The following is a 115,343-nucleotide window of genomic DNA, read 5'->3' on the forward strand; positions in this document are numbered from 1 at the left end:
ACTGCCAAGCCTGTGTATTGGCGGCATAGCTGCGGAAGGAGCAAAGAGGCCCAAATGTCTCCTCGTATTTCATACGAACCGTGTCAGCGGCAGTGATGACCTGATTGTATGCTGCAATGGCATCGCTGTCATCGGGGTGCGTATTCAGAAAAAGCCCCAAGTCTACAGCAATAAAGTCAAGCTCCATCAAGGATTTCAATAATTCCTCCTGATTCATACCTCTGCCCCCCTTCCGAAACGATAAAGATTCCAGCCGGAGCAATAGGGGATAGCCAGATCGGCAAAGACCGTGCCGCAGATAAGGCTTTGCTCAGCCTCCATCGGTGCTTCATAGGGCTGGAAGGGCACCATAGCCTGCGCCGGCCCAATTTGCTCCAGCACGCAGGCGTTGCAATTTCCTATCATGGTAGCCGGTGTCAGCGTGGCGGAAGCGGTCTCTGTGTTGTTTTGTCTGCAATGCTGATTACAGGCGAAGTTTCTGCACATTTCTCTCATGCGTGTTTCCTCCTTTTGGCATTTACAATATTTATACTATGGAAAAAGTCGATTATGGTGCGAAGGGATTTCCGAAAAAGAAAAATGGCAATGACAAAGGGCTCTTTCGAGTCCTCTGTCATTGCCGCGTAATAATCTAAATGACGGAGAGGGGAAGCAAGGAAGGGAGAGCTTCCGCCTCAGCCGATTTTCATTTTTTTGAGTTCTATTAGGAAATAGACATACCGAATACAAGACCTGCAATGATGATAGCACCGATTGCGATAGGGTCAAGGATTTTAACGATGAATTTGTATACAGGTGCAAGGGTGAATTTGAACTTGCCATAGGAGGTAGCTTCCTCTACGGAATTGTCTGTACCCCAAATCCAGCCAACGAATACAGTTGTAAAGAATGCACCCAGAGGCAGCAGCAGTCTGTCTGTCAGGTATTCCAGGAAGTCACCAAAGATAGGATAGCTGATACCGTCGCCGGAGATCCAGATACCCTTCAGGTTCATGTATGCCTGAGAAAGTGTATACATAACACCAATGATAAAGATAACGATGGATGCACCGAGCAGTGCTTTCTTTCGTTCGAATCCCTTTTCTTCTACCAGGAAAGCAATCGTACCTTCCAGAATGGAGGTGGAAGAAGTGATTGCAGCGAAGAACAGCAGGAAATAGAATACGGTACCAATCAGCTGGCCGCCGGGAATAGCCATGAATACGCCTGCCAGTGTAGCAAACCCAAAGCCGCCGCCCATACCGGGAGCAATACCTGTCGCAAATACAGCGGGGATAATCATGAAGCCTGCAAACAGAGCAACCAGAGTGTCCAATGTACAAACGATAGCCGTGTTGGAAATCAGGTTATCTTCATTGGAGAGGTAGGAAGCGTATGTCATCATAACGCCCATGCCAAGGGAGAGGGAGAAGAATGCCTGCCCCAGAGCGGTCAGGATTGCAACGCCGTTGATAGTGGAGAAATCAACATTCAGCATGTATTTCAGACCATCATCTGCACCGGGAAGGGTACAGGAACGAATCATCAGAGCGATCAGCATGATGAACAGCAGGGGCATCAGAAGCTTAGACATCTTTTCGATACCGGCTGTGCCGTGGCTGATGATATATGCCGTTAAGAACAAGAAGATGAAGGGGAAGATGACAGCGCCCTGCAAAGGGAATGTGCCGTCTGCGCCCAGCAGATTATTCAGGAAGTAAGCTGTAGGGTCAGCCCAGATGGTTTTTACATCTACTATGTAGGCAACGATATATTTCATCGCCCAGCCGCCAACCTGACAGTAGTAGCAAAGGATGATGAAGCCTGTCAGAACGCCAAGGCCGCCAACCCAGGACCATTTTGCGTTTAATTCACGCATAGCGCCAACTGCATTTTTGTGTGTTTTACGTCCAACCGTAAATTCTGCCATCATAACGGTTGTACCAACCAGAGCAACGATAATCAGATAGATAATCAAGAAGGCACCACCGCCGCAGAAATAAGCCTTACCGGGGAATTTCCAGATGTTGCCCAGACCTACAGCAGAGCCTGCTGCAGATAGGATGAAGCCTAGCTTCGAACCAAATTGACCACGATTTTCAGCTGATGTAGACATAAGTATTCCTCCTTTACAGATAAACGATAGATTTGAAGCCCTATTGTTTCGCTGGATGAGATGCAAGAATACTGAAACGACATAAAACGCATAATGGATACATATAATGGCCTTCTTTCCAGACATCCTTTTCTCAGTCCCTCTTCTAAGTTGTATGATGTCTGATAGGGAATCTTTCCTGATAAAGAAGAAAATGTATGCAGTTCCAATATCTTACAAATTTATCCTAAGGCTAGAATAGCGGAAAATCATGTAAATTTCCATAAAAAAACCGTTAAGATTTAGGCGTGTTTCTCTTAATGTCAATGGCAAAAATGAAATGTGATTGTATAGTATGAATAAAAGGACAGTATACATAATGGCGTTTCACCTATAAAAATGCTAAATTATGGGCAAAAAAAGAGGACGAAGGGGGAGCCTTCGTCCTTTTTATCATATCGTTTATGCAACAGTATGCTTTTATGTTTCTTTTTAAGAAATATTTTCTTTTTGAGAAATTTTTGAATTAGGAAATAGACATACCGAATACCAGACCTGCAACGATGATAACACCGATTGCGATAGGGTCAACGATTTTTACCATGAATTTGTAAACAGGTGCCAGGGAGAATTTGAATCTGCCGTGAGAAGTAGCTTCCTCTACGGATTTTTCAGGGCTCCAAACCCAACCAACACAAATTACGGAGAACAGTGCGCCCAGAGGCAGCAGCAGTCTGTCTGTCAGGTATTCCAGGAAGTCGCCGAAGATGGGGTATTCGATACCGTTCTTGGAAACCCAGATACCCTTGATGTTCATGTAAACCTGAGACAGTGTGTAGAATACGCCGATGATGAATACAACAACGGATGTACCAAGCAGTGCATGGTTTCTCTTAAGACCTTTTTCCTCAATCAGGAATGCAATCGTACCTTCCATGATGGAAGTAGAGGAGGTTACTGCTGCGAAGAACAGCAGGAAGTAGAACAAGAGACCGAACAGTGTACCGCCGGGGATTGCTTCAAATACGCCTGCCAGTGTTGCGAATGCGAAGCCGCCGCCCATACCGGGGTCGATGCCTGTAGCGAATACAGCGGGGATAATCATGAAGCCTGCGAACAGAGCAACCAGAGTATCCAGTACGCAAACGATACCGGTGTTGGAAATCAGGTTATCTTCATCAGACAGATAGGAAGCGTATGTAACCATGATACCCATACCAAGAGAGAGCGAGAAGAATGCCTGACCCAGAGCAACCAGAATAGCGTTGCTGTTGATAGTAGAGAAATCAACATTCAGCATGTATTTCAGACCTGCGTCAGCGCCGGGCAGTGTGCAGGAGCGAATCATCAGACCAATCAGCAGTACAAACAGTAAGGGCATCAGAACCTTGGACATCTTTTCGATACCTGCTGTACCGTGACTCAGAATGAAGGCTGTCAGGAACAGGAAAATCAGAGGGAAAATAACAGCACCCTGCAGAGGGAAGCCGTTTGCGCCCAGCATGCCAAGGAAGTAAGCCGTAGGATCAGCGTATACCATCTTTGCTTCTGCAATGTAAGCGTAGATGTATTTCATAGTCCAGCCGCCAACCTGACAATAGTAACAAAGGATGATGAAGCCTGTCAGAACGCCGAGACCGCCTGCAAAGCCCCATTTCTGGCTGATGGCGCGGAAGGAACCGAGTGCATTTTTGTGTGCGTTACGACCTACCGTAAATTCTGCCATCATAACTGTGGTACCGATCAGAGCAACCATGATGATGTAAACCAACAGGAAAGCACCGCCGCCGCAATTATACGCTTTGCCGGGGAACTTCCAGATGTTACCCAGACCTACAGCAGAACCTGCTGCGGACAGGATAAAGCCTAGCTTTGAACCAAATTGACCGCGATTTTCAGTTGTAGACATAAGTATTCCTCCTTACGTTAAGAAAATAATGAATGATAGCTGGAGTAGAAAAAACCTCCTGTTGTGAAAAATTTCCTTCCGAGAAACTTTTCTGCCGCCGTAATTCCCTCCCTCCGATTTCCTTGTCTGTAAAAAAAGACATTGGAAATAAAAATTACTGCGGTGATTTGTAGTAACCTTATTCTACCGTATAATTTGCTTAATTTCAATAAAAAAATTAAAAAAATACAATATTTTTTGTTGAAATGTTTGTATTAAAATAAATACAATGCTAAGAAACGAAAAAATCATGAAAAAGATGGAGTGTATTTACTAACGATTTTTTACATAAAATGGAAAATATTAACAAGAAGTTTATACTATAAATGGAAATAATTAGGTGGCGGAAAGAGAGGAAACTGTCACATTCTTGTCACATGTCAGAGTAAAAACACCTCATAAAAAGAAACACACCAAGAGAAATTCTCTTGGTGTGAAACAGATTTCGGTATGCTGTTAAGGGTTCTTTTCGTCAAAAAGCTTGTAATATTGCCAGTTTATCAAGCGTTGCAGCGTTTTCTGCTGTTCTTCGGAAATTTCTGTTTTGTAGATTCCGTTTGCATCAACATAGATATTTTTTGCACAAACAGGCAATTCTCTGCGTAACTGATTATTTTCATGCTGCAAAGGGGATTCATAGTCAGACAAGAATAGCTCCAGCACAGCAGAGCCGAGGAACTGCGAGCTGATGAGTCCGTCCTCCGGCAGGCCGATTTCCGCTACCGTTTTTGTATTTTCGAGTGCTTTTGCGCTTTCGTTTTGCCAGATGAGGTAGGGTGTTTCGTAAACGGCAAGCTGTTCCTCCGGCGAGCCGTTGGCATCAATGGGGTAATCCAGCAGGTCGAAAAACTCCATCCCGTTGGAAAAACCGGGCAGGTGGTCGCCGAAATAAACCAGAACAATGGGCTCATCGGAGCCTTCTGCATATTCCTTCAAACGCCCGATTTGCTCATCCGCATCCCCAATTCCTTGGAAATACTGCGTCAGCAGGTCTGTCTGCGTTTCGTTCAGCTCAATATCGCTGGAGAAGTTCTGCTCCAGTGTGCCGTATTTTTTCTCATAAGGTCCGTGGTTCTGAATTGTTACCGTAAAGGAAAACAGCGGTGTATCCGTTTCCTTGATGTGCGTATCCAGTGTTTCGATGATTTTATCCATTGTTGCCGTTTCGTTCACATAGCCGCCATAGCCCTGCGTCGCAAGGTCGAAGGAATCCTCTAAGAAATAAGAGGCTGCAAACCCCAGATCGGGATATACATTCTGGCGGTTATAAAACCATGCATAGCCGGGGTGAATGGAAAGCGTTTCGTAGCCAAGCTTTTGCAGCTGGCGGGGCATGCCGTCAAAATCGCTGTGGATAAAGCTGTAGGAGGGCAAAGAGCTGCCGAGATATCGTGTTGCACAGCCTGTCAGCACATCATATTCCGTATTGGAGGTGCCGCCGCCGAAGTTCGGCACAACGATATGCCCGCTGATGGTGCCTTCCTCCGCGCAGATTTCCTTCCAGTTTTTCATCGGGTCGCGGTAGCCCGTAAAATCCAGATGCGCATTTTCGCTCAGGTCGGAAAATGCTTCGCCCATAATCATAATGATGTGCGGACGCTTTTCTGTGCTGACAGAGGGTGTCCAATCGGTGTCCTCCAGTGTCCGTATGTCCGCCGCAGTATATCCTTCGGGTGCTTGAACCTGCATGATGTTGAACTGATGCAGGAAGGAATAAATCATGCCGCGTGTGTTGTATTGGTTCACCTGAAAATAAGGATTGTCCACAGTCGGATAGCTGTCATACAGCGTTTGATTCGCATACCAGAGGTGATTTGCCCCAAAGCCGCAGGCAAGCACAAGCACAAGTCCTAGAATCCGCGGCAGAGGTGGCAGTACAATAGCCTTCGATTTCAGAAAGCTACATACCGGAAGCGCCGCGAATACAATCAGCATGACCCCAATCAGCACTAGCTGATAAACGGGGAAGGTTTTCAGAATGGCGATGACCTCCTTTGCCAAGGTCAGATCCGTCGGCAGAAGCGGCTCCTGCCGCATGGAAACCTTCACACGGTCAACAACCGCAAAGAATATCAGCACAATCCCGACCAGACTGCATGAAAAGCCGATTTTTCTGGTCAGAAAGAAAAACAGCAGTAATGCCAGCAGCACCGGCAGAATATTCAGCAGCAGCATTGTGGGCGCATGCAGAATGTTCCAGCCGACATATAAAATCTTCGTTGTGGTGATGAGATAAACAATGCCCGTGATGAAAACGGCGGCGCAGAGAAGTGTGAGCGCAATGCCGGCGGGCGTGGAAAGAAATTTTTTTGCCTTATTAAGGTAAGAAGTCCTTTCGGGGTCCTTCATGCGGATACCTCCTTTTTGTTCCTGTATCTTTTTATCCCTATAAATACGGATTATACGAGAAAATGTCGAAAATGTAAAGGAAAGCGGCTCGTTGTGTTTTTTCGGCAGTACAAAATCCGTTGAAAAATTAAGAAAATTGTCTCTTTTCAGGGCAGAGAAATGGTGTATAATAAAAATAGTATTGTTTCAAGTATCGGAAAAAACAGGAAATTTCCTGAAAAACATCAGAGATTCGGCTTTTCTATATTGTCAGAACTTGGCAGATTTGCTATAATTATAGGGTTATGAAAAATTTCATGCGAAAAGAACTCTGAAAAAGAGGAGAATAAAAACCATGGGTGAAAAGAGAGAATACAGAAGACGGCGCAGACCTCCCGAGGAGATGGAGCTGCAGCAGCGGCAGGTACGCCGCAGGCAGACGCAGGAGCCACACAGACAGCCGCGCAGGCACAGAAGTGTGCAGGAGGAGCAGCCGTATATCGACCCGCGTCGGGTGGCGCAGGGCAGAAGAATGTCCCGCAGAAAGGCAGAGCGGAAGAAACGGCGGCGCAGAAATATTCTGGTAGTGATTTTGCTGCTGCTGCTTCTGGTAGCGGCGTATGCCGGCGCGAAAATCTGGGTTGCGGTGCAGCAATGGGAAAATAAAGCGGAAAAATCCGATTTTACAACATCGGATACGACCGACCCAGAGGAGGATGAAATCATCAATGTTGCCGTTTTTGGTACGGATGAGGATGGTGTCCGCGCGGATGTAAATATGGTCGCAAGCTTTAATACCGGCACGAAGGAGCTGCATTTTATCTCTGTTCCCAGAGATTCCAAGGTCATCATGACAAAGGAAATGACCGATTATCTGGAAAGCAAAAATGCCTATGTCCCCGAACAGAACGGCGTTTACGGGCAGTGCAAGCTGACAGAGCTGCATGCCTATGCAGGCGAAAATAACCGCTGTGCATTCTCCGTTGCCATGCTGGAGGAAATCCTCGGCATGAAGATGGATTATTATGTGAAGGTTGATTTGTCTGCCTTCCGCCAGATTGTCGATGCCGTCGGCGGCGTGGATTTTAATGTAGAAGAAAGATTGTATTATGTAGACCCTTATCAGGATTTGTATATCGACCTGTACCCCGGAATGCAGCATTTGGATGGGGATAAGGCAGAGCAGCTGGTTCGTTTCAGAGACGGCTATGTGCAGAAGGATTTGAAGCGTATCGAGGTGCAGCAGCAGTTCATTCAGGCATTGATTGAAAAGGTATGCAGCTCGGATACCCTGATGCGGAATCTGAACGATCTGGTAAAGGTTGCGCTGGATTGCACCGAAAGTAATATTTCCGTGTCCGAAGCGCTGAAGTATGTGAAATATGTGAAGGCCTTAGACCCTGCAAAGATTACCAGTGATACCGTTCCCTATCTGGGTAATCCCGGAAGATATGTCGAGCTGGATGAGGATGGTATTAAGGAATTGGTGAATGAGCGTATTTACGGCATTGCACCCCAAAGCAGCACGGAGGAGCAGGAAGAAAATCAGTTCAACGAAAGCAATCAAGAAGGCAATCAGCTGAATGAGGACGTATAAAAGACAGACGAGTGAGGGATTCCATGAGCAGAACAAGAAAACACCCGAAAAGAAGAAAGCCATTCAATCCGGTGAAAACCTTTTTCAAGGTGATGCTTTCTATCGTAATGGTATTCGTGGTTTTGGCAGGCGGTGCCTGCTTCGCCTATCATAAGGTAACGGGAGAGTGGCCCTTTGGCGGTGACACGATTGCCAAGGATGCAGATGAAACCAGTATGCTGGATGCCCTTTTGGGCAGAAATATGAAGCTGAATGTGGCAGTGTTCGGCGTAGATGCGGACGGCACCAGAACGGACGTTGCCTTTGTTGTGCATTATGACAGCTCTCAGGAAAGCCTGAGCCTGCTTTCTATTCCGAGAGATACGCGTGTGGATGTCTGCACCGATGTAGAGCAGCTTCTGGGCAAAAGATACGGTGTCATGAAGTTTAACGCAGTGCATGCCATCGGCGGCAAGGAATATGGTCCGCAGGCGGCAGTGCTTCAGTTGGAGGATATGCTGGGGATTAAGATTGATCATTATGTAAAGGTTGATTTTAACGCACTGGTAGAAATCGTCGATGCCGTTGGCGGCGTTGAGGTAGATGTGCCGCGGGATATGAAATGGGACATGAGCGATACCGGCGATATCAAGATTGACCTGAAAAAAGGTCTGCAAACGCTGGATGGCAATAAGGCATTGCAGCTGGTTCGTTTCCGTAAGGGCTATGCCAACGGTGATGTCGGGCGTATTCAGGTGCAGCAGATGTTCTTAAAGGCGTTGGCAACAAAGGTGCTGAGTACGGAAAGCATTGTGAAAAACCTTGGGGACTATATCAAGGTGATGTATAAATATGTAGATACGGATGTAAGCCTTTCCGATGCACTGAAGTATGCAAACTATATCACCAAGATTGATATGAGCAAAATGACAATGGAAACCCTGCCCGGTGTCGGTCAGTATATCAGCGGTGTGTCCTACTTTATCCATGACCCTGCCGAAACGACAGAGGTGGTGGATCGCCTGTTCTATAATGTAGCCCCTGCCGGCAATACAGATAGCGACAGCAGCAACAGCAAGGATCTGACCATTGAGGTTTCCAACGGCGGCACGGTAGCAGGTCTGGCAGCACGGTTCACGGAGCTTTTGAAGAACGAAGGCTATACTGTGACAGAGCCGACGAACTATACCGGCGAAAAGCTCAGCTATACCCGTATTCTGGTAAAGAATGAGGGCGTTGGGCAGGATTTGGTCAGCTATTTTAAGGATGCCAGAGTGGAGGTTCTGCCGAATGCAGTCGGCAGTGCAGATATCCGCATTGTCCTTGGCACCAATGAGCAGTAAGAGGCTGCGGAAAGAATAGGAGAATCAATATGGATTATAAAATGCTTTTTATCCGTGCGATAAAATCAGGCTGCCTGTGCAGTGTGCTTTATCATGGATTTATGCTGATTACGGGCATGGCAATCAGCCTCAGACAGGTTGTTACATTTACAGTGGTCTTTATCCTGTTGTATTTCCTGTGGCTGGTTCTGGTAAGTAAAAAGAATAGATAATAAGAAGAACCGAGGAAAGGAATTCTGTCCAATCCTCGGTTTTTTGTTTAAGCAAGTCAAAATCTCATTTTGGCTCAAATCGACTTAAAGTCATTTCAGCCCAAGGCTGATGAGAAGGCTGCGGTCAACTCGCCGCATCATAGCATCATCCAGACAGCAAAGCTTTTCCCGCAGGCGCTGCTTGTCAATCGTGCGAATCTGCTCCAGCAGCACAACGGAATCCTTCGGCAGTGCATATACCGCGGAGGAAAGCGCGATGTGCGTCGGCAGCTTCGCCTTGTTCATCTGAGAGGTGATGGCGGCGCAGATTACTGTCGGGCTGTATTTGTTCCCGATATCATTCTGCACGATTAAAACGGGACGGATGCCGCCCTGCTCGCTGCCCACCACAGGGCTGAGGTCTGCAAAAAATATATCTCCTCGTCTGACAATCATGTTCTCACACTCCGCTGTTTGGTCTGGTCAGCGGCGGAAGAATAATATGTAAGTGGATGCCCTTCCTGCTGACTGTTTTCAGTATGGACAAAAACAGGGGTGTTTATTCCGTAATTCGGAAGGTATCGGCATCGAATTGCGGATGGAAGGTAAATTCGTGATAGTCCATTCGGTAGCGCTCCTTGTCATCTGCATCATAAATGACAAAACGGACGGGCAGCAGGCTTTCACGGTCAATCCAGAGTTTTTCTGTGGCAAGTCCGTCATCGTTGCCGGGAATGACAGCCTCAAGCACTACGCACTTGGAGGAATCAAACGAAGCCGTTTCCACGCTGACCCCCTCCGATTGCATATAGTTTCTGATAAACTGCCCCAGAAACAGCTCACTGCGGTGCTGTGATTCGGGCACATCTCGGATGATGCGGTCATTCACTCTGGGGTTGTACTGACAGATGCGGTCGCCGTCAAAAACGGTGTAGTTGCCGGCAACGGTCTCCGGTGCGGTCAGCTCCAAGCGATATTCCCCCGTGGATTTGTAGTATTGCTTGGTCTCATAGATCTTTTCGCCGTTTTCTGTCTGGCGGATGAGCGTTGCCGTGCAGGCATAGCCCTCCATTTCGGCAAGCTGCTGTTGGATTTCCTCAAGCTCCGTCAGGTTTTTCTCCCGACTGCACGCACAGACGGCAAAAAGCAGAACGAAGGAAAGAAAAAGTGAGAAAAATCGTTTCATGGCGTTCTCCTTTGAAATTGGGTTCCCTTCAATTTATGATTTTTGTCGGCGGAATAGTCGCGGAGGGCGGAGTTTTTGCACCTTGCGGTAAAATAGGCTTTGGCGTTGCTTGGGGAGATATGGTATCATTTGCATGAGAGAAGTGAGAGAACAATCGAAACTTGGGAGGTATGTATATGGATTATCCGATAGATAGAATTGCTTTTAGTAAATTTATTCGCCACTCAAATATCTTTGAATTAACACGGGTTGCTATGGCACAATGTTTGGAAAGCTGGTACAATGATGAGAGAGAGCAATTCCTTGATGATATGTGATGTACTCTGTAAAGGGTGGTTTCTGCCACCTGAATACATAACGGCTGGCGGCTCATTTGTGGTGAATGTATGCAGCCGAAAGGCGGTGGTCAATCAATAGAATCCAGTATTTTCTTGATGGGCACACAGTACAGAGTATGAAAAAGCTGCTGAAACTCTCCTTTTCTGGATTGTTCAGCAGCTTTTTATGTAAAATCCTTTGCAAATATATCTGCCCCCACGCAGGGTTCCTTGTGCTGAGCAAATCTGTTAGAATAATCGGAATAAGTCGAACAGAATTATTCTATTCTCACATCAACCTTTTCGATATGGACATAAACCATTGGTAGAGTAACGATTATTTGGTTTCTCGGCTTTCGGGTGTTCTCAACGTAATAGCATACACTGTTTCCGCTTTTCCATCGGTTATGTTTCCACCGTATCGGAATAGTTCTGGCACTTTAATCGGGGCTGAACTCCTTATCAGTGATAACATAATTAAATTCATTTGTGCCGAAGATTTCTTTATCTAAATCTGTAATGGTAAATGTAGTTCCATCAAATTTCATATTTCCGCTGGTGCTATCAATGGTTGTATCGTTTTCCACAGTATTCAGATAAGCAATCCGGTCTCTGCCATGCAGTTCATAGGCTTGCCAACCATCCACCCCCTGAAAATAGGCTGTAACCTTGGCAAATGGTTCATCATTCTCCTTTTTGCAAACGAGATAACTGCTGCTATCCTCAGATACCCATGTAGCAGTCATTCCCCAAGGACCTTCCTTGCTGACATATTCTCCGAATTCATGATTGTTTGTCCAGGTAATTCCCAGGTAAGTCATAAATCCTACAACTACCAAGACAGCTACCAGAGCTACTGCAAGGATAACACCAATTACAGTCTTAGTTTTCTTTTTCATCTGAATCACTCTTTCTTAAATTTGTCTGTTAAAAAATTTTTGATTTAGCTTACGCTCACATTATATCAATATTCAAAAGGATAGTCAATTTAATCCGTCTAAGGGCGCACTTACTCACCACTCAAAAGTGGGCGGTGCTACTGCCTGCGGCAGTCGTGCGCTCTCCGAGGGGGGGACGGTTGCCTTCTTCGGCAGGTAGCACTATGCAGCCAAGAGGGGTTGACACCCCTCTGTTTTTACAAAGCCGTATTGCAATGCGAAATATCCCCTTGACAAATCGACTCCTGAGGGCGGATTTTGATACGGTTATGGAAAAATACCACTTTCATGACAGGATGGTATCATTCAACAAAAACTTTGAGTTTGAGCCGCCATTAGATACAATAACCTGTATCATTGCTATTAACGATGATGAAGATAGCCATTGCGCGTCTTATCGAGCCATATTTGACTACGATATGAATATCATTGATGATGTTCTGTCTCGATGATTGTGGCATCAACCGGATAAATTCCAATTTGCCAGAGAAAGGTATGGTGAGCGAATGAGAATATTATACGAACTTTCATGGTTATGGGTGACGCTGGTCATTGCGCTTGCGGCTGCTGCTGTTTGCGTGGTTTGTACCATGCTAATCTGTAAGGCAGTAAAGAAGAACCTCAGCAAAAAAACGGCGGCAGTTATCGGCGCAGCAGCGTTTGCGGGCGCTGTTTTGGCAGTCATTGTGATTGCCCGAACTCCGATGCCGCTTTGATTAAACGGGACGCTTGATTGCCTGTGCATAAGTACAACTTCTAATTTAGCGGTATCCTTTTGCGAAAGCGGACAGTCTGCTTTTACCGCAAGATGTTTTACTTGATTATTCCCCTTCGTTAGGGTATAATGGTTAGGAACTTATAGTAGATAAGAATTTTTTGACTTTTAGGGAGGTAGAAAATATGAGCAGAATTAAAACTATCGCAACACGCGATTTGAACAAATCCGTACAGAACGGTGGCTGCGGCGAATGCCAGACATCTTGCCAGTCCGCTTGCAAAACATCCTGCGGCGTAGCAAACCAGCCTTGCGAAAAACAGTAATCGCAAATCAAACATGAGACAAAATCGGAAAGGGGCTGTAGCAAACAGCCCTTTTTTGAATGTAAATAGATTTTAACAGAGTGATGAGGTAGAAAAATGGTACATCAATATAAATTGAATGGTTACAACATCGTGCTGGACACCTGCAGTGGCTCCATCCATAGCGTAGATGATCTGGCGTATGATGTCATCGGCATGATTCGCGAGTATACGCAGGGGGATATCATTGATGCCATGCTCGAAAAATATGACGATGTCACAGCGGAGGATGTGCAGGAATGTATTGACGATGTGGTGGCACTCAGACGGGCAGGCAAGCTGTTTACGCCCGATAATTATGAACATCTGGCGTATGATTTCAAGGCGAGAAATACGGTGATTAAGGCATTGTGCCTGCATGTTGCACACACCTGCAACCTAAACTGTTCCTATTGCTTTGCCAGTCAGGGTAAATATCAGGGGGAACGTGCGCTCATGACATTTGAGGTCGGCAAGCGTGCGATTGATTTTCTGATTGAAAATTCCGGCACAAGAAGAAACCTTGAGGTGGACTTTTTCGGCGGCGAGCCCTTGATGAACTGGGATGTGGTAAAGCAGGTGGTTGCGTATGCAAGAGAGCAGGAAAAGCTGCATGATAAAAACTTCCGCTTTACGCTGACCACAAACGGGATGCTGATTGATGATGAGGTTATCGAGTTTGCAAACAAGGAAATGCACAATGTTGTGCTTTCTCTGGACGGCAGAAGGGAAGTGCATGACCATCTGCGCAAGGATTATGCAGGCAACGGCAGCTATGACCGCATTGTGCCGAAATTTCAGGAATTTGTGAAAAAGCGTGGGGATAAAAACTACTATATGCGTGGTACCTTTACCCATAATAATGTAGATTTTACGAATGATCTGTTCCACATGGCGGATCTGGGTTTTACGGAGCTGAGCATGGAGCCTGTTGTCTGCGCGCCTGATGACCCGTATGCGCTGACAGAAGAGGATAAGCTCATTCTTTTCGAGCAGTATGAGCTGCTGGCGAAGGAAATGCTGAAGCGTAAAAAAGAGGGCAGACCGCTGACCTTCTATCATTATATGCTGGATTTGGAGCATGGCCCCTGTATCTATAAGAGAATTTCCGGCTGTGGCAGCGGCACGGAATATATGGCAGTGACCCCTTGGGGCGAGCTGTATCCCTGCCACCAGTTTGTCGGGGATGAAAAATACAGCATGGGCGATATCTGGAAGGGTGTTACCAATAAAGAGGTGCAGGATGAATTCAAGTGCTGCAACGCCTACGCCAGAGAGGGCTGTAAGGATTGCTGGGCGAAGCTGTATTGCTCCGGTGGCTGTGCGGCAAATGCGTACCATGCAACAGGCAGCATTACAGGCATTTATGAATATGGCTGCGATTTATTCAAAAAGAGAATCGAATGTGCCATCATGATGAAGGTAAGCGAGGCAAGCGAGTAAAGTGGCGCAGCCGCATGCTTGCATGATAGGCTGATGACACATGCCTGCGTAATGATAAAAAGGAAGATTTTATGGATACACCGATTTGTGATTTCATAAAGGAATACGAAGCGAAGGGCACCTCCCGTCTCCACATGCCGGGGCACAAGGGCGTGCCCTTTTTGGGGTGCGAAAATCGAGATATTACGGAGATTTGCGGCGCGGATGAGCTTTACGAGGCGGAGGGCATTATTGCGGCAAGCGAGAAAAATGCGAACGCGCTTTTTGGCTTTGGCAGGACGATTTATGGGACGGAGGGCTCCTCGCAGTGCATCCGTACCATGCTGTTTCTTGCGCTGCAGGAGAGGAAGAACCGCACGGAACGCCCTGTGATTCTGGCGGCGCGCAATGCCCATAAGGCATTTTTGTATAGCTGTGCCCTGCTGGATGTGGATGTGGAATGGCTGTTTCCGGAAGGAGCAAAATCCCTCTGCGCCTGCCCTATTACGGCGGAGCAGGTAGCCGAAGGGCTGAAAAAATCAAGTGCTTTCGCCGTTTATATTACCGCGCCGGATTATCTGGGAGGTTCCCCGGATATCAAGGGAATTGCGGTGGCTTGCAGGGCGGCGGGTGTGCCGCTTTTGGTAGATAATGCGCATGGAGCATATCTGAAATTTCTGCACCCATCTAAGCATCCATTGGATTTGGGGGCGGCGATGAGCTGCGATTCCGCGCACAAAACCTTGCCTGTGCTGACGGGCGGCGCGTATCTGCATTTGTCGGCGGAATGGGCGGAAAGGGTTGGCAGACAGGCGAAAAAAGCCATGGAGCTGTTTGGCTCGACAAGCCCCTCCTATCTGATTTTGCAGTCTCTGGATTTGTGCAACCGCTATCTGGCGGAGGGCTATCGGGAAAAATTGCAGTGGACGATTGGACAGATTGGACACCTGAGAGGACAGCTAAAAAAGCAGGGGTGGACAGTCATGATGGACAGCGACCCTCTGAAGCTGACAATTTTTACGGGCGAAAAGGGCTATCGCGGCAGAGAGGTCGCAGAAGTTTTGCGTGCGCATGAAGTCGAATGTGAATTTGCCGATTTGGATGCGGTGGTGCTGATGGCAACCCCCGAAAATACGGAACGGGATTTTCAGCGCATTGAAAAGGCACTGGAGCGCTTGCCGCAGAAGGAAAAAATCGAACCCTCACAGATGCCGCAAATTCTGCCGAAGCAAAAAATGCGGATTCGGGAGGCAATTTTCGGCAGATGGGAGGAGATTTCCTGTGAAGAAGCGGTGGGACGGATTTGTGCAAGCCCCTGTGTTTCCTGCCCACCGGCGATTCCGATTGCGGCAAGCGGAGAGGAAATCACAGCAGAGCTGCTGCCGCTTTTTCGGGCGTATGGCATAGAAAAAATCGAGGTTGTGAAGGAATGAAAAGAGAGTGCAGGGAACGGCACTCTTTTTTTGTGCCGAAAAGTTTTACAATTTCTTTAAAGTTTTACAATTTCTTTAAGTTTTCCGAAAAAGGAACAAAAACGCATTGCATTGTGATATGATATTTGACAGAATCAGAAAAATACGGGAACTTTTCCGAACGGTTTCCGTCTGAATAAAAAGTATGTTTATGATGCGTTGATCAAAGGAGATGAGGGAATGAACAGAAACAAGAAAACGGCAAAGCGTGCCATGGGGATGGCGCTCGCCGCAGTGCTGCTGCTTTCCCCCCTGAGCTATCTGGGGACGGAAACGGCGTATGCGGCAACGACCTATTATAACCAGAAAACGGAGAAAACCGTAACCCGCGGGGTGACATACGAAAAGAGCAGCCGTATGACGGATGCGGGTATTCAGAATATACATGTGCTGAAGGTTGACCTGACGGAAAGTACACTGCAATTCAAGGAAGTGGAAAGCAAGACGGACTATGGTTTGAAGGAAACCGTTAAGAAGCTCTTGACGGATAACGGCGCGGTTGCTGGGGTAAACTCTGACTTCTTCGGCTTGAGCGGCTCCTATTCTGCGGCATTTGGCCCGATTGTGCGAGACGGCGAGGTAATTTCCGCGGGGACAAGCATAAACAAGGGCGAGGGGCAGTATGCGGCGTTCTTCATGGATGAGAACGGCAACCCCTTCTTCGATTATTTCACCATGACGGCGAAATGCGGCAACGAGAAAAAGATGATGGAGCTTGCATCTTTGAATAAGGTAACCTCCATGGTATTCCCGATTTATCTGGACAGAAATGCCATGACAAATACCTCCGGTTTGGATAACCGTTTCCAGAACCTTGTGAAATTTGTGGTGCAGAATGACACGATTACGCAGATTTCCGAAAAGGGCGAAACCGTAGCGGTTCCGGAGGATGGCTACTTAATCGTGATGAGCGGCGATTATCGCGATAAGGCGGCATATATGTTCGAGGTGGGCGACCAGATGACATTGGATATCAATTCCTCTGTGAACCTGGACGGGATGGAAACCGCCTTTGGCGGCGGCGGCAAGCTGTTGGTTGACGGGAAAATCACAGAGGCAAACTCCATTGTTGCGAAGGGCAGACAGCCCAGAACGGCATTCGGCGTTTCCAAGGATGGCAAGACCGCAATTTTCATGGTTGTGGACGGCAGAGGGGACAGCATTGGCGCAACACACTGGGAAATGGGCGTGCTGATGCAGGAATACGGCGCGTATGAGGCAATGCACCTAGACGGCGGCGGCTCCTCTACCATGGCGGTGAAAACAACAGAGGATTCCTCTGTGAATGTGGTAAACAAGGTTTCCGAAGGCTCTGAACGTAGGGTAATCAACGCAGTCGGCATTTTCCAGACGGCAGAAAAGGGTGCAGTGCAGGAAATCCGGATGCAGCCCTCTATGACAAGAACACTGACAGGCAAGCCCATTACCTTTACGGTGTATGGTCTGGATGAGCATTACAACCGCATTGAAATTCCGGCAGAGCAGGTGACACTGGATGCTGTCGGCGTGGAAGGGACATGGAGCGGCTACAGCTTCACACCCAAGACAAGCGGCACATTTACTGTCATTGCAACCTATAACAATCTGGTGGCATATCAGCAGAATGTGGTGAGCGGCAAGGTGGCAAGACTCAGCCCCACAAATGCAAGCATCAAGCTGAACAAGGCAGGCGAAACGGCAACGATTGCCATGAACGCATACGATCAGGATGGGTTCTCCTACTGGGCATCCACAAGCACAAATTACAGCGTGGCGGATGAAAGCGTTGGTACTGTTTCCGGCAATCACTTCACGGCGAAAAAGGAAGGCTCTACCTATATCAAATGCGAAAAGGACGGCGCAATTGCATACATTACCGTAACGGTTGGCAATGCGGCGGCAGTCAAGGCACCTGCGGCAGCGGCGGCGAAGGATGTGCTGAACCAGACGGTGACAAAAGCAAATGACGGGGCGCATTATTTCAACGTAGCGGGCAAGCTTGCATACACAGGCGCAAATAAGATTGATGCGGCAGCCTATACTTCCGCAAGAGAAAAGGCGAAGGCCTATGTGGATGCAAACGCAAATGTGGCAATTTACGGCGGCAAAAACGATTTGCAGACGGCAAACAAGGTGGATTCTCTGACATGGAACGGGAGCTATCGTTTCCTGAACAGGGGCGGCGTGAGTGTGGCAATGCTTTCTGCGGCAAAGGGCGGCATTACCGCAACAAACCCCTCTCAGTGGGCAAGCTTCACAAGAGACATTGATGCGGCAAACAACAGCACCATTGTTCTGGTGATGGACAAGACCCCTTCTGCATTCAGCTCCGCGGCGGAAACCAATTATTTCCGCGCGATTCTGAGCAAGTATGTGGAGCAGGGCAAGAAGGTATTTGTGATCTCCTGCGGCAGTACGTCTTACTGGACCTCCACAAAGGACGGCGTGCGCTACATCAACCTGCCCGATCTCTGGAAGGCAGACGGGACGGTAAACCCGAATTATAAAATGCTGCGCTTCCGTGTGAAGGACGGCGCTGTGACATACGAAGCAGTTAATATCAAATAAAAATGCAGATGTTTTCGGGGGAGCTTCTCCCGAAAACATTTTTTTTGGATTCTCCGCTTTTGGTTGTAAAAAAAGGGAGAATAAGGTACTATATAAGGTGGATTACAAGGAGTATTTTTACCGATTGACACGAAAGAAAACAAATTTTCAATGGATTTTAGGAGTTTATTATGTCAGAAAAAGGCAATCAGGCGGTGAAAACCGTCAGCTTCATGATGTTAATTACCCTTTTTGGGAAAATACTGGGAATGGTGCGCGAGCAGCTTCTGGCGGCAAACTACGGAACGGATATGCAGGCGGCGGCATTTTTGCTGGCAAGCCGGATTCCCCGTACCTTTTTTGATGTGATTTTTGCATCGGCAATTTCTGCAAGCTTCATCCCTGTTTTTGTGGAATACTTGCAGAAAAAGGGGCGGCAGGAGGCGTTTTCGCTTGCGAACCGCTTTATTACGATGATTTCGACCGTTACGCTTTTGATGATGCTTCTGGGGATGGCGTTTGCAAAGCCGCTGACGCTTCTGATTGCGCCCGGCTATGATGTGGAAACGGTGACGCTTTGCGTGGGACTTCTGCGGATGCTTTTCCCGACGATGCTCTTTACGGCGGTTGCCTTTTCCTTTGTGGGGATTTTGCAGTCGTTGGAGGAATTTAATGTGCCTGCGGCACTGAGCGTGGTTTCCAACGGCGTTTTGATTCTGTATTATATTTTCTTTAACGAGAAATTCGGGATTCTGGGGCTGACGGCGGCGTTTCTGATTGGCTGGGCGATGCAGGCGGTAATCCAGATTCCGTCCCTTTGGAGGAAGGGCTATCATTATCGCCCGGATTTTCATTTTAAGGATGACGGGCTGAGAAAAATCGGGAGGCTGATGCTGCCGGTTATGGTCAGCACATGGATTCAGCCGATTAACTTTATGGTAAATACGCGCTTTGCTTCGCAGCTTTCGGAGGGCAGTGCGGTGAACGGGGAGCTGGGCGTTTCTGCATTGGAATATGCGAATAACCTGTATACGATTATCGTGGGCGTTTTCGTGCTTGCGATTGCAAATATGGTGTTTCCGAAATTTTCCCGTATGACGGAGGATAAAAAGGAATTCGGACTGGCGGTCAGAGGGACGCTGAAATCGATGATTTTCCTGCTGATTCCCATGACGGTGGGACTGATGGCTCTGGCACAGCCTGTGGTTTCGCTGATTTACCAGAGAGGGGCCTTTGACGAAACGGCAACACAGCTGACGGCGGCGGCGCTATTCTTCTTTGCATTGGGCATGGTTGGCTACGGCGTGCAGAATATTCTGAGCCGCGCCTTTTATGCGAATCAGGACGGGAAAACCCCGTTTTATTCGGGACTGGTTTCTATCGTTATCAATGCGGTTTTGTGTTGGCTTTTGCTGAAGCCGATGGGGATTGGCGGTCTGGCGCTTTCTGCGGCGGTTTCCTCCACAGCGGCGGCGGCAGTGCTTCTGATTCCGGCGGTGAAGCAGTATCCCGATATTCTGGATAAGGGCTTTGTACTCCAGATTGGGCGGATGCTTCTGGCGGCGGCAGGGATGCTCGTGCCGGTGCTTGGGTGCAAATGGCTGCTGCTGCCGAGACTGGGCGGACGCGTGCTTGGGCAGATTCTGCTGCTTTGCATCTGCGGCGGCGTTGGCGTGGCTGCCTACATGCTTTTTGCAAGGCTTCTGAAAATTGAGGAAGGTGAGTTTGTGTTTGGCATGCTGAAAAGGCTGCGGCACAGAGGAGGCGGGGAAACGGCGCAAGGCGCACCCCGTAAGAGGAAAAAACGGAGAACGTATACGATGACAGAAAAAATTTCTGCGATAATTGAAGACAGCTTTTGTTTCCGCCTGCTTGCGGCAATCTGCACGCTGCTGCGCTCTGTCTGGATGAACAGCATTGCGTACAGCATTTATGCGGCAATTTGCAGGGGATTCAAAAATGCGTTTGAAAACAGCGCGATTCTTGACTTTTTGCGTGCAAACTGGGATAGAAGGCTCAATACAAGGCAGGGGATTTTGCCGCGGTTCTGGCATAATCTGGTGCATTGGAGCGGCATGGCGGTGCGCAGAGAAAGCAACGGCCTTGCGGCGGCAATGGGCGAAAGCTTTTTCCTGCGCGTATTTAATCAGAATTTCCTGATTTTCTGTTTGGCAGGGATTGTGGCGGCGATTCCCGTTCTGCCGACGATGCTTCTGGCGGTTCTGGTTCTGGGAACCTTTGTGCTGTATTTCATTCAGCTTTTTCTGGGAAGAATCCGGATGCAGCGGACGAGCATGGTGAGCGTGCTTCTGGGCTGCTTCGGGGTTTGTATCCTTTATGCAGGGGTGACAAGCTATGCCTTCCCTTCGGCACTGCTGGCAATGAGCCTGTTCCTGATTCTGATGGCGGTATTCTTTGTGGCAAAGGATGCCATTGATACAGAAGAAAAGCTGAATTTTGTGCTTTGGGTACTGATTACCGTAGGGGCGCTGATTGCGCTTTACGCGGTATATCAATATATCATTGGGGTGGAAATGGATGCCGCATGGGTGGATGAGGAAAGCTTTGACATCACCACGCGCGCGTATGCAACCTTCAGCAACCCGAATGTTCTGGGGGAATACCTGATTCTGGTCGGTTCTCTGGCGGCAGGGATGATCTGGAAGATGAAAAACTGGTGCGGCAGATTATATTATACAGGCTGCTTCGGTGTGATTTGTCTGGGCCTTGTGGCAACGGGCTCTCGTGGGGCAATGCTTGGGCTGATGTTCTCGGCAGGACTTTTCGTGCTGCTTTCCGAAAAGCGGCTGATTCCCCTTGGGGTGGTGCTGCTTTTGCTGATGCCGTTTATTCTGCCGGCAGGTCTGTGGGCGAGAATTGCAAGCTCCGTTACGATGAGCGACTCCTCCTCGCTGTACCGTGTGTCGATTTATACGGCGGCGTTGGATATCATTCGCCATTATTGGGTGACGGGCATCGGAATCGGTGCATTTAATCAGATTTATCCGCTGTTCTCCTTTGAGGCGGCGAATGCGTACCACGCGCATAATCTGTTCTTACAGGAATTCATCGAACTGGGGATTGTCGGCTTTGCTGTACTGCTGCTGCTGCTTTTGTTCTTCTTCCAGAGGCTTTACAGCGGTATGCGGACGGCACCGAAGCGGTTCCGTTTTCTGCTGGGGGCAATCTTCGGCGGCTTTGCAGGGCTTTTATTGCAGGGGCTGACGGATCACCTCTGGTTTGATTACCGCATTGTGCTGTTCTTCTGGTGCTTCATCGGCATCGGCATGGCAACGGTGCGTGTGGCAGAAAAGAAGGGCGAAAGAGAAACGGAGGAAATGAAATGACGGAAAAAAGAATGAAAATCCTCCATGTTCTGACAGACAGAAATATTGGCGGCGCAGGGCGTTGGCTATTGTATTATCTGAAATATCATAACAGAGAAAAATTTGCGGTGCAGGTGGTTCTGCCGCATGACAGCCTTCTGGTGGCGGCGGTGCAGGCATTGGATGTGCCTGTGCTTGCGATGGAGGAGATGGAGGACAAATCTTTCGACAGGAAGGCATTCAAGGCGTTGGCGAAAATTTTCCGCGCGGAAAGGCCGGATATTGTGCATACGCATGCGAGCATGACGGCGCGCATGGCGGCAAGACGGGCGAGAGTGCCATATATCTTCAATACAAAGCACTGCATGGAGGGCGCGCCGGGCGGACTGGCAAAGAAGATTCTCCGCAGAGAAATCAATGCGGTGTTCAGTGATAAAATCATTGCGGTCAGCAAGGCGGTACGCAGAAGCATGATTGCAGGCGGCACAAAGCCGCAGGAAATTGCGGTGGTTTATAACGGCATTGAGCGGATTCCCATTCCGAGCGCAGAGGAAAAGGCGGCACTGCTTTCCTCCTTTGGCGGCAAGGCAGGGGAGAAGGCGGTCGGCATGGTCGCGCGTCTGGAGGAAGTGAAGGATCATGAAACCTTTTTGCTTGGCGCGAAAAGGCTTCTGGAAAAGCGGAAGGATGTGCGGTTTTACATTGTCGGAGACGGCAGTCTGCGCAAGCAGCTGGAACAGAAGGCGGCGGCGCTTGGCATTCGTGAACATGTGACGTTTACAGGCTTTTTGCAGGATGTGGAAAAAATAGAGGCGGCGCTTGATATTGCGGTGATTACATCGAAGGCGGAGGCATTGTGCCTTTCTATTCTGGAAAGCATGATTGCAGGGATTCCGGCGGTCGGGACGGACAGCGGCGGCGTGGCAGAGGTGATTCGCCATGGCGAAAATGGCTTTCTGATTCCTGTCGGGGACAGCGACGCACTGGCGGAGAGACTGGACGAGCTGCTTGCGGATGACGCGAAGCGAAGCGCCTTTGGCGCACAGGCAAAGAGGGATGCCGAGGCGACCTTTTTGGCAGAGCAGATGACAAGAAAAATCGAAAAACTCTATCTGGAGGCAGGAAAATGAAAAGTAAGAAGGTATTCGGTATTTTCAATATCGTGGATATTTTGCTGATTCTGATTGTAATAATTGTCGGCATTGTCGGCGGAAGGATGCTTTTGGGCGGCAGAAGCGCGGCAGAGGGCGGCGCGGATACAAAGACCTATTCCTATGTGGTGATGGGCGAGGAGGTTGTCGCGGAAACGGCGAATTTCCCCGTTGTGGGCGGCAATGCCTATGAAAGCTCCACCTCGACCTATCTGGGTACGGTGAAGGATGTGAAAACAGAGCCGTTTACGGAAACGATGTTCAACCGTACCACGGGGAAATATGAAAAGGTGCCTGTGGACGGCTACAGCAATATTTATGTGACGATTGAAGGAAGCGGAACGGAAACGGAAAAGGATATTACCGTGGAAGGAACGACCGTGAAGGTCGGGATGGAGCTGAATGTCAAGGGCAAGGGCTATGCCTTTAAGGGCATTGTTGTAGAAGTAAGGGATGGTGAGTGATATGGCAAAGAGAAAACCGAACATTGTGGATATCCTCATTATCGTAGTTGTGGTTGCGCTCTGCGCGGTGGCGGTGTTCAAATTCGGCGTGGTGAATCAGAAGGAATCCGCAGGGGTGGACGACTCCGAGGAGCAGAGAACCTATACGGCACTGATTGACGAGGTGCGGATGGCAACGGTCAATGCGCTGCATGAGGGGGATAAAATCTATGACGAGAAAACAGGCATCTGCTTAGGGACGATTACGGCAGTGAAGCACGAGCCGTTTCTGAAAAATGTACTGCTGAATGACGGCACGATTCAGCCTGTGGAATTTCCCGATTATTACAGCGTGACGCTGACGATTGACGGCCCTGTGGTGGAGAAGGACGAGGGCTATTTCGTGGACGGTGTTGTGGAAATGAAGGCAAATTCCGAAATGAATGTAGCGACAAAATATGCGAAACCCGTAATGAAAATCACAAGCATCAGCGAATGAGTGGGGGTTAAGACATGAAAAAGTATAAAATTCTGATGGCTCTGATGGGGCTGGAAATCGGCGGGGCGGAAACCCATGTGGTGGAGCTTTCCAAGGAGCTGAAAAAGCAGGGCTATGATATTATTGTTGCCTCCAACGGCGGCGTTTACGAAAAGGAGCTGGCAGAGGCAGGGATTCGCCATTACCATGTGCCGCTGAACCAGAGAAATGTGCTGAAAATGGCGCGCTCCTATTTCATTTTGAAAAAAATTATCAAAAAGGAAAAGGTAGATATTGTTCATTCGCATGCGAGAATTCCAAGCTTTGTCTGCGGACTTCTGAAGGAAAGAATGAAAAACAGCTTTACCTTTGTGACCTCCGCGCATTGGGTATTTTATACGGGGATGGGGCTGAAATACATCTCCAACTGGGGGCAGAAGGTGATTGCGGTCAGCGACGATATTCGCGAGTATCTGATGGAAAATTATAAGGTGCGGTATGAGGATATTTTTGTGACCATCAACGGGATTGATACCGAAAAATTTTCTCCTGAGACGGACGGCGCGAAGGTGCGGGCGGAATTTGGCTTGCAGGCGGAGGAGCCGACACTGGTTTATGTCAGCCGCATGGACGAAAGCCGCGCACTGGTGGCAAGACAGCTGATTGCGATTGCGCCGAAGCTGGCGCAGGCAATCCCCGGACTGCGAATGCTGATTGTCGGCGGCGGGGATGTGTTTGACGAGCTTTTGGCGGAATCCAAAAGAGTGAATGTGCAAATCGGCAGAGAATGTATCACCATGACGGGCGGCAGAACGGATATCAATGAGCTGGTAGCGGTGGCAGATGTTTTTGTTGGCGTAAGCCGCGCGGCTCTGGAGGCAATGGCGGCAGAAAAGCCTGTTATCGTTGCAGGGAATGAAGGCTACATCGGGCTGTTCGGGGAGGATAAGCTGGAGCTGGCACAGGAAAACAACTTCTGCTGTCGTGGGTGCGAGCTTTCCAACGAAAATCTGCTGTATCGGGATGTGGTGCATACATTCAATGACCTGACGGATGAACAGCGGCAGAAAATGGGCGCATACGGCAGAGAGGTCATCTTCCAATATTATTCCGTAACGAAGATGGCGGGCGACTGCGTGTGTGCATATAATGCGGCATGGAAGGAAAGCCATGAAAAGCAGTACAACGTGGTGATGAGCGGCTATTACGGCTTTAACAACACGGGCGACGAGGCAATCATGCTTTCCATGCACAAGAATATTCAGCAGATGGGCGAGAATTACCATATTACCGTGCTTTCCAACAAGCCGAAGGAAACAAAGGAGAAATACGGGATTGAGGCGGTATACCGCTTTGGATTCATGGATGTGTTCCGTGCAATTCACAGGTGTGACGTGCTGCTTTCGGGCGGCGGCTCCTTGCTGCAGGACAGCACCTCTACCCGTTCTCTGATGTATTACCTTTCGATTACGGCGGCGGCAAAGCTGATGCGCAAAAAGGTGATGCTTTACGCAAACGGCATCGGGCCTGTTTCCGGCAAGCGCAACCGCAGACTGGTGAAGCAGGTGGTGAATAAGGCGGATTTGATTACACTGCGAGAGGAAAACTCCTACGAGGAGCTGCTTTCTATGGGGGTAAACCCGAAGAAATGCTTTGTGACGGCTGACCCTGTATTTACAATGGACGGCGTGAGCGAGGAGAAAACACAGGAAATCCTCAGAGAAGAAGGGATTCCGACAGATAAGCCGATGGTTGTGGTTTCTGTCCGCAACTGGAAGGATATGGACAAATTCATCGGGCAATTTGCGGAATTATGTGATATCATTGTGGAAAAATATCAGCGGAACATCGTATTTTTGAGCATGCAGATGCCGCATGACGTGACGGTGAGCGAAAAGGTACGCAAAAAAATGAAGCAGAACGCTTATATTTTAAAGAGCAGCTACTCTCCCTATGAGGTAATGGGGATTATTTCTCAGGCGGATTTCATTCTGAGCATGCGTCTGCATACGCTGATTTTTGCGGCAAGACAGAGAGTGCCGCTGATTGGCTTTATTTATGACCCTAAGATCGAATATTATCTGGAGAAGCTGGATATGCCCAGCGGCGGCAAGCTGAAGGAATTTGACAAGGAGAAAACACTGGCTCTGGTGGAGGATGTTATCCAAAACAAGGAAAGCTATGTGGCGAAGCTTGCGCAGAAGGAAAAGGAACTGGAGAAAATGGCACACAAGAACGAAAGATATCTGGAAAAGCTGCTGGAGCGCAGAAAAAAATAAGGGGGAGCGTAGTATGAACAGGAAAACACACATATTAGGGGTGCCCTTCGATGTTGTGACGATGGACGAGGCTGTAGCACGGGCAGAAGGACTGCTCAAGGAAAAAGGGCAGCATTTCATCTGTACCCCTAATCCGGAAATTGTGATGGAGGCAAGAAAGGACGCAGAGCTGATGAGCATTCTGCGGGAGGCGGACTTGGTTGTGCCGGACGGAATCGGTGTTGTATGGGCATCCAAATACAGCGAGATTCGCTTGCAGGAGCGCGTGGCAGGCTACGACCTGACGCAGAACCTGATGGCAGACCTTGCGGCGAGCGAGGAAACCTTTTATTTCTTCGGCGGCGCGCCCGGAGTTGCGGCAACGGCGGCAAGAAAAATGATGAAGAAATACCCCGGACTGAAGATTGTGGGCGTGCATAACGGCTATTTCGACGAAAAAGAGGAAAAGAAAATCATTCAGGACATAAAAAAGAAGGCTCCGTCCATACTGCTGGTAGGACTGGGTGCGCCCAAGCAGGAAAAATGGATTTATGACAACATCCGTCTGGTTGGAGCGAAGGTAGCCATTGGCGTTGGCGGCAGCTTTGACGTGATGGCAGGCAATGTGAAGCGGGCACCGAAGATTTTCCGCAGACTGGGACTGGAATGGTTCCACCGCCTGATTACACAGCCGACGAGATGGCGGCGCATGATGCGTCTGCCGAAATTTGCGCTGACGGTTCTCAGAACAAGGGGACGTTAAGAGAAAATGCCCCACGCGGCGCGAATCATTTTGGACAAAAAAGAGGAGAATGCGGCAGGACTTTTGTCGGAATTGTGCAGGGGAAAACGGCAGTTCCGACAACGGGAAAGTATGCCGGTGAAGGACGGGAAACATTCTTTTGTGTTTTTTCAAAGAAAGAAGTGCATTTCGGAAAAAGAATTATTATGAATATCGACCGAAATGCCTTTTTTCGTTTGCCGGATATTCGGGAAGTTTTGAGAAACGCGGTCGGGGATAAGTAAAAAATGACAGCGTAAAGAGAACGAAAAAATGAGGTTTTACCGTAGTATTCTGAAAAGCAAGGGTCAGTTTTAATAAAAAACAGACCCTATTTTTATGTAAAAATCAAGCTGAAAGAGATTTTTACTGTTTTTTTATACTTTCCTCTTTCTTTTTTTGTCATTTTGTTATAAAATGAGCATAGGCGAATTTGATACCTCTTCGCAGAGAGGTTTTTAGGCAATTTATACAGAGAAGCAAAAACAGAATAGCTGCATTTCAGATGCAGAGAAAAGTATTGAGGTGAAAGCGATGATTTCAAATCAGATTTTGCAGAGTACCATCGACGGACTGAAAAGTATCACGAGAAAAGAACTGAGCGTTGTGGAAAAGGAAGGCAAGGTGATTGCCACCACAGAGGAAAATATGATCGGCCGTCAGATTGATGCGGTGGAGAATTTTATCAGTTCCCCTGCGGAAAGTCAGTTAATTCTGGGCTATCAGTATTTTAAGATTTATGACAACGGCGTGCCTGAGTATGTGATTCAGGTGAAGGGGGAGGACGAATCCGGCTATCAGATCGGCAAGATTGCCGCATTCCAGATTCAGAGCCTTCTGGTTGCGTATAAAGAAAGATATGATAAGGACAACTTTATCAAGAATCTGCTGCTGGATAACCTGCTGCTGGTGGATATTTACAGCCGCGCGAAGAAGCTGCATATTGAAAATAACGTACATCGTATCGTGTATTTGATTGAAACGAATATTGATAAGGAAATGAATGTGGTGGAAATTGTACGGAGCATTTTCCCTGCAAAAACAAAGGATTTTGTAACGGCGGTGGATGAGCACAGCATTATTCTGGTGAAGGAGCTGCGCGAGAAGGAAACCGCGGACGAAATCGACCGCATTGCAAAGACCATCGAGGAAACACTGAATGCGGAAACAAACAGCCGTGTTTATATTTCCAGCGGTACGATTGTAAGCGATTTGAAGGATGTTTCCCGTTCCTATAAGGAAGCGAAGATGGCGCTGGAGGTTGGCAAAATCTTCGAGACGGATAAATATATCGTGAACTATGAAAAGCTGGGCATCGGCCGCCTGATTTATCAGCTGCCTCTGCCGCTGTGCCGGATGTTCATCAAGGAGGTTCTGCATGGGCTGACGATGGATGATTTCGATGATGAAACACTGGCAACGGTAAATAAATTCTTTGAAAACAACTTGAACGTATCCGAAACAAGCCGTCAGCTGTATATCCACAGAAATACACTGGTATACAGACTGGATAAGCTGCAGAAGATGACCGGCTTGGATTTGCGGAATTTTGATGATGCGATTATCTTCAAGATTACGCTGATGGTAAGCAAATACATGATTTACATGGATAAAATGGCATATTAAGCAAAACTGAAAAACTGAGGGGGCATCTTTGCTCCCTCTTTTTTTGTGGAAAACGGAAAAATTAAGAGGATTTTAATAAAATCGAAAGGTTTACCAAGGCTCTGCTACTTGTTCGCTTATTTTATTTATGGTATAATCTTAAAATGTGTAAAGACGAAATATGGGAACATCCGTCGTTTTTTAGAATAAAACTTTTTCAGAAAGAGGGAGATACGTTATGATTCACATGAATAACGTAACAAAGGTATATCCCAACGGTTCTACGGGTGTGGAAAACATCAACCTGCACATCAACAAGGGTGAATTTGTATTCATCGTTGGTTCGAGCGGTTCGGGGAAATCCACGCTGATGAAGCTGCTTTTGAAGGAGCTTGACCCGACCGAAGGGGATATTATCATCAATAAAGTGAAAACAAATGAACTGAACAGAAGGCAGATCCCTTATCTGCGGCGTAATCTGGGGGTTGTGTTTCAGGACTTCCGTCTGCTTCCCAATAAAACGGTATATGAAAATGTGGCGTTTGCGATGCGTGTGATCGAGGCACCCGGACGCATTATCCGCAGAAACGTGCCTGCCGTGCTTTCTCTGGTTGGGCTGGGACAGAAGGGCAGAAGCTATCCCAATCAGCTTTCCGGTGGGGAGCAGCAGAGAACGGCACTGGCAAGAGCCATTGCGAATAATCCCCCTATCTTAATCTGCGACGAGCCGACAGGGAACCTTGACCCCGAAACAGCATACGGCATTATGAAGCTGCTGGATGACATCAACAAGCGTGGGACAACCATCGTTATGGCAACCCATGCGAGAGATATTGTAGATGCGATGCAGAAGCGCGTGGTTACGCTGCATAAGGGTCACATTATAAGAGATATTGAAAAAGGTGGTTATAGCGATGAAGCCTAGTACGATTAGATATTTTATAAGAGAGGGTCTCAGCGGACTGAAGATGAATATGCTAATGACCATGGCTTCCATTGTCGCTGTTGCAGCCTGCATCTCTATTTTATCCTTTTCCTACTGCGTAGGGAGCAATCTGCGGTATATGCTGGGGCAGATGGAGGATTCCATTGGCATTTCCGTTTTCCTGAAGGGAGACCTGAGTGGGGAACAGATTGAAAATATGAAAGATGAAATTGCAAAGATAGACCATGTGCAGAGCGTGGAATATATTTCCCCTTCGGATGCTCTGGTGGAGCTGAAAAAGGACTGGGGCGCGGACGAGGATATCTTTGTGGGTCTGGATGGGGAGAACAATCCTTTATCCCATTCCTTTTCGATTTCCCTGGACAATATTGAAAATCAGGATGCAGTGCTGACTGCATTGGAAAAAATTGACGGGATTGACAACATTCGGCATGGGCAGACAGAGACAGAGGTATTGCTGAAGGCGAGCCGTGTGTTCAATGTCGGGAGCGTACTGGTTATGTTGCTGCTGGGTGTGATTTCCATTATGATTATCATTAACACCATTCGTATTTCCGTGATGAACCGACGGGTGGAAATTAACATCATGAAATATGTTGGGGCGACAGACTGGTTTATCCGGTGGCCCTTCATTGTGGAAGGGATTATCATCGGTATCGTCGGTGCGTTGGTGCCGCTGGTGCTGGGACTTCCGATTTATACGAAGGTGACGAGTGCAATTTTCGATTATCTGCCTATGATTAAATTTATCCAGTTCCGTCTGACGGGGGATGTATTTGGATTCCTGTTCCCCTTCGGCATCATTTTTGGTGTGGCACTGGGGGTTATCGGCAGCGTATCCTCGATTCGTAAGCATCTGCGGGTATAAGCAGTCGGAAAAACAAAATAACAATGAAAAAAGAGGGGAAGTGTTTTGGAGAATACTTCCCCTTTCTTATAGGATAATTCCCTTTGGGGAAACATAGGATAAAGCAAGATTGAAAAAGAGGTGATACAATGAAAAGAAAAGACTTTTGGAAGGGCTTTGGTGTGGCACTGGCGTTGGTTGTGGTGCTGAATCTGGCATGGAAGCCCATCTGCCGCGCAATTCCATGGCATGTTCTTCCCTTTGAAATCAGCATGAGCAAGGATGCAAAGGTGGATATGATACAGAGCTATCTGGATAAATATTATGTGGAGGACATAGACCAAGGCAAGCTGGAGGATACGCTTTTTGCAGGGATGCTTGCCGGCGTGGGAGATAAGTATACATATTATATGCCGAAGGAAAACCTGCGGCAATATCTTACCAACACCAACGGGAACTTTGACGGCGTGGGGATTGAGATTTACACTACGCAGGACGGCGAGGTTGTCATCAGCAGCGTGATGCCTGGACAGCCGGCGGAAACGGCAGGCCTGCAGGCGGGCGACGTGATTATCGGCGTGGATGGCGAGGATATGAAGGGAAAGCTGCTTTCGGATGTTGCGGCAAAGATTCACGGCGAGAAGGGCACTGCGGTTACGATTCGGGTGCAGCGCGGCGATGAGGAGAAGGAATTTACCATGGAACGTGCAACGGTTGAGGTGGAAAGCGTTTCCTCCCGTATGATGGAGAACAAAATCGGGTATATTTCCATCAGCGGTTTTAAGGAAAACACTTACAGCCAATTCAAGGAGGCACTGACGGCACTGCAGAAGGACGGCATGAAGGGGCTGATTCTGGATTTGCGGGATAACCCGGGTGGTCTGGTGCGTTCTGTATATGAAATCGGGGATGAGCTGCTGCCGGAGGGCACGATGGTTTATACTCTGGACAAAAAGCAAAACAGAAATGATTTGAAATGTGATGAGAAATATCTGGATATTCCGCTGGTAGTGCTGGTGAATGAAAACAGCGCCAGTGCGTCGGAGATTTTCGCAGGCGCGGTGAAGGATACGGGGCGCGGCACACTGGTGGGCAACCAGACCTTCGGCAAGGGCCTGGTGCAGCGGCTGTTTGTTTTGCCGGACGGCTCCGGTCTGAATGTGACGGTACAGAAATACTATACGCCGAACGGCACCTCCATCCATGGGGTTGGCATTGAACCGGATGAAAAGGTGGAGCTGCCCGAAGCATACAGCGGCACACCGCTGACAGAGATCCCCGCAGAGCAGGATACGCAGCTGCAAAAGGGTCTGCAGGTGATGGAAGAACAGCTGAAATAAGGAAAAATAACGCAGATTCCGATTCATATAGAAGAAAAATGTTGTTTTTTCTATAAACGGGGCTTTTCAAGAGCGCAAGATTCCAGTATACTGAAAAGACATAGAAAAAATTTTTGACGGAAAGAACAAAGGAGCGGCGGTATGTTTAATTTTATGAGTTTTGGCGAGAATATCGGCATTGACCTGGGTACTGCCACTGTTCTGGTATATATTAAGGGGCAGGGCATCGTGATTCGGGAACCCTCTGTGGTTGCCATCGATAAAGACACCAATACGATTTTAGCTGTGGGTGAGGAAGCGAGACGTATGCTGGGGAGAACTCCCGGCAATATCGTTGCGATTCGTCCTTTGCGTGAAGGCGTTATTTCCAATTATGAGGTAACGGAAAAAATGCTGCAGTATTTTATTGAAAAGGCGATGGGAAAGCGTTCCTTCGTGAAGCCGACCATTGCGGTTTGCGTACCAAGCAGCGTAACAGAGGTGGAAAAAAGAGCCGTTGAGGATGCAACCCGACAGGCAGGCGCAAGAAGGGTGCATATTATTGAAGAACCGATTGCGGCGGCGATTGGTTCAGGGATTGATATTTCCCGTGCGTGCGGCAGTATGGTGGTAGACATCGGCGGCGGCACAACGGATATTGCGGTGATTTCCCTTGGGGGAACGGTAGTCAGCTATTCCCTGAAGATTGCGGGGGATAATTTTGACGATGCCATCATTCGCTACATCAGAAAGAAGCACAATGTGCTGATTGGCGAAAGAACGGCGGAGGATCTGAAAATTAAAATCGGTACGGCATTTGAGCGTACCATTCCGGTAAGCATGGATGTGCGCGGCAGGAACCTGATTACGGGACTGCCGAAGAATTTTACCGTAACCTCGGACGAAATGCTGGAGGCATTGCAGGAATCCGTTGCGGCAATCGCGGAGGCGGTGCATGGCGTTCTGGAGAAAACACCCCCTGAGCTGGCGGCGGATATCTACGAAAGAGGGATTGTTATGACGGGCGGCGGCAGCCTGCTGTATGGTCTGGATAAGCTGATTCAGAGCAGAACGGGCATCCACGCGATGGTTGCGGAGGATGCGGTTAGCTGCGTTGCCATCGGCACGGGCCGTTATATCGAATTTATTTCTGAAGGCGGCGATGAGGAGCAGAAGGAAAAACACGGATTTGACATCGGCGGACTGTTCAGAAAGAAAACGGAATCTTAAGGCGAAATCAGGATTTCGACACGAGCATTAACTTTACGGATACCATCAAACACCTGTTGAAAGGCAGGTGTTTTTCTTTTAGAGAAGGGCTGCTATGACTGAAATAAAGTACAATCGTGACAGATAAATAACAATTTCTTATGGGGCGGAGCATGACAAAAAGCTGGTGTTGTATGGATGAAAATGCAGTTTTTTTGTGAAATCGGTGCGAACTGCTGAAAAGAAAGGTGAAATAATGGAAATTCGTTGGAATATATGACGGAAAAATAAAAGAAACGTTTTTTTGCATAATTTTTTGGGTCAAAATTTGTGTAAAAATTATCCCAAAAATTGAAAAAAATACTACACAAGTTTAAAATATGTGTTATAATATTTTCGGAAAGAGGCAAGAGGATTTGTTATGCTACACAAAAGCAGCAGTTTTCCTCGGAGCTTTCTCTTCATTTTGCCCTAACCGCATGGGGCAGAACCGCATTTTAACCGTGCGGAAAAATACTAATTGTTATTGTATAAACAATAGGAGGTCAAAGAGTTATGAACGCTTATATTGAACGCGTAATCGAACAGGTTAAAAGACGTGACGCACATGAACCTGAATTCATCCAGACAGTAGAAGAAGTTTTCGCTTCTATCGAAAAAGAAGTAGAACTGCACCCCGAATATGAAAAAATGGGTCTGCTGGAAAGACTGGTAGAACCTGAAAGACAGGTATCCTTCAGAGTTACATGGGTAGACGATGCTGGTAAGGTAAACGTAAACAGAGGTTTCAGAGTACAGTTCAGCTCTGCAATCGGGCCTTACAAGGGCGGTCTGCGTTTCGCTCCCAACGTATACTCCGGCGTTGTTAAATTCCTGGGCTTTGAACAGATCTTCAAAAACTCCCTGACAGGTCTGCCTATCGGCGGCGGTAAGGGTGGTTCCGACTTCGACCCTAACGGCAAATCCGATATGGAAATCATGAGATTCTGCCAGGCATTCATGACAGAACTTTACAGACACATCGGTCCCGACGTTGACGTTCCCGCTGGTGACATCGGCGTAGGCGGCAGAGAAATCGGCTTCCTGTATGGCCAGTACAAGAGAATCAAAGGCTGCTGGGAAAATGGCGTACTGACAGGTAAAGGTCTGGAATACGGCGGTTCCCTGTTCAGACCCGAAGCAACAGGCTACGGCGCTACATACTATACAAACGAAGTTCTGACACACTGCGGCGACACATTCGAAGGCAAGACAGTTGCTATGTCCGGTTTCGGTAACGTAGCATGGGGTATTGCTATGAAGGTTGCTCAGCTGGGTGGTAAGGTTGTTACTCTGTCCGGTCCCGACGGCTACTGCTACGATCCCGAAGGTATCACAACAGAAGAAAAATTCAACTACATGCTGGAAATGAGAAGCTCCGGCAGAAACCGTGCTCAGGACTACGCTGACAAGTTCGGTTGCGAATTCTTCCCTAAACAGAAACCTTGGGGCCAGAAAGTAGATATCTGCATGCCCGCAGCTTACCAGAACGAACTGGACGTTCCCGAAATCGAACAGATCATCGCTAACGGCACAAAATACTACATCGAAGTAGCTAACATGCCTACAACAAACGAAGGTCTGGCTCGTGCTATGGCAGAACCCGGCATGATCGTTGCTCCTTCTAAAGCAGTTAACGCTGGTGGTGTAGCAGTTTCCGCTCTGGAAATGGCTCAGAACTCCATGAGATATAGCTGGGATGGCGCAGAAGTTGACGCTAAACTGGTTGGTATCATGAAGAACATCCACAAGATTTCTGTAGAAGCAGCAGAAGGCGCTGGTCTGGGCTACAACCTGGTAGCCGGTGCTAACATCGCAGGCTTCAAGAAAGTTGCAGCTGCAATGATGGCTCAGGGTCTGGTATAATTTAACCTAATTTGAAAAATTTGCGTTCGATTACACAAAGACGATAAGCAAAATACTCGGAAGGGACGGAGGAATCCGTCCCTTTTCCTGTTTTTGGAATAAAAAGAATCCCAGGAATCTCAGCTTGCATCATGTATTGAGGGGGCTGAGGTTCTTTTTATTTTAAAAAAATCGGGAAATGTGTGTAACGAAATCTGCTGCAAACGGATATATAGGTAAATGATGAGAAGGGAGGCGAGTGGATGTTTCAGCCCGAAAAGGATTTTGAAGAATATAGCACGTTTGTATTCAAATATTTGATGAGCCTTTGCGGCAATGCAGACCTTGCAGAGGAATTGACGCAGGAAACCTTTTATCGGGCAATTCGTTCTTCGGGGAAATTTGACGGAAGTTGCAAGGTTTCCACATGGCTTTGCCAAATTGCGAAGCACATCTGGTATCAGGAATTGGACAAACGGAAAAGAAGAAAAACGGAGCCTTTGCAGGAGAGCGGCGCTGAGGACGGCGTGGAGAGTAGTTATTGCAGAAGGGAGCAGACGCTGGAAGTGATGAAGGCGGTACATATTTTGGAGGAGAACGGGAAGGAGGTTTTTCTCTTGCGCATTACGGGAGGATTTTCCTTTAAGGAGATTGGGGAAATTTGCGGCAGAAATGAAAACTGGGCGAGAGTTACCTTTTACCGTGCAAAGCAGAGAATTATAAAGGAGGTCGGCAGAGATGAAATGTGAAATTATCAGAGACTTACTGCCAAGCTATGTGGACGGCTTGACGAGCGAGGAAAGCAATCGGGAGATTACGGCACACGTTGCGGAATGTGCGCCCTGCAAGGAAATTTTGGAGCAAATGCAGGAGGAGGTGCAGGAGAAGGCACCGAAGGAAAAACGGAAAATCAACCCGTTTCGGAAATTTAACCGCAGAATGATGAGTGCGGTCGCGGTTGCGGTTGCAGTTTGCATTGGCGTGGGCGGCTTTGGATACAAGGCGTTTGCGAGGGGGTTTGCCATCAACCCACAGGAGATTACGATGGAGCCGAAGCTGGAGGGAGATATGCTTTATCTGAATTTTTCGGTGGAGAAGGGCGGTTTGACGAATGTTGGCTCTTTTTATGATTCCGAGGTTGCATCAATTTCGCTGCGAAATGTTTGGCAACTGCCCGCAGAGGAGCAGGCATCGAAGGAGTATTGCTGGGGAATGAATTTGAATATGCTGAAAATCGGCAGTGGAGAGAGGATGAATGTGGAGCTGAAGAACGGCGGCTTAGCGGAGGTTGAGGTGTCGAAGGAGAACACTGTGACGATACAAAACGGAAATGAAAAAACAAGCGGCGTGATTATGTTTGAAGAAGGGGACGAGGCCGTTGCGATGATGATTGCGGACGGCAAAATGCCTGCGGCGGAGGAATATAACATCAAAATTGATTTTGGGAATGAAACGAAGATATATACCTTGCAGGAATTGATTGACATGGCAGAGAAATGAGAAAAGAGCGAGCTCCAAAGCCCGAAAGCATGGAGTTCGCTCCTTTTTATGCTTCAAAGATGGCTTTCATACGTTCAAAATCATAGGACAAAAGCCAATTTTTGCAATCCTGATAGAGAAAGCGGATGGTTTCGGTTTGTGCCGCAACGACATCTGCGCCCCTGTCATCATAGGGATGAAAGAGAAGATGCCTTTCGGTATCGAAAAAGAAAACGGCAGAGGAAAGCTCCCGAAAGCCCTTGAAATCGGCAGACAAAATGCCTTTCAGCAAGGGGGCAATGAGGGGAGGCGTTTGCCTCATATCCCAAAGAAGGAAAATGCGCGTCATGGGTTCCTCATCCGAGGTTGCGACCTCCTGCTGATAGACCTCGGCGGGAGAGGGCAGATGCGTCAGCGTGCAGAAGCGGTCGATGATGGCAGTGACATCTGTTTCTAAATCCGGCGTGCGATACAGTACCCAGAGGAGCGTATCAAACGGTGCGATTTTTTCATATAAAAAGGAAACGCGCCAGAAGGCACTCCGCAGATACTTCGGATTGAGGTGGGTTTTATCCAGAAAAATATCCAGAGAGGGATCGCCTGTTTCAAAGCGCAGGGCTATGGGGCTTTCGTAGAAAATCGGGAGCTGCAGGCGTTCGTTTCCGATTCGGTTGAGGGTTTGAGAAACCTTTTCCAATAGCATAAAGAGTCTCCTTTTTTAGCTTTTACAGGGATGATGACGGTTATTGCGCAGGAACATTGCGACTGCGGTGGAGGTGATGATGATGTAGCCAATCCAGCTGAGGACATCGGAAACCTGACCGAAGATGAAATAGCCGAGAATTGCCGAAAAGACAATTTGGCTATAGTCATATACGGAAATTTCTCTGGCGGGGGCGTAGGTATAGGCTGCGGTGATGGTGAACTGACCGCCTGCCGCCGCAAGTCCTGCAAGCAGGAGAATACCGAACTGCTGCAATGTCATGGGGTGATAGCGGAAAATGAGATAGGGCAGGGTGACAACGCAGGAAAATGCGGAGAAAAAGAACACGATGAACGATCCTTTTACCCCCTTCGTGCCCAAGGCGCGTACACAGGTATAGGCAATGCCGGCACCCAAGCCGCCGAGCAGACCAATCAATGCAGGGAAGCATGCCAGATTAGAGGGGGTAGGCTTGATGACGAACAGCGTACCGATAAAAGCGGCAACCACACAAAGCCCCTGAAAGAGATTGATTCTTTCCTTTAAGATAAGGATGCCGAAAAGGATGGCGAAAAACGGGGACATCTTATTCAGCATGGACGCATCCGCGAGAACGAGATGATCGACCGCGTAGAAATTGCACAGGATGCCGACTGTACCGCAGAAGGAGCGGAGGAAAAGATATTTCTTGGAATTTCCATCCAGCCTGATTGTGGGGCGTTCCTTCAGGAGGATAAACAGGGCGAAAAGCATTGCAACGAAATTACGGAAAAAGCTTTTCTGGATAGAGGGCAAATCTCCGGAAAGGTGGACGAATAAATTCATCAGCGCAAAGGAGAAGGAGGAAAGCAGGATACAGCAGACCCCTTTATTTTTTTGTGACATTTCAAGACTTCCTTTCTTTTGTATGAGTGGCTCAGGCTTGCGCGCGGCGTTTGCGTTCCTCTGCCTCTGCTTTGGAGAAGGGACAGCCGCAGTAATCCTGTCGATAAAGATGATATTCTGTGGATAATTCGCAGGAGCGACGATAGCCGTTTTTCTTTTTGAAATCGGAATAAAGATAGGGAACGCCGAAGGCATCGGAAATTTCCTTTCCCAATTCATTTAAGACCTGCGCGTTTTTGTGGGGACTGATGGAGAGGGTGGTGGTAAAGTAAGAAAAGCCGCCTGCCTTTGCTGCCTTTGCGGTTTCCTCCAGACGCAGACGATAGCACTTGAAGCAGCGTTCGCCGCCCTCCGGTTCCGCTTCGTGTCCCTTTGCCAAGGAAAAGAAGCGTTCCGGCTCATATTTTCCGAGGAGGAAGGACACGCCGAGATCCATTTCCCGAATTAGACGCTGCTGCTCCTCTGCGCGAAACTGAAATTCCGCCGCAGGGGAAATGTTGGGATTATAATAGAAGATGGTGATATCAAAATACTGTGCCAGATATTCCATGACATAGGAGGAGCATGGCCCGCAGCAGCTATGCAGCAGCAGAGACGGGCGTTTGTCCTCTGCTTGCAGAGCCTTGAGGGTTTTCTCCAGCACGAGTTGGTAATTCTGTTTCAAGAAATCTCCTTCTTTCTGTAGAAAATCATATCCTTCAGTTTAACAGGAAAAGGGGGAGAAGTAAAGGAAGGTTTGATTGCACTAAAAAAAGTACAAAAATAATTCACAAAAATGCAAAAATTTGAAATGGAAAAACAAAAAATATCTTATGAAATTTTATGCAAAAGCTATGTCTGTTTTGGTGAAATTGGAATTTCGACAGAAAATCAAGTGTCAAACATCACTGAAAAGAGGGAAAACGAGAGGAAAAACTGCCTGTAGAGAGGAGGGAATTTCTTCCCGAAAGGGGGATGCCCCAAGGGAGGGCGAGAAGGGGGAAAGCCCTGATTCCAAGGGGAAAGGCACAAAAAAAGGCTTGACAGGCGGCACTAAGCGTGGTAAAATAATTTCCACATTAGCAGATACGCACATCAACCCATGTTGCTATTGAGTATAGCACAGGGGGAAACAAATTTCAACAGAAAGTTTTGAAATTGGCAGCTTTTACAGGCAAAATGCCTTGTAAAATGCGGAAAAGGATGTGGTTTTTGTTCAGGTTATATAAAAGCGGCGCACTTCGGTGTGAATTTTGCAACGGTAGGAATAGAATTTTTTGAATAAAACAGGCTTTTGTCATGACTTCTGATCAAAGGAAGGGCAGGCAAAGGTCTTGCTTTGTTTGAGAAATTCTAAATTTTTGTGTAAAAGGATGCAGATGAACCGTTTTTATGGGTAAAAAAAGAAATGAAGAGACGAAACGGTCTCTTTGCTCCGCTTTACGGCGGCGATTTTGTCGGTGCAGTTTAGATTACGAGAGGTGACAAGATGGAAAAAAACAGAATTCGTGCGCTCCGTTCGGGCGACACAACCAGAATCAGTTATTCCAAAATCAACGAAGTTCTGGAAATGCCGAACCTGATTGAGGTGCAGAAGAACAGCTATCAGTGGTTTTTGGACGAAGGGCTGAAGGAAGTATTTGAGGATATCTCCCCCATTACAGACTTCAGCGGCAATCTGATACTGGAATTTATTGATTTTTCTTTGGATTCCGAACCCAAATACTCTATTGAAGAATGCAGAGAAAGAGATGCGACCTATGCCGCTTCCCTGCGTGTGAAGGCAAGACTTTACAATAGAGAGCTGGATGAATTGAAAGAACAGGAAATCTTTATGGGTGATTTTCCTCTGATGACAGAAACAGGTACCTTCATCATCAATGGTGCGGAGCGTGTTATTGTCAGCCAGTTGGTTCGTTCTCCCGGCATCTATTACGCATCTGAATTTGATAAGGTCGGCAAGAAGCTGCTTTCCTCCACAGTCATCCCCAACAGAGGTGCATGGCTGGAATATGAAACAGATTCCAACGACGTATTTTATGTAAGAGTTGACAGAACCAGAAAGGTGCCTGTATCTGTTCTGATTCGTGCGATGGGCGTTGGCTCCGATGCGGAAATCATTGAATTGTTTGGCGAAGAACCCAAGATTCTGGCAACACTGGAAAAGGACGTTGCAAAATCCTATGAAGAAGGTCTGATTGAGATTTATAAAAAGCTGCGTCCCGGCGAGCCCCCTACAGTAGAAAGCTCCGCTTCCCTGCTGAACGGCATGCTCTTTGATCCCAAGAGATATGACCTGGCGAAGGTGGGCCGTTATAAATTCAACAAAAAGCTGGCACTGAGAAACCGTATCCGTGATGCAGTTCTGGCAGAAAACGTGGTTGACCCCATGACAGGCGAGGTTATTGCAGAGGAAGGTGCAGTTCTGACATTGGAGCTGTGCGACCGGATTCAGGACAGCGGTGCAGGCTATCTGTATATCATGGCGGAAGAAAAGAAGGTAAAAATCCTGAGCAACCAGACCGTTAAGATTGATGGCTATCTGGAGGAGTTCGGGCTGACAGCAGAGGAATTCGGCATCAAGGAAAGAGTTTACTATCCTATGCTGGCAAAGCTGCTGGAGGAAAACGCAACCGCAGAGGAAATGAAGGCGGCAATCAAGGAAAACATCCACGAGCTGCTGCCCAAGCATATTACATTAGAGGATATTTTTGCATCCATTAACTATGTGATCCATCTGGATTACGGCTACGGCAATGTGGACGATATCGACCATCTGGGCAACAGACGTATCCGTTCCGTTGGCGAGCTGCTGCAGAACCAGTTCCGCATCGGTCTGTCCAGAATGGAACGTGTGGTGCGCGAAAGAATGACAACACAGGATCTGGCTGTGGTAACACCGCAGGCACTGATTAACGTGCGCCCTGTTACAGCGGCAATCAAGGAATTCTTCGGCAGCTCTCAGCTGTCTCAGTTCATGGACCAGAACAACCCTCTGTCCGAGCTGACGCACAAGAGAAGACTTTCCGCACTGGGCCCCGGCGGTCTGTCCAGAGACAGAGCCGGCTTCGAGGTGCGAGACGTTCACCATTCTCATTACGGCAGAATGTGCCCCATTGAGACACCGGAAGGCCCGAACATCGGCTTGATTAACACATTGGCAACCTTCGCACGCATCAATGAATACGGCTTCATTGAGGCACCCTACAGAAAGGTTGACCAGAGCGGCGAGGAGCCCGTTGTTACAGATGAATTCATTTATGTGACAGCGGATGAGGAAGAAATCTACAACGTAGCACAGGCGAATGAGCCTCTGGATGAAGAAGGACATTTTGTGCATAAGAAGGTTTCCGGTAGACGCAAAGAGGAAATCATTGAGGTAGACAGAAAACAGGTACAGCTGATGGACGTTTCGCCCAAGCAGATGGTATCCGTTGCGACTGCATTGATTCCCTTCCTGGAAAACGATGACGCGAACCGTGCGCTGATGGGCTCCAACATGCAGCGTCAGGCAGTACCCCTGCTGGTAACAGATTCCCCTGTTGTCGGCACAGGTATGGAATATAAGACTGCGAAGGACTCCGGTATCTGCATTATTGCAAAGAACCCCGGTGTTGTGGAAAGAGTTTCCGCAGATGAAATCGTGGTTAGAAATGATAACTCTCAGAGAGACGTATATAAGCTGATTAAATATCAGAGATCCAACCAGAGCACCTGTCTGAACCAGAAGCCTATTGTAGACCTGGGACAGAGAGTAGAGGCAGACCAGATTATCGCAGACGGTGCTTCCACCTGCAAGGGCGAGCTGGCATTGGGCAAGAACCCTCTGATCGGCTTCATGACATGGGAAGGCTACAACTACGAGGATGCCGTTCTGCTGAGCGAAAAGCTGGTACAGGAGGACGTTTATACCTCTGTTCATATCAGTGAATTTGAGGCAGACGCAAGAGATACAAAGCTTGGGCCTGAAGAAATCACAAGAGACATTCCCAACGTGGGCGAGGATGCGCTGAAGGATCTGGATGACAGAGGTATTATCCGCATCGGTGCTGAGGTACGCCCCAACGATATTCTGGTTGGTAAGGTAACGCCGAAGGGGGAAACAGAGCTGACAGCAGAGGAAAGACTGCTGCGTGCTATCTTCGGCGAAAAGGCGAGAGAGGTAAGAGATACCTCCCTGCGTGTACCTCACGGCGAAACAGGTATCATTGTAGACGTAAAGGTATTCACAAGAGAAAACGGCGATGATGTAGGCCCCGGCGTAAACCAGCTGGTTCGTGTTTATATTGCACAGAAGCGTAAAATCTCCGTTGGTGACAAGATGGCGGGCCGTCACGGTAACAAGGGTGTTGTTTCCCGTGTACTGCCTGTAGAGGATATGCCCTTCCTGCCGAACGGCCGTCCTCTGGATATCGTGCTGAACCCTCTGGGTATTCCTTCCCGTATGAATATCGGGCAGGTATTGGAAACCCACCTGTCCCTGGCGGCAAAGGCACTGGGCTGGAAAATCAGCACACCTGTATTCGATGGTGCGAACGAAATCGACATCATGGATACACTGGAAATGGCAAATGATTATGTCAACACAAGCTGGGAGGAATTCTCTGAAAAATGGAAGCCTCTGCTGAATGGTGACATTTATGATGAACTGTATGCAAACAGAGACCACAGAGAAGAATGGAAGGGCGTTGCACTTGGCAGAGACGGTAAGGTTCAGCTGAGAGACGGCCGCAGCGGCGAGCCCTTCGACAACCGTGTAACCATCGGCTTCATGCACTATCTGAAGCTGCACCATCTGGTAGACGAAAAGATTCACGCACGTTCCACAGGCCCTTACTCTCTGGTTACCCAGCAGCCTCTGGGTGGTAAGGCACAGTTCGGCGGTCAGCGTTTCGGTGAAATGGAGGTTTGGGCACTGGAGGCATACGGTGCAGCCTATACCCTGCAGGAAATTCTGACGGTAAAATCCGACGATATTGTTGGTCGTGTAAAAACATACGAAGCAATTGTAAAGGGTGAAAATATCCCTGAACCCGGCGTTCCCGAATCCTTTAAGGTTCTGCTGAAGGAGCTGCAGTCTCTGGCACTGGATATTCGCGTGCTGCGTGAGGATCAGACAGAGGTTGAAATTAAGGAATGTATCGAAGATGTGGATGATCTGAATGTAAACATCGACGGCTATGAAGAGGACGAATACCGTCAGCCTCGTAGTATGACAGCAGAGGAGGAGCTGATGAGAGAATTCCTCTTTGACGATGAAACCGGCGTGGAGGCGGACAACAGCGACCTGCTTTCCGATGATTACTCCGGCGATTCCGCTGACGATTTCGATTACGAGGATGAAGAATAAGAAAGGAGAACAAACCCATGAGCACACAGAATACAGATCAGGGAATCGTGTTTGATTCCATCAAGATTGGTTTGGCATCTCCCGAAAAAATCCATGAATGGTCCAGAGGTGAAGTCAAAAAACCTGAAACCATTAACTATAGAACACTGAAACCTGAAAAGGACGGTCTGTTCTGCGAAAGAATTTTCGGGCCCACAAAAGACTGGGAATGTCATTGTGGTAAATATAAAAGAATCCGTTACAAAGGCGTTGTCTGCGACCGCTGCGGCGTTGAGGTAACAAAAGCAAAGGTAAGACGTGAGAGAATGGGCCATATTGAGCTGGCCGCTCCCGTTTCCCATATCTGGTATTTCAAGGGGATTCCCTCCAGAATGGGTCTGATCCTTTCCATGAGCCCCAGAGCATTGGAAAAGGTTCTGTACTTTGCATCCTACATTGTACTGGATGCAGGGGATACAGAATTGCAGTACAAACAGCTTCTGACAGAAAGAGAATACAGAGAGGCTTATGATAAATACGGCAATACCTTTGAGGCGGCAATGGGCGCAGAAGCGATTAAGAAGCTTTTGCAGGACATTGATCTGGAAAAGGAATCCGTAGAGCTGAAGGCACAGCTGCAGGACACCACAGGGCAGAAGCGCGTGCGTATTATCAAGAAGCTGGAGGTAATCGAAAGCTTCCGTCTTTCCGGCAATAAGCCCGAATGGATGATTCTGGATGCGATTCCGGTAATTCCGCCTGAAATTCGTCCTATGGTACAGTTGGACGGTGGCCGTTTCGCAACAAGCGACCTGAATGACCTGTACAGAAGGGTCATCAACAGAAACAACCGTCTGAAAAGACTGCTGGATCTGGGCGCACCCGATATTATTGTAAGAAACGAAAAGAGAATGCTGCAGGAAGCAGTTGACGCACTGATTGATAATGGTCGCCGCGGCCGCCCCGTAACGGGCCCCGGCAACCGTGCGCTGAAATCTCTTTCTGATATGCTGAAGGGCAAACAGGGCCGTTTCCGTCAGAACCTGCTGGGCAAACGTGTTGACTACTCCGGCCGTTCCGTTATCGTTGTAGGTCCCGAATTGAAAATCTATCAGTGCGGTCTGCCGAAGGAAATGGCAATCGAGCTGTTTAAGCCCTTTGTGATGAAGAAGCTGGTAGAGGATGGCTTGGCTCACAACATCAAATCCGCTAAGAGAATGGTAGAAAGATTGCAGACAGAGGTTTGGGATATTCTGGAGGAGGTTATCAGAGAGCATCCCGTTATGCTGAACCGTGCGCCGACACTGCACAGACTGGGGATTCAGGCATTTGAACCCGTTCTGGTAGAAGGCCGTGCGATTAAGCTGCATCCTCTGGTATGTACCGCATTTAACGCCGACTTCGACGGTGACCAGATGGCGGTTCACGTTCCTCTGAGCGTAGAAGCACAGGCAGAATGCAGATTCCTGCTGCTTTCTCCCAATAACCTGCTGAAGCCCTCCGATGGTGCGCCTGTAACCGTACCCTCTCAGGATATGATTCTGGGTATGTATTACCTGACTCTGGAAAGAGACGATCTGAACCAGAGATACACAGAGGATATTCTGGATGCGGAAGGCAATGTAATCAAAAAAGCAGGCGATTTGATGATTCGTCCCTTCAAGGATGAAAAGGAAGCAATACTGGCATACGATAACCACGAGGTAAGCCTGCAGGAAATCATCCGAGTAAGAAGAACGCTGGAATTTGACGGCGTACCCGAAACAAGAATGGTACAGACAACCGTTGGCCGTATTATCTTTAATGAGGCAATTCCTCAGAATCTGGGCTACGTTGACAGAACAAACGAGGAAACAAAATTCGATTACGAAATCAGCTTCTTGGTAGATAAGAAGGCAATCGGTAAGGTTATCAATAAGTGCATCAACCGCTGCGGTGCAACAGAAACAGCATCCGTACTGGATAAAATCAAATCTCTGGGTTACAAATTCTCCACAAGAGCGGCAATGACCGTATCCGTTTCTGATATGGAAATTCCTAAGGAAAAGGCAGAATATCTGGAGGAAGCAGAATCCAAGGTTGATATGATTACAAAGAAATTCAGACGTGGTCTGATGACGGACGAAGAACGTCACCAGAAGGTTATCGAGGCATGGAACATTGCCGATGATAAGATTACGGCAGCACTGCTGGCAGGTCTGGGGAAATATAACAACATTTATATGATGGCGAACTCCGGTGCCCGTGGTTCCAACAGACAGATCAAACAGCTTGCAGGTATGCGTGGTCTGATGGCATCCCCTAACGGCGGTATCATCGAGCTGCCCATCAAGGCAAACTTCCGTGAAGGTCTGTCCGTACTGGAATACTTCATTTCCGCGCACGGTGCGCGTAAAGGTCTGACCGATACTGCGCTGAAAACAGCCGACTCCGGTTATCTGACACGTAGACTGGTAGACGTATCTCAGGATATTATTGTAAGAGAATGGGATTGCTGCGACGGCAGAAATATTGAAACACCCTGCATGGAAATTTCCGCATTCATGGACGGCAACGAGGTCATTGAAGGCTTGCAGGATCGTATCCGCGGCAGATGGTCTGCTTACGATATCATCCATCCCGAAACAGGCGAAATCATTGTTCCTGCGGATACTATGATTACCGTAGATCAGGCGGAGGCAGTGGAAAAAGCCGGCATTAAGAAGGTTTGGATCAGAACCGTTCTGACCTGCCGTTCCGAGGTTGGTATCTGTGCGAAGTGCTACGGCGCAAACATGGCATCCGGCAGATATGTACGCATTGGCGAATCTGTAGGTATTATTGCGGCGCAGTCCATCGGTGAACCCGGCACACAGCTGACCATGCGTACGTTCCATACAGGCGGTATCGCAGGTAACGATATCACACAGGGTCTTCCCCGTGTCGAGGAATTGTTTGAAGCAAGAAAGCCTAAGGGTCTGGCTATCATTGCGGAATTCGGCGGACGCGTGACACTGAACGATACAAAGAAAAAGCGTGAGGTTATCATCACAAACCCCGAAACAGGAGAAACAAAGGATTATCTGATTCCTTACGGCTCCAGAATCAAGGTTTATGACGGTGATTTAATCGAAGCCGGTGACGAAATCACCGAAGGTAGCGTAAACCCTCACGATATTCTGAAAATCAAGGGTCTGAGAGGCGTACAGGACTACATGATTCAGGAGGTACAGAGAGTTTACCGCCTGCAGGGTGTAGAAATCAGCGATAAGCATATCGAGGTTATTGTACGTCAGATGCTGAAGCGAGTAAAAATCGAGGAAAACGGGGATACAGAATTCCTGCCCGGCTCTCTGGTTGACTGGCTGACCTTTGAAAATACAAACGCTGCACTGGAAGCAGAGGGCAAAGAGCCTGCAAAGGGTACGAGAGTTCTGCTTGGTATCACAAAGGCTTCCCTGGCAACAGATTCCTTCCTGTCTGCCGCATCCTTCCAGGAAACAACCCGTGTGCTGACAGAAGCAGCAATCAAGGGTAAGATTGATCCGCTGATCGGTCTGAAGGAAAACGTTATCATCGGTAAGCTGATTCCTGCCGGTACGGGTATGACAAGATACAGAAATATCGAAATCGTTCCCGAAGGCGCTGAGGAAGAAACAGAAGCACCTGCGGAGGAAACCGTATATATTGATGAAGACGAAATGATTTAAGAAAAAGAGGGGTACTGCGAAGCAGTACCCTTTTTGTATGGAAAGAAATGAAATAGGAAATAACGCTTTGGGTACAGGGGGAAATATGATAAAATAAGGATAAGAAAACAGTTCTTTTATGAAAAGCGATAAGGAGGAGGAGCGTATGGATTGGTACTTGGATTTATGGATGGAACAACCGAGGAAAGCAGCCATCCTGATGGAGATTCTTCTCTTGCTTATTGTGGCAGGGATTCTGACCTGCTTTATTCTGATACGCTGGCGCAGGGCTTGCAGGAAGGGGAAGGACAGGGAACAGGCGCTGGATGAGGTGCTGACGGAGCTTGTGGATGAACCGGTGCAGAGCCTGACGGAGCTGCGGGACAACATCAGAAAGGATTTTCGAAAATAAGGCACGCTCTCTGTGAAAAGCAGAGGGCTTTCTCTTTGCCGAAATGCGTTTACAAAGGCAGAGGGTGCGGGAATGGGAAAAAGTGCGGAAAAAAGCTGAATTTCCAAAGAAAATCCTTGACTTTTGTTGTTGGCGATGATAAAATTTTCTAGTGTCCGATTTTAGGGGCTTTTCTAAGCGAGTCCGTAAAACGGAAACAAAATCAGAATTATTGCAATTTAGCAGATGTATTATTTTTATAAGGAGGTGCAGTTAATGCCTACGTTTAACCAGTTAGTAAGAAAAGGCAGAAAAACTGTTGAGAAAAAATCTACAGCACCCGCTCTGCAGAAAGGTTTGAACTCCCTGCAGAAGAAAGCTACAGACGTATCTTCTCCCCAGAAGAGAGGCGTATGTACAGCGGTAAAAACTTCCACACCTAAGAAGCCTAACTCTGCGCTGAGAAAGATTGCCAGAGTTCGTCTGTCCAACGGTATCGAAGTTACAGCATATATCCCCGGTGAAGGCCACAACCTGCAGGAACACTCCGTTGTTCTGATCAGAGGCGGTAGAGTAAAAGACCTTCCCGGTGTACGTTACCACATTGTCAGAGGTACACTGGATACAGCCGGCGTTGCAAACAGAATGCAGGCTCGTTCCAAATACGGCGCAAAGCGTCCTAAAGCTGCTAAGAAGTAATTTTTTTAGAATTTCTTAGAGGAACAATTTCAGACAAAGACAAATCTATTAGTAGAAATGCCTTATATCAATCAATACAATCTGCGATTGCTTAGACGAGATATACGTTGAAAGAGGATAAGGCATGAAAACACGAGGGAAGCATCCCCGTGAAGTACCGAGAATAGCATTTATTCATCAAGGAGGGAAGAATCGTGCCTAGAAAAGGACATGTAGCAAAAAGAGAGGTCTTGGCCGATCCTATTTACAACAGCAAGCTGGTGACAAAGCTCATCAACAGCATCATGCTGGATGGTAAAAAGGGTGTAGCGGAAAAGATCGTTTACGGTGCATTCGATAAAGTAGCAGAAAAAACAGGTAGAGAAGCTCTGGAAGTTTTCGAAGAAGCTCTGGGCAACATTATGCCTGTACTGGAGGTTAAGGCTCGCCGTGTCGGCGGTGCAACCTACCAGGTACCCATGGAAATCAGACCTGAAAGAAGACAGACACTGGGCCTGAGATGGATCACACTGTATTCCAGAAAACGCGGCGAAAAGACAATGGTTGATCGTCTGGCAGGCGAAATTCTGGACGCACTGAACAATGCAGGCGGCGCTTGCAAGAGAAAAGACGAAATGCACAAGATGGCAGAAGCAAACAAAGCTTTCTCCCACTTCAAATGGTAAGAATTACCGTTTTTGTGAGGCTTTGCCTTACAGAAGGCTGCCGCAGGGCAGTTGGTTTTTAGAGAAAAACGAATGGAATTTGGGAAATATGGAAAGGCTATTTCATAGTCTTTCCATAAACCTGATTATGATTACAAAAAGGAGGATCCCACAGTGGCAAACAGAGAATACCCTCTGGAAAGAACCAGAAACATTGGTATTATGGCGCACATTGACGCGGGTAAGACAACTCTGACAGAACGTATTCTGTTCTATACAGGCCGTAACTATAAAATCGGCGATACACACGAAGGTACAGCAACAATGGACTGGATGGAGCAGGAGCAGGAAAGAGGTATCACTATCACATCCGCTGCGACAACATGTCATTGGAACGACAACAGAATCAACATCATCGACACACCCGGACACGTTGACTTCACAGTTGAAGTAGAACGTTCTCTGCGTGTACTGGATGGCGCTGTTTGCGTACTGGACGCAAAGGGCGGTGTTGAACCTCAGACAGAAACAGTTTGGAGACAGGCTGACAACTATAATGTACCCCGTATGATTTTCGTAAACAAAATGGATATCATGGGTGCAGACTTCTTCGGTTCCATGAAATCCATCGTAGACAGACTGGGCTGCCATCCCGTAGCTGTAACTCTGCCTATCGGTGCAGAAAGTGATTTCAAGGGCATCATCGACCTGATGAAGATGAAAGCTTACTTCTATGAAAACGCAACAGGTACAGAAGTAGACGAAGAAGAAATTCCCGCAGAATATGTAGAACAGGCTGAAGAATACAGACAGATCATGATCGAAGCAATCGCTGAAACAGATGATGCGCTGATGGAAAAATTCTTTGCTGAAGAAGAAATCACAGAAGCAGAACTGAAAACAGCACTGCGTAAGGCATGTATCGCCTGCGAACTGATGCCCGTAATGTGTGGTTCCGCATACAGAAACAAAGGCGTTCAGAAGCTGCTGGACGGCGTTGTTGAATATATGCCCGCACCTACAGACATTCCCGCAATCAAGGGTATTGACCCTGCAACAGGCGAAGAAACAGAAAGACACGCATCCGACGAAGAGCCCTTCTCTGCTCTGGTATTCAAAGTAATGAATGACCCCTTCGTTGGTAAGCTGGCGTTCTTCCGTGTGTACTCCGGTACACTGGACTCCGGCACATACGTTTACAACTCCACAAAGGGTGGCAAGAAGGAACGTGTTGGCCGTATCCTGCAGATGCACGCAAACCACAGAGAAGAAATCGACAGAGTTTACTCCGGTGATATTGCGGCAGCAGTAGGCTTCAAGATTTCCACAACAGGTGACACAATCTGTAACGAAGATCACGAAGTTATTCTGGAATCCATGGTATTCCCCGAACCCGTTATCTCCGTTGCAATCGAACCCAAGACAAAAGCAGGCCGTGACAAAATGGGCATCGCTCTGGCAAAGCTGGCAGAAGAAGATCCCACATTCAAGACCTACACAGACCAGGAGACAGGCGACACAATCATCTCCGGTATGGGTGAGCTGCATCTGGAAATCATCGTTGACCGTCTGCTGAGAGAATTCAAGGTAGAAGCAAACGTAGGCGCACCTCAGGTTGCTTACAAGGAAACATTCCGTAAGGCAGTTGACGTAGAAGGTAAATTCGTACGTCAGTCCGGTGGTCGTGGTCAGTATGGTCACTGTAAAGTACGTTTCTATCCTATTCCCACAGATGCGGAAAACAACTACGAATTCGTAAATGCGACAGTCGGCGGTTCTATTCCTAAGGAATACATCCCCGCTATCGATAAAGGTATCCAGCAGGCTATGCAGAGCGGTATCTTGGGCGGCTATCCCGTACTGGGCGTTAAGGCAGAAGTTTACGATGGTTCCTACCATGACGTTGACTCCTCCGAATCCGCTTACCAGATTGCCGGTTCCATGGCTTTCAAGGAAGCTATGAGAAAGGGTGACGCAGTTCTGCTTGAACCCATCATGAAGGTAACTGTAACAGTACCTGAGGATTATATGGGCGACGTTATCGGCGATATCAACTCCAGACGTGGTCGTATCGAAGGTATGGAAGCAAGAAGCAACGCACAGGTAATTCACTCCTTCGTTCCTCTGGCTGAAATGTTCGGTTATTCCACAGACCTGCGTTCCAGAACACAGGGCCGTGGTAACTATGTAATGGAAGTTGACCATTACGAACCCTGCCCCAAATCTGTTCAGGAAAAAGTACTGGAAGGCAGAAAGTAATTTTTCGACGGAAAAACAGAAATGAAATGCCAAAAATACTGCGTTTAATTGGATTTTTGGTATTGCAAAAAGATAAGAATTCTAATATAATTAGAGTTGATGGACGCGCTGTATTTTAAAGTGTGTCAAACTCATAAATTAAGATTCCACAATTTTACAAGGAGGATATTTTAAAATGGCAAAGGTAAAATTTGAAAGAACCAAACCTCATATGAATATTGGTACTATCGGTCACGTTGACCATGGTAAAACAACTCTGACTGCAGCAATCACAAAGACACTGCACGAAAGATACCATATCGGTGAAGCTGTAGATTTCGAAAACATCGATAAGGCTCCCGAAGAAAGAGAACGTGGTATCACAATTTCCACAGCTCACGTTGAATACGAAACACCCAACAGACACTACGCTCACGTTGACTGCCCCGGCCATGCTGACTATGTTAAAAACATGATCACAGGTGCTGCTCAGATGGATGGTGCTATCCTGGTAGTAGCTGCAACAGACGGCCCTATGGCTCAGACAAGAGAACACATCCTGCTGTCCAGACAGGTAGGCGTTCCTTACATTGTTGTATTCATGAACAAATGCGACATGGTTGAAGACGAAGAACTGCTGGATCTGGTTGAAATGGAAATCAGAGAACTGCTGAACGAATATGAATTCCCCGGTGATGATATTCCCATCATCAGAGGTTCCGCATTCCAGGCTCTGCAGGATCCCAACGGTCCTTGGGGCGACAAGATTCTGGAACTGTTCGAAGCTATCGAAGATTACATTCCTACACCCGAACGTGCAACAGACAAACCTTTCCTGATGCCCGTCGAAGACGTATTCTCCATCACAGGTCGTGGTACAGTAGCTACAGGTAGAGTAGAATCCGGCGTAGTTAAAGTACAGGATGAAGTTGAAATCGTTGGTTTGACAGACGAAATCAGAAAAGTAGTTGTAACAGGCGTTGAAATGTTCCGTAAGCTGCTGGATCAGGCTGAAGCTGGTGACAACATCGGTGTTCTGCTGAGAGGCGTTCAGAGAAATGAAATCGAAAGAGGTCAGGTTCTGGCTAAACCCGGTTCCATCACACCTCATACAAAATTCAAAGCTCAGGTTTACGTTCTGTCCAAAGAAGAAGGTGGCCGTCATACTCCTTTCTTCAACAACTACAGACCTCAGTTCTACTTCAGAACAACAGACGTAACAGGCGTTATCAGCCTGCCCGAAGGTACAGAAATGTGCATGCCTGGCGACAACGTTGAAATGACAATCGAACTGATCACACCCGTAGCTATGGCTCAGGGTCTGAGATTCGCTATCCGTGAAGGTGGTAGAACAGTAGGCGCTGGTTCCGTAGTAGAAATCATTGAGTAATTTCGACGAAATCAGAATATTGATTCATCAAGAGAGTATCCGTAAGGATGCTCTCTTTTTTATATTATGTTTATGCGGAAAAATGGTTGATATGAGAGAGACAGCAGAAGCTCTGTTTACGAACTTCGCGGAAAGAGATTCTTTTTGCGAAAAATTATCTCATAGAGAATGAAAACGTGAAAAAGGAAGGTGTGAACTTCCAAAAGGAGACATAAAACAGAAAAAGATGCAGTTTTTATTGTATAATATTACGAGTAGATGTCTGACAATTAAAACGTAGAGAAAATAGTTTTCATGCGAAATATATTGACAGAGAAAAGACAATGGTGTAAAGTAGAGATAGGCAAAAAAACGGAGAAATACGCACAAACAGCGTCAGAATCCCTTTTTGAAAAGAGATGTATTGTATACAAAATTACACTGCATGCCGCAGGAGCTGGCGGCGAAGGAGATTGCTCTTTCACAAAAAGGCAAACAGACGAAAGGTGGGAAGAATTTCCTGTGGGAATAGCGATCCGGCAGGAGATTTTCGGTCTGTTTTTTTGTAGGTTTTTTTCCATTCGCCGACAGTGGAAAATATGTCGGTATTACCAACAAACGCAGCCGTTTTTTATGTAATATTTATCGACAAAGATGTTGACAAATTTTAAACAAAAATGGTATATTCATTGTGGAGGCATTATAGCTTCTTATTGAAATGCGTAAGTAGAAATGAGAAGCTGATAAACTGCGTCCATACGGCAGCGTCGTAAGGAAGTAGGTTGTTTTTTAATGAAATACCACGATGTGGCCTCATCGCGGATGTTTCAAAATTTTTAAAAAATAGGAGGAATATTAGAATGGATTTCAAATTAACAAAAACTCAGATGCTTCAGCAAGAGTTGTTCAGAAAATTTGCTGAAACAGAAATTAAACCAATCGCTAAAGACATGGACGAAGCAGAAGATTACGATAGAGAGCTGCTTCAGAAACTGCAGAAAATCGGTGCTTTTGGTATTCCTTACAGCAGAGAATACGGCGGCCAGGGTGCAGACGTTCTGACATACACACTGTGCATGGAAGAAATGTCTAAAGTAGATGCTTCCACAGGTATTACACTGTCCGTACATACATCTCTTTGCTGCCCTTGCATCAATGAGTTTGGTACAGAAGAACAGAAACAGAAATATCTGAGACCTCTGGTTGATGGTTCCAAAATCGGCTGCTTCGGTCTGACAGAGCCCGGCGCTGGTACAGATGCTGCAGGCGTTAAGACAACAGCTGACAAGACAGAAGACGGCAAGTACTATGTTCTGAACGGTACAAAGATGTTCACAACAAACTCCGGTTTCGCTGATACATTCATCGTATTCGCTCTGACAGATAAATCCAAAGGCCCTAAAGGTATGTCTGCTTTCATCGTAGAAAGAGAATTTGAAGGTCTGTCCGTTGGTCCCAACATCGAACGTATGGGTATCAGAGCAGCATCCAACTGCGAAGTTATTTATGAAAACGTTAAGGTTCCCGCTGAAAACCTGCTGGGCAAAGAAGGCCAGGGCTACAAGATCGCTATGACAGCACTGGGCGGCGGTCGTATCGGTATCGGTGCTCAGTCCGTAGGTATCGCTCAGGGCGCTATTGACGAAACACTGAAATATGTTAAGGAAAGAAAACAGGGTGGCAAACCCATCGGCAAATACCAGAACACACAGTTCAAACTGGCTGAAATGCAGACAAAGACAGATGCTGCTAGACTGATGGTATGGAGAGCAGCTACAGAAAAGGATCTGCATGGCAACTACGCTCCTTACGCTGCAATGTGCAAAATGTTTGCTTCCGAAACTGCAAACGAAGTAACAAGAATGGCTGTACAGCTGTTCGGTGGCTACGGTTACTGCCGTGAGTACCCCGTAGAAAGAGCTATGAGAGACGCTAAGATTACAGAAATCTACGAAGGTACAAACGAAGCTATGAGAATGATCGTTGCTGGCTCCATGAAGGTTTGATTTGAGAGTTAAGAGTTCATTTTGAAAAAGCTTATTACTAAAATTTGGAAGGAGAACAAACTATAATGAAAATCGTTGTATGTATTAAACAGGTACCCGATACAGTAGAAGTTAAAATCGATCCTAAGACAGGCACACTGATCCGTGATGGTGTTCCTTCTATTATCAACCACGATGACAAAACAGGTATCGAAGCAGCTCTGCAGCTGAAAGAACAGCTGGGCGGCACAGTAACAGTTGTTTCCATGGGCCCCCCTCAGGCAGACGTTGCTCTGAGAGAAGCACTGGCTATGGGTTGTGACGAAGCATATCTGGTATCTGCTAGAGAATTTGGTGGTTCCGATACATATGCTACATCCGGCATCATCGCAGCAGCTCTGAAGAAAATCGGCTATGATCTGATCATCACAGGTCGTCAGGCTATCGACGGTGACACAGCTCAGGTTGGTCCCCAGATTGCTGAAAAACTGCACCTGCCTCAGGTTTCCTACGTTGAAGAAGTTGTTGAAGCAGCAGCTGACCACGTAGTAGTTAAGAGACAGTTCGAAGATGGTTACCACATCATCAAAATCAAAACTCCTTGCCTGCTGACAGCAATCGCTGAACTGGCTACACCCAGATACATGTCCGTAAGAGGTATCGTTGAAGCTTATGAAAAAGAAATCAAAGTACTGGGCTTCGAAGATCTGAAAGATGGTCTGGAACTGGATATGATCGGTCTGAAGGGTTCCCCCACAAACGTATATCAGTCCTTCACTAAAGAAGTTAAAGGCGCTGGTACAATTCTGGAAGGTCTGTCTGCAGACGAAGCTGTTAAAGCTATCATGGACAAACTGGAAGCTAAGTTCATCATCTAATTTATTTAGACGAAGAATCGGATACTAAATTTAGAAATATAAGGAGGAAACCCTACAATGAGTAAAGGTATTTTCGTAGTAATGGAACAGAGATACGGCAAGGTTCAGAACGTAGGTCTGGAACTTGTTGGTGAAGCTACAAGACTGAAAGAAGATCTGAAGGATGACGTAGTAGCAGTACTGCTGGGTCATGATATCAAAGGCGAAGTTGACAAAATCTTCCACTATGGTGCTGACAAGGTTGTCCTGGTTGACGATCCCATGCTGAAGGACTATGTAACAGAACCTTACACAAAGGCTGTTTGCGAAGTTATCAAAGCATTTGATCCCGAAATCATGCTGTTCGGTGCTTCTTCCATCGGTCGTGACGTTGCTCCCCGTGTAGCATCTCGTGTAAAAACAGGTCTGGTTGCAGATACAACAGGTCTGAGAATGGCTAAGACACAGGAAGAACTGGACAAGGAAGCAGCAATGGGTAACGCAACACCCGAAAGAGCTCTGCTGATGACTCGTCCCGCATTCGGTGGTAACATCATGGCAACACTGATGTGCCCCAGAACAAAACCTCAGATGGCAACTGTACGTCCCGGCGTTATGAAAATGATCGCAAAGGACGAAACAAGAAAAGGCGAACTGGTTGAATTCAAGGTAGATTTCACAGCAGCAGACATGAACGTTGAAATCGTTGAAGCAGTTAAGTCCGACAAGAAATCCGTTGACCTGACAGAAGCAAAACTGATTGTTTCCGGTGGTCGTGGTGTTGGTTCCGCAGAAGGCTTCGATGTAATCAGAGATATGGCTGATGCACTGGGCGCAGAAGTTGGTTCTTCCAGAGCATGTGTAGACGCTGGCTGGATTGAAAAAGACAGACAGGTTGGTCAGACAGGTAAGACAGTACGTCCCGACCTGTACATGGCATGCGGTATTTCCGGTGCTATCCAGCACGTTGCAGGTATGGAAAACTCCGAACTGATCATCGCTATCAACAAGAACGAATCCGCTCCTATTTTTGAAGTAGCTGACCTGGGTATCGTTGGCGATCTGAAGCAGATCCTGCCTAAACTGGCTGACGCTGTAAGAAAATACAAAGCAGCAAAAGCAAACAGCTAATTAAAACTGATTGGTTTTGAAATAAGCGAATGAAGACTCTCCCTTATGGGAGAGTCTTTTTTTGTCAGAAAATAGCAAAAATAGACAAGAATAGTCGGATATGCTATACTTAACATAATGAAGAAGGAGGCGGAAAGATGGAATTAAATAAAGTGATTGACTTGGAGGCACTGACTGCATCAGGGTTTCCTGAAGGATTGATTGAACAGGCAAGCGGATTTATGGAATTGATGATGCAATACAGATGTGCATTGATGGAAGTGGAGACGAAGCTGAATGTGTTGAATGCTGAATTTACCATGAAAAATAACCGCAATCCTTTTGAATCGATTAAGAGCAGAATCAAAACACCGAAAAGTATTCTTGAAAAGCTGCGAAGAAAGGGCTTTGAAATCAGCGTGAAGGGGATTGAGGAAAACCTTGCGGATGTGGCAGGGATTCGTGTGATTTGCTCCTTTCCGGATGATATTTATGCGACAGCGAAGATGCTGACGGATCAGGATGATATTCGCGTGATTCAGGTGAAGGATTATATCATAAACCCGAAGCCGAACGGCTACAGAAGTCTGCATCTGATTTTGGAGGTTCCGATTTTCTTATCGAACGAAAAGAAGAATATGAAGGTAGAGGTGCAGTTTCGCACGATTGCGATGGATTTCTGGGCAAGTTTGGAGCATAAGCTGAAATATAAGAAAAATATCGAAAATGCAGAGGAAATTTCCAAGGAATTGCAGAGATGTGCGGAGGCGAGCAGTCAGCTGGACTTGCGGATGCAGGCATTGAGAGATCGAATTGAGGCGGAACGCGAATGAGCAAGGATGGAAAAAAGCCATTAGGCGATAGCAGTGTTTTTCAGAAAGGGCGCAAGGGCGCGATGCGTGTGATTTACGGACGAACGGCGATTATTGCGGTTTCGTTTCTGGCGCAGATTATCCTGATAGGCGGCGTAGTGAATTTCTTCCGTCCGTACATACCGATGTTTTTCGGCGGCTATATGGTGCTTGGACTTGGCATTGTGCTTTTGATTTTGAATAAGGAAACGACACCGGAAACAAAGCTGATGTGGACGGTCATCACGATGCTGCTGCCTCTGGTTGGCGCGGCGTTATATGTATATGTGGAAACGCAGCCGGGGTATCGGCTGTTGGCGAAACGTCTGAATGATATTTATAAGCAGACGGAAGCATTTGTGCAGCAGGATGAGGCGGTTCTGGATGCCTTGGAGCAGAAAGACATCGGGACGGCGCAGCTGGCGAGATATGTGCATAAAAACGGTAATTTTGCAACCTATCAGAATACAGAGGTGACATTTTTTCCGCTTGGTGAGGATAAATTTGCGGCAATGCTGACGGAGCTAGAGCGGGCGGAGCAGTTCATTTTTATGGAATATTTCATCCTGAAGGAAGGCTATATGTGGGAGAAAATTCTGGAGATTCTGGAACGGAAGGTGCAGGCAGGCGTTGAGGTGCGGGTGATGTATGACGGAACCTGTGCGATGTTTGATTTGCCGTTTCGTTACCCAGAGCTACTCAAGGCGAAGGGCATCCAATGCAAGATGTTTGCGCCGATTCGCCCGATTCTTTCCACGCATTACAACAACCGCGACCACAGAAAGATTCTTGTGATTGACGGGAAGGTCGGCTTTACGGGCGGCGTGAATATCGGGGATGAATATATCAACCGTGTGGAGAAACACGGGCATTGGAAGGACACTGCGGTGATGTTCAAGGGCGATGCGGTGCAGGGGCTGACGATGATGTTTTTGCAGATGTGGAACGTAACGGAGAAGGAGCCGGAATACGGAAAATATTTGCAGAAGGCGGAGAAAGCCTCACAGGCAAAGGGCTTTGTATTGCCTTATGGGGACAGTCCATTTGATGATGAACCGGTTGGCGAAACGGTTTATATGGATATTCTAAACCGTGCGAAAAAATATGTGCATATCATGACACCATATCTGATTATCGACCAGAGCATGATTACGGCACTGACCTTTGCGGCGAAGCGTGGCGTAGATGTGAAGCTGATTTTACCGCATATTCCGGATAAGAAATTTGTATTCGCATTGGCAAAGAGCCATTATAAGGAGCTGCTCAAGGCGGGGGTGCGGATTTATGAATATACACCCGGCTTTGTGCATGCAAAGATATTCACAAGCGATGATGAAAAGGCGGTTGTGGGGACAATCAATCTGGATTATCGCAGCCTGTATCTACATTTTGAATGTGCGGCGTTTTTATATCAGGTGGAGGAAATCGCGGAGATTGAGAAGGATTTTCAAAGGACATTGGAAAAATGTCAGGAGGTTACTTTGGAAAACCGCAAAAAAGGCACTTTTTTCCTGCGGCTGGAGGGGTGGCTGCTGAAATGGCTGGCTCCGCTGATGTAAAAACGGAAAAAAGAAAAAACAGATAGACCTTGCATTTTCTAAAAAAATGTGCTAAATTAAATACATTATTTTATGTACGAGGAAAAGTACATAGCGTACAGAAGATAACTATTTTACAAAAGAGGAAATTTTTATGAGAGCAAAATTCGTATCTGAAAATCTGAACGTCCTTCTTGGCGGCGTGCTGCTTCTGGTTTTGGCAGTGACAGCGGTCTTTTGAGTGATGCTCGGATTTCAGCGAATCGGCAGGAATGGCGATATTTGCTTTGACAGAAATTAGAACGACCCGGCAGCGCTCACTGTCGGGTCTTTTTATTTGAACAAAAGAGGAATACAGAAGAAGCACAAAGGAGAGATGGTTATGGAGATGACAGGCGCGCAGATATTGATGGAAACGCTGCTGGAGCAGGGCACAGATGTAATTTTTGGCTACCCCGGAGGGACGGTATTGGATTTATATGAGCAGATTTACCGAAACGAGGGACGGATTCGTCATGTATTGCCCTCCCATGAGCAGGGAGGGATTCATGCGGCGGATGGATATGCCAGAGCAACAGGTAAAACGGGCGTGGTGCTGGCGACCTCCGGCCCGGGCGCAACGAACCTGGTAACGGGGATTGCGACAGCTTATCTGGATTCGATTCCGCTGGTTATCATTACGGGGAATGTGCCCACAACGCTGATTGGGCAGGATAATTTTCAGGAGGTGGATGTATTCAGCCTGACGTATGGGATTGTCAAGCACAGCTACCGTGTAGCGCGCGTGGAGGAGCTGGCGGAGGATATCCGAGAGGCGTATGCCATTGCGGCATCGGGCAGACCGGGGCCTGTTCTGATTGATATTCCGAAGGATGTCCAGCAGAAAAAGACAAGGTTTACGCCTAAGCCGCCTGTGGAAATTCCCAAAATTGCAGGGGAATATACCGAAAAGGAAATTGCACAGGCGGTGAAGCTGATGGAAAAGGCAAAACGTCCCTGCATTTATTGCGGCGGCGGTGTGATTATGGCGGATGCAGGGGAAGAAATTATGGAGCTTTCCCGCAGACTGGATGCGCCGATTTGTCATAGCCTGATGGGCGTGGATGCGGTGCCGACCGACTTCCCTGCAAGCCTCGGAATGTCTGGGATGCACGGACAATATGCATCAACAAAGGCGATTGCCGAGGCGGATCTGCTGATAGCTGTTGGGGCGAGGTTCAGTGACCGCGCGGTTGGAGATAAGCAGAAATATGCGGCGAAAGCGAAAATCATTCATATTGAAATTGATCCGGCAGAGGTGGATAAAAGCATAACGGTTGACCTGCCCTTGATTGGGGACGCAAAGGAGATTCTGGGGAAAATTCTGGCTGCGGTGGAAGGCGGCAAAAAGGAAAAATGGCAGGCGGAAATTGCCGAAATGCGCGCCTTTGGGCGGATGCACGCAACCGACTACAGCGGGAAATTAACACCAGATGCGATTATTGATGCGGTCAGCAGAGTTATGCCGAAGGATACGCCGATTGTAACGGACGTAGGGCAGCACCAGATGTGGGTGGCGCAGAGATACCCCTTTGCACAGCCGCGCACCTTTCTGACCAGCGGCGGACTTGGCACGATGGGCTTTGGTATGGGGGCGGCAAACGGTGCCTGCATCGGGACAGGAAGGAAAACCGTACTCTTTACGGGGGACGGCAGCTTTGCGATGAACTTTAACGAGCTTGGGACAGCGGTGACGGAAGGGTTGCCTGTCATTGTGGTGCTGATGGATAACGGTGTACTGGGGATGGTACGGCAGCTGCAGAGGTTTTTCAGCAACGGGCATTATTCTCAGACGACAACAAACAGAAAAACGGACTTCGTTGCATTTGCAAGGGCAATGGGGGCAGAGGGATACCGTGCGACAACAACGGAAGAAATGGCGGATGCCATGCAGAAGGCGAAGGCGGCAAAAGGGCCTGTTGTGATTGCATGCGAGATTGACCGAGAGGATATGGTATACCCGATGGTGCCTTCAAACCAATCCATTGATGAAATGATTTTGCAGGGAGGTCGGTAAGTATGAAAAAATATATGATAGGGCTTTTGGTAACGAATAAATACGGCGTGCTGACAAGAATTGCATCGCTTTTTGCGCGCAGAGGATATAATATTGATACGCTGACGGTTGGGGAAACGGTGAATCCGCAGGTTTCTCGTATGACGATTATGATTACGGGGAATGACCATGACAGAGACCAGATGATCAAGCAGCTGAGAAAGCTGCACGATGTGCATTTTGTAAAGGAAATGGTGGCGGAAAAATCGGTTTGCAGAGAGCTGGTGCTGTTAAAGGTGGCAACAGACCGCAGTAACCGACAGGAAATCATTGATGCGGCGAATGTATTCCGCAATAAGATTATTGATTATTCCACCGATGCGATTACGATGGAGCTGACGGGGGAAACGAAAAAGCTGGATGCGTTTATCGAGTTAATGAAGGAATACGGGATTCTGGAGCTGGGGCGAACAGGCGTGGTTTCGCTGAAGCGAGGGGACGAATGTCTGGACGGAACAAACAGCAGGAGTCTGAAGAAGCCGAGAGTAAGAAAAAGAAAAACAGAAGAATAAGAGAAGGGCGGTCTGCAACAGACCGCTTTTTTGTGTGCGGAGGGCGAAAAAAGACGGATATTGCAGAGGAAAAAGGGGCATCACCGACAGCGTTTGACAGGATATGCAAAGAAGAAATGGTATCTTTGTAGACAGGAATGGAAAGATACGATTTTCAGTCTGGCAAAGAGAAAGTGCAAAGGAGGATGCAGGATGCAATATCAATTTGACGGTGAAAGGGAACGCAGGGCGGAATTTGCCATGCCGAAGCGGACAAAGCAGATGGGCGGCATTGAGCAGCGGCTCAGAATCTTTGTAGAGGATTATGTATATACATATCTTTATCAATATGGAAGAAGCGGCGGCGGAGCAGAAAAGCTGGCGGCTCTGGTCGGGAAATATTATGAGCTTGAGGGGCAGAGGGTGCTTTTGATTTCGGGCGCAATACAGGCGAAGGGAACGGTGCAGGAAGGCGGCACAGAGCGATTTGGCGACGAAACATGGGAATACATCGGCGGGCAGTTGCAGCAATACTTTAAGGGGATGACGGTGGTCGGCTGGGTGCATTGCCAACCGGGCTTCGGGGCATTTCTGACGGCGAAGGACGAGCAGTTCCATCGGGAATATTTCAAGGAGGACTGGCAGGTGTTTTTTGCGATGGACACAGTGGACAGGCTGGACAGCTTTTATCTCTATAATGAGGACGGGAGTGGACTGCGGCAGGCGAGAGGGTATTTTGTATACTATGACAGAAACCGGGAGATGCAGGAATATATGCTCGATAACAGCATGATTCGCCCAAGGGAGGAAGCGGCAGAAATTGAGACTGTGGCGGAGCAGCCGAAGGAGGGCGCAAGGCGGCGGAAGAAGCCCACGCAGGAGGAACGGATGGATGCGGCAAAGGAGATTCGCAGGGTGCTGCAAAAGCGCGAAACGGTGGTGAAGCAGGCAAAAAGGGAGCATGACCTGATGCTGTTGGCGGTGAGCGGCGTGCTTTGTGTGGTGTGCGTGTGCATGGGAATGGCAATGATGCAGAGCCTTGGCAGATTGCAGCTTGTGGAGAAGGAATTGATGGCAATGCAGACCTCCTATCAGACGTTGGCGGAAAATCTGGAGGATGCGAGGGTGCAGAGCGTTTTTGCGGTGCAGAAGCAGCCGCAGACCGCAGAGGAGCAGCCGGAACAAAAGCGAAGCTATACCGTGGAAAGCGGCGACAGCTTAGGATTTATCAGCAGGAAATTTTACGGGGACAGCAGCGGGATTCGGAAAATCATGGAGGCAAACGGATTGGCAAATGCAGATATGATTTTCGAGGGGCAGACACTGCTGATTCCGTAAGGGAATACGTTAAAATCGGAGAAAGCCTATGGTTTTGAGAGAAGCCATGGGCTTTTTTTATTTGCGAAAAAAGAGGGGTTGACAGAAGGACAAGGAAAATGATACATATATGCAAGAACAGATGTTCTGCGCAAGGAAGAATGTAAGTTCTTATTACGGAGAGGGGGAGAAGGATATCTGGAAGGCGTATGTGAGAAGGGGAATGAACAGCGAGAAGGGACAGATGAAGCTTCGGCTACTGGATTGGGGCTGCACGGTGGAGCGATGCAGGCGATTGCAGGAGGAGCTGCGGCGGCTGGAGGAGCCGGAGGGGACAGAGAATACTTTCTTGCAAGAGGAATTTAAAGCGGAGCGGGCGCGGCTGGAAGGAAGGCTTGCGGAAATCTGGAGAGAGAAAAAGCGGATGGATGCACTGCTTGCAGGACTGGAGGAGAACGAGCAGGAATACATCCGACTGCGGTTTGAGAAGGGATACGGAATTGATTACATCGGCAGGAGGCTGTATATCAGCAGGGCAACGGTGTTTCGGATGCAGGACAGGATTCTGGAAAAGCTGCGGCAAGCGGAGATTGAGACTCCGTGAGACTAAGGGGAGGGTATATTGAAGGAGCAGCGGAGAAAGGAGGCGATGCAAATGTGGAAAAGAGACAGGGGTTAAGCGAAAAGCAGGAGGAATTTTGCAGACTGCTGGCAGAAGGCAAGACAACAGGCGAAGCAGAGCGGCTGATTGGGTTTTCCAAGGGATATGGCTGGAGGCTGATGCGGAAGGAGCATATCCGAAGGGCAATTAAGGTGAGAAAGAACCCAAGTGCGGCAGATGCGGAGGAAACGCAGAAGGGCGTACAGCAGACGGAACAGCCGAGAAAAAGAGAAACGGCGAAGAAGGCCGAGATTCTCAGCTTTCTGACGGAGGTGATGCGAGACGAGGAGGAGGCTGACCTCAAGACAAGGATGAAGGCGGCGGAGCTTCTGGGAAAGAGAGAAAGCCTTTTTGAGAAGAAAACGCCGACGGAAAAGGAAAGCCGCGTAATCATCGTGGATGACCTGCCATGAAGGAGATACGATTAAGCGAATGGATCGGGGAGGGGTTTTATGACATCCACAGAGACATTCGGGAGGGCAAGCACACGCATTACTGGCTGAAGGGCGGCAGAGGAAGCGGCAAATCCTCATTCCTTTCACTGGAAATTTTACTGGGGCTGATTGCAGACAGGGACGCAAACGCAGTGGTGCTGCGAAAGGTGGCGGCGAATTTGCGGGACAGCGTATTCGAGCAGATGAACTGGGCCATTCATGCTTTGGGTGTGGAGGAGGAATGGGAGAAAAAAATCAGCCCGATGGAGCTGATCCGAAAGGGGACGGGGCAGAAAATCCTCTTTCGGGGGTGCGATGACCCGAAAAAGCTGAAATCCATCAAATTTCAGAGAGGGTACGCGAAATTCATCTGGTATGAAGAAGCGGACGAATTCGGCGGCATGGCGGAATTGCGAAGCCTGAACCAGAGCCTGCTGCGCGGCGGTGAGAAGCTCTGTGTTTTTTACAGCTACAACCCACCGAAGCAGGGACGCAGCTGGATAAATCTTGAGACGGCAGAGGAACGGGCAGACAGGCTGATTCATCACAGCACATATTTACAGATGAAGGAGGAATGGCTCGGAAAGCAATTTCTGGCGGAGGCGGAATATATACGGAAGCGGCACCCCGAAATCTACCGACATGAATATTTAGGAGAGGTGACGGGGAGCGGCGGCGAGGTATTCCGCAACCTGATGCTCAGAGAGATTACGGATGCGGAGATTGCCGCGTTTGACCGCCTGCGGCGCGGACTGGACTGGGGGTACGCAGTAGACCCGCTGCACTACACGGTGAACCACTACGACAGGACGAGACGGCGGCTGTATATTTTCTACGAGCTGCGGGCGCAGGGGATGAGCAACCGCAGACTGGCAGAGGAAATCAACCGAGAGAACCCGAAGCATCGGGAGGTGATTTGCGACAGCGCGGAGCCGAAATCTATTGCGGAGATGCGCGAATACGGCGTGGCGGCGATTGGGGCAAGGAAGGGCCCCGATAGCGTTTATTACGGTATCAAGTGGATGCAGGACTTAGAGGAAATCATCATTGACCCGAAAAGATGCCCTGAGACGGCGAGAGAATTCAGCAGCTATGAATACGAAAGCGACGGGAGGGGCGGCTGGCGTGCGGCTTTTCCCGACAGGGACAACCATGCGATTGACGCGGTGCGCTACAGCAGAGAGGAGGACATGCGGCATATTCGTGTGCGATAAGAAAGGAGAAGGGAAGTTTGTTTATCACAGAGATGGAGCTGCTGCAGGCAAGACTGGCGGCAGGGAAAAGGTTGAATGACAGCCATATTCTGAAGGAGATTTTGCAGGAAGACAGAAGCAGCGAGAAGAAAAGGCGGATGGCAGAGGGGGAGCGGTATTACCGCGGCGAGCATGACAGCCTACAGAAGGACTTCCGCAGAAGCCCGATTTCCGAGACAACGGAAAACGGGGAGGAGGAAATGCGGATGTTTTTTAACCCGAACAGAAGCAACCACCATTGCGTACACCCGTTTCATCACACACTGGTGGCGCAGAAAACGGCGTACCTCGTGGGGAGAGAGCCGACCATCAGCGTAAGAAACGGAGACAGGGCATTTGAGGAAATGCTGACGGAGCTGGCGGATGAGCACTTTAACGGGGTGCTGCAAAGCTGGCTGACAGGGGCGGCGAACAAGGGGGTGGAATACCTGCACGTTTATTATGACGGAGAGGGGAATTTTCGCTACTGCATTGTGCCGGCGGAGGAAATCATTGCAATTTACGATGAGGAATATCAGCAGGAACTGCGCGAGGTGATTCGTTATTATGACATCAAGGTTCTGGACGAGGGCAGAGAGAAAACAAAGCGGCGCGTGGAATGGTGGACGGCAGAGGACGTGACCTATTTTACGGAGAACGGCGACGGAGAATTTTTGCAGGAGAAAAGCTGCGGACACTGGGCGGTGACGGCGCTTCTGGACGGAGAGGAAGCAGAAACAGAACAGCATGGCTGGGGGCGCGTGCCTTTTATTCCGCTCAGGAACAATGAGAAGGAGCTGACGGATTTGCAGCTGGTGAAGGGGCTGATTGATGCGTATGACCTTGTGAGCAGCGAGGGGACGAACAATCTGCTGGATCTGGTGGATCTGTACTGGGTGATTCAGGGCTACGGCGGCGAAACGGCAAGCGCGGTGGCGAAAAAGCTGCAAATCAACAAGGCGGTGCAGATTAGCGACAGCAGCGGCAACGTGGAGGCAAGGCAGGTGCAGCTGCCGGTAGAGGGCAGACTGGACTGGATGCAGATGCTCCGCAAGGATATTTTCCACTTCGGGATGGGGGTGGATACGGACAGCGACGATTGGGGCAAGGCGGCAAGCGGCGTTGCACTGAAATTCCAATATGCGATGTTTTACCTGAAAATCAACGGGATTGTGCCGGAAATCAAGCGGGCGGTGAAGGAATTCTTCCGCTTTGCGACAGAGGATCGGAACAGGGAAAACGGGACGGATTGGGATTGGAGAAAAATTCAGATTACGCTGAACACCAACGGGATTACCGATGACATGGAGACGATGCAGATTATTGCGGCAAGCAAGGGGATGGTGAGCGAAAAGACGCTTCTGGGGAAGCATCCCTTTGTGGAGGACGTAAACAGTGAGATGGAGCAGCTGGAGAGAGAAAGAAGGGAGAAGGACAATGAAATTGACACAGATGATTGAGAAATTTGCCAAGCAGGGGATGCTGAACGGCGTGGCAAGGGCAGAACTGCTGCAGGCGGCAGAGGAAACAGAGCAGGAAATGGCGGAATTGCAGGAGGAGCTGAGCGGCAAGGACGGCGAACTGGCGGAAAACAGAAAAACGGCGGCAGTGGAAAGAGCCATTCTGGAGGGCGGTGGCAAAAACGTGAAGGCGATTTTGGCACTGCTGGATCTGGAGGAAATCAGCTATGACGCGAAGGAAGGGCTGAAAGGGCTGGATCTGGAGGAAGTGAAGGCGGAAGCACCCTATCTGTTCTATGAAAAAACAGAGAAGAAAAAGGGGACAGGCGTGCCCATGACCAGACAGAAAAGGAAAGAGGACGAAATCAGAGCGGCATTCCGCAGAGGCTTAGGCAGATAAGGAGGAAAGGAATATGAGTTTTAACAGTTTTGAATATGCAACCGTTTTTATGGAGGAGCTGGACAGCCAGCTGCTGGATCAGTCTACCACAGGCTGGATGGAGGAAAACGCAGGACAGGTGCAGTACAACGGGGGTGCTGAGGTGAAAATTCCCAAGATGCAGATGAGTGGTCTGGGGAATTATGACAGGGACGGCGGCTTCGCGAAGGGGGCTGTGACCGTGACCTACGAAACAAGAAGACTGACACAGGACAGAGGCAGAACCTTCCAGCTGGACGCGATGGACGTGGATGAAATGAACTTTGCGCCTACGGCAGGGGCGGTGATGCGGGAATTTCAGAATACAAAGGTGATTCCCGAAATTGATGCTTACCGCTACAGCAAAATTGCAGAGCTGGCGCAGGCGGCAGGCAAGGCGAGAGCATACACCGTGGAGGTGGAGACGATTTTTGAAAACCTGTTGCAGGACATGACTGCGGTGCGAGATACGGTCGGCGATGGGTGCGAAATGGTGATTGCGATGAGCGCGAAGGTGGCAGGCAAGCTTGATTTGGCGAAGGGCGGCAGCCATATTCTGGAAAGCGGCACATTCCGACAGGGGAGCGTGGAGCTGAAGGTAAAAGAGTTGGACGGTTGTCCCATTATTCGCGTACCTTCTGCGAGATTCCAGACAAAATACACATTTCTGGATGGCGTGGAAAAGGCAGAGGGCGGCTTTGCGGCGGCAGCGGATGCAAAGGGCATTAACTGGATTATCATGGTGAAGCAGGCACCTGTGGCAATTTCCAAGACAGACGTGACCAGAATTTTTGACCCCATGACCAACCAGAACGCAAACGCATGGAAAATTGACTACAGAAAATACCACGATCTCTGGATTGCGGACAACAGCATGGACGGCGTTTTTGTGAACGTGAGCGCATAAGAAAGGATGTCGGACGGATGAAGGAGAGGATTCCGGAGGAACTGCGGAGGCTAGGCAGAAAGGAGGAAGAAAATCTGCTTGCCTTTGCGGCGGAAAGAAGTGTTTCCATGATGCAGGCATATTGCAACCGAGAGGATTTGCCGAAGGAGCTTTGGAGCGTTGGCGTGGCACTGGCACAGCAGCTTCTGGACGCGGCAGATGTAAAGAGCATCAAGGAAGGGGACGTAAGCGTAACCTTTGCGGAGAGCAGAGCGGAAACGGAATTGTTAGCCGATTTTCGGACGGAGCTGGACAGATTTCGCAGAGCAGACTGGTAAGAAATGAGAAAAGGGGGATGGTTCGCATGAAACGAAGCTTTGAGAAGGCGAAAAAGGCGGTGGAGCGGCTGTTTTGGGACACCTGCTTTGTGGAGACCTTTTCGGAGGAAACGGCGGCGTGGGGCGAAAGCCTGCACGAGAAGGGGGAGGGAGAGACCTTCCCCTGCCGTCTGACGGAAAAGGCAGAGGTCTGCGGCACGGACGGGCTGCTGACACAGACAGAAAAGACGGTGATTCTGCTTTACCCTGCAGAGAAGGAGATTGCGGCAGGGAGTGCGGTGCGGATTCGGCGGGAAAACGGCGCGGAGCGGCGCTACATTGCGGCAGGAGAGAGCCGTGTTTTTCTGACGCACAGGGCGGTTGGACTGAGAAGGGATGAAACGGTATGACGGAGGAAATCAGACGAGCGGTGATACAGGCGATTGCGGCGCGGTTTCAGTTGCCCGTATATGGGCAGAGGGTGCCGCAGGGGGCGAAAAAGCCCTGCTTTACGGTGGAATTGAAGGAAACGGAGCAGAAGCGTCTGCTTGGCAGGAGAGCGGCGAGAAAAGCGGTCTTCGAGGTGACGTATTACTGCGGTGAGGAAAAAGCTGCGGCGGCGGAGCGTGCGGAAGCTTTGGACGGACTGTATGAGACTCTTTGCATCATCGGGAGAGAGGAACGCTTTGCGGCAAGCGGTATGCAGGAGGAAAGGACAGAGACGGGCATCCGATTTACGGCGGAATATGAATATCATGTAATGCTGACGGAGGAGACGACGGAGAGGATGGAACGGCTGAAATATAACGGAAAGGAAGCGGTTGGCTATGAAGAAAAAGGCAACATTCAGCAGAGAGCAGCTGAGTAAGAGCAAGACCTTCGGCTATGGGAAGGATCTGGTGCTGGCGGTACTGGAGGACAGGGACTATACGAAGGACGAGGCGGAGAAGGAGATTCAGGCATATCTGACAGGAGAAAGAGAGGGGATTTGATATGGCATTAGGCGGCGGTACATTTATGACACAGAACAAGGTTCTGCCCGGAGCATACATCAATTTTGTTTCCAGACCAAGAGCCATGGGCAGTCTGGGTGAAAGAGGCGTGGTCTGCGTCGGGATGGAGCTGGACTGGGGCAGGGAAGGCATGACGGACATTGCGGCGGCAGAGGGCAGAACGAATTGCAGAGAGCTTTTCGGCTACACCTACCTGAGCGAGGAAATGAAGGATCTGCGTGAGCTGTTTGCGCACGCGAAGGAAGTGAAGCTTTACCGACTGAATGGCGGCGAGAAGGCGAGGATGACGCAGGACGGGCTGACAGTGACAGCGAAATATCCTGGGAAAAGAGGGAACGACATCTGCATCAAGATTGCGGAAAACGTGGACGAAAGCGACTGCTGGGATGTGGAAACGTATTTGGATGCGGAGGTAGTAGATGCACAGACGGTGACAAGGATTGAGGATTTGCGGGAAAATGCGTTTGTGGAATTTGGCGGCACAGGCGGGCTGACCGCGGCGGCAGGCATTTACCTGACAGGCGGCATAACCGCGGCGGCAACGGGGAGCGCATATACGGCATTTCTGGAGGCGGCAGAGAAGGAGGACTTCAATGCACTGGCATACAACGGCGCGGACGAGAAAACAAAAAAGCTGTTTGTGAATTTTACGAAGCGAATGCGCGAGGAGGAAGGCGTAAAATTTGTGACGGTGCTGCATGATTACCCTGCGGCAGACCACGAGGGCGTGATTTCCGTCGGAACGGCGGCAGAGCTGGTTTACTGGACGGCAGGGGCAAGCGCAGGCGCAGAGGTGAACGAAAGCCTGACGAATACAGCCTATGACGGAGAATACGAGGTGGACGCAAAGCTGAAAAAGAGCGACTACATCAAGGGCATCCGGAAGGGACAGCTCCTGTTTTATGAGGAGGACGGCACACTGCGCGTACTGCGCGACATCAACAGCTTTACCTCCTTTGCGGCGGCGAAGAACAGCGATTTTTCGAGCAACAGGGTGGTGCGCGTGTTGGACAGTATTGCAAATGATGTGGCGAATATTTTCAGCAAATATTACCTTGGGAAGCAGAGCAACAATGCAAACGGCAGAAATCTGCTGAAGGCGGAGATTCTGGCGTACCATGAGGAGCTGATGAAGCTGGAGGCAATCGAAGGCTTTACGGCGGATGACATTACGGTGGAAAAGGGCACAGAGAAGCAGGATGTTGTGGTATATGAGGCAATTCAGCCTGTGGATGCGATGGAAAAGCTGTATATGAAGGTTGAGGTTGCATAAGGAGGTATGAGAATGGGCTATTTGAGAGCGAAGGACACAGTGAACGGTGCATTGGGAACCTGCTTTGCCATCATTGACGGCAAGCGGCACGAGCTAATGCAGGTGAAGAACATTCAGGCGAAGGTGAAGAAAACCAGAATGACGATTCCTATTCTGGGGATGACCGCAAAGCAGCAGAAAAGCGGCGGCTGGGAAGGCACAGGGACGATGACGGTATATTATGTGAGCAGTTTGTTTCGCAGGGTGATGGCGGATTATATGAAAAACGGCGTGGACACCTATTTTGAACTGCTGCTGACAAATGAGGACCCGACAGGGGATGCCGGCAGACAGACGGTGCTTCTGAAGGATGTGAATATTGAGGAAATGCTGATTGGCAAGATTGACGTGGAGGAAGCGGCAATGGAGGAGGAAATGAAGTTTACCTTTGGCGGCGTGGAGCTTCTGGACAAATTCAATCAGATGTAAGAAATTTTGAAGAACGGGAGGGGCTATTTTGGGACAGGAATGCTTTTACAGAGAGAACAGGCAGGACAGAGCGGAGGAGGAAATTCTTCTGACAGAGCGATTGGCTGAAGGCTGCGGTGAAACGCACTGGCGGATTCGCCCGATGACACAGAGGGAGAATGAGGAAATCTGGAAGCGGTGCGGCGAGGACGAAGGGCGGTATCAGGAAATGATTCTGGCGGAGAGCGTTGTGTTCCCTGATTTGAAGGATGCGGCATTGCAGAACAGCTACGGCGTGATTGGGGCGGAGCGGCTGTTGGCAAGACTGCTGCTGGCGGGGGAATATGACTGCCTGCGGCGAGAGGTGGAGCGCATCAACGGAGGGGAGGATGACGGATGTACCGATTATATTTAAAGCAGAACGGGGAGCAGCTTCTGCTGCCTGTGACACCTGCGGAGATTGAGACGAGGACGGGAAACCAGAATAAGACAGCGTATATTCTGGATTTCGGGGAGATGAATCTGGCGAAAAAGCCGGGACTTACGGAAATCCGCTTTACGGCACTGCTGCCGGGACGGGCATACAGCTTTGTGCAGACGGAGGGCGGCTTTCGGGAACCGGAATATTTTCTGAATCGTTTTAAGGAATACAAGGCTTCGGCAAAGCCCGTACAGATGATTTTATTTCGCAGGCTGGCAGATGGCAAGCAGAAATTCTGCGGCAATACGGAGGTGCTGCTGGAGGAATACACGGTGACGGAAAAGGGCGGCGAACAGGGGGACTTCTGGGTGGAATTTTTCTGGAAGGAATGGAGAGCGGCAAAAAGTATTCGTTACAGTATTCAGGGGAACAGCATGATGGCACAGGGACAGGCAAGGCAGGCAAAGCAGCCTGCCGCCGGCTATACGGTGCAGAGGGGCGACAGCCTTTGGAGCATTGCGAAAAAGCAGCTTGGAGATGGGACGAAATACAAGGAGATTGCACGGAAGAACGGAATTGCGAACCCGAATCGCATCTATCCGGGGCAGGTGCTGAAGCTGTAAAAAAGAAAGGGGAAAACGGGGATGAACATAAAACTATTATTGCAGCATGGGACGAGCATCTATGACGCGACACCGATTCTGGAAGGGCGCGTGGAATGGTTCGCAAGCGTGATGGGGAAGGCAGGACGGCTGAAATTTCGCGTGGTGCGTGACGGGATTGTGAATTTCGTGGAGGGAGACAGGGTTTCCTTTTATGTGGACAGCGTGCTGCGCTTCAGCGGCTTTGTGATGACGAAGGAGAGAACCTCGGAGCAGATTATTTCGGTGACGGCGTATGACCAGATGTTTTATCTGGTGCGAAACAAGGGGACGTATGTATTTCTGAATAAGAGTGCGAAGGAAATTATACAGACCATCGGGGCGGATTACGGCTTGGAGATTGGCTATATCAATGACGGCGGATGGAGGATTCCGCAGAGAATTGAGGAGGGGGAAACACTGATGGATATGATTCTTTCTGCACTGGAACTCTGCGGACAGGCAACGGGAAAGGAATATTTTTTATTCGACAGAGGCGGTCAGCTGATTGTGAAGGAGAAAAAGGAGATGGCAGTGGAGGCGGTGCTGCGGTGCGATGGGGGCATCAGCGAATACACCTATCGGACGGACATCAGCAAGGATACCTATAACGCGGTGCAGCTTTACCATGCAGGGCGGAAGGAAATCGAGCGAAAGGCATGGAAGGTGGAAAACGCAGAAAAGGTGAAGAAATGGGGCAGACTGCAGTATTACAAGCGCGTACCCTACACGATGAACAGCGCACAGCTGAAGGAGCAGGCAGAACGTATTTTGAAGGAAAAATGCAGAGTGGTGAAAAAGCTGACGGTGGAGAACATCAACGGGGATGTGATGCTTTTTGCAGGGAATACCATCTGGCTGGAGATTCCCGGACTGGCGGAAATCAGCCTGCAGGGGCAGGTTCTGATTGAGAGCTGCACACATATTTTTGAGGAAGGCGCGCATCGGATGCAGATGGACATTCGCATTGAGGAGGTTGGCTAATGGATTTGAAAGGCTTTTTGAAGGAAAACAACGGATTTCCCGAAAACAGAAGGGTGCATATTTCGCCCTGCTTTCGGGAGAACGGCGAGGAGGTGCTCTGGGAGCTGCGTGCGGTGAGCGAGGAAGAATACCGCAGGGCGGCAGAGGGCAAGCGAGATAAATGGGCGGTGCTTTGCATGCTTTCTGTAGTAGTGCCGGATTTGACGGACAGGGCACTCCGGGAAAGCTATGGCGCGGACAGCGGAGAAGCAGCATTGCAGGAGATGCTTTATCCGGGGGAGTATATGCGGTTATTGGAGGCGGTGAAGGATATCAATGGATTCCAAAGCCGCAGAAGGGTCTGGAAGGAACAGGCAAAAAAATGATTGCGGAGGGTGTAGATGAGGCGGATTATGCCTGCTATGCTCTCCGCAGATACGGCATACGCCCGAAGGACTGGGCGGAAATGACAACACCTGAGAGAATGTTTTGCTGTGCGGTGATTGAGATGGAGATTGCGGCAGAGGAAAAGAGGTGAAGGGATGCAGCAGGAGAAAAAGGGGCTGTTTGGGCGGCTGTTGGACTTTTGGAAGGAAAAGACGGAAGAAGCCGGCGGCGGCATCGGTTTTTGGAGCGGAGGAAAAACGGAAGGAAAAACAACGGCAGAAAACCGACAGGACGCACTGCCGCAGGAGAAGGCGGAAAAGAAGCCCTTCTTTTGGGAGGAAACAGTGCGGACAGCAAAGGGAAAGAAGGCAGAGGAAGCAGAGACTTTCGGGCAGGAACGGCGAAGGTCTTTTGCGGAGGAGAAAACGGAGGAAGCAAAGGGGCCTGCATTGCGGACGGCGGAGGAAAGCACGCAGGAGAGGAAAACGATTGTTCCGATTTTTACGGCAGAGATTTTTCGGGAGAAAACGGAGTGGCGCGAAGCGGAAGAAAGGCGGAAAACGACTTTTATGCAGGAAGCACCTTTTGCGGAGCAGGAGAAGCGGAAAACGATTCCGATTGTGGCAGAAACAGGGCTTGCCGAAAAAGCGGCGGCTGCCGAAGAAGCGGAAGAGCTGCCGCAGGAAGCACCGAAAAAGGAACGGGAGCAGGCAAAGGGTGCGGAGATTGATATAGAACGGCTGATGCGCGAGATGACGAAGCGGCTCTGGGAAGAAAGGGAAGCAAGCGGCAGGCGGCTGAGACGATAAGGAGGAGAAGGGATGCTTGAGATTATCAAACAATTGGCACTGGATGCGGCGGAGAAGGGTGCGGATTTCTGCGTAGGAACAGTGACAAAGGCGGCACCGCTGACAATTCGACTGGAGGAAGGACTGGAGCTGACAGAGGCGTTTCTGGTGCTGACGGAGGATGTTTTGCAGGCAGAGGAAACGGGCAGTATACAGATTGAGGGTGGCAGTTGGCGTGCATATCGACTGAAGCGAAGCAGAGCTTTGCAGGCAGGAGAGGCGGTGGCACTGCTGCGGGCAGACGGCGGACAGCAATATTTGGTGCTTGGGAGAGTACGAAAGGAAGGATAGGATGACACCGATACAGGAAACGGAAATTGACATGGAGAAGCTGGAAAAAAGGACGATGCCGAGCCTGACATGGAGAATCAACGAGGAGAAGGCAGAGGTGCGTGGCGAGACAGATGAACTGGACGCGATGCGGCAGGCGGTTTCTAAAATTTTGCAGACGGAGCGGTATCGTTATGCGGTTTATGACTGGAATTACGGCGTGGAACTGGAGGATTTATACGGGAAGAATGTATCGTATGTGATTCCGGAGCTGAAAAGGCGGATTGAGGATGCCCTGCTTGCGGATGACAGGGTGACGGCGGTGACGGATTTTTCCTTTCGGGAGGAAAAGGGCAGCGTGACGGCGGCATTTACGGTATATACGATTTTCGGGGAAGTGACGGCAGAGAGGACGGTGGATATATGATGGCGGTAAGCTATGAGGAACTGATGGAGAAAAAGCTGGACAGGATTGATGACAGAAGGGACAAGCGGCAGGGCAGTCTGATTTATGACGCGTTGGCACCCAATGCGGCGGAAACGGCGCAATTTTACGCAGATTTGGATTTGCTGGCGGACAGAACCTTTGCGGATACGGCTGTGGGCGAGGATTTGACCAGACGGGCGGCAGAGAGGGGAATGCTGCGAAAGGGCGCGGTGAAGGCAACCTTTTACGGGCGTTTTCTGGATGCGGACGGAGCGGTATATCCTGTGGAAAACGGGACAAGATTTGCACTGGAGGAATATAAATATATCGTACTGGGGAGAGAGGCAGACGGAAGATATATTCTGGAATGTGAAACAGAGGGGGCGTGCGGCAATGTGTATCTGGGGGAGCTGCTGCCCTTGGAAACGATGCCCGATTTAGCAAAGGCAACACTGGAGGAACTGCGGACGGACGGCGAGGATGCGGAAGGCGACGAGGAGCTGCGCAAACGCTTTTTTGCAAGCTTTGATGCGGATGCCTTCGGCGGAAACATTGCGGATTACAAGAGGAAGGTGAACGCGATGCAGAATGTGGGCGGACTGAAGGTTTATCCCGCGTGGAACGGGGGCGGCACGGTGAAGCTGGTGCTGATTGACCAGGGATGGCGCAGACCGACGGAAACAGAGCTGGCGGCATTGCAGAAGGAGATTGACCCCGAAAGCAAGGGGGAAGGCTACGGAATTGCGCCGATTGGACATAAGGTAACGGTGGAAGGAGTGACAGAGGTGCGCTGCAATATTGCGCTGCAGCTTTCTGTGGCGGAGGATGTGACGAAGGGAACGGTTCTGACGAAGCTGACTGAGGGATTTTCGGCATATTTTGAGGAGCTGCGGAAGAACTGGGCGGACAGCGACTTTCTGACGGTACGCATCAGCCATCTGGAATCAAGGGCATTGGAGACAGATGGTGTGGTGGATGTTTCGGACTGCGGCATCAACGGCGGCAGCGGCAACCTGATTCTGGGGGCGAATGATGTGCCTGTGCTGGGTGAAATTGAGGTGAAGCAATGACGGAGAACAGATATGAAAAGCACTGCCCGTGTACGGTGAGCGAATTGAGAGAGTTTCGGAAGCTGGGAGAAATCGAGGGGACGATTTTGGAAGAAGCGGCGGCAGCAAAAGAGACACTGGAACGAAACCAATGGATTCTGACAGCGGAAAAAAGCGGTCTTCTGCGACTGGCAGGGATGATGGGCTTTTTCGGGGCAGAGCAGATGGAAACAGAGGAGCTGCGGGAGGAAATCCTTTCGCGCTGGTGCAGCCGCAGTCCATATACCTATTTTCATTTGCAGGACTGGCTGGACGGGTGTGTAGGTGCGGGAAATTATACCGGTACTCTGGAAAGGGAAAGCTACAGACTGCGGCTGGTACTGGAATTATGCGTGAAGGAAAAACGGGAGTTTTTGCAGAAGCATCTGCGGAAAATTATTCCGGCAAATCTGGTTTTGCAGGTGAATCTGAATGTGAATACGCATGGGAAGCTGCACAGAATACGGCACGGTGAGATGAAGGAAAAAGGGCTGACCTACGGCGGGATTCCCTTTGAAATTTTGCCGGAGGAGGAAGGAAACAGTGCAGTTTCGGGCAAAAAACTGTTGCAGAGAATGAGAGGATGTGCTACAATACAAAAATAGTGGGGAGAAATGTCCCCAAGCGTGACGAGATTCCACTCGGCGGAGTGAAAATACAGGAGGTTTTGGCATGTCTACAATCGGTATGGTATTAACAGTTATTTTGATGATTCTTGCGGTGATTCTTGCGGCAATCATTCTGATGCAGTCCAAGCGTTCCGCAGGTCTGGGCGCAGTAAGCGGCAACAGCAGTGATACTTACTGGAGCAAGAACAAAGGGAATTCTGTGGAAGGCGCACTGGAAAGATATACAAAAATCGGCGGCGCACTGTTCATGATTCTTGCGCTCATCATTAACCTGGTAGGTTAACAAATGCAGAAGAAGATGCCTTTTCGGGGGCATCTTTTTTTATAGGTTTATGGGATTGATAGGACAGAGGGTTTTTGGGCAGGATAAGCACGAGAAAGCATAAGGAGAAGGACATGGACGAGACGGACATTTTAAAGGAAAGAAAAGAACGGATTCTGGCATATATGGAAAGCGAAGGATATGTTCCCATAAAGCGCAGAGATATGCGCGCGATGCTTTCTGTGCCGCAGGAGGACAGAGAAAAATTTGAGAACCTCATCAATGAGCTGATTGCGGAGGGGCGTGTATTTGAAACAAAGAAGGGCAAGCTGGCTTCGCCGAAGGATTTGCAGATGGCAACGGGGACATTTATCGGACACGCCAGAGGGTTTGGATTTGTGACACCCGATGCAGGGGGCGAGGATATTTTTATTCCGGCGAGCGAAACGATGGGCGCGATGCAGAAGGACAGAGTGCTGTATAAGATGCTGCATAAGGCGGAAAAGGGCAAAAAGGCAGATGGCGTAATTGTACGGATTCTGGAACGAGGACAGCAGCGGATTGTTGGCACATTTGAGGCAGGCAGCAAGGGCTATGGCTTTGTGGTAGCGGATGACAAGAAGATTGCGAAGGATATTTTTATTTCCAGAGAAAACACAAAGGGTGCCGTGACGGGGCATAAGGTCGTTGTGGAAATTACGGATTACGGCGAGGACAGACGCAATCCGGAGGGAAAGGTCATTGAAATTTTGGGGCATATCAATGACCCAGGAGTGGATATTCTTTCGGTGATTCGCAGATATGAACTAGCGGTGGAATTTCCGGAGGAGGTTTATGCGGAGATTGAGCACCTTGGGACAGAGGTTGCCGAGGCGGACAAAAAGGGCAGAGAGGATCTGCGCGACCTGTTGACGATTACGATTGACGGCGCGGATGCGAAGGATTTAGACGATGCGGTTTCTCTGAAAAGGCTGGGGAACGGTAATTTTGAACTGGGTGTGCATATTGCGGATGTTTCGCATTATGTGCGAGAGAATACGGCGCTGGATAAAGAGGCTTACGCCAGAGGAACAAGCGTTTATCTGGTGGACAGGGTGATTCCCATGCTGCCGCATAAGCTGAGTAACGGAATCTGTTCGCTGAATCCGCATGTGGATCGGCTTGCGTTAAGCTGTCTGATGGAAGTGAACGGCAGAGGCGAGGTGGTAAGCCACAGAATTCTGGAGAGCGTCATCAATTCGGATTACCGCATGACCTATACGGCGGTGCGTGAGATTCTGGAGGACGGAACACCTGCGTTATTGGAGCAGTATGCGGAAATTCTGCCCATGCTGGAGGATATGGAGGAGCTGCGGCAGATTCTGGGAGAAAAAAGAAGAAAACGCGGGTCTGTGAATTTTGATTTGCCCGAATCGAAAATCATTCTGGATGAAAACGGAAAGCCGATTGACATCAAGCCTTATGAAAAAAGCATTGCGACAAATATGATTGAGGAATTTATGCTGGTGTGCAACGAAACAATCGCGGAAAATTCCTTCTGGCAGGAAATGCCGTTCATGTATCGCAGCCATCAGGAGCCGGATGAGGATAAGCTGGAAAAAATGGAGCAGTTCCTGCGTGGCTTTGGTTATTATCTGCGGAAAAAGGACGGGGAGATTCACCCGAGAGAGCTGCAGAAGGTTTTGCAGAAGGCAGAGGAAACGGACGAGGAACGGATTATCACCAGAATGGTGCTGCGGAGCATGATGCAGGCAAGATATACGGCGGAAAATGGCGGACATTTTGGGTTGGCTGCAAAATATTATTGCCACTTTACCTCGCCCATCCGCAGATATCCCGATTTGGAAATTCACCGCATGATTAAAAAAATGCTTCATGGAGAGCTGGATGAAAAGGCATCTGTCTATTACCGCAGAAAAATGCCCGATTGGGCAAAGCATTGCTCCAAGCAGGAACGCGTTGCGGAGGACGCGGAACGGGATACGGATGCACTGAAAAAGGTGGAATTCATGGAGGATAAGGTTGGTCAGATTTATGAAGGCATCATTTCCGGTGTGACGAACTGGGGGATTTATGTGGAGCTGCCGAATACCATTGAGGGCATGGTGGCACTTTCCCAGATGGATGATGATTATTATGAATTTGACGAGAAGAAAATGCTTGTGTTCGGGAAACGGACGAAGAAAAGCTATCGTCTGGGGGATAAGGTCGTTGTTTCCGTGGCGAAGGTGGATCGTATGATGGGGACGATTGATTTTGCCTTTGCAGAGGAAAACGAGGATTTTCAGGAATAAAGAAAAAAGGAAGGTCAGACTGAGAGAAATCGGTCTGACCTTTTTCTGTAGGAAGTTAATGTTGTTCCAATGTGAAGGTAAGGGAATAGTAGGTTTCCTTTGCATCCTCATCCGGACCGATGGAATAACTATTGTGCTTATCCACATTGTAGCCAACCAGTGTAATTTCCTGTATGATGCGGAGGTTGCCTGTTTCGATGGTGTAACTGCAATAGGGGTGTCTATCCATATAGTTGAGGACGGAGGAAATCCGCTGTGGCTCCTGTGTATCATCGGAGGAGAGAAGCTGACCGCTGATTCGTTCTAAATCCGGATGGAGAAAATCAATCTGCGTACGCAGGAGTGCCATGGCGAGCAGGGGATTTTGCTCCAAAGGGGAAAGGATATCTCCCTCGGTATCCGTGAGGGTATAGGAAAAGGAAGATAGTTTTCCGTTTTCCTCTTGAATGACAGGCTCAGAGCGGACAGCATTCGGAAGAAAAATCAGAGCTGTGAGGTCATCTTCGCCTTCCTTCCATTTGCCGTCCTTCGTCAGCGAAGGAAGGGTATCCAGTTCAGCATATTCCAGAAGATGATTATAATTTTCTGAGAATTCCGCAACGGTCAGAGTGTTGCCGTTGGGAAGGATCGTCCATGTATGGATGAGAAATGTGAAAATGCCTGCAAACAGCACGATGACAATATAGCCGAAGGCAGAACGCAGACGGAACGGTTTAACTTCATAGCAAAGGTCATTATCCCAAGGCAGAGTTCCTTCTTCGGTATAGATTTCGTAGCATTTATAATTGCGATACAGGCTGTAAAACGGGATGGCATAGCCTTCGCCCACATGGAAAATTTTGACAAGACGCTCGAATGCCTGTGAGCGTGTCAAAAGACTGCCATCCTTCTGATGAACGGAAAGCCCAAAGAGCCATTTGCCGGGAGTTTTGCCCCATTTGGAAAGAAACAGCGGCTCTAAAAGGAAGAGAAACAGCCAGCTGAGATAGGTTTCCAGAAGCATCCATGCGAAAGAGGAATTGCTTGCCTTCATTGGAGAAAAAAAGGAAAGACAAAGGTTAAGAAGCGTGGCAAGCAGCCCAAGGTCAAGACTGCGTGCGAAAAATCTGCGCCAGGGTGCTTTCAATGGTGTCTGCGTTTCGTTTGTTTCGCTGGAAAGAATTACGTCTGTTGTCATAAAAAAGCCTCTCTTTCTATGGCAGAGATACAAGTGTCTGTTATGATTTAGTGTAACAGAAAAAAGACGGGTTGTGTGAAAAATGGGAAGATTGTAAGAAAAGTGTAAGAAACAGGAGGGATATCTTAAAAGGAAGTTTTTTGTAAATAAAATGAAATATTTGTAACCGAATCGTCATTTGATTTTTTTGATAGAATATGATATAGTTATTTCTGCAATAGAAGATTGTCGGGGAGGTGATTCTGTATGGCAAAAGGAAAAGGAACAAAGTTGATTGCGCAAAACAAAAAGGCATATCATGATTATTTCATTGAAGAAACCATACAGGCAGGCATTTCTCTGGCAGGGACAGAGGTAAAAAGTCTGCGCATGGGTAAGTGCAGCCTGAAGGAAAGCTACATCCAGATTAAGGATGGAGAGGCTTTCATCTACAACATGCACATCAGCCCATACGAGCAGGGGAATATCTTTAATAAAGACCCGCTTCGCCCCAGAAGGCTTCTGCTGCATAAAGCGCAGATTCGCAAGTGGGACCATGAGGTGCGTGCGGCAGGGTATACGGTTGTTCCCTTGAAGGTATACTTCGACCGCAGCTATGTGAAGGTGGACATTGCTCTGGCGAAGGGCAAAAAGCTCTATGACAAGAGAGACACCATTGCAAAGAATGATATGCGCCGTCAGGCGGAAAAGGATTTTAAAATCAGAAATCTTACTTTATAAGTTTGTCGTTTACAGCCATTTCACCGAAAAGGCGTGAAGTTTCACGATTTACGGGGATGCAATGGTTTCGACGGGAGTCTTGAAAGTAGGAATAGCCATTCGCGGACCAGTGAACCGCGTCATCAAGCTGGAACCTTTTTTAAAAAGAAACGACAAAAATAATTTTGCACTGGCTGCCTAATTAACGGCGCCTGTCGGCCTTCGGTTTCTCACCGCTGAAGAATCCGGCATCGACTTGGTGGGGCACTTTTCTGCCTAAGCTTTGCGGCAGGGAAAGATTCATGAAGCTACTGAGGGGTAAAGCCTGTCAATCGGCGTTGCAACGAGGGAATGGAAAAAGACTGACTGTGATGGGAGAAGTTCTTATGGATGGGTTTTCGGACAGGGGTTCAATTCCCCTCATCTCCATGCAGAAGCCTTGATTTTTCAAGGCTTTTTTTAGTTGAATTTTGAAAGGGATGCAAAGGGTACTCAAATATATAGGAAAGGAGAATTTGAATTTGTCGCGTACAAAAAAATGAAGTCCACAAATGGGCAAGAGCCTGTTTGTGGACTTTTTTGCTATTTTTCCGTTCTTTTTCTAAAATCATGGGGATATTATCTTTAAAATCAGGGAGGCGAAAAGGATGGAGCATATTTTGACATGGGAAATGATGAGGGAATACGAAAAGCACTTGCGGCTGGCAGAGAAGAGTAGCAGTACGATACAGAAATATCTGCACGACATCTGGCGGTTTTATGAACATTTGCCGAGGGGGAAAGTGTTTACAAAGGAAAGAGTGATTGCGTATAAGGAAAGCCTTGCGGAGCAGTATGCCATAAGCACGGCAAATGCGATACTGGTGGCGTTGAATGGGCTATTTTTGTTTTTAGGGTGGTGCGATTGCAGAGTAAAGCCGTTCAAACAGCAACGATGCATTTTTCGGGATAAGGAGCGGGAGCTGTCGGAAAAGGAATATCTTTCTCTATTAAAGGCGGCAAAGCAAAAGGGGAATCAGAGATTATTTTATATCATGGAAACCTTATGCAATACGGGAATTCGCATTTCCGAATTGCAGTTTATTACTGCGGAAGCGGTGCGGACGGGGACAGCGATTGTGAATTGCAAGGGAAAACAGAGAAAGGTGCTTCTGCCGCAGAAATTGCGGAAGGAATTGCAGAATTATTGTAAGAAGAACTGCATCACATCGGGGGCAGTGTTTATTACAAGGACCGGAAAGCCGATCAGCCGTACAAACGTCTGGGGAGAGATGAAGCGGCTATGCAAGGCGGCGTGTGTCGAGGCAAAGAAGGTCTTTCCGCACAACTTTCGCCATCTGTTCGCGGTGAGTTTTTACCGTCTGGAGAAGGATATAGCAAAGCTGGCGGATCTTTTGGGACACGCCAGCATCGAAACTACCCGTATTTATGTGATGGAATCGGCGGAAAGCCATATCCGCCAGATTGAGCGAATGCGGTTGTATATTTAGGACAAACTACACATTCTGTTTCGTATATGGAAAATTCAACACTGATTTTTCGGAAAAAAGCATGAATTCGCCATGTATTTTTTTCAGTATATCACCAAAAGAAACATTATTCAAGGAAGTCCTACATAATTTTACAAAATTCAGCACACGAAAAAAGCCGGTAAAAGGATTCTTTTTTGCCAGCTTCTTTTGTGTGCCTTTTTTATGCAGAAATTCCTTTTTTCTGCCATCTCGCGTCTGAGAGAATCAATAGTGGCAGTCGCATTTTGAAAAATTTTCTCTTTTTCACAATGAAAAGACGGCGGATAAAGGACAGAATGTGTAGTCCGTATTATGTGAGAGAAAATCGGGGGTGTTTTACAAAAATTAGGGGCAACAAATGCAAATGAAAACGATGGCAAAGCAGGCGAAAGCCTGTGACGCAAAGCTAAAGGGCCTTTCAAATGGCAGCCAGCTGCAACAAGTGCGCTGCCGAGAGGGGAGTGCCTTTTTGTTTTTTACAAAAACATGGGGCTTTATTTGGCAATGAAAAAGGAGGAAGATGGTTATGAAAAAGAATTATTACGCGAAGGCGCTTGCGCTGACCGTAGCGGCAAGCATGGTTTCCGTGCCGGCGTTTGCGGCGGAAGAAAATGACGCGGCAACATTGCAGGCAGATGCGGAGAAGGGCATTGCGACACTGCCGCTGTTAGATGAGGAAAAACCTGTGGTTGTGGCAGAGCCTGAGGAAGAAGAACCTACAGAAACGCCGAAAACACATGGCACAACAGGGGACGAAGCGGCAGCCGTTGCACTGCAGAGTGAAGACAGCGTAATTAGTGAAGATACAGAATGGACAGATGCAACCACACTTTCTGAGGATTTAACGATTGCAGAAGGAAAAACTTTGACACTGAAAGGTCAGGTGACCATTTCCGGTGATGTAACCATTTCCGGCGGCACAATCAAGCGTGGTGAAGCGTTTAAAGATTATATGATAGTTGTTCCTGAAGGAAGTTCTCTTACGCTGAAAGACGTTAAGATTGATGGTGGCGCTGTATGGGAAGGCTCTGAAGATACAACGCTTGGTCGAGGAACAGAAAACGGCGGCGTAGAAGCTACCAGTGCAATGATTTATAATTTTGGTACACTTACAGTTAAGAGTGGCACAATTCTGGAAAACAACGATAACACAACAACCAGTGGTGCTATTGCAATGAAAGATGAAGAAACAGGAGAATATACATTCCCATCTGTTACGGATAAAGTTCGGTTTGGCGGTGCTGTGTTAAATGGCGGTTTGATGAAAATTTCCGGTGGTACAATTCGCAATAACAATGTTGGCTGGCGTGGTGCAGGTATTGCAAGCTATGGCAAGATTGAAATGACCGGTGGTACGATAAGCGGCAACTATGCAAGAAATGGCTGGGGTGATGGCGGAGCAATTCATCTGTCCGGCGTTAAAAATGATACAGGAGAAGATTATACTGCTTCGGATGCTTCTTATTGTACAATTTCCGATGGTAATTTTACAAATAATAAGTCTGATGGTGCAGGTGGCGCTGTATGTGCAGATGGTTACTCAATACTTTATGTTAAGGGTGGTGCATTTAAAAACAATGCAGCAGCAACAACAGGTGGTGGGATCAATGTATATAGTTCCTGTTTGAGAATGTCCGGCGGAACAATATCGGAAAATACGGCAGTAAGTACAAATGATTCTACAGGTAATGGCGGCGGTTTAAATTTAACAGTAGGAAGTGTAGCTGATATAACCGGCGGTACGATAGAAAATAACCAGTCCAATAGCGGTGGCGGTATTTATGCAAATGGAAAATCTTCTTTTACTGCTTCAAATTTAAAAATTACAGGTAATACAGCAGCAACAAATGGTGGCGGTATTTGTATCCCGGGAACAAAGGATTACGAATATAATGTTTCGCTCGAAAATGTTTTGATTCAAGGAAACAAAAGTGAGTCCGGAAGTGGTGCAGGTATCTGTGCTGCACGAGCTTGGAAGGAGGAAACTTCTACCGGAGTTTTAACTTTAAAGAACTGTCAGATTAAAGAGAATTATGGCACAGTTGCTGGCGGTGGTATTTATTTGGATAAAGGTGTTACTGCTACGATGGACGGCGGTGAAATCTCTGGCAACCATGTTATCAATCCGACAAGCCAAACAAATGGCGGCGGTATTGCTGTCGGAGGGACGTTCACACTTAATTCCGGTAAGATTTCCGATAATATAAAAGATGGTTCGTGGAATGGTGGCGCAGCAGCATCTGTAAGTGGGACATTTACAATGAATGGTGGCGAAGTTTCCGGAAATATTGATACATGTACAGCAGAAAATGCAGAGAATCGTACAATCGGCGGCGGTGCATTTTATGTTTTAGGAGGCACGTTAAATATCAATGGAGGTACAATAACGAATAATACCTCCCATAGAGGCGGTGCAATAGCATTCCATTATGGTCCTTATAATCGTGGGACAGTTCATATTACAGGTGGCAAAATTGTTGGAAACTATGTAACAGGCGGAGAAGGCGGAGCAATAAATATGACAACAGCCGCAAAAGACGAAAAAGACGAAAATGTTATTCATGACCAGACGGTTGCCATAAGTGGTTCTCCTGTCATTGCCAATAATAAAAAAGGCGCTGTAGTGAATGTAAATAATGGTGTATACACTGTTGATACCTCAGCTGCTACAGCGGAAAATAATATCTATTTATCTCTTAATAATAATAGAAGTGAATTAGGAGATGAGTATGCAGAACGTCAGACAATTCATCTGGGGCAACTGAAAGACGGTGCTTCCATAGGGGTAACAACAGAAACGAAACTCCAGAAAGGACGTACCGTTCAGATAACTACAGCAGAAACGGATACAGAATATTATAAAGATTCGGTAAAATATATTGTTCCTGATGCAGAGCATGTTATTGTACAGACCGATGATACAGGAAAATATTTGAAATTGGCTTACAGCAATGAGAACTATTATAAGGTCACATTGAATCTGTCCCATGCAAAAGTAGAAGGTGCAACTGTAACGCAAATTAAGCAAGGTGAAGATTATACTGCTACAATTATAGCAGACACAGGCTATACGCTTCCTGAAACAGCGCCTGATAGGACAACTTATTCTTCTTTCAGCGAAGATAAAAAATCTGCAAGTATTGAGATTAAAAATGTAGACGAAAATAAAACAGTATCTCTTGCGGCTATACCTAATAAATATACCGTAACATTTGATGGCAATGGCAGCACAGACGGCGCTATGGAAGTGCAGACAATGACCTATGATACATCTGATGCACTTTCTGAAAATAAATATACAAGGACAGGATATAATTTTGCCGGATGGTCTACGACAAAAGGGGAAACTTCTGAATATCCTGATAAGGTTTCTGTTAAGAACTTAACTGCGGAAAATAACGGCAATGTCACATTATATGCTGTATGGACAAAGAAGGAAACAATCCCTGCATTTGATTCCGGTGAAAATGCTGTTCAGAGCAGTAAATATGACGGAACAGGAAAAGCATATACTTTAACCAGCGAGCTTGAAGGATTTACAATCAGCTATAAGAAAGGCGAAGAAACAGTAGCAGCTCCTACGGCAGTCGGCACCTATGATGTAATTATTACGCGTGCCGAAGATGATACCTATGAGGCTTTCAGCCAGACAATTACAGGTGGTCTTGTAATTACGGCGGCAGATTACCCGGTATCTGTTGTTGCCGATAAAGAAACAATGAGAGGTGCAGGCACAGTTAAACTTACTGCAGACAGTACAGTTGATGAAATTAAAGTAACAGGTATTGTATGCAGTGATGACAGTATCAAACCTACAAAGAATGAAGATGGTACATATTCTGTATCTTTGCCTAATGCAACCAAAACATATATCTTTACGGCACAGATTGATGGGGATTTAAGCAACTACGGTGAAGGCACTGCTTCCTGCACAGTAAGCGTTTCTCGCAAGAAATCATCTTCCTCCTCTTCTGATACCTCCGCACCGACCTACGGCGTTAACACAGGCAAGACAGAGAACGGCAAGATTTCCGTTACTCCTGCAAAGGCAGAAGCAGGCGAGAAGGTAACAATCAAAGCAACACCTGACAGCGGCTATCAGCTGGATAAGGTAACTGTGAAGGATAAAGACAACAGCAACGTGAAGCTGACGAAGGTAAACGATAATGAATACACCTTCACAATGCCGAAGGGTAAGGTTTCCGTTGATGCGACATTCGTACAGAAGGATGCGGCAGATGCTAACCAGAACAGCGCGGCTGAAAAGAGCAAGGTAATCAAGCTGCAAATCGGCAGTCGCATTGTCAACGTGGATAATGAAGCAGTGATTTACGATGCTGCACCCGTTATTCGCAATGACAGAACTCTGGTTCCTATCAGAATCGTTACAGAAACTCTGGGCGGCAAGGTTGATTGGAACGGCGCAACAAAAGAGGTTACACTGCACATCGACGGCAAGGAAATCAAGATGACAGTTGGCAAAACACTGGAGAAATACGGTGTTGCACCTGTGATTATTGATGGACGCACCTTCGTACCTGTTCGCTTTGTGGCAGACGAGCTTGGCGCAACCATCGCTTGGGACGATGCAACAAAGACAGTGACAATCACGAAAATTGAAAAATAAATCGGAAAGAGAATAACCGAGGGCGTTCATCGGAAACGGTGAGCGCCTTTCGTGTCATGGAATACGGGGAGGAGGATGCGCGTGAAAGAAATGGGAAAGCGGCTCAAGGGGCTAAGAGAGAGCATGGGGCTGTCACAGATGAAAATGGCGGAGATTTTGGGATTGAAACAGCCCAGTATTAACCGCTATGAGCAGGGAACAGCAACACCAACGGTTGAAAATCTGAGAAAATATGCGGACTATTTTGACGTGTCTATGGATTACATCTTTGCTCGCACGGATAACCCCGAAGGAAAATTGTATGCACATCAGCCGAAGGCTCTGGCAGGTAATAGGGAGATGCGGCAGTTTATTGAGCTGTGCTTTGACCCCAGTTCACCGTATAACGAAAGGCTGAAGGAAACGATGCTGCGGATGCTGGAGGAAATGCAGGAGTGAGCTTCGGGGGCTACAGCTTAGAATGTGCTCCTATAGGATTGTTCTTAAACCATCGGCTTTATTGGCAGATATTTATTTCAATTTATCGCAGTTTTTAAAATTTGTTGCAAAATTAGGGCTTCTACTTCTTGTATAACGACCGGTATCATGATACATTTGATGTAGATTCGAATATATGGAAGAAAGAGATATAATAGAAATAAATAGAGGGAGAGAACAATGAAAATTTCAAAAAAAGATGCATTGCTGTGGTTTTCCTTTTTTGCACAGTTGGACGAGGAGGAAGAGCTGCTACCGAAGCAGATGGAACTGGTTTATGCGACCTTTGCGCAGATTGAGGATGCCATTGATGCGAGAAACGAGAAGCTGATGGCGGAAATCAAGGGGCTGAAATCTATTGGCGGCAGAACCTATTTTGTCGGTCCGGAGGAAAAATTCGCCAAGGGCTGCCGTTCCTGCATGACGGGGACAGGCTTGACTGCCATTCGTAAGACGAACAAATGCAACATCCAGTGCAAATTTTGCTATAACTACGGCGAGCTGGAGGACTGTATGCCCATCGGAGAGGGGCTTTGGGAAATCGGCGGCACGAAGTTTTACGAACGGGATTTAGACCTGTTGCTTTCCATTCAGGAGAAGCCGACAGGGATTTCCTATGTTTACTTAGAGCCATTTATGGAGATTGAAAAATACTACGGTATCATCCGAAAATTCCACGAAGCAGGGATTCATCAGCACATGTATACCAACGGCACGCTGGCGACAGAAGAAAATCTGAAGGCATTAGGTGAGGCAGGTCTGGATGAGCTGCGGTTCAATCTGGGGGCAAGCAATGCTTCCGATAAGGTAATTGAAGCGATTGCGACAGCAAAGAAATATATCAGATATGTCGGGATTGAAACGCCTATGACACCCGAATATTTTGAAGCATTTATGCAGAAAAAGGATAAGATTCTGGCAACAGGCGTGGATTTCATGAACTGTGCGGAGCTGCATCTGAACAACAATAACATCTGGAATTACGAAGGAGAAAACATGTACGTCTATCGACAGGGGTATGTTTCTCCCATCCGGAGCAGAGAGCTGACCTTCAAGCTGATGAAGCTGGCGGACGAGGAAGGCTGGAATGTTGCGGTGCATGACTGTTCCAACCGCACGAAATTTGCCCGCGGGCTGAATCTGAAGGGCAAGGAAGGCGGTTGGTTCGGCGCAAGCAGCTACGGCTCTGAATTCAGCAGACCGCCCTTTGCAGTGTTCCTGCCGATTTTGCAGGACGAAAATTTCCAATTTTTAGAGGAAGAGGAGCTGCCCGAAGGCTACAGACCGGGCGAATTGTTCTTCTAAAAAAGCAAATAAAAAAGCACTTGAATTCGTATTTTTGGATACGGGTTTCAAGTGCTTTCTTTTTGTTTTTTTATTCTGCGGAAACGGTTTTCCAAAGCAGAAGGGCATCCTCTACATAACATTCCAGCTTTCCTTGGTCAACTAAATAGGAAAGATAGGAACGAACTGTGCTGCCAATGAGGACATATTGGCTATAATCCATCGTTAATGCAAACCGTTCGAACACTCGCTTGAGAATCAGCTCAAAGTGCAGCGGCTCCCTGCAGATTTCCAGAAGTGCATCCAGAATTTCCTGCATCTTTTTACGGTTTGCGTCTGCCAAAGGTTTGATATCCTCCGTCGGCTCCGCATGTGCAGGAATGAACAGCCTGCCCTCCAGCTTTTCTATCATATCCAGCGTTTCAAGCTGTGCCGCAATATCATAGAAAAAGGAGATATGATATTTTTCAAGGATATTTTCTCCAAACACGCAGTCTGCCATAAAATAAACATCGTCGGGTGTTTTCACGCCGATCATGTCCCAGAAATGCCCCGGCAGGCGGAAATATTCCATGCCCGCAGGCAAAGGCGCATCGGCGATATCCTGCCCCTTGGAGGGTGTTGCCATGAGGAATTTATTCCGCAGCTTTTTGAAGGGATAGCCGCCGTAAAGGAAGGATGGCTCAAGCATCGGGTGCTCCACAATCGCCAGCTCCATGGGTGTGGTATAGACGGCGCAGTTAAGCCGATTCTGCAGCAGGGTATTGCCGCCGTCATGGTCGGCGTTGGAATGGGTGTTGATGATTGCGGTCAGCTTCCAGCCCTGTGCATCCAGAATTTTCTGGATTTTTCTGCCGGCATCCTTATCGTTTCCGCTGTCGATCAGCCAGATATCGTCATCGCTTACGCGATAAACGCCGATTTTGGAAGGGGCATTGATGTAATAGGTATTTTCTGCGACCTGCACCAGTTCATACATGGGCAAAACCTCCTTTATCCTTTATTAAAAAATAAGACCTTGGGGACGCTTGTCCCCAATACCCCTACTGGGGTATGATACCCCAGACCCCCGTTTGCAGAACCATGTACATGGTTCTGCGGTATCGGGTCAAGGGGATGATCCCCTTGCGGGAGATTGAGAGCAGAGCCCTCAAGGTCTTTAAGATGTTTAGTTCATAGAATCTGTAGAGCCGATGACATTTTTGATTTTGTCCTCAACCAGCTCCTGAATCAGCGCTCTGCCTGCGCCCAGATAGCCGCGAGGGTCAAATGCCGCAGGCTCATCCCCGAAGGATTTGCGAACAGCAGCAGTCATTGCCAGTCTCAGGTCAGTATCCATGTTGATTTTGCAGACAGCCATGGAAGATGCCTTGCGCAGCATTTCCGCAGGAATCCCTTTTGCGCCCGCAATGTTTCCGCCGTATTCGTTGCACATTGCAACACATCTCTGGTCAACAGAGGATGCACCGTGCAGAACGATGGGGTAGTTATGGAAGCCTGCCGCCTCCAGCTTTTCTGTGATGGTTGCCAGTCTGTCAAAGTCCAGCTTTGCCTCGCCCTTGAATTTATAAGCACCATGGCTTGTGCCGATGGCAATCGCGAGGGAATCCACACCGGTGCGTTTTACGAAATCAACTGCCTGATCGGGATCAGTGTAGGTTGCGTGTGCCGCATCTACGTTAACCTCATCCTCAACGCCTGCCAGCTTGCCCAGCTCTGCCTCAACCACGATACCTCTTTCATGGGCGTATTCTACGATTTTCTTTGTCTGTGCCACGTTTTCCTCATACTCCAGATGGGAACCGTCAAACATGACAGATGTGAAACCGTATTCGATACAGTCTTTACATACTTCAAAATCGGAGCCATGATCCAGATGCAGTGCAATATCCAGACCGGTTTCTTCGATTGCGGCATCCACCATTGCCTTCAGATATTTGGGATGCGCATATTTCAGAGCAGATTTGGAAACCTGCAGGATGACAGCGGAATTCTGCGCCTTTGCCGCAGCTACGACACCTTGGATGATTTCCATGTTATTGATGTTGAACGCACCGATGGCATAGCCGCCCTCAAATGCCTTTTCAAACATTTTTTTTGTTGTTACCAAAGCCATATAAAGACACCTCTCTTGAATTATTTTGGGTTTGCATTTAGCATTGCCTTATATTAGAATTATAATACGGTAATAGATTTGTGACAAGGCATTTGCACGGAAAAGATTGGGGGCATGGAAAAATGAAAGCAATTCTGGCGATTCTGACAGTTCTGGGGATAGACCTTTCCTCGAAGGAGTGGGCAGAGAAAAACCTGCCGCTCAATAAAAAACGGGAAATTGTCAAAGATCACCTCTATTTCTGGCACATAAAGAACAGAGGCATAGCATATAATAGATTCAGCGGAAGAAGAAAGGGAATCCTTCTTGCCACGGGCGTGCTGCTTGCCTTTTACGGCGGTCTGCTGGTGCGGATTTTACGCGGCAAAGGGGAAAGACGGCTTGCCCTTCCGCTTGCCCTGACTCTGGGCGGCGGTGCGGCAAATTTCTGGGAGCGGCTCAGAAAAGGGCGCGTGACGGATTTTCTATTCATCCCCGTGAAGGGGAAAAATGCCCCGATTTTCAACATTGCGGATGTTTCGATTGTCGTTGGTGCGCTCTGGATGACAGTGATTCCGTTTCTCAAAAATAAGAAAAAATGATTTTACTGTTGCCTAACATGGGCGATTGTAGTATAATCAGTACAGAAATCCTGAAATGCACGACAACTTGCTATATTTGAACCTACATTACTGACTCGGGATTCCTATAAACAGCGGATATGTCAGGCCCCAAGATAATTCCCTTTGGGCGGGGGAAGGCAGATTCCGAGGTTGCGGAAACCCACCTGGCTTAGGCTAGGTGTCAAGGGGCAAGACCGGCATTTCGGGGTTATTTTTTTACGTTAAAATAGAAATAGAGTATCAGCAGAGAACTGAACCGCCGGAAGGCGGTTCTTTTTTTGCTACAGATGTATATACTTGTACCGATAAGGAGTTGGTACAATGAAAAAATACATATTATTGGGCGGTCTGCTGCTGCTTTCCCTTTCTGCATGCGGTACGGAGCGACCGGCAGAGCGCGCAAAGGTGGGGCAGATTGGTGCAGAGAGCTCCGTCAGTCGGGAAATGGCGGCGAAAACGATTGCCTTAGCGTTTTATACGAATCAGGAATTGGATGAAATGGAAACGAAGCTGAATTTTTCTGACCTTTCAGTGGAGGACTGGGCATATCCTTATATTCAAGGCTGTGTGGAGCAGGGCTTTTTCGCAGGCAGTGAGGAAGGAACCTTTCGTCCGCAGGCGGATTTGACGCTTTGGGAGGCACAGGCATTGATGGACAGGCTTGCGCCCGATTACAACAGCCGCATTGTGCTGACGGCGGAGAATAAAAACATGGCGGTTTCCTATGAGCTTTGGGTGCAGCTTTTGGAAACGGCGCTTAAGGCAAGGCGCGGAGAGGACAGCCTTTATTCCTATGGGATTCAAACGGAAAATGCGGTGGTTCTGGATGCGGATGGGCTTTGCGATATGGGCAGATTTACTGCGGCAGGCATAGATTTAACGCCCTATGCCGCAAGCCGCATTACCTTTCTGGAAAAGGATGGGGAAATCCTTGCGCTGCTGACGGTAGAAGCCGCTTCGCCTGTGGTGAAAAATATCTATTGCAGGCAGGAAAAAGGTGCGCTTTTTCTGGAAACGGGGGAGGGTGCGGCGATGCTTGCCTATGGAAAGGCACTTGATGAGGGAATTTATGATGTAAAACTGGAAAACGGTAAGGTCGCAGAGGTGACGGCAGCGGAATCTGTCGGAGGCTGCACCGTGAAGCGCGTGGACGGAGAAACGCTGTATCTGGCGGAGCGGGGCGAGCTGCCTTGGGCGGAAGCGGCAAGGGTTTATGATGCGGCAGGAGAAGAAATCGCAAAGGCGGATTTTACTGATTTGATTTGCGGCACGGATTGCGGCGAATTTTTTGAAAAGGACGGGGAAATCTGTGCGGCGGTGATTCGTACTCCTGCGGTTCTGGAGCGGATGCGTGTCCTTCTGAAGGGGGCGGAGCAGAAAACCGTAACCCTTTCCGCGGAGAATGGCTTTACGCTTTCCAATGGAACAAATGAGAAGCATTTTTTACCCGAAGGAAAGGCGGTTCTGACAGCCGATTTGCCTTGGTTTTCGCATGGCATTGTGACGGCAACGGCAGAAACACCGATTCGTGTGGCATTTGCAGACGGAACAGCGTATCAATATGAAGGCACGATTGAATTGGAACGGCGCGGCGCAGATAGCCTTGCTGTTATCAATGAACTGTCCTTGGAACGGTATCTGCTCGGCGTTGTGCCGCATGAAATGCCGACCTCCTTCGGACAGACGGCGTTGGAGGCGCAGGCAATTACGGCACGCAGCTATGCCTATAATCAGTTTTATGCGAATACCTATTGTGCGTATGGCGCGCATGTGACCGATACCACCGCCAGTCAGGTGTATCTGGGCTATGCTGAAAATGAAACGGCGGCACAGGCAGTGAAAGCGACCGAGGGGATGTGCGCCGTAACGAAAACAGGTGCGGTGGCGCAGACCTATTTTTATTCCACCTCCTGTGGCTTCGGGGCAGGCAGTCAGGAGGTCTGGTCGAAGGACGGCAGCTTTTCCGGTAGGGAAAAATCCTATTTGCAGGCGCAGACCTACGGGGATTTTGCGCCGCCGCAGACAGAGGAGGAATGGCTTGCCTTCTGGCAGGATTGGAAGAAACAGGGGTACGATATGAATTCACCGTGGTATCGCTGGAAGGTGTATTTCAGTTGTGGACAGCTGACAGAAATTTTGCAGAAAACTCTGGCGGAAAGCGCGAATTGCAGGATAGAAGGGAATCAAAATGATTTGGGCAGGCTGACAGGCATTGCGGTGACACGCAGAGGACAGGGTGGACTCGCAATGGAATTGCAGCTGACCTTTGAAAAGGGGATGGCAACGGTGAAAACGGAAAATGCTATCCGTAAGGTGCTTTCGCCAACAAAAAGAACCCTTGGTGAGCCGATTTATCTGCAACGGAAGGGCGCAGAAGCCATGACGGGAAATGCTATGCTGCCAAGCGGATTTTTCGCAGTGAAGGAAATGAAAAATGCGGAAGGAAAGCTGACGGGCGTGGCACTTTACGGCGGCGGAAACGGGCATGGCGTTGGACTGAGCCAGTATGGCGCGAAATATCTTGCGGAGCAGGGGAAAACGGCGGCGGAAATTATCGCATGCTATTTTCCGGGGACGAAGGTGGAAAAGGTGTTATAAAGAGAGTGGGACTCGACTTTCTCTCTGAAAAAATCCGTAGTGGACTGAAAACAGTCCCTTTTCTGAAGAAGAAATGTGCTATCATAGGGCAGATGGCGGAAAGGAAGTGTTTTTATGGCTATGGATGAAATGAAAAGGCAGTTATTTGAACAGGAAAGATGGATTTACCGCTTGTCTGCCCTGAGCGGTCTGGTTTATATGCTAAGCAATTCTTTGCAGGCAGTTGAAATGGACGGAAAGGATGATTATATCAATGCTGTCGGGTATATAAGCAGTTCCTTGTCAGAAACAGAATTGGCTCTGCAACAGCTATCCGAGGAAATGTTCACATCTTTCAGAGGTTGGAAAGCACAGACGTATGCGCTTTTGCAGGAATATCCTGTGTAAAAGAAAAAAGTCCCATAAGGGACTTTTTTGTTGCAAGGAAAGTATATTGTCGAAAAAAGGAATCCATGCTATGATGGATACATGGAAACCGTGACAGGTTTGGCTGACCTCCGATTTTAACTAAGGATTGGAGGTGGTGCTATGAATACTTATGAAGTGTGGATGACCGTACTTACATTTGGCTTATTTTTGATAGCACTCCTCTCTTATATAGACAAGAGAAAATAAAAAGGCTACCTGTCATAGAACTTTGGACGGTTTAGACAGGTAGTCTTACCCCTGAGGTTGACCACAACGTGGCGGTTTCCTACTTAGTTTTATTATATCATAATATTTAGAATTGTAAAGCATGCACAGCGTTTGTGTGTGCTTTTTTTATCGCTTTTATCGCAGAGAAACGTAGGTTTTAATGACCTCAACGATTTTATCCAGATCCATTCTGGAGGTGTTGAGGATAAGGTCATAATTTTCTGCCTTTCCCCATTTGCCGCCTGTGAAGTAGTTGTAATAATTCGCACGGCGCTTATCGGTCTTAATCACCATGGATTCTGCGCCCTGAGGGTCGTGGTGATAGGTATGGATGGCACGCTCCACGCGGTCGGGCAAATCCGCCTGCAGGAAAATATTGATGCAGTTGGGGTTTTCGGACAGCACATAGTTTGCGGAACGACCAACAATCACGCAGGGGCCCTCCTCTGCCACCTCTTTGATGACCTGAGACTGCACCAGAAAGATTTTTTCATTCAGCGGCAGACCAACAGAATCAATGCTGGGGGTCAGAGAGGTCAGAGAGAAAAACAGATTGCCGACAGAGGTTTTTTCTGCATCCTTGAAGCATTCCACGGAAAGTCCGGTTTTTTCCGCTGCCATGGTAATCAGTTCGTTATCATAAAAGGGAATCCCAAGGGCTTCCGCCAGTTTTTTGCCGATAATGCGACCTCCGCTGCCATATTGGCGGCTGATGGTGATGATTTTATTCTGGTTCATGGTAACAACTCCTTATCGTTCAGAAATGCAATTTCTGTAAAATTTATTTTTCATATTTTTTCATTATACCGCTTTTCCCAAAAAGTGACAAGCGGAGATTTTTTCGGTGAAAAAACAGCTTTTTCCGCTTGGAAACTTTACTTTTTCAAGAAAAGTGTTTATGATATTAAGGATGGACTACTATGACAGTAGAAAACAGAAATAGATAAAAGAGTAAGGAGATAGTGACATGGGTGAAGCTTTAACAGGTTTAAAAAGAAGCTGCATGTGCTGCGATGTAAACGAAAGCATGATTGGGCAGGAAGTGACGGTAATGGGCTGGGTACAGCGTCGCCGCGACCTGGGTCAGCTGATTTTCATTGCATTAAGAGACAAAACGGGTCTGGTGCAGATTGCAATCGATGGCAACACAGCAGAAAAGGATTTGTTCGCAAAGGCGGAAACGGTTCGCAGTGAATATGTACTGGCAGTGAAGGGTCTGGTTGCCGCAAGAGAAGATGGCAACATCAACCCCAACATGAAAACAGGGAAAATCGAGATTATCGCCAAGGAGCTGCGTATCCTTTCCGAATCCGAAACAACCCCCTTCCAGATTGAGGACAACATCACCGTAAAGGATGATTTGCGTCTGAAATATCGTTATCTGGATCTGAGAAGACCTTCTCAGCTGAAAAATCTGGTGCTGCGTCATAAGGTTGTACAGGTGATGAGAAACTTCCTGGATAAAGAGGGCTTTCTGGAGATTGAAACTCCTGTTCTGGGCAAATCCACACCCGAAGGCGCAAGAGACTATCTCGTACCTTCCCGCGTACACCCCGGCAATTTCTATGGTCTGCCTCAGTCCCCACAGCTGTATAAGCAGCTTCTGATGGTTTCCGGTATGGACAGATATTATCAGGTTGCGAAATGCTTCCGTGACGAGGATCTGCGTGCGGACAGACAGCCCGAATTCACACAGGTGGACATGGAGCTGTCCTTCGTGGAAATCGAAGATATCATGGATATCAACGAAAGAATGATGCAGAAGGTATTCAAGGATTTGATGAATGTAGATATCAAGCTGCCCCTGCCCAGAATGACCTATGCAGAGGCAATGGAGCGCTTTGGTTCCGATAAGCCCGATGTACGCTTCGGCATGGAGCTGAAAAATATTTCCGATGTTGTGGCAGGTACCGATTTTGTGGTATTCAAATCTGCTTTGGAAAACGGCGGCAGCGTGCGTGCCATCAATGCGAAGGGCTGTGGTTCCTTCCCCAGAAAGAAAATCGACTCTCTGGTTGAGTTTGTAAAAACATATAAGGCAAAGGGTCTGGCTTGGATTGTGGTAAACGCAGACGGCACAATCAAATCCCAGATTGCAAAATTCTTCACACCCGAAAAAATGCAGGAAATCGTAGATGCGATGGATGGGCAGCCCGGTGACCTGATTCTGATTTGTGCGGATAAGGATAAGGTCGTATTCGACTCCCTTGGCGCACTGCGTGTAGAGTTGAGCAAAATGCTGGAGCTGACAAAGCCCGATGATTTCGCATTCCTGTGGATTACAGAATTCCCTATGCTGGAATGGGATGAAGAGGAAAACAGATATGTAGCGGTGCATCATCCGTTTACTGCACCCATGGATGAGGACTTGGATCTGATTGACACCAATCCCGGCGCTGTGCGTGCAAAGGCATACGACATCGTTCTGAACGGCTATGAGCTGGGTGGCGGCTCCATCAGAATCCACCGCAGAGATATCCAGAAGAAGATGTTCGAGCTGCTTGGCTTCAGCGACGAGGATGCGCAGGAACGCTTCGGTTTCCTTTTGGATGCCTTCAAATACGGCGTACCCCCTCATGGCGGCTTGGCGTTCGGTCTGGACAGAATCATCATGCTGATGAGCAATGCACCCAGTATTCGTGACGTGATTGCCTTCCCTAAGGTAAAGGACGCATCCTGCCCGATGACAGATGCACCCGGCGTGGTAGACGAAAAACAGCTGGACGAGCTGGGCATTGCAATCAAGGAAACGGAAGAAGCAACAGAGGAATAAAAACCGTGAAAAGGGTGGAAAAATTTCTGCCCTTTTCTTTTTTACACGAAAAGACAAAACTTCCTCTTGACTTTTTCGCAAAAATGTAAGAAAATAGCTATGTTATACATCTGTCGGTGCGTGGCCCAGCTTGGTAGGGCGCAGCGTTCGGGTCGCTGAGGTCGTGGGTTCAAATCCCGTCGCACCGATAGGAGACTGCTTTGTTGGAATAAAATTTCAATGAAGCAGTCTTTTTAATTTTCTCTTAAATCAGTTGTTTCCGACAGGCAATTCGATTATAATGTAACGATGGAATAAAGCGTACAAACAGGAAAGGAGTTTCTGATAAAATGGTAATAGAAATTTTAAAGGCCATATTCTTTGGCATTGTGGAGGGTATTACGGAATGGCTGCCCATTTCCTCTACGGGACACATGATTCTGTTGAATGAATTTGTGAAGCTGCAGGTTTCGGATGAATTTTATAAGCTGTTTGAGGTTGTCATTCAGCTTGGCGCAATTCTGGCGGTTATCCTGCTGTTCTTCCATAAGCTGAATCCCTTCTCGCCAAGCAAGAGCGCGCCGCAGAAGCGGAATACCTGGCGGCTGTGGTTCAAGGTGGTGCTTGCGGTGATTCCTTCCGCGGTGATCGGGCTGCCGTTGGATGACTGGATGGATGCACATTTTTACAATTATGTTGTGGTTGCCATCACTTTGATTGTTTACGGGATTGCGTTTTTGTTCGTGGAGCGAGAAAACAGCCACCGCAGAGCCTATGCAAATTCGGTGTATGATATTGATTTGAAAACTGCCATGCTCATCGGCTGCTTCCAGTGCCTGAGCCTGATTCCCGGCACCTCCCGTTCCGGCTCAACCATTCTGGGTGCAATCATCCTTGGCGTAGGCAGAGCGGCAGGGGCAGAGTTCTCCTTCTTCCTTGCCATCCCCACGATGCTTGGCGCAAGCGTACTGAAGCTTGTGAAATTCCTGCTTTCCGGCGTTTCCGCAACAGGCGCGGAGTGGGCGATTCTGGCGGTCGGCTGCGTGGTTTCCTTCGTGGTCAGCCTGCTTGTCATCAAGGGGCTGATGGAATATGTACGCAAGCACAGCTTTGCGGTATTCGGCGTGTACCGCATCATTCTGGGGGTACTGGTTCTGGGATATTTTGCCTTCCAAACCCTGCACGCATAAAAATTACATAAGGGAAAATAAAAAACGGAGCCGATTTTTTCGACTCCGTTCATTTTTTTATTCTGCTTCAATCTGTTCAAAGATTTCTTGTGCAGGCTTCTGATACCAGCCTGTCTTATCCTCGCTGACAAGTCCTGCGGTCTGGGAATTATAATACATTTCGCATGCCTCAAGGTCATTCATTTTGTGCTTTTTCTGCAGCAGTGCAACCACCTCTGCGCCGACAGCGGCACGGTTTTCGTGATGGGTATATTCCTTCTCCTGCTCTCCGGCATCGCTTTCCAGATAGGTCAGCCCGTCAATCATGCCGACAAAGAAATCAATATCCATTTCGGGGAAGGTTTTGTGGCTGTCCAGAATCAGGTCAATGAAGCCGGACTGCTGAAAGGAAATAAATACCTTATTACTGGGGATATTTTTCAGATCACTGTAATATTCTACGCAGGAAACAACTAAAGTACGCTGGTCCATTTTTCTCTCTCCTTTTTACTCATAAAAAATTTACTAAGCTTTATGATACCGCATTTTCACATAATTTTCAACCATTCCCCGCAGGAAAACTTGACATTCTCCGATTTTCCAGTATGCTAAAGGAAGCAAGATAAAATTGGAAGGAAGTGCTTATTTTGGTAGCAGTAAAAATAGATGAAACCTTAAAGGAACGCTGCCCCGATGCTGCTTTGGGGCTTTTGCAGGCAAAGGTTGCGGTTGCGCCCGATCCGGAAGAATTTCTGGCACTGCTGAATGGGAAAATTGCGGAGCTTTCCGAGGTAGAGCTTTCACAGGCAAATAAGAGAGATAAAATTCAGACAACCAGAAAGGCGTATAAGGCATTGGGGAAGGAGCCCAACCGCTATCGTTCCTCCGCAGAGGCAATGTGCAGAAGAATTGCAAAGGAACGAGGGCTGTATTACATCAATAACGTGGTGGATATCAATAATTATCTTTCCATCAAATCGGGGTATTCCATGGGGACGTATGACCTTGCGAAAACAAAGGGCGACATCCGCTGGATGCGTGCGCCCGAAGGCACGGCATACCGCGGCATCGGCAAGGATGTGCTGAATATTGAATTTTTGCCGGTTTTATTTGACGAGGAAGGACCCTTCGGCAATCCCACCAGTGATAATGACAGAACCATGATTACGGATGCAACAGAGGATTTGCTTCTGGTATATTATGCCTTTGATGGGGCAGAGGATTTGCCTGCGCTTCTCTCCGAAGCAAAGGACTTACTGGAAAAATATGCAGGGGGCAGAGAATTTGAGACGGAAATCTTGATTTGAAAAATCCGAATATAATAAGGAAGGTGATCGGATGAAAACCTTTGAAAGCTTATATCGGGACTATTACCAGAAGGTATATGCGTTTCTCAACCGCATGTGTGCCGATGGAGATTTAGCGGAGGATTTGACGCAGGAAACCTTTTTGCAGGCATATAAATCACTCTATAAATTTCGGGGAGAGTGTGAGGTTTTTACCTGGCTTGCGGCAATTGGCAAGCATACCTATTTCAAATATCTGAAAAAGAAGCGGCTGCATCTGGATGCGGCGAATTTGGATTTGGTGGCGCAGAACTATCTGAAGGGGGATGTCAGCCCGGAGGAGCATGTCAGCCAGAAGGATATTGAAAAAGCGGTGCGCAAGGTGGTTGAGGATATCCCGAAGAAATACCGCGATGTGGTGGTTCTGCGTGTTTATGCGGAGCTGCCGTTTTCGCAGGTTGCACAGATACTCAGGATTAGCGAAAATTCTGCAAAGGTGATTTATTTCAGAGCGAAGAAAATGCTGATGGAGGTGTTGAAGGATGAATTGGAAATGTGAACTGGTGATGGATCTGGCACCTCTGTATTATGATGGGGTTGCAAGCAGGGTCAGCAAAAGGCTGGTGAAAAAGCATCTGCGTGAGTGCCCGCAGTGCCGCACCTATTATAAAAAATATCACCCCGTAGACAAAGTTCCCACAGAAGTTCCGAATTGGGATGTGGAGGAAAATTATGCCATGCTGGCAAGAAAAGTCCGCAAAAGACGGCTTGTGCTTTGGGGCGGCTTCCTTTCCTATCTGAGCACGACAATTGTTGCACTGGTGTTTTGGTATGCAAGGGAACAAAAAAAGATGAAAAAAATTTAAGACAGAAAATGCCGAAAATCCGAGGGTTTTCGTCGGCTCTCTTTTTTGCACAAAAAATTTTTGCGAAATTTGTGTAACTTTTTCCGTAATTTAGGGTACTAAGTTAAAGTAACGAAAAAATGGAACGGATTTCGGTAAATGAAATAGTTTCTCATATTCCCTGAGAAAGGGGAGAAGGAGTGGAAAAATGAGCTTTCGTGTGTTAGGGACGGGCATGTATGTCCCACCCAGGGTTGTTACGAATGATGACCTGTCACAGTTTTTAGAGACCAATGACGAATGGATTACCCAGAGGGTCGGCGTAAAGGAACGCCATATCAGCACAAATGAAACGGCGGCGGATATGGGTGCCAAGGCTGCAAGGGCTGCTTTGGAAAACAGTGGCGTAGCGGCGGAGGAAATCGACCTGATTTTGGCGGCAAGCGTCAGCGGGGAGAGCATTTCCCCTTCTGTTTCCTGCATGATTCAGAATCTGCTGGGGCTTTCCTGCATGACCATGGATATCAATGCGGCATGCTCTGCGTTTGATTTTCTTCTGGAAACGGCGGCAGGGTTCTTTGCCAGAGGCAAGGTGAAGAAGGTGCTCGTTATCGGGGCAGAACGTCTGAGCCGCCTGCTGGACTGGAATGACAGAGGCACCGCGGTTATCTTCGGTGACGGCGCAGGTGCGGTGGTTCTGGAAGCAGGTGAAAATTATCTGGATGCTGTTTTTGATGTAAAGGGCGGCGATGATGTCATTGATATTCCACAGCCTGTAGGGATGTCTCCCTTCTATGAAAGAGGGCAGGAAAAGAAGCCTTATATTCACATGGCAGGGCAAGAAACCTTTAAATTTGCGGTAACCGCCATTTGCAGAGACTGCAAGGAAATTCTGGAGCGCAATGGGCTGACCTTTGATGATATCGCGTATATTGTGCCGCATCAGGCAAATCAGCGCATCATTGATTTCGCAAGCACAAAGCTGAAGGTGCCCAAGGAAAAATTTTATTTAAATATTCATAAATACGGCAATACTTCTTCCGCCAGCATTCCCATTGCCTTGGACGAACTGAACCGGGCAGGGAAGCTGCATAGAGGAGATTTATTATTACTGCCTGCCTTTGGCGGCGGTCTGGCAAGCGCCTGTTGTTTAGTAAGATGGTAAAAAAGAAAAGAAAACAAGAAAAAAGGTAAAAGAAAAGGAGAAAAAATTATGGTATTCGAAAAAATCGCAGCAATGTTGGCAGAAAAACTGGAATGTGACGCAGCAGAAATCAAGATGGACACAGAATTCGGCACACTGGGCATCGACTCTCTGGACGTTATGGAGCTTCTGATGAATCTGGAAGAAGAGCTGGGCACAGAAATTGAAATGGGCGAAAACAAAGTAAACACTGTTGGCGATCTGGTTAAGCTGATCGAAGAAAAACAGGCGTAAGAAAAAAACAAAGGAAAAGGAGGACGACGATATGATCGTTTCACCGATTTGTGAGATGCTGGGCATCAAATATCCTATTTTTCAGGGCGGTATGGCATGGATTGCTGACGGCAAGCTGGCGGCAGCGGTTTCCAATGGCGGCGGCCTTGGGATTATCTCTGCAATGAACGCAGGCGGCGATTATCTGAGAGAACAGATTCGCATTGCAAGAAGCCTGACAGATAAACCCTTCGGCGTGAATATCATGCTGATGAGTCCCCATGTGCAGGAAGTGGCAAAAATCGTTGCGGAGGAAAAGGTGGCGGTAGTCACCACAGGTGCAGGCATTCCCAATCAATATGTTCCCATGTGGAAGGAAGCAGGCATCAAGGTGATTCCTGTAGCGGCTTCTGTCGCAGCGGCAAAGATGATGGCGAGAGCAGGTGCAGATGCTGTCATTGCCGAAGGTGGCGAATCCGGCGGTCATATCGGCGAGCTTTCCACCATGCCCTTGGTTCCCCAGGTGGCAGATGCGGTGGATATCCCTGTACTGGCGGCAGGCGGCATCGGCGACGGCAGAGGGATGGCAGCGGCATTTATGCTGGGCGCAGTTGGCGTGCAGATGGGCACTCGTTTCCTGCTTGCAGAGGAATGTGGTGTGCATCAGAATTATAAGGATATGGTGAAAAAGGCAACGGATGTTTCCACAACAGCGACAGGCAGACGCTTCGGCGGCAGCACCTGCCGTGTGATGAAAAACCAGTTTGCCCGTCATTTTCTGCAGGTGGAATATGCCCCCGAAACAACCGCCGAAATGGTAGATAAGCTGGGCGTTGGCGCACTGCGCAAGGCAGCAGTGGAGGGCGATACCAAGGAAGGCTGCTTTATGGCAGGGCAGATTGCCGGCATGGTGAAAAAGGAACAGCCTGCGGCAGAAATCGTGCAGGAAATTGCAGCAGAAGCAGAGGCGTTACTGAAAGGAGCGGCAAAATGGGTAAAATAGCATTTGTTTTTTCCGGTCAGGGCGCACAGAAGGCAGGCATGGGCAAAAGCTTTTATGATAACAACGAAACCGTAAAGGATTTGTTCGACAGAGCAGAAACCCTCAGAAGCGGTACACTGGCGCAGTGCTTTTCCGGCACGGCGGAGGAGCTGAAGGAAACGCAGAATACACAGCCCTGTCTGTATCTGACAGATCTTGCGGCGGCGATTGCGCTTTCCGAAGCAGGTATCCCTGTGGATGGCGTGGCAGGCTTTTCTCTGGGGGAACTGCCTGCATTGGCGTTTGCCGGTGCGTATAGCCATCTGGATGGCTTCCGTCTGGCTTGCATCCGCGGCAGAGCTATGGCAAAGGCGGCGGCAGAGCATCCTGCGTCCATGCTTGCGGTCATGAAGCTGGACAATGCAAAAATCGAGGAAATCTGCAAGCAGTTCAAGCAGGTGTATCCCGTAAACTATAATGCGCCCGGTCAGCTTGTTGTGGCAGGGGCGATTGAGGAAATGGATGCCTTCAAGCAGGCGGTGCGTGAAGCAGGCGGCAGAGGTCTGCCCGTAGCAGTCGGCGGTGGGTTCCATTCTCCCTTCATGGATGGAGCAAGCAGGGAATTTTCCGAGGATGCAAGAGAATTTGAGCTGAGAAAGCCCGCGCTGACCGTTTATTCCAACTTTACCACAGAGCCCTATACGGAAAACGTACTGGAATTGATGGAAAATCAGATTAACCACAGTCTGCGTTGGCAGGAAAGCATGGAACGCATGGCGGCAGATGGCTTCGATACCTTCATTGAGGTAGGCATCGGCGATACGCTGAAAAAGCTTATCAAGCGCATCCTGCCCGAAGCAAGGGTATACAGCGTTTCCGATATGGAGGAAATCGAAAAGGTGAAGGAGGAAATGGGATGCTGAAAGGAAAAACAGCAGTCGTAACCGGCGGCTCCAGAGGGATTGGTAAGGCAATTTGCCTGAAATTTGCAGAAAATGGTGCAGATATTGCGTTTTTATATGCGGGCAATACCGTGAAGGCGGAGGAAACCGTAAAGGAATTGGAAGGACTGGGCGTAAAGGCAAAGGCATATCAGTGCAACGTTGCGGATGCAGATGCCGTTGCGGCAGTTGTAAAGGAAATCGTGAAGGATTTCGGCGGCATTCAGATTCTGGTGAATAACGCAGGCATTACGAAGGATAAGCTGGTGCCCATGATGAAGGCGGCAGATTTTGACGCAGTCATTGATACAAACCTCAAGGGCGCATTTTATATGACAAAAGGGGTATATCCTCTTTTCCTGAAGCAGAAGGGCGGCAAGATTATCAATATCAGCTCCGTTTCCGGTCTGACAGGCAACCCCGGGCAGGCAAATTATTCCGCATCCAAGGCAGGGGTAATCGGGCTGACAAAATCCGTTGCAAAGGAACTGGCTTCCAGAGGGGTATGCTGCAATGCAATCGCTCCCGGCTTTATCGCAACGGAAATGACACAGGCATTGGAAAACGATACATTGAAGGATGCCATCCCCATGAAGCGCTTCGGCGAAGCGGAGGAAGTGGCGAAGCTGGCATTGTTCTTAGCGTCGGAACATTCTGATTACATTACAGGCGAGGTCATCCGTATTGATGGCGGTCTGGCATGCTGAATCGGCGCGAAGGAACCGAAAAAGCAGTCGGATTTCGCAGGAAAGGATTGATGAAATGAGACGAGTAGTAGTAACAGGCATCGGCGCAGTGACCCCCGTGGGCAATAACGTGCCGGAATTCTGGGAAGCAATTAAAAACGGAAAAAACGGTATCGCACCCATCACCAGATTTGATGTCAGCGAAAGCAAATATAAGCTGGCGGCAGAGGTGAAGGAGTTTGATCCGACAAAATATATGGATAAGCTGACAGCAAAGAAGCTGGATCGTTTCGTGCAGTTCGCTATGGTGGCAGCCAGCGAGGCGATGACAGACAGTCAGCTGGAAGGCAATATTGAAAAAGAGGATTTGGCGGTTTATTTCGGCAGCGGCATCGGCGGCTTTGAAACGCTTTGCGAAAGCTATGATGTGCTGAGGGAAAAAGGACCTCGCCGTGTTTCTCCTCTGTTCATCCCCAAGATTATCAATAACATTGCGGCAGGCAATATTGCCATTCACTATCAGGCGCAGAATGCCTGTGTTGCGGTTTCTACCGCCTGTGCAACAGGTACAACTGCTATCGGTGAAGGCTACAGAGCCGTTCTGCATGGCTATACCACAGCGGCAATCTGCGGCGGCAGTGAAGCGGCAATCGTTCCGTTGGCAGTGGCAGGCTTCGGCAGCTGCATGGCACTGAATGCATCGGAAGACCCCAATGCGGCATCCCTGCCCTTCGATAAACGCCGTGCAGGCTTCGTTATGGGCGAGGGCGCAGGTGCGGTAATTCTGGAAGAATATGAACACGCAAAGGCGCGCGGCGCAAAAATTTATGCGGAAATCGTAGGCTATGGCTCCACCTGTGATGCACACCATGTAACCGCTCCTGCGGAGGAAGCAATCGCAAGCGGCAAGGCAATCGTAAATGCAATGGCAGGTCTGGAAGGCGTAAAGCCCGAAGAAATTTATATCAATGCACATGGTACAGGCACAGCCTTGAATGATAAAACAGAAACCAGAGCTATCAAAAATGCCTTTGGCGAAGCAGATGCGAAAAAGGTTCACATCAGCTCCACAAAATCCATGACAGGGCACATGCTCGGTGCAGCAGGTGCAGTAGAGGCAATCGCGGCAATTCTGGCAGTGCAGGAGGATGTTATCCCTCCTACCATCAACCTGAAGGAGGCTGACCCTGCGTGTGATTTGGACTACACCCCCAACACAGCGGTCAAGACAACCGTAGAAGCGGCAATGTCCACTTCTCTGGGCTTTGGCGGTCATAATGCCTGTGTTGCATTCAGAAAGATGAGGGGCTGATGAATATGGATACGAATAAAATCAATGATCTGGCGAAGATTCTGCGCCAGAATCAGCTGACAAAATTAGACCTGACAGAGGGGGATACCCGTATCGTTCTGGAAGCAGGCGGCAGACAGGCGGTAGTGGAAATGCCTGTGGTTTCTGTGGAAAACATAGCGGAAGTGCCTGTTGCAGAAGTGCCTTCTGTGGAAAAAGCAGAAGCACCCGCAGGCGTGGAGCAGAAATCCCCGCTGGTGGGTACGGTTTATCTTGCGCCACAGGCAGGGGCAGAGCCCTTTGTGCAGGTGGGCGATAAGGTGAAAAAGGGCGATGTGCTCTGCATTGTTGAATCCATGAAGATGTTCAATAATATCGAAGCAGAGCTGGAAGGCACGATTGCGGCAGTCTGCGTGGATAATGGGCAGATTGTGGAATTCGGTCAGCCCTTGGTTCGCATCCTGCCCGAAAAGGAGGAAAACTGATGAATCAGGAAGAAATCAAAAAAATTCTGCCCCATAGAGATCACATGCTTCTGATTGATGAGGCAGAGCTGAGAGAGGGCAAGGCTTACGGCAAAAAAACCATCCGAGGGGATGAATTTTTCTTGCAGGGGCATTTCCCCGGTAATCCTGTTGTCCCCGGTGTCATTCTCTGCGAAATTCTGGGGCAGAGCGCGTGTGTCCTGCTTTCCGGTGAGGCAGAGGGTATTACCCCCTTCTTTACGGGACTGGATAAGGTGCGCTTTAAAAACCCCGTACATCCGGGGGATGTATTTGAAACAGAATGTACCCTGCTCAAGCATAAGGGGCCCTTCTACTGGGCAGAGGGCAAGGGTTATGTAGACGGTAAGTTGTGTGTCAGTGCAGAGTTTTCCTTTGCACTTATCAAGGAGTGACAGGAAATGTTTTCTAAAATTCTCGTTGCCAACAGAGGCGAAGTGGCAGTCCGCATCATCCGTGCCTGCAAGGAAATGGGCATCGAGACGGTGGCTGTCTATTCCGAGGCGGACAGAAATTCCCTGCCCGTTGCCCTTGCGGATGAGCGTATCTGCATTGGCGGCAATGCGGCGGCAGAGAGCTACTTAAATCAGAAAAATATCATCAGCGCAGCGTTGGCAACCAATGCCGAGGCAATTCACCCCGGCTATGGCTTTCTTTCCGAAAATGCAGGCTTTGCCAAGCTTTGCGAAGAAAACGGCATTGTTTTTATCGGCCCGAAGAGCGAGGTTATCTCTGCCATGGGCGATAAGGATACTTCCCGTCAGCTGATGCAGCAGGTCGGCGTGCCCGTTGTTCCCGGAACGGAGGTTCTTAAGGACGTAGAGGAAGCAAAGAAATATGCCAAGGAAATCGGCTATCCGCTTCTGGTAAAGGCAACGGCAGGCGGCGGCGGCAAGGGCATCCGCGTGGTGGCGAGAGAGGAAGACCTTGAGGATGCCTTCCATACGGCATCGCGTGAAGCGGAGAGTGCCTTCGGCAATGGGGAGGTATTTCTGGAGAAATATCTTACCCATGTGCGCCATGTGGAAATGCAGATTCTGGCAGACCAACAGGGGAACATCCTCTGTCTGGGTGAAAGAGACTGCTCTCTCCAGCTGAATAAGCAGAAGGTGCTGGAGGAAACGCCCAGCCCCGTTATGACAGAGGACATCCGCAGAAAAATGATGGATGCGGCAGTTCTGGCGGCAAAGGCGGCAAATTATACCAATGCAGGCACAGTAGAATTTCTGCTTGCACCCGATGGGCAGTTTTATTTCATCGAAATGAATACCCGTTTGCAGGTGGAGCATCCCATTACGGAGGAAATCAGCGGCGTGGATATCGTGAAATGGCAGATTCGTATTGCCTGTCAGGTGCCCCTGAATATGAAGCAGGAGGATATCCGCCTGCAGGGACACGCCATCGAATGTCGTATCAATGCACGCTCTACAGGCAGAGTGGATTTTCTGCATATTCCCGGCGGCGGCAGAGTGCATTTCGATACTGCGCTTATGCAGGATACCGTCGTGGTTCCCTTCTATGATTCCATGCTTGGCAAGCTGATTGTCCACGCAAACACCAGAGAGGAAGCCATCCGCAGAATGGAGGCATCTCTTTGTGAAATGGTAATCGTTGGGGTAGAAACCAATATCGAGGAGCAGCTGCAGCTCATTCGCAGCAAAATCTTCCAGAAGGGGAATTATGATACCCTCATTCTGGACAAAATTTTGAAAAAGGGGTGATATAAATGAGTAACATTATGGGTTACTTCCGCAAATCCAAAAATGCTTTGGAAAAAGGCGGTATCACACTGAAAAATATAACAGAAGAAAAGGTGCGTTGCCCTATCTGCAAGTCCTATGAAACCAGACGTGCAATTGCGAAGCAGAAGGTGACCTGCCCCCATTGCGGACATCATTTCCGCATCGGCGCAAGAACCAGAATTAAGGCGCTTTGCGATAAGGACAGCTTCCACGAATTATTTTCCAATATCGAAACGATTGACCCGTTGGAATTTCCCGGGTATCAGGATAAAATGGATCGCGGCAGAGCCGTCAGCGGTGAGGAGGAGGGCGTTGTCTGTGGGACAGCCAAGATTCGCCATCAGCGCTGTGCGGTGTTCGTGATGGAGCCCGGCTTTATGATGGGCAGTATGGGCTCTGTTGTCGGCGAAAAAATCGCTCGCCTGTTTGAATATGCCGCAGAGCATGAGCTGCCTGTGGTCGGCTTTACGGCAAGCGGTGGCGCGCGTATGCAGGAGGGGATTCTTTCCCTGATGCAGATGGCAAAAACAAGCGGTGCAGTAGAGCAGCACAGCAAAAAGGGCGGTCTGTATATCACCGTTCTGACAGACCCTACAACCGGCGGCGTAACGGCAAGCTTTGCTATGCTGGGGGATATTATCCTTTCCGAGCCAAACGCAACCATTGGCTTTGCAGGCAGAAGGGTCATCGAGCAGACCACAAAGAAAAAGCTGCCGGAGGATTTCCAGAAGGCAGAATTTCTGCTGGAGCATGGCTTTGTGGATGCCATTGTGCCGAGAACAGAACTGAGAGGAACTTTGGAAAAGCTGCTGCGGCAGCATGGCAGAAAGGAATGACGCGGATGAATGCCTATGAAAAATTACAGACGGCAAGAAGTCAGACCCGCCCGACGGCGCGTTCCTATATCGAAAAGCTGTTTCAGGAGCGGACAGAGCTGCATGGGGACAGAAAATATGCCGATGATGCGGCAATTATCGGCGGCATCGGTATGCTGGGGGATATCCCCGCAACCTTTATCGGCATTGAACGCGGACGCAATCTGGAAGAAAGAATCCGCTGCAATTTCGGCTGCCCCATGCCCGAAGGCTATCGCAAGGCACTGCGCCTGATGAGACAGGCGGAAAAATTCCACAGACCGGTTATCTGTTTTGTGGATACCTCCGGTGCATTCTGCGGCGAGGAGGCAGAGGAACGCGGACAGGGACAGGCGATTGCCGATAACCTTATGCAGATGATGGGACTGGAAACGCCGATTATCACGATTGTCATTGGGGAAGGCGGCAGCGGCGGTGCCTTGGGGCTTTCCGTTGCGAATAAGCTGTATATGCTTGAAAATGCGGTCTTTTCCGTTATTTCCCCTGAGGGCTGTGCAAGTATCCTCTGGGAGGATGCCAAGCTTGCGCCCGATGCGGCAGAATGTCTGCATATTACGGCGGAGGATATGAAGGAATTCGGCGTAGCAGAAGAAATTATTCCTGAGGACTTTGTGCATTTCGGAAGAATGTGCGAGGAAATGAAGGAAAAACTCATCCTTGATTTAAAGGGATGGTCGAAAAAAACAGGAAAAGAGCTTTCCGAAGAAAGATATCAGCGCTTCCGTAAGCTGGGACGCTGGGCAGAATAAAAAATAAGCCTTTCCAAGAGGTCGGGTGACTTCTTGTAAAGGCTTTTTTATTTTTCGTCAGTATCCTTTTTGCTGCATTCGGGGCAGAGTCCCGTAAATTCCAGAGAATGTCCCGTAATCCGAAATCCCGTTTTCTGCTGCAGGGTTTCCTCTAATTCACTGAGTGGGCAGGTATCCACAGGAATTACCTTGCCGCAGAGGTCGCAGACCAGACGGTGCGAATGATCCTTTTTTGCTAAGGAATAATATGCCTTCCCATCCTGCCGGACAGAGCGGATGAGAATTTTCTTTTCCGTCAGCGTGTTCAGCGTGCGGTAAACGGTGGAAACATTCATGGGAAGAATCGGCTCGGCTAAGGCGTGTAGTTCCTCTGCCGTCATGGGGCGCGCCTGCTTTTGCAATAAAAGCAATAGTACTTGCCGCTTTTTTGTGGATTTCAAAGCTGCATTTTTCAGAATATTCTGTTCCATTCCTGTCCCTCCCTTCGTTCTTATGATAGTATACCCAAATGGGTTTGTCAATGCAGGGAAGACACAGACAGGGGAAAAGAAAATTTTCCTGCACCGACAGCGTTGCAAAAAGTGGGATGGTTTGATAGGATAGGAAAAGAGAGAAAAAAGCCGACCGCTTTTGCAGATAAACAGAGAGGAAGGGAAATATTTCTCGGGAAATTTCGGGAAATATTCTTATTTCGGGAAGGAGAAGGACGCATGACAAAAAAAGAAAAGGTAACAATTATTTTAGAGCTTTTGCACGAGCATTACGGTCCGACAAAATGCTATCTTGACCACGAAAACGCATGGCAGCTTCTGATTGCAACCATGCTTTCCGCACAATGCACCGATGCCAGAGTGAATCTTGTAACGAAGGATTTATTCAAGAAATACACCTCTGTCAAGGACTTTGCACAGGCAGACCTTGCGGAACTGGAGCAGGATATTCACTCGACAGGCTTTTATCATAATAAGGCGAAGAATATCATTGCCTGCTGTCAGAAGCTTTTGCAGGACTATAATGGAGAGGTTCCCTCGGATATCGAGCAGCTGACTGCCCTTGCGGGTGTCGGCAGAAAAACGGCAAATGTTGTGCGCGGAAACTGGTATCATATCCCCAGTGTGGTGGTGGATACACATGTTAAGCGCGTTTCCAACCTGCTTGGGCTGACAAAAAACGAAGATCCCGTCAAGATTGAATTTGACCTGATGCAGCTTGTTCCGAAGGATAAATGGATTGATATCAATACCCAGATGATTGCACATGGCAGGAAAATCTGCATTGCACGCAGACCGAAATGTCAGGAGTGCTTCCTGCTGCCCTATTGCACAGGCGGCAAGGCGTTAGAAAAAGAGAAAAAGAAAAAAGAGAAAAAGGCATAATATAGGAAGGACACAGAGACATAGAAAGGAGAAAACAGAAATGAAATCGAAGAAGCTTTTGGCGGCGGCGCTTGCGGCAGTGCTGACCTTGGCAGGCTGCGGCACAACTGTACTGAGTGCGGAGGAAACAAAGGAATTGCTGACGCTTTCGCAGAAAACCATGGCAACAGTGGAAAGCATGGCAGCGGAAATGACGATGGAAATGGATATGTCCATGGGCGAGGAAACCGCGGAAACCACCACAGTCGCTAAAATTCTGACACAGCAGAATCCCCTGCGAATGCAGATGAACCTCTCCGCAACCTTGGAGGATGGCACAGAAGCGCAGAACATGCAGATGTACGCCGAGGAGGAGGATGGCAAGCTGCGCACCTATGTTCTGGCGGCGGATACATGGTATAGCCAGACGATGGAGCTTGGAGGTCTTGCACAGTATAACGCGGAGGAAAATGTGACACTCTATCTGAGCAATTTAGCCGATTTTTCCGCAACCGCAACAGAAAAAATCAATGATACCGAAGCAACAAAAATCGAAGGTACACTGAAAAAAGATGTTCTGCAAAAGGTGCTTGCGGAAAGCGGCATGACAGAAACCGCTGCGGCAATGGGTGTCACAGAGGAACAGCTTGCAGCCCTTACCGAATCGGTGAAAAGCCTTCCCCTGACGCTCTGGATTGATGCGGATGGCTATGTGCTGAAATATGAAATGAACTTGACTGAGGTAATGCAGAAAATCATGGATAAGGCGATGGAAGCTGCTGGCAGTACGGATGCGTCCTCTGCCGTAAAGGTGGAAAAAACAAGCATTTCCATGGTTTGCAGCCAGTTCAACGCAGTTAAGGAAATCACCATTCCCGAAGAAGCAAAGAGCGCAGAAAGCATTTCTGCAAATCAATAATCCGGAGCATAAAAAACCCCGAAGGAAATTTCCTTCGGGATTTTTTTATGTTTTATGATGCTTTATACTCTTGCAACACCCAGTGTTACCTTTTCACCATTGATATTCCATTCCTTGCTCAGCTCGCCGCCCTTGCCTGCGACAACCTCAACTGCCAGTACATCGCCCTTGATGTCATTTGCAGCAAGGATTTCTGCAATCCTTGCGTTGCCGTCATAGTAAACGCGGATGCGGTCTGTTACGTTGAAATCAGCTTCCTTACGCATGGTCTGTACCTTGGAAACGATTTCACGCACGAAGCCTTCTTCCACCAGCTCGGGTGTCAGGTTTGTGTCCAGAACAACGGTCAGGTTGTTGTCGCCGGAGGATACGAAGCCGTCCTTTTCTGCGGTATCAACCAGAACATCATCCATTTCCAGAACAACCTCGCTGCCGTCTACGGTGAAGGAAACCTTGCCGTCTGCCTTCAGCTGTGCCATGAAGCTGTTGCCCTCTACCTCCTTCAGATAAGCACCGATGGCAGGCACCAGCTTGCCGTATTTCTTGCCCAGTGTTCTCAGCTGAGGCTTGAAGGTGTAGGTTGTGAAGGCTTCTACGTCATCTGTGAAGGAAACTGCCTTTACATTCAGCTCGTCCTTGATGATGTCGCAGTATTCTGCGGGCAGGCTCTGTGCTGCCTTTACATACATCATAGCCAAAGGCTGTCTGTTCTTCATTGCGCTTGCGTTTCTTGCCGCACGGCCTTCTACAACAACCTTCAAAACGAAGTCCATGTTTTCTTCCAAATCAGCATCTACCCATTCTGCATGGTATGCAGGCCAATCGCAGAGGTGAACGGATTCGGGAGCGCTTGCATCCACCTTCTTCACCAGATTGCCGTAGATTTCCTCTGTGATGAAGGGGGTGAAGGGAGCAGCCAGCTTTACCATGGTTTCCAGAACGGTATACAGTGTCATATAAGCATTGATTTTATCCTGCTCCATGCCTTCTGCCCAGAAGCGCTCACGGCTTCTTCTTACATACCAGTTGGACAGGTCATCCAAGAAATCAACCATTGCACGGGCAGGCTCTGTCAGCTTGTAGCCCTCCAGAGATTCATCCACGAATTTATTCAGTGTCTGCAGCTTGGAGAGAATCCATTTATCCATGGGAGCCAGCTTTTCATAATCCAGTGTGTATTTTGTAGGATCGAACTGGTCGATTTCTGCGTACAGGATGTAGAAAGCGTAGGTGTTCCACAGCGTACCCATGAATTTTCTCTGCATTTCGGATACAGCCTCATCATAATAGCGAGAGGGCAGCCAAGGCGCGGAGTTTGCGTAGAAGTACCAACGAACCGCATCGGCACCCTGCTTATTCAGTGCATCCCAAGGGTTAACAACGTTGCCTTTATGCTTGGACATCTTCTGACCGTCCTTATCCTGCACATGTCCCAGAACGATGCAGTTCTTATAGGGAGCCTTATCGAACAGCAGTGTGCTGACAGCCAGTAGAGTATAGAACCAGCCACGGGTCTGGTCAACTGCCTCGGAGATAAAGTCTGCGGGGAAGTTTTCATCGAAGATATCTTTGTTTTCAAACGGATAGTGCCACTGTGCGAAGGGCATGGAGCCGCTGTCGAACCAGCAGTCGATAACCTCAGGCACTCTTGTCATCAGCTTGCCGCATTTCGGGCAGGTGATGTGTACCGCATCGATGAAGGGCTTGTGCAGTTCGATATTGTCGGGGCAGTCGGGAGACATTTCCTTCAGCTCTGCAATGCTGCCGATGGTGTGTCTGTGTCCACATTCACATTCCCAGATGGGCAGTGGAGTACCCCAGTATCTTTCGCGGGACAGACCCCAGTCGATAACGTTTTCCAGGAAGTTGCCGAAACGACCCTCCTTGATGTTGTCGGGATACCAGTTGATTGTTCTGTTGTTGCGCACCAGATTATCTCTCAGTGCAGTCATTTTGATGAACCATGTGCTTCTTGCATAATACAACAGAGGTGTGTCACATCTCCAGCAGAAAGGATAATTATGTTCGAAGGGCAGTGCTGCAAATAAGGTGCCGTTTTCTTCCATATATTTCAGAATAACAGGATCGGCATCCTTTACGAACAGACCTTCAAAGGGGCCTGCCAGGCTGTTCAGGTGACCTGTGGTGTCAACATTTTGATAGAAGGTTACATCATATTTTTTACATACACGGTAGTCATCCTCACCATACGCATACGCAGTGTGAACGATACCGGTACCATCTGTCAGTGTTACATAATCATCGCAGGTTACGAAGTAGCCCTTGAAGTCCTCGCCGTTGGGCTGGAAATCGAACAGGGGTTCATATTTTACATATTCCAGATCGCCGCCCTTCATGGATTCTACGACTTCATAATTGCCTTCGCCCAGAACGCTGTCCAAGAGTGCCTCAGCCATGATTACATAATAATCCTGATATTTTGCTTTAACATAGGTTTCGTTTGCATTTACGGACAGAATTACGTTGGAGGGCAGTGTCCAAGGGGTTGTTGTCCAAGCAAGGAAGTAGGTGTTTTCTGTGCCTTCCATTTTGAATTTTGCAATGGCAGAGGTTTCCTTTACATCCTTATAGCCCTGTGCAACCTCGTGAGAGGAAAGTGCTGTGCCGCAGCGAGGGCAGTAGGGAACAACCTTGTGGCCCTTATACAGCAGACCCTTGTCCCAGATCTGCTTCAGTGCCCACCATTCGGATTCGATATAGTCATTATGGTATGTGACATAGGGATGATCCATATCCGCCCAGAAGCCGACACGGTCACTCATGGAACGCCATTCCTGTTCGTATGTCCATACGCTTTCCTTACATTTTTCGATGAAGGGCTCTACGCCGTAGCCTTCAATCTGATCCTTGCCATCCAGACCCAGTGTCTTTTCTACCTCCAGTTCAACAGGCAAACCGTGTGTATCCCAGCCGGCCTTTCTCAGAACCTTGTAGCCCTTCATGGTTTTGTAGCGGGGGATTAAGTCCTTTACCGCACGGGTGATGATGTGACCGATATGGGGCTTGCCGTTTGCTGTCGGGGGGCCGTCATAGAAGGTGAAAACGGGTGCGCCTTCTCTTGCCTTGATGCTCTTGCCGAAGATGTCATTGTCCTTCCAATACTTTTCAACCTGTACTTCTCTTTCAACGAAGTTCATGTTATTGGGTACCTTGTCGTACATTTCAATTCCTCCTTAAAAATGATTTACCTTTCAAAGTGTGTTTCTCTCGTAGCTTGTTCTTTTTTCCTTTGTGTTTTTCTGATACCTCTGAAATTTTTGTCTTTTGTACTTTTTTTGCTTTATCTTCCGTATGGTTTATGATGGTGCGGTTTTTGCCGCTGTTTTACTGTCGATATGAAAATCGGAGAGACCGCGGAGAAAGCTGGAATATACCTCAAAGCTCGAATGTACCTCAAATCCTTCGGATTTTCGGTAGATTTGCTTCGCAAATAAGTCATAATAAATTTTCGGATAAG

108 protein-coding genes, 1 tRNA gene, 2 other RNA genes and 1 riboswitch (1 of these 112 running past the window's edge) are annotated in these 115,343 nt (G+C 48.3%); of the genes, 93 read left to right on the plus strand and 18 right to left on the minus strand.

Annotation, left to right across the window (positions count from 1 at the left end):
- The 5 genes from EJE48_RS11390 to EJE48_RS11410 form a co-directional block, all read right to left on the minus strand.
- Positions 1-217: the 5' portion of a spore coat protein CotJB gene (locus tag EJE48_RS11390; protein WP_016406971.1), read on the minus strand. Its footprint begins 68 nt before the window's first position; only the first 217 of its 285 coding nucleotides appear in the window; it begins with the start codon at positions 215-217; the stop codon falls past the left edge of the window.
- Positions 214-495, minus strand: a complete 282-nt coding sequence (locus tag EJE48_RS11395; RefSeq protein WP_118580614.1) for a spore coat associated protein CotJA — start codon at positions 493-495, stop codon at positions 214-216. The genes EJE48_RS11390 and EJE48_RS11395 overlap by 4 nt, the downstream gene beginning before the upstream one ends.
- A gap of 208 nt (positions 496-703) precedes the next feature.
- Positions 704-2,095, minus strand: a complete 1,392-nt coding sequence (locus tag EJE48_RS11400; protein WP_160117371.1) for a sodium-dependent transporter — start codon at positions 2,093-2,095, stop codon at positions 704-706.
- Positions 2,096-2,600: 505 nt separating this feature from the next.
- On the minus strand, positions 2,601-3,983 hold the full coding sequence (locus tag EJE48_RS11405) for a sodium-dependent transporter (RefSeq protein WP_118580608.1): 1,383 nt from the start codon (positions 3,981-3,983) through the stop codon (positions 2,601-2,603).
- Between the two features lie 495 nt (positions 3,984-4,478).
- Positions 4,479-6,371, minus strand: coding sequence for an LTA synthase family protein (locus EJE48_RS11410; RefSeq protein ID WP_118580605.1), 1,893 nt, complete (start codon positions 6,369-6,371; stop codon positions 4,479-4,481).
- Positions 6,372-6,705: 334 nt separating this feature from the next.
- On the opposite strand from EJE48_RS11410, the gene EJE48_RS11415 reads away from it, so the two are divergent.
- Genes EJE48_RS11415 through EJE48_RS11425 form a run of 3 tightly spaced genes read left to right on the plus strand, consistent with a single transcriptional unit; the run spans position 6,706 to position 9,481 of the window.
- Positions 6,706-7,947, plus strand: coding sequence for an LCP family protein (locus tag EJE48_RS11415; RefSeq protein WP_118580602.1), 1,242 nt, complete (start codon positions 6,706-6,708; stop codon positions 7,945-7,947).
- A 23-nt stretch (positions 7,948-7,970) separates the two neighbouring features.
- Entirely contained in the window at positions 7,971-9,269 is a 1,299-nt protein-coding gene (locus EJE48_RS11420; RefSeq protein ID WP_016406977.1) for an LCP family protein, read from the plus strand.
- Between the two features lie 29 nt (positions 9,270-9,298).
- Positions 9,299-9,481 carry a hypothetical protein gene (locus tag EJE48_RS11425; protein ID WP_016406978.1) on the plus strand — a complete coding sequence of 61 codons (183 nt, stop codon included), beginning with the start codon at positions 9,299-9,301 and terminating at the stop codon, positions 9,479-9,481.
- A gap of 90 nt (positions 9,482-9,571) precedes the next feature.
- On the opposite strand, the gene EJE48_RS11430 is transcribed toward EJE48_RS11425, so the two are convergent.
- Together EJE48_RS11430 and EJE48_RS11435 are read right to left on the minus strand one after the other, a co-directional pair.
- Positions 9,572-9,916, minus strand: coding sequence for a type II toxin-antitoxin system PemK/MazF family toxin (locus tag EJE48_RS11430; protein WP_118580599.1), 345 nt, complete (start codon positions 9,914-9,916; stop codon positions 9,572-9,574).
- Positions 9,917-10,019: 103 nt separating this feature from the next.
- A complete protein-coding gene (locus tag EJE48_RS11435) occupies positions 10,020-10,646 on the minus strand; it encodes a LolA family protein (RefSeq protein WP_118580596.1) in 627 nt (208 codons plus the stop codon).
- A 176-nt stretch (positions 10,647-10,822) separates the two neighbouring features.
- Here EJE48_RS11435 and EJE48_RS12295 point away from each other — a divergent pair, with 176 nt between their 5' ends.
- Complete coding sequence (locus tag EJE48_RS12295; RefSeq protein WP_160117372.1) at positions 10,823-10,963, plus strand: hypothetical protein; 141 nt, start codon at positions 10,823-10,825, stop codon at positions 10,961-10,963.
- 440 nt (positions 10,964-11,403) lie between these two features.
- On the opposite strand, the gene EJE48_RS11440 is transcribed toward EJE48_RS12295, so the two are convergent.
- Complete coding sequence (locus EJE48_RS11440) at positions 11,404-11,862, minus strand: hypothetical protein (RefSeq protein ID WP_117483095.1); 459 nt, start codon at positions 11,860-11,862, stop codon at positions 11,404-11,406.
- A 545-nt stretch (positions 11,863-12,407) separates the two neighbouring features.
- On the opposite strand from EJE48_RS11440, the gene EJE48_RS11450 reads away from it, so the two are divergent.
- The 20 genes from EJE48_RS11450 to EJE48_RS11545 all read left to right on the plus strand — a co-directional run bounded on the left by EJE48_RS11450 (position 12,408) and on the right by EJE48_RS11545 (position 36,127).
- Positions 12,408-12,617 carry a hypothetical protein gene (locus tag EJE48_RS11450; protein WP_118580590.1) on the plus strand — a complete coding sequence of 70 codons (210 nt, stop codon included), beginning with the start codon at positions 12,408-12,410 and terminating at the stop codon, positions 12,615-12,617.
- 184 nt (positions 12,618-12,801) lie between these two features.
- Complete coding sequence (gene scfA / locus EJE48_RS11455; RefSeq protein ID WP_016406981.1) at positions 12,802-12,942, plus strand: six-cysteine ranthipeptide SCIFF; 141 nt, start codon at positions 12,802-12,804, stop codon at positions 12,940-12,942.
- 96 nt (positions 12,943-13,038) lie between these two features.
- Entirely contained in the window at positions 13,039-14,403 is a 1,365-nt protein-coding gene (gene scfB / locus EJE48_RS11460) for a thioether cross-link-forming SCIFF peptide maturase (protein WP_118580587.1), read from the plus strand.
- Between the two features lie 71 nt (positions 14,404-14,474).
- The gene (locus tag EJE48_RS11465; protein ID WP_118580584.1) at positions 14,475-15,815 is read left to right on the plus strand and encodes an aminotransferase class I/II-fold pyridoxal phosphate-dependent enzyme; all 1,341 of its coding nucleotides are present in this window, start codon (positions 14,475-14,477) and stop codon (positions 15,813-15,815) included.
- Between the two features lie 219 nt (positions 15,816-16,034).
- Entirely contained in the window at positions 16,035-18,401 is a 2,367-nt protein-coding gene (locus EJE48_RS11470) for a phosphodiester glycosidase family protein (RefSeq protein WP_118580581.1), read from the plus strand.
- 170 nt (positions 18,402-18,571) lie between these two features.
- On the plus strand, positions 18,572-21,727 hold the full coding sequence (gene murJ, locus EJE48_RS11475) for a murein biosynthesis integral membrane protein MurJ (RefSeq protein ID WP_118580578.1): 3,156 nt from the start codon (positions 18,572-18,574) through the stop codon (positions 21,725-21,727).
- Positions 21,724-22,836, plus strand: a complete 1,113-nt coding sequence (locus EJE48_RS11480; RefSeq protein ID WP_118580575.1) for a glycosyltransferase — start codon at positions 21,724-21,726, stop codon at positions 22,834-22,836. The genes murJ and EJE48_RS11480 overlap by 4 nt, the downstream gene beginning before the upstream one ends.
- Complete coding sequence (locus EJE48_RS11485) at positions 22,833-23,321, plus strand: DUF4330 domain-containing protein (RefSeq protein WP_118580572.1); 489 nt, start codon at positions 22,833-22,835, stop codon at positions 23,319-23,321. Before EJE48_RS11480 ends, EJE48_RS11485 begins: the two co-directional genes overlap by 4 nt.
- Position 23,322: 1 nt before the next feature.
- Positions 23,323-23,799 carry a DUF4330 family protein gene (locus EJE48_RS11490; protein WP_160117373.1) on the plus strand — a complete coding sequence of 159 codons (477 nt, stop codon included), beginning with the start codon at positions 23,323-23,325 and terminating at the stop codon, positions 23,797-23,799.
- 14 nt (positions 23,800-23,813) lie between these two features.
- Positions 23,814-26,057, plus strand: coding sequence for a polysaccharide pyruvyl transferase CsaB (csaB, locus tag EJE48_RS11495; RefSeq protein ID WP_118580566.1), 2,244 nt, complete (start codon positions 23,814-23,816; stop codon positions 26,055-26,057).
- Positions 26,058-26,070: 13 nt separating this feature from the next.
- A complete protein-coding gene (locus EJE48_RS11500; RefSeq protein WP_118580563.1) occupies positions 26,071-26,799 on the plus strand; it encodes a WecB/TagA/CpsF family glycosyltransferase in 729 nt (242 codons plus the stop codon).
- Positions 26,736-27,062 carry a DUF2179 domain-containing protein gene (locus tag EJE48_RS13005; protein ID WP_408608199.1) on the plus strand — a complete coding sequence of 109 codons (327 nt, stop codon included), beginning with the start codon at positions 26,736-26,738 and terminating at the stop codon, positions 27,060-27,062. Before EJE48_RS11500 ends, EJE48_RS13005 begins: the two co-directional genes overlap by 64 nt.
- 289 nt (positions 27,063-27,351) lie before the next feature.
- Complete coding sequence (locus EJE48_RS11510) at positions 27,352-28,443, plus strand: PucR family transcriptional regulator (protein ID WP_016406991.1); 1,092 nt, start codon at positions 27,352-27,354, stop codon at positions 28,441-28,443.
- 217 nt (positions 28,444-28,660) lie between these two features.
- Entirely contained in the window at positions 28,661-29,347 is a 687-nt protein-coding gene (gene ftsE / locus EJE48_RS11515; RefSeq protein ID WP_016406992.1) for a cell division ATP-binding protein FtsE, read from the plus strand.
- Complete coding sequence (ftsX, locus tag EJE48_RS11520) at positions 29,337-30,236, plus strand: permease-like cell division protein FtsX (protein ID WP_118580557.1); 900 nt, start codon at positions 29,337-29,339, stop codon at positions 30,234-30,236. Before ftsE ends, ftsX begins: the two co-directional genes overlap by 11 nt.
- Before the next feature lie 128 nt (positions 30,237-30,364).
- Positions 30,365-31,555 carry a S41 family peptidase gene (locus tag EJE48_RS11525; protein ID WP_118580554.1) on the plus strand — a complete coding sequence of 397 codons (1,191 nt, stop codon included), beginning with the start codon at positions 30,365-30,367 and terminating at the stop codon, positions 31,553-31,555.
- Positions 31,556-31,696: 141 nt separating this feature from the next.
- The gene (mreB, locus tag EJE48_RS11530; protein WP_016406995.1) at positions 31,697-32,764 is read left to right on the plus strand and encodes a rod shape-determining protein MreB; all 1,068 of its coding nucleotides are present in this window, start codon (positions 31,697-31,699) and stop codon (positions 32,762-32,764) included.
- A gap of 534 nt (positions 32,765-33,298) precedes the next feature.
- Entirely contained in the window at positions 33,299-34,648 is a 1,350-nt protein-coding gene (gene gdhA, locus EJE48_RS11535; RefSeq protein ID WP_118580551.1) for an NADP-specific glutamate dehydrogenase, read from the plus strand.
- 242 nt (positions 34,649-34,890) lie between these two features.
- Positions 34,891-35,376, plus strand: a complete 486-nt coding sequence (locus EJE48_RS11540) for an RNA polymerase sigma factor (protein ID WP_118580548.1) — start codon at positions 34,891-34,893, stop codon at positions 35,374-35,376.
- Positions 35,366-36,127 carry a zf-HC2 domain-containing protein gene (locus EJE48_RS11545; RefSeq protein WP_118580545.1) on the plus strand — a complete coding sequence of 254 codons (762 nt, stop codon included), beginning with the start codon at positions 35,366-35,368 and terminating at the stop codon, positions 36,125-36,127. The genes EJE48_RS11540 and EJE48_RS11545 overlap by 11 nt, the downstream gene beginning before the upstream one ends.
- A gap of 46 nt (positions 36,128-36,173) precedes the next feature.
- Here the strand turns inward: EJE48_RS11545 and EJE48_RS11550 are convergent, their stop codons facing one another.
- The 3 genes from EJE48_RS11550 to EJE48_RS11560 are packed head-to-tail and all read right to left on the minus strand — an operon-like array spanning position 36,174 to position 38,358.
- A complete protein-coding gene (locus EJE48_RS11550) occupies positions 36,174-36,809 on the minus strand; it encodes a DUF3885 domain-containing protein (RefSeq protein ID WP_118580541.1) in 636 nt (211 codons plus the stop codon).
- A gap of 15 nt (positions 36,810-36,824) precedes the next feature.
- On the minus strand, positions 36,825-37,694 hold the full coding sequence (locus EJE48_RS11555) for a DMT family transporter (RefSeq protein ID WP_118580538.1): 870 nt from the start codon (positions 37,692-37,694) through the stop codon (positions 36,825-36,827).
- Positions 37,695-37,725: 31 nt separating this feature from the next.
- Positions 37,726-38,358, minus strand: a complete 633-nt coding sequence (locus tag EJE48_RS11560; RefSeq protein WP_118580535.1) for an epoxyqueuosine reductase QueH — start codon at positions 38,356-38,358, stop codon at positions 37,726-37,728.
- 804 nt (positions 38,359-39,162) lie between these two features.
- On the opposite strand from EJE48_RS11560, the gene rpoB reads away from it, so the two are divergent.
- The 39 genes from rpoB to rnr all read left to right on the plus strand — a co-directional run bounded on the left by rpoB (position 39,163) and on the right by rnr (position 78,626).
- Complete coding sequence (rpoB, locus tag EJE48_RS11570; RefSeq protein ID WP_118580529.1) at positions 39,163-43,023, plus strand: DNA-directed RNA polymerase subunit beta; 3,861 nt, start codon at positions 39,163-39,165, stop codon at positions 43,021-43,023.
- Positions 43,024-43,040: 17 nt separating this feature from the next.
- Positions 43,041-46,691, plus strand: a complete 3,651-nt coding sequence (gene rpoC / locus EJE48_RS11575) for a DNA-directed RNA polymerase subunit beta' (protein WP_118580526.1) — start codon at positions 43,041-43,043, stop codon at positions 46,689-46,691.
- A gap of 145 nt (positions 46,692-46,836) precedes the next feature.
- Positions 46,837-47,082 carry a hypothetical protein gene (locus EJE48_RS11580; protein ID WP_118580523.1) on the plus strand — a complete coding sequence of 82 codons (246 nt, stop codon included), beginning with the start codon at positions 46,837-46,839 and terminating at the stop codon, positions 47,080-47,082.
- Positions 47,083-47,337: 255 nt separating this feature from the next.
- On the plus strand, positions 47,338-47,760 hold the full coding sequence (rpsL, locus tag EJE48_RS11585) for a 30S ribosomal protein S12 (protein ID WP_016407008.1): 423 nt from the start codon (positions 47,338-47,340) through the stop codon (positions 47,758-47,760).
- Positions 47,761-47,954: 194 nt separating this feature from the next.
- On the plus strand, positions 47,955-48,425 hold the full coding sequence (gene rpsG, locus EJE48_RS11590) for a 30S ribosomal protein S7 (protein ID WP_016407009.1): 471 nt from the start codon (positions 47,955-47,957) through the stop codon (positions 48,423-48,425).
- Between the two features lie 153 nt (positions 48,426-48,578).
- The gene (gene fusA, locus EJE48_RS11595) at positions 48,579-50,663 is read left to right on the plus strand and encodes an elongation factor G (protein ID WP_118580520.1); all 2,085 of its coding nucleotides are present in this window, start codon (positions 48,579-48,581) and stop codon (positions 50,661-50,663) included.
- Positions 50,664-50,838: 175 nt separating this feature from the next.
- Positions 50,839-52,032: an elongation factor Tu gene (gene tuf / locus EJE48_RS11600; RefSeq protein WP_016407011.1), complete on the plus strand. Its 1,194-nt coding sequence runs from the start codon at positions 50,839-50,841 to the stop codon at positions 52,030-52,032.
- An 839-nt stretch (positions 52,033-52,871) separates the two neighbouring features.
- On the plus strand, positions 52,872-54,017 hold the full coding sequence (locus tag EJE48_RS11605; protein WP_016407012.1) for an acyl-CoA dehydrogenase family protein: 1,146 nt from the start codon (positions 52,872-52,874) through the stop codon (positions 54,015-54,017).
- A gap of 65 nt (positions 54,018-54,082) precedes the next feature.
- Positions 54,083-54,874, plus strand: a complete 792-nt coding sequence (locus EJE48_RS11610) for an electron transfer flavoprotein subunit beta/FixA family protein (RefSeq protein WP_016407013.1) — start codon at positions 54,083-54,085, stop codon at positions 54,872-54,874.
- Between the two features lie 57 nt (positions 54,875-54,931).
- Positions 54,932-55,984: an electron transfer flavoprotein subunit alpha/FixB family protein gene (locus EJE48_RS11615; RefSeq protein WP_124984255.1), complete on the plus strand. Its 1,053-nt coding sequence runs from the start codon at positions 54,932-54,934 to the stop codon at positions 55,982-55,984.
- 137 nt (positions 55,985-56,121) lie between these two features.
- Positions 56,122-56,796, plus strand: a complete 675-nt coding sequence (locus EJE48_RS11620; RefSeq protein WP_016407481.1) for a GTP pyrophosphokinase — start codon at positions 56,122-56,124, stop codon at positions 56,794-56,796.
- Positions 56,793-58,373, plus strand: a complete 1,581-nt coding sequence (gene cls / locus EJE48_RS11625) for a cardiolipin synthase (protein WP_124984584.1) — start codon at positions 56,793-56,795, stop codon at positions 58,371-58,373. Before EJE48_RS11620 ends, cls begins: the two co-directional genes overlap by 4 nt.
- A 361-nt stretch (positions 58,374-58,734) precedes the next feature.
- Complete coding sequence (ilvB, locus tag EJE48_RS11630) at positions 58,735-60,408, plus strand: biosynthetic-type acetolactate synthase large subunit (RefSeq protein ID WP_118582281.1); 1,674 nt, start codon at positions 58,735-58,737, stop codon at positions 60,406-60,408.
- A 2-nt stretch (positions 60,409-60,410) separates the two neighbouring features.
- Positions 60,411-60,959, plus strand: a complete 549-nt coding sequence (gene ilvN, locus EJE48_RS11635) for an acetolactate synthase small subunit (protein WP_016407478.1) — start codon at positions 60,411-60,413, stop codon at positions 60,957-60,959.
- A 192-nt stretch (positions 60,960-61,151) separates the two neighbouring features.
- Entirely contained in the window at positions 61,152-62,276 is a 1,125-nt protein-coding gene (locus EJE48_RS11640) for a LysM peptidoglycan-binding domain-containing protein (RefSeq protein ID WP_118582278.1), read from the plus strand.
- Positions 62,277-62,385: 109 nt separating this feature from the next.
- Positions 62,386-62,859 carry a sigma factor-like helix-turn-helix DNA-binding protein gene (locus EJE48_RS11645; protein WP_118582275.1) on the plus strand — a complete coding sequence of 158 codons (474 nt, stop codon included), beginning with the start codon at positions 62,386-62,388 and terminating at the stop codon, positions 62,857-62,859.
- Between the two features lie 53 nt (positions 62,860-62,912).
- Positions 62,913-63,329 (plus strand): terminase small subunit, encoded by a 417-nt coding sequence (locus EJE48_RS11650; RefSeq protein ID WP_124984585.1) that lies wholly within the window; start codon positions 62,913-62,915, stop codon positions 63,327-63,329.
- Positions 63,326-64,564: a PBSX family phage terminase large subunit gene (locus EJE48_RS11655; RefSeq protein WP_118582269.1), complete on the plus strand. Its 1,239-nt coding sequence runs from the start codon at positions 63,326-63,328 to the stop codon at positions 64,562-64,564. The genes EJE48_RS11650 and EJE48_RS11655 overlap by 4 nt, the downstream gene beginning before the upstream one ends.
- Positions 64,565-64,581: 17 nt before the next feature.
- Positions 64,582-66,042 carry a phage portal protein gene (locus tag EJE48_RS11660; RefSeq protein ID WP_118582266.1) on the plus strand — a complete coding sequence of 487 codons (1,461 nt, stop codon included), beginning with the start codon at positions 64,582-64,584 and terminating at the stop codon, positions 66,040-66,042.
- The gene (locus EJE48_RS11665; RefSeq protein ID WP_118582263.1) at positions 66,020-66,442 is read left to right on the plus strand and encodes a phage scaffolding protein; all 423 of its coding nucleotides are present in this window, start codon (positions 66,020-66,022) and stop codon (positions 66,440-66,442) included. The genes EJE48_RS11660 and EJE48_RS11665 overlap by 23 nt, the downstream gene beginning before the upstream one ends.
- Before the next feature lie 13 nt (positions 66,443-66,455).
- On the plus strand, positions 66,456-67,367 hold the full coding sequence (locus EJE48_RS11670) for a hypothetical protein (RefSeq protein ID WP_118582261.1): 912 nt from the start codon (positions 66,456-66,458) through the stop codon (positions 67,365-67,367).
- Positions 67,368-67,384: 17 nt separating this feature from the next.
- Positions 67,385-67,684 (plus strand): head-tail connector protein, encoded by a 300-nt coding sequence (locus EJE48_RS11675; protein ID WP_016407470.1) that lies wholly within the window; start codon positions 67,385-67,387, stop codon positions 67,682-67,684.
- Positions 67,685-67,710: 26 nt separating this feature from the next.
- Positions 67,711-68,073 (plus strand): hypothetical protein, encoded by a 363-nt coding sequence (locus tag EJE48_RS11680; RefSeq protein ID WP_118582259.1) that lies wholly within the window; start codon positions 67,711-67,713, stop codon positions 68,071-68,073.
- The gene (locus tag EJE48_RS11685; protein WP_118582256.1) at positions 68,070-68,531 is read left to right on the plus strand and encodes a phage tail terminator family protein; all 462 of its coding nucleotides are present in this window, start codon (positions 68,070-68,072) and stop codon (positions 68,529-68,531) included. Before EJE48_RS11680 ends, EJE48_RS11685 begins: the two co-directional genes overlap by 4 nt.
- Positions 68,491-68,655, plus strand: coding sequence for a hypothetical protein (locus EJE48_RS12305; protein ID WP_016407467.1), 165 nt, complete (start codon positions 68,491-68,493; stop codon positions 68,653-68,655). The genes EJE48_RS11685 and EJE48_RS12305 overlap by 41 nt, the downstream gene beginning before the upstream one ends.
- A 1-nt stretch (position 68,656) precedes the next feature.
- Positions 68,657-69,949 carry a phage tail sheath family protein gene (locus EJE48_RS11690; RefSeq protein WP_118582253.1) on the plus strand — a complete coding sequence of 431 codons (1,293 nt, stop codon included), beginning with the start codon at positions 68,657-68,659 and terminating at the stop codon, positions 69,947-69,949.
- 12 nt (positions 69,950-69,961) lie between these two features.
- The gene (locus tag EJE48_RS11695; protein WP_016407465.1) at positions 69,962-70,417 is read left to right on the plus strand and encodes a phage tail tube protein; all 456 of its coding nucleotides are present in this window, start codon (positions 69,962-69,964) and stop codon (positions 70,415-70,417) included.
- 28 nt (positions 70,418-70,445) lie between these two features.
- Entirely contained in the window at positions 70,446-70,811 is a 366-nt protein-coding gene (locus EJE48_RS11700; RefSeq protein ID WP_016407464.1) for a phage tail assembly chaperone, read from the plus strand.
- On the plus strand, positions 70,793-71,440 hold the full coding sequence (locus EJE48_RS11705; RefSeq protein ID WP_016407463.1) for a LysM peptidoglycan-binding domain-containing protein: 648 nt from the start codon (positions 70,793-70,795) through the stop codon (positions 71,438-71,440). Before EJE48_RS11700 ends, EJE48_RS11705 begins: the two co-directional genes overlap by 19 nt.
- A gap of 21 nt (positions 71,441-71,461) precedes the next feature.
- Entirely contained in the window at positions 71,462-72,442 is a 981-nt protein-coding gene (locus tag EJE48_RS11710; protein ID WP_118582247.1) for an XkdQ/YqbQ family protein, read from the plus strand.
- Positions 72,442-72,807: a phage tail assembly chaperone gene (locus EJE48_RS11715; protein ID WP_016407461.1), complete on the plus strand. Its 366-nt coding sequence runs from the start codon at positions 72,442-72,444 to the stop codon at positions 72,805-72,807. Before EJE48_RS11710 ends, EJE48_RS11715 begins: the two co-directional genes overlap by 1 nt.
- Positions 72,804-72,959, plus strand: coding sequence for a hypothetical protein (locus EJE48_RS12310; RefSeq protein ID WP_016407460.1), 156 nt, complete (start codon positions 72,804-72,806; stop codon positions 72,957-72,959). Before EJE48_RS11715 ends, EJE48_RS12310 begins: the two co-directional genes overlap by 4 nt.
- A 4-nt stretch (positions 72,960-72,963) precedes the next feature.
- Positions 72,964-73,617: a hypothetical protein gene (locus EJE48_RS11720; RefSeq protein ID WP_118582244.1), complete on the plus strand. Its 654-nt coding sequence runs from the start codon at positions 72,964-72,966 to the stop codon at positions 73,615-73,617.
- Positions 73,618-73,629: 12 nt separating this feature from the next.
- Entirely contained in the window at positions 73,630-73,947 is a 318-nt protein-coding gene (locus EJE48_RS11725; RefSeq protein WP_016407459.1) for a DUF2577 domain-containing protein, read from the plus strand.
- A gap of 1 nt (position 73,948) precedes the next feature.
- Positions 73,949-74,353 carry a DUF2634 domain-containing protein gene (locus EJE48_RS11730; protein WP_016407458.1) on the plus strand — a complete coding sequence of 135 codons (405 nt, stop codon included), beginning with the start codon at positions 73,949-73,951 and terminating at the stop codon, positions 74,351-74,353.
- The gene (locus tag EJE48_RS11735; protein WP_160117375.1) at positions 74,353-75,423 is read left to right on the plus strand and encodes a baseplate J/gp47 family protein; all 1,071 of its coding nucleotides are present in this window, start codon (positions 74,353-74,355) and stop codon (positions 75,421-75,423) included. Before EJE48_RS11730 ends, EJE48_RS11735 begins: the two co-directional genes overlap by 1 nt.
- A complete protein-coding gene (locus tag EJE48_RS11740) occupies positions 75,420-76,046 on the plus strand; it encodes a hypothetical protein (RefSeq protein ID WP_118582242.1) in 627 nt (208 codons plus the stop codon). The genes EJE48_RS11735 and EJE48_RS11740 overlap by 4 nt, the downstream gene beginning before the upstream one ends.
- A gap of 67 nt (positions 76,047-76,113) precedes the next feature.
- Positions 76,114-76,353 (plus strand): preprotein translocase subunit SecG, encoded by a 240-nt coding sequence (secG, locus tag EJE48_RS11745; protein WP_016407455.1) that lies wholly within the window; start codon positions 76,114-76,116, stop codon positions 76,351-76,353.
- Positions 76,354-76,466: 113 nt separating this feature from the next.
- A complete protein-coding gene (gene rnr / locus EJE48_RS11750; RefSeq protein ID WP_124984586.1) occupies positions 76,467-78,626 on the plus strand; it encodes a ribonuclease R in 2,160 nt (719 codons plus the stop codon).
- Positions 78,627-78,681: 55 nt separating this feature from the next.
- Here the strand turns inward: rnr and EJE48_RS11755 are convergent, their stop codons facing one another.
- Positions 78,682-79,803, minus strand: coding sequence for an RDD family protein (locus EJE48_RS11755; RefSeq protein WP_118582236.1), 1,122 nt, complete (start codon positions 79,801-79,803; stop codon positions 78,682-78,684).
- A 246-nt stretch (positions 79,804-80,049) separates the two neighbouring features.
- Between EJE48_RS11755 and smpB the strand changes: the two genes are divergently transcribed.
- The 6 genes from smpB (at position 80,050) to EJE48_RS11785 (ending at position 88,422) form a co-directional block, all read left to right on the plus strand.
- Complete coding sequence (gene smpB, locus EJE48_RS11760) at positions 80,050-80,523, plus strand: SsrA-binding protein SmpB (protein ID WP_016407451.1); 474 nt, start codon at positions 80,050-80,052, stop codon at positions 80,521-80,523.
- A gap of 52 nt (positions 80,524-80,575) precedes the next feature.
- Positions 80,576-80,934: a transfer-messenger RNA gene (ssrA, locus tag EJE48_RS11765) on the plus strand.
- A gap of 215 nt (positions 80,935-81,149) precedes the next feature.
- Positions 81,150-81,992, plus strand: a complete 843-nt coding sequence (locus EJE48_RS11770) for a tyrosine-type recombinase/integrase (RefSeq protein ID WP_118582233.1) — start codon at positions 81,150-81,152, stop codon at positions 81,990-81,992.
- A 386-nt stretch (positions 81,993-82,378) separates the two neighbouring features.
- A riboswitch (cyclic di-GMP riboswitch) is annotated at positions 82,379-82,454 on the plus strand.
- Between the two features lie 85 nt (positions 82,455-82,539).
- Positions 82,540-86,640, plus strand: a complete 4,101-nt coding sequence (locus tag EJE48_RS11775; RefSeq protein WP_160117376.1) for a stalk domain-containing protein — start codon at positions 82,540-82,542, stop codon at positions 86,638-86,640.
- A gap of 90 nt (positions 86,641-86,730) precedes the next feature.
- Complete coding sequence (locus tag EJE48_RS11780; protein WP_408608200.1) at positions 86,731-87,078, plus strand: helix-turn-helix domain-containing protein; 348 nt, start codon at positions 86,731-86,733, stop codon at positions 87,076-87,078.
- 219 nt (positions 87,079-87,297) lie between these two features.
- On the plus strand, positions 87,298-88,422 hold the full coding sequence (locus tag EJE48_RS11785; RefSeq protein WP_118582224.1) for a radical SAM protein: 1,125 nt from the start codon (positions 87,298-87,300) through the stop codon (positions 88,420-88,422).
- 70 nt (positions 88,423-88,492) lie between these two features.
- Here EJE48_RS11785 and EJE48_RS11790 read toward each other — a convergent pair whose 3' ends face one another.
- The gene (locus EJE48_RS11790; protein ID WP_118582221.1) at positions 88,493-89,380 is read right to left on the minus strand and encodes an MBL fold metallo-hydrolase; all 888 of its coding nucleotides are present in this window, start codon (positions 89,378-89,380) and stop codon (positions 88,493-88,495) included.
- Positions 89,381-89,569: 189 nt separating this feature from the next.
- The gene (gene fba / locus EJE48_RS11795) at positions 89,570-90,517 is read right to left on the minus strand and encodes a class II fructose-1,6-bisphosphate aldolase (protein ID WP_016407446.1); all 948 of its coding nucleotides are present in this window, start codon (positions 90,515-90,517) and stop codon (positions 89,570-89,572) included.
- Positions 90,518-90,639: 122 nt separating this feature from the next.
- Between fba and EJE48_RS11800 the strand changes: the two genes are divergently transcribed.
- The 5 genes from EJE48_RS11800 (at position 90,640) to EJE48_RS13010 (ending at position 94,332) form a co-directional block, all read left to right on the plus strand.
- Positions 90,640-91,098, plus strand: a complete 459-nt coding sequence (locus EJE48_RS11800) for a signal peptidase II (RefSeq protein ID WP_118582218.1) — start codon at positions 90,640-90,642, stop codon at positions 91,096-91,098.
- Between the two features lie 44 nt (positions 91,099-91,142).
- Positions 91,143-91,332, plus strand: a non-coding RNA gene (gene ssrS, locus EJE48_RS11805) — 6S RNA.
- A gap of 108 nt (positions 91,333-91,440) precedes the next feature.
- On the plus strand, positions 91,441-93,717 hold the full coding sequence (locus tag EJE48_RS11810) for a SpoIID/LytB domain-containing protein (protein WP_118582215.1): 2,277 nt from the start codon (positions 91,441-91,443) through the stop codon (positions 93,715-93,717).
- Positions 93,718-93,831: 114 nt separating this feature from the next.
- On the plus strand, positions 93,832-94,104 hold the full coding sequence (locus tag EJE48_RS11815) for a hypothetical protein (RefSeq protein ID WP_016407443.1): 273 nt from the start codon (positions 93,832-93,834) through the stop codon (positions 94,102-94,104).
- Positions 94,105-94,245: 141 nt separating this feature from the next.
- The gene (locus EJE48_RS13010) at positions 94,246-94,332 is read left to right on the plus strand and encodes a putative holin-like toxin (RefSeq protein WP_408608201.1); all 87 of its coding nucleotides are present in this window, start codon (positions 94,246-94,248) and stop codon (positions 94,330-94,332) included.
- 156 nt (positions 94,333-94,488) lie between these two features.
- On the opposite strand, the gene EJE48_RS11820 is transcribed toward EJE48_RS13010, so the two are convergent.
- On the minus strand, positions 94,489-95,091 hold the full coding sequence (locus EJE48_RS11820; protein ID WP_118582210.1) for a cytidylate kinase-like family protein: 603 nt from the start codon (positions 95,089-95,091) through the stop codon (positions 94,489-94,491).
- Positions 95,092-95,320: 229 nt separating this feature from the next.
- Between EJE48_RS11820 and aspS the strand changes: the two genes are divergently transcribed.
- From aspS to EJE48_RS11835, 3 genes are all read left to right on the plus strand, one after another.
- Positions 95,321-97,126, plus strand: coding sequence for an aspartate--tRNA ligase (aspS, locus tag EJE48_RS11825; protein ID WP_118582207.1), 1,806 nt, complete (start codon positions 95,321-95,323; stop codon positions 97,124-97,126).
- Positions 97,127-97,240: 114 nt separating this feature from the next.
- A tRNA-Pro gene (locus EJE48_RS11830) sits at positions 97,241-97,314 on the plus strand.
- Between the two features lie 141 nt (positions 97,315-97,455).
- Positions 97,456-98,295: an undecaprenyl-diphosphate phosphatase gene (locus tag EJE48_RS11835; protein WP_118582204.1), complete on the plus strand. Its 840-nt coding sequence runs from the start codon at positions 97,456-97,458 to the stop codon at positions 98,293-98,295.
- Between the two features lie 57 nt (positions 98,296-98,352).
- Here EJE48_RS11835 and EJE48_RS11840 read toward each other — a convergent pair whose 3' ends face one another.
- Complete coding sequence (locus tag EJE48_RS11840) at positions 98,353-98,766, minus strand: hypothetical protein (RefSeq protein ID WP_016407439.1); 414 nt, start codon at positions 98,764-98,766, stop codon at positions 98,353-98,355.
- Positions 98,767-98,921: 155 nt separating this feature from the next.
- Between EJE48_RS11840 and EJE48_RS11845 the strand changes: the two genes are divergently transcribed.
- From EJE48_RS11845 to accA, 14 genes are all read left to right on the plus strand, one after another.
- Positions 98,922-99,581 carry a B3/B4 domain-containing protein gene (locus EJE48_RS11845; protein WP_160117377.1) on the plus strand — a complete coding sequence of 220 codons (660 nt, stop codon included), beginning with the start codon at positions 98,922-98,924 and terminating at the stop codon, positions 99,579-99,581.
- A 31-nt stretch (positions 99,582-99,612) separates the two neighbouring features.
- Positions 99,613-100,119: an RNA polymerase sigma factor gene (locus EJE48_RS11850; RefSeq protein ID WP_016407437.1), complete on the plus strand. Its 507-nt coding sequence runs from the start codon at positions 99,613-99,615 to the stop codon at positions 100,117-100,119.
- On the plus strand, positions 100,103-100,426 hold the full coding sequence (locus EJE48_RS11855) for a zf-HC2 domain-containing protein (RefSeq protein WP_016407436.1): 324 nt from the start codon (positions 100,103-100,105) through the stop codon (positions 100,424-100,426). Before EJE48_RS11850 ends, EJE48_RS11855 begins: the two co-directional genes overlap by 17 nt.
- 187 nt (positions 100,427-100,613) lie before the next feature.
- Positions 100,614-101,570: a beta-ketoacyl-ACP synthase III gene (locus EJE48_RS11860; RefSeq protein ID WP_118582198.1), complete on the plus strand. Its 957-nt coding sequence runs from the start codon at positions 100,614-100,616 to the stop codon at positions 101,568-101,570.
- Positions 101,571-101,618: 48 nt separating this feature from the next.
- Positions 101,619-101,843, plus strand: coding sequence for an acyl carrier protein (locus EJE48_RS11865; protein WP_118582195.1), 225 nt, complete (start codon positions 101,619-101,621; stop codon positions 101,841-101,843).
- 34 nt (positions 101,844-101,877) lie between these two features.
- Positions 101,878-102,825 carry a nitronate monooxygenase gene (locus tag EJE48_RS11870; protein ID WP_334100145.1) on the plus strand — a complete coding sequence of 316 codons (948 nt, stop codon included), beginning with the start codon at positions 101,878-101,880 and terminating at the stop codon, positions 102,823-102,825.
- Positions 102,813-103,727: an ACP S-malonyltransferase gene (locus EJE48_RS11875; RefSeq protein ID WP_118582192.1), complete on the plus strand. Its 915-nt coding sequence runs from the start codon at positions 102,813-102,815 to the stop codon at positions 103,725-103,727. The genes EJE48_RS11870 and EJE48_RS11875 overlap by 13 nt, the downstream gene beginning before the upstream one ends.
- Positions 103,721-104,452 (plus strand): 3-oxoacyl-[acyl-carrier-protein] reductase, encoded by a 732-nt coding sequence (gene fabG / locus EJE48_RS11880; RefSeq protein ID WP_118582189.1) that lies wholly within the window; start codon positions 103,721-103,723, stop codon positions 104,450-104,452. The genes EJE48_RS11875 and fabG overlap by 7 nt, the downstream gene beginning before the upstream one ends.
- Before the next feature lie 55 nt (positions 104,453-104,507).
- Complete coding sequence (gene fabF, locus EJE48_RS11885; RefSeq protein ID WP_118582293.1) at positions 104,508-105,743, plus strand: beta-ketoacyl-ACP synthase II; 1,236 nt, start codon at positions 104,508-104,510, stop codon at positions 105,741-105,743.
- Positions 105,744-105,748: 5 nt separating this feature from the next.
- Positions 105,749-106,207, plus strand: coding sequence for an acetyl-CoA carboxylase biotin carboxyl carrier protein (gene accB, locus EJE48_RS11890; protein WP_016407429.1), 459 nt, complete (start codon positions 105,749-105,751; stop codon positions 106,205-106,207).
- Positions 106,207-106,620 carry a 3-hydroxyacyl-ACP dehydratase FabZ family protein gene (locus EJE48_RS11895; protein ID WP_016407428.1) on the plus strand — a complete coding sequence of 138 codons (414 nt, stop codon included), beginning with the start codon at positions 106,207-106,209 and terminating at the stop codon, positions 106,618-106,620. Before accB ends, EJE48_RS11895 begins: the two co-directional genes overlap by 1 nt.
- A 6-nt stretch (positions 106,621-106,626) precedes the next feature.
- Positions 106,627-107,946 (plus strand): acetyl-CoA carboxylase biotin carboxylase subunit, encoded by a 1,320-nt coding sequence (locus EJE48_RS11900; RefSeq protein WP_118582183.1) that lies wholly within the window; start codon positions 106,627-106,629, stop codon positions 107,944-107,946.
- A 5-nt stretch (positions 107,947-107,951) separates the two neighbouring features.
- Complete coding sequence (accD, locus tag EJE48_RS11905) at positions 107,952-108,803, plus strand: acetyl-CoA carboxylase, carboxyltransferase subunit beta (RefSeq protein ID WP_118582180.1); 852 nt, start codon at positions 107,952-107,954, stop codon at positions 108,801-108,803.
- 5 nt (positions 108,804-108,808) lie between these two features.
- Positions 108,809-109,591, plus strand: a complete 783-nt coding sequence (gene accA, locus EJE48_RS11910) for an acetyl-CoA carboxylase carboxyl transferase subunit alpha (RefSeq protein WP_016407425.1) — start codon at positions 108,809-108,811, stop codon at positions 109,589-109,591.
- 47 nt (positions 109,592-109,638) lie between these two features.
- On the opposite strand, the gene EJE48_RS11915 is transcribed toward accA, so the two are convergent.
- A complete protein-coding gene (locus EJE48_RS11915; RefSeq protein ID WP_016407424.1) occupies positions 109,639-110,061 on the minus strand; it encodes a Fur family transcriptional regulator in 423 nt (140 codons plus the stop codon).
- A gap of 240 nt (positions 110,062-110,301) precedes the next feature.
- Here EJE48_RS11915 and nth point away from each other — a divergent pair, with 240 nt between their 5' ends.
- Both nth and EJE48_RS11925 read left to right on the plus strand, forming a co-directional pair.
- Positions 110,302-110,967, plus strand: a complete 666-nt coding sequence (gene nth / locus EJE48_RS11920) for an endonuclease III (protein ID WP_016407423.1) — start codon at positions 110,302-110,304, stop codon at positions 110,965-110,967.
- 40 nt (positions 110,968-111,007) lie between these two features.
- Positions 111,008-111,865, plus strand: a complete 858-nt coding sequence (locus tag EJE48_RS11925; RefSeq protein ID WP_118582174.1) for a DUF6612 family protein — start codon at positions 111,008-111,010, stop codon at positions 111,863-111,865.
- Positions 111,866-111,927: 62 nt separating this feature from the next.
- On the opposite strand, the gene ileS is transcribed toward EJE48_RS11925, so the two are convergent.
- A complete protein-coding gene (gene ileS / locus EJE48_RS11930) occupies positions 111,928-115,047 on the minus strand; it encodes an isoleucine--tRNA ligase (protein ID WP_118582171.1) in 3,120 nt (1,039 codons plus the stop codon).
- Between the last annotated feature and the right edge of the window lie 296 nt (positions 115,048-115,343).

It is taken from the genome of Anaerotignum faecicola (genome assembly GCF_003865035.1).
GTDB lineage: Bacteria > Bacillota > Clostridia > Lachnospirales > Anaerotignaceae > Anaerotignum_A > Anaerotignum_A faecicola.

Bases quoted from the DNA above. Each gene is read 5' to 3' on its own strand.
- EJE48_RS11840 (WP_016407439.1), bottom strand. From the start codon at position 98,766: ATGGACCAGCGTACTTTAGTTGTTTCCTGCGTAGAATATTACAGTGAT.
- EJE48_RS11540 (WP_118580548.1), top strand. From the start codon at position 34,891: ATGTTTCAGCCCGAAAAGGATTTTGAAGAATATAGCACGTTTGTATTC.
- scfB (WP_118580587.1), top strand. From the start codon at position 13,039: ATGGTACATCAATATAAATTGAATGGTTACAACATCGTGCTGGACACC.
- EJE48_RS11900 (WP_118582183.1), top strand. From the start codon at position 106,627: ATGTTTTCTAAAATTCTCGTTGCCAACAGAGGCGAAGTGGCAGTCCGC.
- EJE48_RS11705 (WP_016407463.1), top strand. From the start codon at position 70,793: ATGTACCGATTATATTTAAAGCAGAACGGGGAGCAGCTTCTGCTGCCT.
- ilvN (WP_016407478.1), top strand. From the start codon at position 60,411: ATGAAAAAATATATGATAGGGCTTTTGGTAACGAATAAATACGGCGTG.
- EJE48_RS11550 (WP_118580541.1), bottom strand. From the start codon at position 36,809: ATGCTATTGGAAAAGGTTTCTCAAACCCTCAACCGAATCGGAAACGAA.
- EJE48_RS11640 (WP_118582278.1), top strand. From the start codon at position 61,152: ATGCAATATCAATTTGACGGTGAAAGGGAACGCAGGGCGGAATTTGCC.
- EJE48_RS11400 (WP_160117371.1), bottom strand. From the start codon at position 2,095: ATGTCTACATCAGCTGAAAATCGTGGTCAATTTGGTTCGAAGCTAGGC.
- EJE48_RS11790 (WP_118582221.1), bottom strand. From the start codon at position 89,380: ATGTATGAACTGGTGCAGGTCGCAGAAAATACCTATTACATCAATGCC.
- ftsX (WP_118580557.1), top strand. From the start codon at position 29,337: ATGAAGCCTAGTACGATTAGATATTTTATAAGAGAGGGTCTCAGCGGA.
- EJE48_RS11490 (WP_160117373.1), top strand. From the start codon at position 23,323: ATGGCAAAGAGAAAACCGAACATTGTGGATATCCTCATTATCGTAGTT.
- secG (WP_016407455.1), top strand. From the start codon at position 76,114: ATGTCTACAATCGGTATGGTATTAACAGTTATTTTGATGATTCTTGCG.
- EJE48_RS11850 (WP_016407437.1), top strand. From the start codon at position 99,613: ATGAAAACCTTTGAAAGCTTATATCGGGACTATTACCAGAAGGTATAT.
- EJE48_RS11690 (WP_118582253.1), top strand. From the start codon at position 68,657: ATGGCATTAGGCGGCGGTACATTTATGACACAGAACAAGGTTCTGCCC.
- fabG (WP_118582189.1), top strand. From the start codon at position 103,721: ATGCTGAAAGGAAAAACAGCAGTCGTAACCGGCGGCTCCAGAGGGATT.
- EJE48_RS11555 (WP_118580538.1), bottom strand. From the start codon at position 37,694: ATGTCACAAAAAAATAAAGGGGTCTGCTGTATCCTGCTTTCCTCCTTC.
- EJE48_RS11865 (WP_118582195.1), top strand. From the start codon at position 101,619: ATGGTATTCGAAAAAATCGCAGCAATGTTGGCAGAAAAACTGGAATGT.
- EJE48_RS11855 (WP_016407436.1), top strand. From the start codon at position 100,103: ATGAATTGGAAATGTGAACTGGTGATGGATCTGGCACCTCTGTATTAT.
- EJE48_RS11425 (WP_016406978.1), top strand. From the start codon at position 9,299: ATGGATTATAAAATGCTTTTTATCCGTGCGATAAAATCAGGCTGCCTG.
- EJE48_RS11895 (WP_016407428.1), top strand. From the start codon at position 106,207: ATGAATCAGGAAGAAATCAAAAAAATTCTGCCCCATAGAGATCACATG.
- EJE48_RS11755 (WP_118582236.1), bottom strand. From the start codon at position 79,803: ATGACAACAGACGTAATTCTTTCCAGCGAAACAAACGAAACGCAGACA.
- EJE48_RS11670 (WP_118582261.1), top strand. From the start codon at position 66,456: ATGAGTTTTAACAGTTTTGAATATGCAACCGTTTTTATGGAGGAGCTG.
- EJE48_RS11740 (WP_118582242.1), top strand. From the start codon at position 75,420: ATGACGGAGAACAGATATGAAAAGCACTGCCCGTGTACGGTGAGCGAA.
- EJE48_RS12295 (WP_160117372.1), top strand. From the start codon at position 10,823: ATGGATTATCCGATAGATAGAATTGCTTTTAGTAAATTTATTCGCCAC.
- EJE48_RS11875 (WP_118582192.1), top strand. From the start codon at position 102,813: ATGGGTAAAATAGCATTTGTTTTTTCCGGTCAGGGCGCACAGAAGGCA.
- rpoC (WP_118580526.1), top strand. From the start codon at position 43,041: ATGAGCACACAGAATACAGATCAGGGAATCGTGTTTGATTCCATCAAG.
- ilvB (WP_118582281.1), top strand. From the start codon at position 58,735: ATGGAGATGACAGGCGCGCAGATATTGATGGAAACGCTGCTGGAGCAG.
- accA (WP_016407425.1), top strand. From the start codon at position 108,809: ATGAATGCCTATGAAAAATTACAGACGGCAAGAAGTCAGACCCGCCCG.
- rpoB (WP_118580529.1), top strand. From the start codon at position 39,163: ATGGAAAAAAACAGAATTCGTGCGCTCCGTTCGGGCGACACAACCAGA.
- EJE48_RS11410 (WP_118580605.1), bottom strand. From the start codon at position 6,371: ATGAAGGACCCCGAAAGGACTTCTTACCTTAATAAGGCAAAAAAATTT.
- EJE48_RS11730 (WP_016407458.1), top strand. From the start codon at position 73,949: ATGACACCGATACAGGAAACGGAAATTGACATGGAGAAGCTGGAAAAA.
- nth (WP_016407423.1), top strand. From the start codon at position 110,302: ATGACAAAAAAAGAAAAGGTAACAATTATTTTAGAGCTTTTGCACGAG.
- EJE48_RS11775 (WP_160117376.1), top strand. From the start codon at position 82,540: ATGAAAAAGAATTATTACGCGAAGGCGCTTGCGCTGACCGTAGCGGCA.
- EJE48_RS11525 (WP_118580554.1), top strand. From the start codon at position 30,365: ATGAAAAGAAAAGACTTTTGGAAGGGCTTTGGTGTGGCACTGGCGTTG.
- EJE48_RS11860 (WP_118582198.1), top strand. From the start codon at position 100,614: ATGAGCTTTCGTGTGTTAGGGACGGGCATGTATGTCCCACCCAGGGTT.
- EJE48_RS11395 (WP_118580614.1), bottom strand. From the start codon at position 495: ATGAGAGAAATGTGCAGAAACTTCGCCTGTAATCAGCATTGCAGACAA.
- EJE48_RS11685 (WP_118582256.1), top strand. From the start codon at position 68,070: ATGACGGAGGAAATCAGACGAGCGGTGATACAGGCGATTGCGGCGCGG.
- EJE48_RS11655 (WP_118582269.1), top strand. From the start codon at position 63,326: ATGAAGGAGATACGATTAAGCGAATGGATCGGGGAGGGGTTTTATGAC.
- gdhA (WP_118580551.1), top strand. From the start codon at position 33,299: ATGAACGCTTATATTGAACGCGTAATCGAACAGGTTAAAAGACGTGAC.
- EJE48_RS11665 (WP_118582263.1), top strand. From the start codon at position 66,020: ATGAAATTGACACAGATGATTGAGAAATTTGCCAAGCAGGGGATGCTG.
- csaB (WP_118580566.1), top strand. From the start codon at position 23,814: ATGAAAAAGTATAAAATTCTGATGGCTCTGATGGGGCTGGAAATCGGC.
- EJE48_RS11605 (WP_016407012.1), top strand. From the start codon at position 52,872: ATGGATTTCAAATTAACAAAAACTCAGATGCTTCAGCAAGAGTTGTTC.
- fba (WP_016407446.1), bottom strand. From the start codon at position 90,517: ATGGCTTTGGTAACAACAAAAAAAATGTTTGAAAAGGCATTTGAGGGC.
- EJE48_RS11580 (WP_118580523.1), top strand. From the start codon at position 46,837: ATGGATTGGTACTTGGATTTATGGATGGAACAACCGAGGAAAGCAGCC.
- fabF (WP_118582293.1), top strand. From the start codon at position 104,508: ATGAGACGAGTAGTAGTAACAGGCATCGGCGCAGTGACCCCCGTGGGC.
- EJE48_RS11440 (WP_117483095.1), bottom strand. From the start codon at position 11,862: ATGAAAAAGAAAACTAAGACTGTAATTGGTGTTATCCTTGCAGTAGCT.
- tuf (WP_016407011.1), top strand. From the start codon at position 50,839: ATGGCAAAGGTAAAATTTGAAAGAACCAAACCTCATATGAATATTGGT.
- EJE48_RS11415 (WP_118580602.1), top strand. From the start codon at position 6,706: ATGGGTGAAAAGAGAGAATACAGAAGACGGCGCAGACCTCCCGAGGAG.
- rnr (WP_124984586.1), top strand. From the start codon at position 76,467: ATGGACGAGACGGACATTTTAAAGGAAAGAAAAGAACGGATTCTGGCA.
- EJE48_RS11770 (WP_118582233.1), top strand. From the start codon at position 81,150: ATGGAGCATATTTTGACATGGGAAATGATGAGGGAATACGAAAAGCAC.
- EJE48_RS11680 (WP_118582259.1), top strand. From the start codon at position 67,711: ATGAAACGAAGCTTTGAGAAGGCGAAAAAGGCGGTGGAGCGGCTGTTT.
- scfA (WP_016406981.1), top strand. From the start codon at position 12,802: ATGAGCAGAATTAAAACTATCGCAACACGCGATTTGAACAAATCCGTA.
- EJE48_RS11645 (WP_118582275.1), top strand. From the start codon at position 62,386: ATGCAAGAACAGATGTTCTGCGCAAGGAAGAATGTAAGTTCTTATTAC.
- cls (WP_124984584.1), top strand. From the start codon at position 56,793: ATGAGCAAGGATGGAAAAAAGCCATTAGGCGATAGCAGTGTTTTTCAG.
- EJE48_RS11545 (WP_118580545.1), top strand. From the start codon at position 35,366: ATGAAATGTGAAATTATCAGAGACTTACTGCCAAGCTATGTGGACGGC.
- EJE48_RS11820 (WP_118582210.1), bottom strand. From the start codon at position 95,091: ATGAACCAGAATAAAATCATCACCATCAGCCGCCAATATGGCAGCGGA.
- EJE48_RS12310 (WP_016407460.1), top strand. From the start codon at position 72,804: ATGATTGCGGAGGGTGTAGATGAGGCGGATTATGCCTGCTATGCTCTC.
- EJE48_RS11615 (WP_124984255.1), top strand. From the start codon at position 54,932: ATGAGTAAAGGTATTTTCGTAGTAATGGAACAGAGATACGGCAAGGTT.
- EJE48_RS11420 (WP_016406977.1), top strand. From the start codon at position 7,971: ATGAGCAGAACAAGAAAACACCCGAAAAGAAGAAAGCCATTCAATCCG.
- EJE48_RS11835 (WP_118582204.1), top strand. From the start codon at position 97,456: ATGGTAATAGAAATTTTAAAGGCCATATTCTTTGGCATTGTGGAGGGT.
- EJE48_RS11500 (WP_118580563.1), top strand. From the start codon at position 26,071: ATGAACAGGAAAACACACATATTAGGGGTGCCCTTCGATGTTGTGACG.
- EJE48_RS11735 (WP_160117375.1), top strand. From the start codon at position 74,353: ATGGCGGTAAGCTATGAGGAACTGATGGAGAAAAAGCTGGACAGGATT.
- EJE48_RS11785 (WP_118582224.1), top strand. From the start codon at position 87,298: ATGAAAATTTCAAAAAAAGATGCATTGCTGTGGTTTTCCTTTTTTGCA.
- EJE48_RS13010 (WP_408608201.1), top strand. From the start codon at position 94,246: ATGAATACTTATGAAGTGTGGATGACCGTACTTACATTTGGCTTATTT.
- smpB (WP_016407451.1), top strand. From the start codon at position 80,050: ATGGCAAAAGGAAAAGGAACAAAGTTGATTGCGCAAAACAAAAAGGCA.
- EJE48_RS11695 (WP_016407465.1), top strand. From the start codon at position 69,962: ATGGGCTATTTGAGAGCGAAGGACACAGTGAACGGTGCATTGGGAACC.
- EJE48_RS12305 (WP_016407467.1), top strand. From the start codon at position 68,491: ATGAAGAAAAAGGCAACATTCAGCAGAGAGCAGCTGAGTAAGAGCAAG.
- EJE48_RS11450 (WP_118580590.1), top strand. From the start codon at position 12,408: ATGAGAATATTATACGAACTTTCATGGTTATGGGTGACGCTGGTCATT.
- EJE48_RS11815 (WP_016407443.1), top strand. From the start codon at position 93,832: ATGGCTATGGATGAAATGAAAAGGCAGTTATTTGAACAGGAAAGATGG.
- ileS (WP_118582171.1), bottom strand. From the start codon at position 115,047: ATGTACGACAAGGTACCCAATAACATGAACTTCGTTGAAAGAGAAGTA.
- EJE48_RS11710 (WP_118582247.1), top strand. From the start codon at position 71,462: ATGAACATAAAACTATTATTGCAGCATGGGACGAGCATCTATGACGCG.
- EJE48_RS11480 (WP_118580575.1), top strand. From the start codon at position 21,724: ATGACGGAAAAAAGAATGAAAATCCTCCATGTTCTGACAGACAGAAAT.
- EJE48_RS11435 (WP_118580596.1), bottom strand. From the start codon at position 10,646: ATGAAACGATTTTTCTCACTTTTTCTTTCCTTCGTTCTGCTTTTTGCC.
- EJE48_RS11510 (WP_016406991.1), top strand. From the start codon at position 27,352: ATGATTTCAAATCAGATTTTGCAGAGTACCATCGACGGACTGAAAAGT.
- EJE48_RS11800 (WP_118582218.1), top strand. From the start codon at position 90,640: ATGAAAGCAATTCTGGCGATTCTGACAGTTCTGGGGATAGACCTTTCC.
- ftsE (WP_016406992.1), top strand. From the start codon at position 28,661: ATGATTCACATGAATAACGTAACAAAGGTATATCCCAACGGTTCTACG.
- murJ (WP_118580578.1), top strand. From the start codon at position 18,572: ATGTCAGAAAAAGGCAATCAGGCGGTGAAAACCGTCAGCTTCATGATG.
- mreB (WP_016406995.1), top strand. From the start codon at position 31,697: ATGTTTAATTTTATGAGTTTTGGCGAGAATATCGGCATTGACCTGGGT.
- EJE48_RS11925 (WP_118582174.1), top strand. From the start codon at position 111,008: ATGAAATCGAAGAAGCTTTTGGCGGCGGCGCTTGCGGCAGTGCTGACC.
- EJE48_RS13005 (WP_408608199.1), top strand. From the start codon at position 26,736: ATGGCGGCGCATGATGCGTCTGCCGAAATTTGCGCTGACGGTTCTCAG.
- rpsL (WP_016407008.1), top strand. From the start codon at position 47,338: ATGCCTACGTTTAACCAGTTAGTAAGAAAAGGCAGAAAAACTGTTGAG.
- accD (WP_118582180.1), top strand. From the start codon at position 107,952: ATGAGTAACATTATGGGTTACTTCCGCAAATCCAAAAATGCTTTGGAA.
- EJE48_RS11720 (WP_118582244.1), top strand. From the start codon at position 72,964: ATGCAGCAGGAGAAAAAGGGGCTGTTTGGGCGGCTGTTGGACTTTTGG.
- EJE48_RS11715 (WP_016407461.1), top strand. From the start codon at position 72,442: ATGGATTTGAAAGGCTTTTTGAAGGAAAACAACGGATTTCCCGAAAAC.
- EJE48_RS11485 (WP_118580572.1), top strand. From the start codon at position 22,833: ATGAAAAGTAAGAAGGTATTCGGTATTTTCAATATCGTGGATATTTTG.
- EJE48_RS11780 (WP_408608200.1), top strand. From the start codon at position 86,731: ATGGGAAAGCGGCTCAAGGGGCTAAGAGAGAGCATGGGGCTGTCACAG.
- EJE48_RS11465 (WP_118580584.1), top strand. From the start codon at position 14,475: ATGGATACACCGATTTGTGATTTCATAAAGGAATACGAAGCGAAGGGC.
- EJE48_RS11430 (WP_118580599.1), bottom strand. From the start codon at position 9,916: ATGATTGTCAGACGAGGAGATATATTTTTTGCAGACCTCAGCCCTGTG.
- aspS (WP_118582207.1), top strand. From the start codon at position 95,321: ATGGGTGAAGCTTTAACAGGTTTAAAAAGAAGCTGCATGTGCTGCGAT.
- EJE48_RS11810 (WP_118582215.1), top strand. From the start codon at position 91,441: ATGAAAAAATACATATTATTGGGCGGTCTGCTGCTGCTTTCCCTTTCT.
- EJE48_RS11915 (WP_016407424.1), bottom strand. From the start codon at position 110,061: ATGGAACAGAATATTCTGAAAAATGCAGCTTTGAAATCCACAAAAAAG.
- accB (WP_016407429.1), top strand. From the start codon at position 105,749: ATGGATACGAATAAAATCAATGATCTGGCGAAGATTCTGCGCCAGAAT.
- EJE48_RS11470 (WP_118580581.1), top strand. From the start codon at position 16,035: ATGAACAGAAACAAGAAAACGGCAAAGCGTGCCATGGGGATGGCGCTC.
- EJE48_RS11675 (WP_016407470.1), top strand. From the start codon at position 67,385: ATGAAGGAGAGGATTCCGGAGGAACTGCGGAGGCTAGGCAGAAAGGAG.
- EJE48_RS11725 (WP_016407459.1), top strand. From the start codon at position 73,630: ATGCTTGAGATTATCAAACAATTGGCACTGGATGCGGCGGAGAAGGGT.
- EJE48_RS11405 (WP_118580608.1), bottom strand. From the start codon at position 3,983: ATGTCTACAACTGAAAATCGCGGTCAATTTGGTTCAAAGCTAGGCTTT.
- EJE48_RS11610 (WP_016407013.1), top strand. From the start codon at position 54,083: ATGAAAATCGTTGTATGTATTAAACAGGTACCCGATACAGTAGAAGTT.
- EJE48_RS11620 (WP_016407481.1), top strand. From the start codon at position 56,122: ATGGAATTAAATAAAGTGATTGACTTGGAGGCACTGACTGCATCAGGG.